Annotated in this window: 104 protein-coding genes and 3 riboswitches (2 of these 107 only partly in view); of the genes, 45 read left to right on the top strand and 59 right to left on the bottom strand. The window is 64.0% G+C overall.

Annotated elements, in window-relative coordinates; translation table 11 throughout:
- On the top strand, positions 1 to 294 hold the 3' portion of the coding sequence (locus PPGU16_RS18260; RefSeq protein ID WP_180724076.1) for an HPF/RaiA family ribosome-associated protein. The gene continues 63 nt to the left of window position 1, outside the view; the window shows 294 of its 357 coding nt (coding positions 64-357); the start codon falls outside the window, past its left edge; its stop codon occupies positions 292 to 294.
- 51 nt (positions 295 to 345) lie between these two features.
- Here the strand turns inward: PPGU16_RS18260 and PPGU16_RS18255 are convergent, their stop codons facing one another.
- On the bottom strand, positions 346 to 1167 hold the full coding sequence (locus PPGU16_RS18255; RefSeq protein WP_180724074.1) for an SIR2 family NAD-dependent protein deacylase: 822 nt from the start codon (positions 1165 to 1167) through the stop codon (positions 346 to 348).
- 148 nt (positions 1168 to 1315) lie between these two features.
- Here PPGU16_RS18255 and PPGU16_RS18250 point away from each other — a divergent pair, with 148 nt between their 5' ends.
- Both PPGU16_RS18250 and PPGU16_RS18245 read left to right on the top strand, forming a co-directional pair.
- On the top strand, positions 1316 to 2083 hold the full coding sequence (locus PPGU16_RS18250) for a bestrophin-like domain (protein ID WP_180724072.1): 768 nt from the start codon (positions 1316 to 1318) through the stop codon (positions 2081 to 2083).
- 129 nt (positions 2084 to 2212) lie between these two features.
- Positions 2213 to 2851: a LysE family translocator gene (locus PPGU16_RS18245; RefSeq protein WP_180724071.1), complete on the top strand. Its 639-nt coding sequence runs from the start codon at positions 2213 to 2215 to the stop codon at positions 2849 to 2851.
- A 103-nt stretch (positions 2852 to 2954) separates the two neighbouring features.
- Here the strand turns inward: PPGU16_RS18245 and PPGU16_RS43085 are convergent, their stop codons facing one another.
- On the bottom strand, positions 2955 to 3083 hold the full coding sequence (locus tag PPGU16_RS43085; protein ID WP_007749609.1) for a hypothetical protein: 129 nt from the start codon (positions 3081 to 3083) through the stop codon (positions 2955 to 2957).
- A gap of 462 nt (positions 3084 to 3545) precedes the next feature.
- Between PPGU16_RS43085 and PPGU16_RS18240 the strand changes: the two genes are divergently transcribed.
- The 3 genes from PPGU16_RS18240 to PPGU16_RS18230 are packed head-to-tail and all read left to right on the top strand — an operon-like array spanning position 3546 to position 6431.
- Positions 3546 to 4355: an acetoacetate decarboxylase gene (locus tag PPGU16_RS18240; RefSeq protein WP_180724069.1), complete on the top strand. Its 810-nt coding sequence runs from the start codon at positions 3546 to 3548 to the stop codon at positions 4353 to 4355.
- Between the two features lie 30 nt (positions 4356 to 4385).
- Positions 4386 to 5168: a 3-hydroxybutyrate dehydrogenase gene (locus tag PPGU16_RS18235; protein WP_180724067.1), complete on the top strand. Its 783-nt coding sequence runs from the start codon at positions 4386 to 4388 to the stop codon at positions 5166 to 5168.
- A 9-nt stretch (positions 5169 to 5177) separates the two neighbouring features.
- A complete protein-coding gene (locus PPGU16_RS18230; protein WP_180724065.1) occupies positions 5178 to 6431 on the top strand; it encodes a DUF3734 domain-containing protein in 1254 nt (417 codons plus the stop codon).
- Positions 6432 to 6529: 98 nt separating this feature from the next.
- Here PPGU16_RS18230 and PPGU16_RS18225 read toward each other — a convergent pair whose 3' ends face one another.
- The gene (locus PPGU16_RS18225) at positions 6530 to 8011 is read right to left on the bottom strand and encodes an alkaline phosphatase family protein (RefSeq protein WP_180724063.1); all 1482 of its coding nucleotides are present in this window, start codon (positions 8009 to 8011) and stop codon (positions 6530 to 6532) included.
- 402 nt (positions 8012 to 8413) lie between these two features.
- Here PPGU16_RS18225 and PPGU16_RS18220 point away from each other — a divergent pair, with 402 nt between their 5' ends.
- Together PPGU16_RS18220 and PPGU16_RS18215 are read left to right on the top strand one after the other, a co-directional pair.
- The gene (locus PPGU16_RS18220) at positions 8414 to 8914 is read left to right on the top strand and encodes a helix-turn-helix domain-containing protein (protein WP_180724062.1); all 501 of its coding nucleotides are present in this window, start codon (positions 8414 to 8416) and stop codon (positions 8912 to 8914) included.
- Positions 8915 to 8916: 2 nt separating this feature from the next.
- Positions 8917 to 10248: a type II toxin-antitoxin system HipA family toxin gene (locus tag PPGU16_RS18215; protein WP_180724060.1), complete on the top strand. Its 1332-nt coding sequence runs from the start codon at positions 8917 to 8919 to the stop codon at positions 10246 to 10248.
- A gap of 53 nt (positions 10249 to 10301) precedes the next feature.
- Here PPGU16_RS18215 and PPGU16_RS18210 read toward each other — a convergent pair whose 3' ends face one another.
- Positions 10302 to 12551 carry a phospholipase C/P1 nuclease family protein gene (locus PPGU16_RS18210; RefSeq protein ID WP_180724058.1) on the bottom strand — a complete coding sequence of 750 codons (2250 nt, stop codon included), beginning with the start codon at positions 12549 to 12551 and terminating at the stop codon, positions 10302 to 10304.
- Between the two features lie 295 nt (positions 12552 to 12846).
- Between PPGU16_RS18210 and PPGU16_RS18205 the strand changes: the two genes are divergently transcribed.
- Entirely contained in the window at positions 12847 to 13320 is a 474-nt protein-coding gene (locus tag PPGU16_RS18205; RefSeq protein WP_180724057.1) for an NUDIX hydrolase, read from the top strand.
- Positions 13321 to 13428: 108 nt separating this feature from the next.
- On the opposite strand, the gene PPGU16_RS18200 is transcribed toward PPGU16_RS18205, so the two are convergent.
- Together PPGU16_RS18200 and PPGU16_RS18195 are read right to left on the bottom strand one after the other, a co-directional pair.
- Positions 13429 to 13737 (bottom strand): superinfection immunity protein, encoded by a 309-nt coding sequence (locus PPGU16_RS18200; RefSeq protein WP_180724055.1) that lies wholly within the window; start codon positions 13735 to 13737, stop codon positions 13429 to 13431.
- A 56-nt stretch (positions 13738 to 13793) separates the two neighbouring features.
- A complete protein-coding gene (locus PPGU16_RS18195; protein ID WP_180724054.1) occupies positions 13794 to 14072 on the bottom strand; it encodes a hypothetical protein in 279 nt (92 codons plus the stop codon).
- A 317-nt stretch (positions 14073 to 14389) separates the two neighbouring features.
- On the opposite strand from PPGU16_RS18195, the gene PPGU16_RS18190 reads away from it, so the two are divergent.
- Complete coding sequence (locus PPGU16_RS18190) at positions 14390 to 15331, top strand: TIGR03571 family LLM class oxidoreductase (protein WP_180724052.1); 942 nt, start codon at positions 14390 to 14392, stop codon at positions 15329 to 15331.
- Between the two features lie 28 nt (positions 15332 to 15359).
- Here PPGU16_RS18190 and xth read toward each other — a convergent pair whose 3' ends face one another.
- Entirely contained in the window at positions 15360 to 16358 is a 999-nt protein-coding gene (gene xth, locus PPGU16_RS18185) for an exodeoxyribonuclease III (RefSeq protein ID WP_180724051.1), read from the bottom strand.
- Positions 16359 to 16426: 68 nt separating this feature from the next.
- Positions 16427 to 16819: a DUF3597 domain-containing protein gene (locus PPGU16_RS18180; RefSeq protein WP_180724049.1), complete on the bottom strand. Its 393-nt coding sequence runs from the start codon at positions 16817 to 16819 to the stop codon at positions 16427 to 16429.
- A 406-nt stretch (positions 16820 to 17225) separates the two neighbouring features.
- Here PPGU16_RS18180 and PPGU16_RS18175 point away from each other — a divergent pair, with 406 nt between their 5' ends.
- From PPGU16_RS18175 to PPGU16_RS18165, 3 genes are read left to right on the top strand one after another with little or no spacing between them, the layout of a single operon-like run.
- A complete protein-coding gene (locus tag PPGU16_RS18175) occupies positions 17226 to 17804 on the top strand; it encodes a DUF2760 domain-containing protein (RefSeq protein ID WP_180724047.1) in 579 nt (192 codons plus the stop codon).
- Positions 17801 to 19660: an Hsp70 family protein gene (locus PPGU16_RS18170; protein WP_180724045.1), complete on the top strand. Its 1860-nt coding sequence runs from the start codon at positions 17801 to 17803 to the stop codon at positions 19658 to 19660. Before PPGU16_RS18175 ends, PPGU16_RS18170 begins: the two co-directional genes overlap by 4 nt.
- Before the next feature lie 14 nt (positions 19661 to 19674).
- Complete coding sequence (locus PPGU16_RS18165; protein WP_180724044.1) at positions 19675 to 22491, top strand: Hsp70 family protein; 2817 nt, start codon at positions 19675 to 19677, stop codon at positions 22489 to 22491.
- Between the two features lies 1 nt (position 22492).
- Here the strand turns inward: PPGU16_RS18165 and PPGU16_RS18160 are convergent, their stop codons facing one another.
- The 3 genes from PPGU16_RS18160 to PPGU16_RS18150 all read right to left on the bottom strand — a co-directional run bounded on the left by PPGU16_RS18160 (position 22493) and on the right by PPGU16_RS18150 (position 24643).
- Positions 22493 to 23023: a universal stress protein gene (locus PPGU16_RS18160; protein WP_180724042.1), complete on the bottom strand. Its 531-nt coding sequence runs from the start codon at positions 23021 to 23023 to the stop codon at positions 22493 to 22495.
- Between the two features lie 178 nt (positions 23024 to 23201).
- Positions 23202 to 23798, bottom strand: coding sequence for a BPSL1445 family SYLF domain-containing lipoprotein (locus tag PPGU16_RS18155; RefSeq protein WP_180724040.1), 597 nt, complete (start codon positions 23796 to 23798; stop codon positions 23202 to 23204).
- A 149-nt stretch (positions 23799 to 23947) separates the two neighbouring features.
- Positions 23948 to 24643 carry a glutathione S-transferase C-terminal domain-containing protein gene (locus PPGU16_RS18150; RefSeq protein WP_180724038.1) on the bottom strand — a complete coding sequence of 232 codons (696 nt, stop codon included), beginning with the start codon at positions 24641 to 24643 and terminating at the stop codon, positions 23948 to 23950.
- Positions 24644 to 24848: 205 nt separating this feature from the next.
- On the opposite strand from PPGU16_RS18150, the gene PPGU16_RS18145 reads away from it, so the two are divergent.
- On the top strand, positions 24849 to 25799 hold the full coding sequence (locus PPGU16_RS18145) for a PTS sugar transporter subunit IIA (RefSeq protein ID WP_180724037.1): 951 nt from the start codon (positions 24849 to 24851) through the stop codon (positions 25797 to 25799).
- Positions 25800 to 25824: 25 nt separating this feature from the next.
- Here PPGU16_RS18145 and PPGU16_RS18140 read toward each other — a convergent pair whose 3' ends face one another.
- A complete protein-coding gene (locus PPGU16_RS18140; RefSeq protein ID WP_180724035.1) occupies positions 25825 to 26418 on the bottom strand; it encodes an SLATT domain-containing protein in 594 nt (197 codons plus the stop codon).
- A gap of 126 nt (positions 26419 to 26544) precedes the next feature.
- Here PPGU16_RS18140 and PPGU16_RS18135 point away from each other — a divergent pair, with 126 nt between their 5' ends.
- The 4 genes from PPGU16_RS18135 (at position 26545) to PPGU16_RS18120 (ending at position 29570) form a co-directional block, all read left to right on the top strand.
- On the top strand, positions 26545 to 26865 hold the full coding sequence (locus PPGU16_RS18135; RefSeq protein ID WP_180724033.1) for an HNH endonuclease: 321 nt from the start codon (positions 26545 to 26547) through the stop codon (positions 26863 to 26865).
- 50 nt (positions 26866 to 26915) lie between these two features.
- Positions 26916 to 27146 carry an FmdB family zinc ribbon protein gene (locus tag PPGU16_RS18130; protein ID WP_180724032.1) on the top strand — a complete coding sequence of 77 codons (231 nt, stop codon included), beginning with the start codon at positions 26916 to 26918 and terminating at the stop codon, positions 27144 to 27146.
- A 123-nt stretch (positions 27147 to 27269) separates the two neighbouring features.
- A complete protein-coding gene (gcvA, locus tag PPGU16_RS18125; RefSeq protein ID WP_180724030.1) occupies positions 27270 to 28211 on the top strand; it encodes a transcriptional regulator GcvA in 942 nt (313 codons plus the stop codon).
- Positions 28212 to 28316: 105 nt separating this feature from the next.
- Complete coding sequence (locus PPGU16_RS18120; protein ID WP_180724029.1) at positions 28317 to 29570, top strand: MFS transporter; 1254 nt, start codon at positions 28317 to 28319, stop codon at positions 29568 to 29570.
- A gap of 98 nt (positions 29571 to 29668) precedes the next feature.
- Here PPGU16_RS18120 and PPGU16_RS18115 read toward each other — a convergent pair whose 3' ends face one another.
- From PPGU16_RS18115 to PPGU16_RS18090, 6 genes are all read right to left on the bottom strand, one after another.
- Complete coding sequence (locus tag PPGU16_RS18115; protein ID WP_180724027.1) at positions 29669 to 30658, bottom strand: alpha/beta hydrolase; 990 nt, start codon at positions 30656 to 30658, stop codon at positions 29669 to 29671.
- Positions 30659 to 30667: 9 nt separating this feature from the next.
- On the bottom strand, positions 30668 to 30943 hold the full coding sequence (locus tag PPGU16_RS18110; RefSeq protein ID WP_180724025.1) for a hypothetical protein: 276 nt from the start codon (positions 30941 to 30943) through the stop codon (positions 30668 to 30670).
- A 93-nt stretch (positions 30944 to 31036) separates the two neighbouring features.
- A complete protein-coding gene (locus tag PPGU16_RS18105) occupies positions 31037 to 31711 on the bottom strand; it encodes a response regulator transcription factor (RefSeq protein WP_007589771.1) in 675 nt (224 codons plus the stop codon).
- A gap of 356 nt (positions 31712 to 32067) precedes the next feature.
- Positions 32068 to 33396 (bottom strand): sensor histidine kinase, encoded by a 1329-nt coding sequence (locus PPGU16_RS18100; RefSeq protein WP_180724024.1) that lies wholly within the window; start codon positions 33394 to 33396, stop codon positions 32068 to 32070.
- Positions 33397 to 33613: 217 nt separating this feature from the next.
- On the bottom strand, positions 33614 to 33922 hold the full coding sequence (locus PPGU16_RS18095) for a DUF4148 domain-containing protein (protein ID WP_180724022.1): 309 nt from the start codon (positions 33920 to 33922) through the stop codon (positions 33614 to 33616).
- 108 nt (positions 33923 to 34030) lie between these two features.
- Complete coding sequence (locus PPGU16_RS18090; protein ID WP_180724021.1) at positions 34031 to 34312, bottom strand: hypothetical protein; 282 nt, start codon at positions 34310 to 34312, stop codon at positions 34031 to 34033.
- A gap of 322 nt (positions 34313 to 34634) precedes the next feature.
- Between PPGU16_RS18090 and PPGU16_RS18085 the strand changes: the two genes are divergently transcribed.
- The 3 genes from PPGU16_RS18085 (at position 34635) to PPGU16_RS18075 (ending at position 36483) form a co-directional block, all read left to right on the top strand.
- Entirely contained in the window at positions 34635 to 34820 is a 186-nt protein-coding gene (locus PPGU16_RS18085; RefSeq protein ID WP_180724019.1) for a DUF3563 family protein, read from the top strand.
- Between the two features lie 51 nt (positions 34821 to 34871).
- A complete protein-coding gene (locus PPGU16_RS18080) occupies positions 34872 to 35327 on the top strand; it encodes a tellurite resistance TerB family protein (protein ID WP_180724018.1) in 456 nt (151 codons plus the stop codon).
- 196 nt (positions 35328 to 35523) lie between these two features.
- Positions 35524 to 36483, top strand: coding sequence for a TauD/TfdA dioxygenase family protein (locus PPGU16_RS18075; RefSeq protein ID WP_180724016.1), 960 nt, complete (start codon positions 35524 to 35526; stop codon positions 36481 to 36483).
- 34 nt (positions 36484 to 36517) lie between these two features.
- Here PPGU16_RS18075 and PPGU16_RS18070 read toward each other — a convergent pair whose 3' ends face one another.
- From PPGU16_RS18070 to PPGU16_RS18045, 6 genes are all read right to left on the bottom strand, one after another.
- Complete coding sequence (locus tag PPGU16_RS18070) at positions 36518 to 37651, bottom strand: J domain-containing protein (RefSeq protein ID WP_180724015.1); 1134 nt, start codon at positions 37649 to 37651, stop codon at positions 36518 to 36520.
- A 168-nt stretch (positions 37652 to 37819) separates the two neighbouring features.
- Positions 37820 to 38818, bottom strand: coding sequence for an O-fucosyltransferase family protein (locus PPGU16_RS18065; RefSeq protein ID WP_180724013.1), 999 nt, complete (start codon positions 38816 to 38818; stop codon positions 37820 to 37822).
- A 297-nt stretch (positions 38819 to 39115) separates the two neighbouring features.
- Complete coding sequence (locus tag PPGU16_RS18060; protein ID WP_180724011.1) at positions 39116 to 40666, bottom strand: methyl-accepting chemotaxis protein; 1551 nt, start codon at positions 40664 to 40666, stop codon at positions 39116 to 39118.
- Positions 40667 to 40855: 189 nt separating this feature from the next.
- Positions 40856 to 41068, bottom strand: a complete 213-nt coding sequence (locus PPGU16_RS18055; RefSeq protein WP_131242264.1) for a hypothetical protein — start codon at positions 41066 to 41068, stop codon at positions 40856 to 40858.
- A gap of 174 nt (positions 41069 to 41242) precedes the next feature.
- Complete coding sequence (gene pstS, locus PPGU16_RS18050) at positions 41243 to 42274, bottom strand: phosphate ABC transporter substrate-binding protein PstS (RefSeq protein WP_180724010.1); 1032 nt, start codon at positions 42272 to 42274, stop codon at positions 41243 to 41245.
- A 316-nt stretch (positions 42275 to 42590) separates the two neighbouring features.
- The gene (locus tag PPGU16_RS18045; protein ID WP_180724008.1) at positions 42591 to 44066 is read right to left on the bottom strand and encodes an aminotransferase-like domain-containing protein; all 1476 of its coding nucleotides are present in this window, start codon (positions 44064 to 44066) and stop codon (positions 42591 to 42593) included.
- Between the two features lie 215 nt (positions 44067 to 44281).
- Between PPGU16_RS18045 and PPGU16_RS18040 the strand changes: the two genes are divergently transcribed.
- Positions 44282 to 44623, top strand: coding sequence for a hypothetical protein (locus tag PPGU16_RS18040; RefSeq protein ID WP_180724007.1), 342 nt, complete (start codon positions 44282 to 44284; stop codon positions 44621 to 44623).
- Between the two features lie 33 nt (positions 44624 to 44656).
- On the opposite strand, the gene dinB is transcribed toward PPGU16_RS18040, so the two are convergent.
- From dinB to PPGU16_RS18000, 8 genes are all read right to left on the bottom strand, one after another.
- On the bottom strand, positions 44657 to 45811 hold the full coding sequence (gene dinB, locus PPGU16_RS18035; RefSeq protein ID WP_180724005.1) for a DNA polymerase IV: 1155 nt from the start codon (positions 45809 to 45811) through the stop codon (positions 44657 to 44659).
- Positions 45812 to 45972: 161 nt separating this feature from the next.
- Entirely contained in the window at positions 45973 to 46278 is a 306-nt protein-coding gene (locus tag PPGU16_RS18030) for a hypothetical protein (RefSeq protein WP_180724003.1), read from the bottom strand.
- Positions 46275 to 46544: a hypothetical protein gene (locus PPGU16_RS18025; protein WP_180724002.1), complete on the bottom strand. Its 270-nt coding sequence runs from the start codon at positions 46542 to 46544 to the stop codon at positions 46275 to 46277. Before PPGU16_RS18025 ends, PPGU16_RS18030 begins: the two co-directional genes overlap by 4 nt.
- Positions 46545 to 46713: 169 nt before the next feature.
- Positions 46714 to 46998 (bottom strand): hypothetical protein, encoded by a 285-nt coding sequence (locus tag PPGU16_RS18020; protein WP_180724000.1) that lies wholly within the window; start codon positions 46996 to 46998, stop codon positions 46714 to 46716.
- Between the two features lie 206 nt (positions 46999 to 47204).
- Complete coding sequence (locus PPGU16_RS18015) at positions 47205 to 48389, bottom strand: porin (RefSeq protein WP_180723998.1); 1185 nt, start codon at positions 48387 to 48389, stop codon at positions 47205 to 47207.
- A gap of 109 nt (positions 48390 to 48498) precedes the next feature.
- Positions 48499 to 50928, bottom strand: a complete 2430-nt coding sequence (locus PPGU16_RS18010) for a glycoside hydrolase family 31 protein (protein ID WP_180723997.1) — start codon at positions 50926 to 50928, stop codon at positions 48499 to 48501.
- Positions 50929 to 50951: 23 nt separating this feature from the next.
- A complete protein-coding gene (locus tag PPGU16_RS18005) occupies positions 50952 to 52247 on the bottom strand; it encodes an MFS transporter (protein WP_180723996.1) in 1296 nt (431 codons plus the stop codon).
- Between the two features lie 701 nt (positions 52248 to 52948).
- Positions 52949 to 53119 (bottom strand): hypothetical protein, encoded by a 171-nt coding sequence (locus PPGU16_RS18000; RefSeq protein ID WP_007589740.1) that lies wholly within the window; start codon positions 53117 to 53119, stop codon positions 52949 to 52951.
- A gap of 275 nt (positions 53120 to 53394) precedes the next feature.
- On the opposite strand from PPGU16_RS18000, the gene PPGU16_RS17995 reads away from it, so the two are divergent.
- Together PPGU16_RS17995 and PPGU16_RS17990 are read left to right on the top strand one after the other, a co-directional pair.
- A complete protein-coding gene (locus tag PPGU16_RS17995; RefSeq protein ID WP_180723995.1) occupies positions 53395 to 54153 on the top strand; it encodes a glutathione S-transferase family protein in 759 nt (252 codons plus the stop codon).
- Between the two features lie 136 nt (positions 54154 to 54289).
- A complete protein-coding gene (locus PPGU16_RS17990; protein WP_180723994.1) occupies positions 54290 to 54928 on the top strand; it encodes a LysE family translocator in 639 nt (212 codons plus the stop codon).
- Positions 54929 to 54950: 22 nt separating this feature from the next.
- On the opposite strand, the gene PPGU16_RS17985 is transcribed toward PPGU16_RS17990, so the two are convergent.
- The 4 genes from PPGU16_RS17985 to PPGU16_RS17970 all read right to left on the bottom strand — a co-directional run bounded on the left by PPGU16_RS17985 (position 54951) and on the right by PPGU16_RS17970 (position 60041).
- Positions 54951 to 55934: a glycoside hydrolase family 191 protein gene (locus PPGU16_RS17985; protein ID WP_180723993.1), complete on the bottom strand. Its 984-nt coding sequence runs from the start codon at positions 55932 to 55934 to the stop codon at positions 54951 to 54953.
- An 83-nt stretch (positions 55935 to 56017) separates the two neighbouring features.
- Positions 56018 to 58336, bottom strand: coding sequence for a putative bifunctional diguanylate cyclase/phosphodiesterase (locus tag PPGU16_RS17980; protein WP_180723992.1), 2319 nt, complete (start codon positions 58334 to 58336; stop codon positions 56018 to 56020).
- Positions 58337 to 58427: 91 nt separating this feature from the next.
- On the bottom strand, positions 58428 to 59261 hold the full coding sequence (locus PPGU16_RS17975) for a class II glutamine amidotransferase (RefSeq protein WP_180723990.1): 834 nt from the start codon (positions 59259 to 59261) through the stop codon (positions 58428 to 58430).
- Between the two features lie 108 nt (positions 59262 to 59369).
- Positions 59370 to 60041 carry a MarC family protein gene (locus PPGU16_RS17970; RefSeq protein WP_180723989.1) on the bottom strand — a complete coding sequence of 224 codons (672 nt, stop codon included), beginning with the start codon at positions 60039 to 60041 and terminating at the stop codon, positions 59370 to 59372.
- A gap of 312 nt (positions 60042 to 60353) precedes the next feature.
- On the opposite strand from PPGU16_RS17970, the gene PPGU16_RS17965 reads away from it, so the two are divergent.
- Positions 60354 to 60566: a DUF3311 domain-containing protein gene (locus PPGU16_RS17965; RefSeq protein ID WP_180723988.1), complete on the top strand. Its 213-nt coding sequence runs from the start codon at positions 60354 to 60356 to the stop codon at positions 60564 to 60566.
- Positions 60563 to 62041 (top strand): sodium:solute symporter family protein, encoded by a 1479-nt coding sequence (locus tag PPGU16_RS17960; RefSeq protein ID WP_180723986.1) that lies wholly within the window; start codon positions 60563 to 60565, stop codon positions 62039 to 62041. The genes PPGU16_RS17965 and PPGU16_RS17960 overlap by 4 nt, the downstream gene beginning before the upstream one ends.
- An 823-nt stretch (positions 62042 to 62864) precedes the next feature.
- Here PPGU16_RS17960 and cobM read toward each other — a convergent pair.
- From cobM to cbiE, 4 genes are read right to left on the bottom strand one after another with little or no spacing between them, the layout of a single operon-like run.
- Entirely contained in the window at positions 62865 to 63587 is a 723-nt protein-coding gene (gene cobM / locus PPGU16_RS17955) for a precorrin-4 C(11)-methyltransferase (protein WP_180723985.1), read from the bottom strand.
- Entirely contained in the window at positions 63584 to 64321 is a 738-nt protein-coding gene (locus PPGU16_RS17950) for a cobalt-precorrin-6A reductase (RefSeq protein WP_180723983.1), read from the bottom strand. Before PPGU16_RS17950 ends, cobM begins: the two co-directional genes overlap by 4 nt.
- Positions 64318 to 65415, bottom strand: a complete 1098-nt coding sequence (locus PPGU16_RS17945; RefSeq protein WP_180723982.1) for a cobalt-precorrin-5B (C(1))-methyltransferase — start codon at positions 65413 to 65415, stop codon at positions 64318 to 64320. Before PPGU16_RS17945 ends, PPGU16_RS17950 begins: the two co-directional genes overlap by 4 nt.
- The gene (gene cbiE, locus PPGU16_RS17940) at positions 65415 to 66623 is read right to left on the bottom strand and encodes a precorrin-6y C5,15-methyltransferase (decarboxylating) subunit CbiE (protein WP_180723980.1); all 1209 of its coding nucleotides are present in this window, start codon (positions 66621 to 66623) and stop codon (positions 65415 to 65417) included. The genes PPGU16_RS17945 and cbiE overlap by 1 nt, the downstream gene beginning before the upstream one ends.
- Positions 66624 to 66711: 88 nt before the next feature.
- Positions 66712 to 66946, top strand: a riboswitch (cobalamin riboswitch).
- 86 nt (positions 66947 to 67032) lie between these two features.
- Here cbiE and cobG point away from each other — a divergent pair.
- From cobG to PPGU16_RS17915, 5 genes are all read left to right on the top strand, one after another.
- On the top strand, positions 67033 to 68421 hold the full coding sequence (gene cobG / locus PPGU16_RS17935; protein WP_243460630.1) for a precorrin-3B synthase: 1389 nt from the start codon (positions 67033 to 67035) through the stop codon (positions 68419 to 68421).
- A complete protein-coding gene (locus tag PPGU16_RS17930) occupies positions 68414 to 69040 on the top strand; it encodes a precorrin-8X methylmutase (protein ID WP_180723978.1) in 627 nt (208 codons plus the stop codon). The genes cobG and PPGU16_RS17930 overlap by 8 nt, the downstream gene beginning before the upstream one ends.
- Entirely contained in the window at positions 69041 to 69799 is a 759-nt protein-coding gene (locus PPGU16_RS17925; protein WP_180723977.1) for a precorrin-2 C(20)-methyltransferase, read from the top strand. It abuts the gene before it with no gap.
- Entirely contained in the window at positions 69787 to 71526 is a 1740-nt protein-coding gene (cobJ, locus tag PPGU16_RS17920) for a precorrin-3B C(17)-methyltransferase (protein ID WP_180723976.1), read from the top strand. Before PPGU16_RS17925 ends, cobJ begins: the two co-directional genes overlap by 13 nt.
- Positions 71527 to 71688: 162 nt before the next feature.
- Entirely contained in the window at positions 71689 to 72636 is a 948-nt protein-coding gene (locus PPGU16_RS17915; RefSeq protein WP_180723974.1) for a flagellar brake protein, read from the top strand.
- Positions 72637 to 72738: 102 nt separating this feature from the next.
- On the opposite strand, the gene PPGU16_RS17910 is transcribed toward PPGU16_RS17915, so the two are convergent.
- From PPGU16_RS17910 to PPGU16_RS17880, 7 genes are all read right to left on the bottom strand, one after another.
- Positions 72739 to 73881 (bottom strand): OmpA family protein, encoded by a 1143-nt coding sequence (locus PPGU16_RS17910; protein WP_180723972.1) that lies wholly within the window; start codon positions 73879 to 73881, stop codon positions 72739 to 72741.
- Between the two features lie 50 nt (positions 73882 to 73931).
- Positions 73932 to 78905 (bottom strand): ESPR-type extended signal peptide-containing protein, encoded by a 4974-nt coding sequence (locus tag PPGU16_RS17905; protein WP_180723971.1) that lies wholly within the window; start codon positions 78903 to 78905, stop codon positions 73932 to 73934.
- Between the two features lie 516 nt (positions 78906 to 79421).
- A complete protein-coding gene (locus tag PPGU16_RS17900) occupies positions 79422 to 80072 on the bottom strand; it encodes a vWA domain-containing protein (RefSeq protein WP_180725124.1) in 651 nt (216 codons plus the stop codon).
- A gap of 29 nt (positions 80073 to 80101) precedes the next feature.
- Positions 80102 to 81136: a magnesium chelatase ATPase subunit I gene (locus PPGU16_RS17895; protein WP_180723969.1), complete on the bottom strand. Its 1035-nt coding sequence runs from the start codon at positions 81134 to 81136 to the stop codon at positions 80102 to 80104.
- Positions 81133 to 84948: a cobaltochelatase subunit CobN gene (cobN, locus tag PPGU16_RS17890; RefSeq protein WP_180723967.1), complete on the bottom strand. Its 3816-nt coding sequence runs from the start codon at positions 84946 to 84948 to the stop codon at positions 81133 to 81135. Before cobN ends, PPGU16_RS17895 begins: the two co-directional genes overlap by 4 nt.
- 9 nt (positions 84949 to 84957) lie before the next feature.
- Positions 84958 to 86055, bottom strand: coding sequence for a cobalamin biosynthesis protein CobW (cobW, locus tag PPGU16_RS17885; protein ID WP_180723965.1), 1098 nt, complete (start codon positions 86053 to 86055; stop codon positions 84958 to 84960).
- 189 nt (positions 86056 to 86244) lie between these two features.
- A riboswitch (cobalamin riboswitch) is annotated at positions 86245 to 86513 on the bottom strand.
- Positions 86514 to 86646: 133 nt separating this feature from the next.
- Positions 86647 to 87228, bottom strand: coding sequence for a hypothetical protein (locus PPGU16_RS17880; protein WP_180723963.1), 582 nt, complete (start codon positions 87226 to 87228; stop codon positions 86647 to 86649).
- Between the two features lie 287 nt (positions 87229 to 87515).
- Positions 87516 to 87779: riboswitch (cobalamin riboswitch) on the top strand.
- Positions 87780 to 87932: 153 nt separating this feature from the next.
- On the opposite strand from PPGU16_RS17880, the gene cobA reads away from it, so the two are divergent.
- From cobA to bluB, 5 genes are read left to right on the top strand one after another with little or no spacing between them, the layout of a single operon-like run.
- Positions 87933 to 88670 (top strand): uroporphyrinogen-III C-methyltransferase, encoded by a 738-nt coding sequence (cobA, locus tag PPGU16_RS17875; RefSeq protein ID WP_180723961.1) that lies wholly within the window; start codon positions 87933 to 87935, stop codon positions 88668 to 88670.
- Positions 88667 to 89086 (top strand): cobalamin biosynthesis protein, encoded by a 420-nt coding sequence (locus PPGU16_RS17870; protein WP_180723960.1) that lies wholly within the window; start codon positions 88667 to 88669, stop codon positions 89084 to 89086. The genes cobA and PPGU16_RS17870 overlap by 4 nt, the downstream gene beginning before the upstream one ends.
- On the top strand, positions 89083 to 89685 hold the full coding sequence (cobO, locus tag PPGU16_RS17865) for a cob(I)yrinic acid a,c-diamide adenosyltransferase (RefSeq protein WP_180723958.1): 603 nt from the start codon (positions 89083 to 89085) through the stop codon (positions 89683 to 89685). The genes PPGU16_RS17870 and cobO overlap by 4 nt, the downstream gene beginning before the upstream one ends.
- Positions 89686 to 89688: 3 nt before the next feature.
- Positions 89689 to 90993, top strand: coding sequence for a cobyrinic acid a,c-diamide synthase CobB (locus PPGU16_RS17860; RefSeq protein WP_180723956.1), 1305 nt, complete (start codon positions 89689 to 89691; stop codon positions 90991 to 90993).
- Complete coding sequence (bluB, locus tag PPGU16_RS17855) at positions 90977 to 91672, top strand: 5,6-dimethylbenzimidazole synthase (protein WP_180723954.1); 696 nt, start codon at positions 90977 to 90979, stop codon at positions 91670 to 91672. Before PPGU16_RS17860 ends, bluB begins: the two co-directional genes overlap by 17 nt.
- Before the next feature lie 42 nt (positions 91673 to 91714).
- Here bluB and PPGU16_RS17850 read toward each other — a convergent pair whose 3' ends face one another.
- The 3 genes from PPGU16_RS17850 to PPGU16_RS17840 all read right to left on the bottom strand — a co-directional run bounded on the left by PPGU16_RS17850 (position 91715) and on the right by PPGU16_RS17840 (position 94028).
- Positions 91715 to 92401: a response regulator transcription factor gene (locus tag PPGU16_RS17850; RefSeq protein WP_180723953.1), complete on the bottom strand. Its 687-nt coding sequence runs from the start codon at positions 92399 to 92401 to the stop codon at positions 91715 to 91717.
- Positions 92402 to 92515: 114 nt separating this feature from the next.
- Entirely contained in the window at positions 92516 to 92737 is a 222-nt protein-coding gene (locus PPGU16_RS17845; RefSeq protein WP_180723951.1) for a hypothetical protein, read from the bottom strand.
- 496 nt (positions 92738 to 93233) lie between these two features.
- Positions 93234 to 94028, bottom strand: a complete 795-nt coding sequence (locus PPGU16_RS17840) for a DeoR/GlpR family DNA-binding transcription regulator (RefSeq protein WP_180723950.1) — start codon at positions 94026 to 94028, stop codon at positions 93234 to 93236.
- Between the two features lie 211 nt (positions 94029 to 94239).
- Here PPGU16_RS17840 and PPGU16_RS17835 point away from each other — a divergent pair, with 211 nt between their 5' ends.
- Complete coding sequence (locus tag PPGU16_RS17835; protein WP_180723948.1) at positions 94240 to 96723, top strand: GcvT family protein; 2484 nt, start codon at positions 94240 to 94242, stop codon at positions 96721 to 96723.
- A 17-nt stretch (positions 96724 to 96740) separates the two neighbouring features.
- Here PPGU16_RS17835 and PPGU16_RS17830 read toward each other — a convergent pair whose 3' ends face one another.
- The gene (locus PPGU16_RS17830) at positions 96741 to 97628 is read right to left on the bottom strand and encodes a helix-turn-helix domain-containing protein (protein WP_180723947.1); all 888 of its coding nucleotides are present in this window, start codon (positions 97626 to 97628) and stop codon (positions 96741 to 96743) included.
- Positions 97629 to 97822: 194 nt separating this feature from the next.
- Here PPGU16_RS17830 and PPGU16_RS17825 point away from each other — a divergent pair, with 194 nt between their 5' ends.
- Together PPGU16_RS17825 and PPGU16_RS17820 are read left to right on the top strand one after the other, a co-directional pair.
- The gene (locus PPGU16_RS17825) at positions 97823 to 98704 is read left to right on the top strand and encodes an NmrA family NAD(P)-binding protein (RefSeq protein ID WP_180723946.1); all 882 of its coding nucleotides are present in this window, start codon (positions 97823 to 97825) and stop codon (positions 98702 to 98704) included.
- 27 nt (positions 98705 to 98731) lie between these two features.
- Positions 98732 to 98893: a hypothetical protein gene (locus PPGU16_RS17820; RefSeq protein WP_180723944.1), complete on the top strand. Its 162-nt coding sequence runs from the start codon at positions 98732 to 98734 to the stop codon at positions 98891 to 98893.
- 72 nt (positions 98894 to 98965) lie between these two features.
- Here PPGU16_RS17820 and ribA read toward each other — a convergent pair whose 3' ends face one another.
- Positions 98966 to 99613, bottom strand: a complete 648-nt coding sequence (gene ribA, locus PPGU16_RS17815) for a GTP cyclohydrolase II (protein ID WP_405032817.1) — start codon at positions 99611 to 99613, stop codon at positions 98966 to 98968.
- 345 nt (positions 99614 to 99958) lie between these two features.
- On the opposite strand from ribA, the gene PPGU16_RS17810 reads away from it, so the two are divergent.
- On the top strand, positions 99959 to 100393 hold the full coding sequence (locus PPGU16_RS17810) for a CBS domain-containing protein (RefSeq protein ID WP_180723940.1): 435 nt from the start codon (positions 99959 to 99961) through the stop codon (positions 100391 to 100393).
- A 272-nt stretch (positions 100394 to 100665) separates the two neighbouring features.
- Here PPGU16_RS17810 and PPGU16_RS17805 read toward each other — a convergent pair whose 3' ends face one another.
- Complete coding sequence (locus PPGU16_RS17805) at positions 100666 to 100995, bottom strand: DUF4148 domain-containing protein (protein WP_180723939.1); 330 nt, start codon at positions 100993 to 100995, stop codon at positions 100666 to 100668.
- Between the two features lie 255 nt (positions 100996 to 101250).
- Positions 101251 to 101889, bottom strand: coding sequence for a DNA-3-methyladenine glycosylase (locus PPGU16_RS17800; RefSeq protein WP_180723938.1), 639 nt, complete (start codon positions 101887 to 101889; stop codon positions 101251 to 101253).
- Between the two features lie 380 nt (positions 101890 to 102269).
- Between PPGU16_RS17800 and PPGU16_RS17795 the strand changes: the two genes are divergently transcribed.
- Both PPGU16_RS17795 and PPGU16_RS17790 read left to right on the top strand, forming a co-directional pair.
- Positions 102270 to 102626 (top strand): BON domain-containing protein, encoded by a 357-nt coding sequence (locus PPGU16_RS17795; RefSeq protein ID WP_180723937.1) that lies wholly within the window; start codon positions 102270 to 102272, stop codon positions 102624 to 102626.
- A 230-nt stretch (positions 102627 to 102856) separates the two neighbouring features.
- The gene (locus tag PPGU16_RS17790) at positions 102857 to 103945 is read left to right on the top strand and encodes a calcium:cation antiporter (RefSeq protein WP_180723936.1); all 1089 of its coding nucleotides are present in this window, start codon (positions 102857 to 102859) and stop codon (positions 103943 to 103945) included.
- 7 nt (positions 103946 to 103952) lie between these two features.
- On the opposite strand, the gene PPGU16_RS17785 is transcribed toward PPGU16_RS17790, so the two are convergent.
- The gene (locus tag PPGU16_RS17785; protein ID WP_180723935.1) at positions 103953 to 104828 is read right to left on the bottom strand and encodes a LysR substrate-binding domain-containing protein; all 876 of its coding nucleotides are present in this window, start codon (positions 104826 to 104828) and stop codon (positions 103953 to 103955) included.
- Positions 104829 to 105090: 262 nt separating this feature from the next.
- Between PPGU16_RS17785 and PPGU16_RS17780 the strand changes: the two genes are divergently transcribed.
- The 3 genes from PPGU16_RS17780 to PPGU16_RS17770 are packed head-to-tail and all read left to right on the top strand — an operon-like array spanning position 105091 to position 107351.
- Positions 105091 to 105900: a transporter substrate-binding domain-containing protein gene (locus tag PPGU16_RS17780; RefSeq protein WP_180723934.1), complete on the top strand. Its 810-nt coding sequence runs from the start codon at positions 105091 to 105093 to the stop codon at positions 105898 to 105900.
- Between the two features lie 42 nt (positions 105901 to 105942).
- Positions 105943 to 106698 carry an amino acid ABC transporter permease gene (locus PPGU16_RS17775; RefSeq protein WP_180723933.1) on the top strand — a complete coding sequence of 252 codons (756 nt, stop codon included), beginning with the start codon at positions 105943 to 105945 and terminating at the stop codon, positions 106696 to 106698.
- A complete protein-coding gene (locus PPGU16_RS17770; protein WP_007579114.1) occupies positions 106695 to 107351 on the top strand; it encodes an amino acid ABC transporter permease in 657 nt (218 codons plus the stop codon). The genes PPGU16_RS17775 and PPGU16_RS17770 overlap by 4 nt, the downstream gene beginning before the upstream one ends.
- Positions 107352 to 108104: 753 nt before the next feature.
- Here PPGU16_RS17770 and PPGU16_RS17765 read toward each other — a convergent pair.
- From PPGU16_RS17765 to PPGU16_RS17750, 4 genes are all read right to left on the bottom strand, one after another.
- Positions 108105 to 109376 (bottom strand): cytochrome c, encoded by a 1272-nt coding sequence (locus PPGU16_RS17765; protein ID WP_180723932.1) that lies wholly within the window; start codon positions 109374 to 109376, stop codon positions 108105 to 108107.
- Positions 109377 to 109386: 10 nt separating this feature from the next.
- Positions 109387 to 111624, bottom strand: coding sequence for a xanthine dehydrogenase family protein molybdopterin-binding subunit (locus PPGU16_RS17760; protein ID WP_180723931.1), 2238 nt, complete (start codon positions 111622 to 111624; stop codon positions 109387 to 109389).
- Position 111625: 1 nt separating this feature from the next.
- On the bottom strand, positions 111626 to 112081 hold the full coding sequence (locus PPGU16_RS17755; protein WP_180723930.1) for a (2Fe-2S)-binding protein: 456 nt from the start codon (positions 112079 to 112081) through the stop codon (positions 111626 to 111628).
- 305 nt (positions 112082 to 112386) lie between these two features.
- Positions 112387 to 112739 carry the 3' end of a cellulose synthase subunit BcsC-related outer membrane protein gene (locus tag PPGU16_RS17750; protein WP_180723929.1) on the bottom strand. It continues 4378 nt past the right edge of the window, so only the last 353 of its 4731 coding nucleotides appear in the window; its start codon lies off the right edge, out of view — the gene reads right to left on this strand; it ends in the stop codon at positions 112387 to 112389.

The following is a 112739-nucleotide window of genomic DNA, read 5'->3' as shown; positions in this document are numbered from 1 at the left end:
CGCATCCGCTTCGTGTTTCGGCGCATGGACTGGCTGATTTCGAAGGCGACCGTCAGCATGTCCGACATCAACGGTCCGCGCGGCGGACTCGACAAGCGCTGCCAGGTGCAGGTGCAGACGCCCGACGCGACGCCCGTCGTCGTGACGTCGATCGCAAGAGACTGGCGCGGCGCACTCGATCTGGCACTGGCCCGCGCGGCGCGTTCGATCATACGCAGGCAGCAGGCGCGCATCGCGACGCGGCGCATCAGTCAGCGCGAGCCCGCGTGGATCACGCAACCTGATGCCGTGTAAGCAGCAGAGCCGATAGCGGCACACGCAACGGCGCCCCGATGGCGCCGTTCGCTATACCTTCATGAACCGATCGAGCAATTCGAGGCCGTCGATTGCGCCGCGTGCGAGCCCAATCCCGTGATGCGGCGCGATGCCGAAATCGCGTGGATTGATGCGGATGACGCGCGGTCCGTTTTGCTCGCTGAAGTAACGCACGGTCGGTATGGCCTTGCCCGCGCCTATTTCGATCACGACCAGACGCTCGACCGCAGACAGCCACGCCTGTAGCCGCGCCTCCTGCTGCTCGGTGCGCAACGCGATCCAGTCGTAGTCGCCGAACATCAGGATATTGGGCCTTGCCACCGCGCCGCACTTCGGGCAGCGCGGCAGATCGCTCACGAGTTCGCAAGTCGATTCGTCGACGACGGGTTGTACATCGGCGGCCGGCCACAGTCCGTCGTGGCAGAGTTCCGAGCATTGCAGCACGTGAATGGAGCCGTGGCACTCGGCGATGGCCGCAGCGTCGAAACCCGCCGCCTGAAACTGCCCGTCCACATTGCTGGTAAACACGGCAAGGCCGCGCGGCAGCGCCTGCGCCCAGCGCAGCAGAATATCGAAACCCCGATGCGGCACCGTGCGCCGATACAGATCGAGCCGGTGCCCATAGAAGCCCCAGCAAAGCCGCGGATGCAGCGCCATCACGCGCGGATTGGCCATGTCCTGAAAGGTCAGCCGATGCTGCTTCAAAGCGGGATACGCGCGCCAGAAGCCCTCTGCGCCGCGATAATCGGGCAGGCCCGAATCGACGCCCATCCCCGCCCCGGCGGTCACCAGCATACCGTCGGCCTCGCGCAGCCACGACACGGCGCGCCTGATTCGTTCGTTCTCGTCCATGGCGCCACTCTAGCAATTCGCCCGGCAGTCGTCTTGTGAGCGACGCGGCGCTATCGGACAATAGCGTCGCAATGGCGCGTTCATGCATCCACGCGTATTGGCCGTTCCTTTCCGCTTTGCCGACCGCAATCGAACCGGAGACGTGCAGATGCCTTCGCTGATGAGCCACCCGCTGTTTCTGTTTTTCGTGTCATTCGTAGCAATGTCGATCGGCGCGTATGCCGGCGCGATGCTGATGCGCCGGCACCGCAAGATCGTCGACGAAATCCGCGACGACTTCAACGTCGTGCAGGCCGCGACGCTCACGCTGCTCGCGCTGATGATCGGCTTTACCTTTTCGATGGCCGTGAGCCGCTACGACCAGCGCAAGAACTACGAGGAAGAAGAAGCCAACGCGATCGGCACCGAATACCTGCGCGCCGGTCTGCTGCCCGATACCGATGCGCAACGCGTGCAGACCTTGCTGCGCGGTTATGTCGATCAGCGCATCCGCTACTATCTGGCGCAAGACGACGAGAGCATCGCGCGGATCAACGCGGCGACGAACCAGCTCGAAAACGATCTATGGATGGCCGTGCGCAAGGTCGCCGTCGAAAAGCAGACGCCCGTGATCGCGCTCGCCGTTTCCGGCATGAACGACGTGATCAACACACAGGGCTACACGCAGGCATCGTGGTGGAATCACATTCCCGTGACCGCGTGGTCGTTGATGCTGGGAATCGGCCTGTTCTGCAATCTGCTGATCGGCTATGGCACGCGTGGACAGATCAGGCGCAATGCCGTGCTGCTGATATTGCCCATCGTGATCTCGCTTTCGTTCGCGCTGATCGCGGATATCGATAGTCCGCGTGGCGGGCTGATCCGGCTCGCGCCCGTCAATCTGATCGCGCTGTCCCAATCGCTCGGCACGAACTGAATTGCACATCTGGCAGGCGCGTTGCAGGGGTTGCGCGATGCATCTATTCTTTCGGCACGCGCACCTTCATGACCTGGCGCGCCTGGCCAGGCTCTCGCGCCGAAAGCCCCCGCTCAAGGAGACCGTTCGATGTCCGCATCCGCCGCTGTATTCGCCATTCTCGTCGCGTTGTTGCTGGGCGCGATGATTCCCGGCCCGAGTTTCGTTCTCGTCGCGCGAAATTCGATCAGCCTGTCTCGCGGCGACGGGTTGTCGACCGCGCTGGGTATGGGCATCGGCGGCATTTTCTTCGGCGGGCTGGCGCTCGCCGGTCTTTATACGCTGCTGGTCGCCGTCGAATGGCTGTATATCGGACTGAAAGTGGCGGGCGGTTTGTATCTGATCTACATCGCGTCGAAAATCTGGCGCGGCGCGGCCCGCCCGATTGCGATGGACAACGCCGGTGCCGCGCACAACCGCAGCGCGAAGAAATCGTTCTGGATTGGATTGACGACGCAGCTCAGCAATCCGAAGACGGCGATCTGGTACGGCAGTATCTTTGCCGCACTGTTGCCGCAGCATCCGCCCGTCTGGTGCTATGTGGTGCTGCCGCCGCTGGTGTTCGCGGTGGAGTTCGGCTGGTACACGGTCGTCGCGCTGTGCTTTTCGAGCCGTGGCCCGCGCGAGGTCTATCTGCGCGCGAAAACGTGGATCGACCGGATCGCCGCGGGCGCCATCGCGGCGCTTGGACTGCGGCTGATTTTCGCGGCCCGAAAAGCCGGTATCTGACGACAGCGGCACCAGCGCCCCCGCGCTCCGTGACGCTGGCGCAGCGGAACGCTGATGAACAAAGGGGAGTTCAGATTGAACTCCCCTTTTTTATGCGAAATGCTTAGCGGCGATACGCTTCAGCGAGCACCGCGCAGTGCTGCAGGTGCAGGTCGACGGCGCGGATAGCGAGTTCGCGCAGACGCGAAAGCCAGCTCGTGGACGGAACAGCGGCGGTCGTAGCTTGTTGCATGGCGAACTCCTTGTGCGGGTAACACCCTAGGTAATAACCCTAGTATATCGCCGTACATGTCGCGCCGCAACAAAATCAAAAACATTTCTACGATGATTTCGTGGCGGCCGCCGCCGGCCGCCGAACCAATCCGTCCGACGCCGTGTGCTTTCCACGCGAACCGATTGATTAGCTCGTTAATCAATCTCATCAGATTATCTACAACACAAATAAAAATATCTGACTTGCCAGCCATCGAATGCATGACATCCGTATTTCGTTTTCGCGTCATCGATATTTCGCTCACGAAAACAGCTTATGCCGATTTTCACAATGATTGACGTTTATCGTCCGTGCCTGAGAGGCCGTGTCACTGTTGCGTCCAGACCAACGGTGTATTGGAGAAATTAATGTGATCCCGAAAAAAGTTTTGCTCTAAGATTCGCGGTGCTCCAACAACGCCCAATGCCTAAGAGGAAGTTCATGGACATCAAATCGATCCGGCAATCCGCATTCGCGATGCCCGTTCACAATCCCGCCTACCCTCGCCCGCCGTTTCGCTTTCTCAATCGTGAGTACTTCATCATTTCGTACGAAACCGATATGGATGCGTTGCGCGCCGTGGTGCCCGAACCGCTGAAGCCGGAAAACGCGCTGGTCCATTACGAATTCATTCGCATGCCTGATTCGTCGGGCTTCGGCGACTACACGGAAAGCGGCCAGGTGATTTCGGTGCGCGACATGGAAGGACGTCTTGCGAACTACACGCACTCGATGTACCTCGACGATGAAGGCCCGATTGCCGGCGGCCGCGAAATCTGGGGCTTCCCGAAGAAGCTCGCGCGCCCCAGATTGGGCGTCGACGGTAACGACACGCTGCTCGGCACGCTCGATTACGGCACGCAACGCATCGCGACGGGCACGATGGGCTACAAGCATCGCACGATCGATATCGAAGCCGAGCGCGCCAAGCTCGCCGACACACCGAACTATCTGCTGAAGGTGATTCCGCATGTCGACGGCACGGCACGCATCTGCGAACTCGTGCGCTTCTATCTGCGCGACGTGACGGTGCTCGGCGCATGGAGCGGGCCGGCCGCGCTCGAACTGCATCCGCATGCGCTCGCGCCGATTGCCGATCTGCCGGTGAAGCGCGTCGTCGGCGCGCGGCATGTGATCGCCAATCTCACGCTGGATATCGGCGAAGTTGCTTTCGACTACCTGGCGCCTGCGCAAGCGGAAACGCAGACCGCAAAGAAGTCGAACGACGACGCGCTCGAACTCGCGGTTTAACGCACTCCACATTTTTCAAGGGAACACACCATGTCACTGCAAAACAAGGTCGCGCTCGTGACGGGCGCAGCAAGCGGTATCGGCGAACAATGCGCTCGCAAGCTCGCGAGCCTCGGCGCTGCCGTCGTGATTGCGGATCTGAATCTGGAGAATGCGCAGAAGGTTGCGTCGAGCATCGTCGAAGGCGGCGGCAAGGCAATCGCGGTATCGATGGACGTGACGAATGAAGAAGCTGTCAACGCAGGGATCGAGCGCGCGGTGAAAGAACTCGGCAGCATCGACGTGCTCGTGTCGAACGCGGGCATTCAGATCGTTGCGCCGATCGAAGAATACGCCTTCTCCGACTGGAAGAAGATGCTCGCCATTCATCTGGACGGCGCGTTCCTCACGACCAAGGCCGCGATCAGGCACATGTACGACAGCAAGCGCGGCGGCTCGATCGTCTATATGGGCTCGGTGCACTCGCATGAAGCATCGAAGCTGAAGTCGGCCTATGTCACCGCGAAGCACGGCCTGCTCGGCCTCGCGCGCGTGGTCGCGAAGGAAGGTGGCCCGCGCGGCGTGCGTGCGAATGTCGTGTGCCCGGGCTTCGTGCGCACGCCGCTCGTCGACAAGCAGATTCCCGAGCAGGCCAAGGCGCTCGGCATCAGCGAAGAAGAAGTCGTGAAGAACGTGATGCTGAAGGAAACGGTCGACGGCGAATTCACGACGGTCGAAGACGTCGCCAACACGGTCGCTTTCCTCGCGGGCTTCGAATCGTCCGCGTTGACGGGACAGTCGGTGATCGTCAGCCACGGCTGGTCGATGAAATAAGGAGCACGTATGCGCAGCGACACAAAGAAAGTCATCCCGCAGCCGGAACCGTTTGTGTTGCCGCGCTACGACGAAATCGCGCTCGTGCTGCAAGGCGGCGGTGCGCTCGGCTCGTATCAGGCGGGCGTCATCGAAGGACTCGCCGAGGCGAAGGTCGAGCCGCACTGGATCGCAGGCGTGTCCATTGGCGCGCTCAACACGGCGATCATCGCGGGCAATGCGCCGGAAAATCGTGTGGCGGCATTGCGCGGTTTCTGGAATGCGATCTGTCATCCGCTCGACTGGGTTGGCAGCGTGAGCGCGTGGACGCTGCCCGGCCTGGGCCTGCATGACCTGTCGCGCAAGTGGGCCAGCATGTGGGCAGCGGGCCGCGCGCTGACGGAAGGCCAACCCGGCTTCTTCGCGCCGCGCTTTCCGTTGCCGCTGGCGGGCCTCGGCAAGCTGGACCCGAGCCGCGTCAGCTACTACGACACGGCCGCATTGCGGGCGACGCTGCTGCAATACGCGGATTTCGACCGCATCAACGACGGTGCGATTCGCGTGTCCGTGGGCGCCGTGAACGTGCGCACGGGCAATCTCACGTACTTCGACAACCGGAAAATGCGCCTCGAACCGGAGCATTTCATGGCGTCGGGAGCGTTGCCGCCGGGTTTCCCGGCTGTCGAGATCGAAGGCGAATACTACTGGGACGGCGGGCTCGTTTCGAATACACCGCTCACGGAAGTGCTGCGCGATTCGGATCATAAGGACACGCTGGTCTTTCAGGTCGACTTGTGGAGCGCGCGCGGCAATGCGCCGGGCGATTTCCCCGACATTTCCGAGCGAGCCAAAGACATCCAGTATTCGAGCCGCACGCGCGCAATCACGAACATGCTGGCCGAGCGGCAAAAGCATGCGCGCTTCATCAAGGAACTGCTCGAACATGTGCCGACGTCGGTGCTGAAGGCTGATCCGCTGTTCCGTCTCGCAGAGCAGGCAGCGGACGGCAGCGCGATCAACGTCGTGCATCTGATCTACAGGAACAAGCCGTACGAAGGCCATTACAAGGACTACGAGTTCAGCGTGGACACGATGCTCGAACACTGGCAAAGCGGCCTCGACGATATCCGCGACTCGTTCTCGCATCGCGACTGGTTCGATGTGCCGAGCCGCGAACTCGGTTTCGTCACGCACGACGTGCACCGCCCCGCTGGGTCCGTGCCCGAATCCGACAAGCAGCCCGTCGAGACCGAACTCGGCAAGCGACGCAAGGCAGCGGCGTGAGCGCTGCGAACGGGCGTCGACAATGAAATGCATTGCGGCTCTGCGACGTATGACGCAGAGCCGCAATGCCATCGATCCATGCAAACGCCGCGCAGAATTTACATGCCGCCTGGAAATCCTAGCGCGGTCGCTTTCGCGCGCAAGTCGGCGAAGCGTCCGCCCGGGGCGTTGGTTTCGACTGGCTGAGAGGCCGCCTGAGATGCGGAGGTGGACGGCACCTGCTGGCTGTGATCGACGCCGCCAAGCCCAGGAATGATCCCCGCGGTCGAGCACGCTACACCGAACGTGCCTTGCGTCACCGGAATCGCGGGCGCGTCGGTTCGCGCGGCGTCGGTGAAGTCGAGCGCGTACGCCATGTTGAAGGTACTCGCATCGCTCGCACGCACGCCCAGCGGATCGATACCGAAGCGCCACGCAATCAGTTGATGAATCGAGCTGGGGTCGAACGGATAGCGCGACACCATGTTCGCGCGCACGCGCGGCCCGAACAGCATGCACGGCACGCGAAATCCGAGCCGGCCATCATTGCCGACACCCTGCTCCGCCGTCGATACAGGCTTGACGGGCGGCACCGCGTGCTCCATGAAGCCGCCCCATTCGTCATACACGAGAATCATCAGTGTCGTGCTCCAGTTCGGACTGGTGCGCAGCGCGTCGTAGATCTGACCGAGCAGCACCTGACCGTTGCGCACGTCGGCGTGCGGGTGATCGTCGTTCGACGTGCCTTGTGCCTCGCCCGCGAAACTCGGATCGACCATGCAGAACGATGGCAGATTGCCCGAAGCCGCATCAGAGAGAAACTCCGCGAACAGCTTCGAGCGACCGACATAGCGCGTACCGTACAGCGCGGTGAACGGGACGTCGTGGAAGTAATACGTCGACGAGATGTTTTTTGCGTCGAGCCGGTCCCAGATGGTCGGCAGCGTCGACGTATCGACACTGTCGTCGAGGCGGTCGGTCTCGCCACTGTGCAGATAGAGGCGGTTCGGAAACGTCGCCGACAGAATGCCGCTCATGTAGTAGTCGCAGACCGTGTACTGCGTGACGGCGCCGCGATAGAAGTCGAGATCGGCCGCACCGAAGTAACCGATGGGCAGCAGGTCGCCGCGCAAGAGACTCGTGCCCGGCGTGAGCAGAAAGCCGTTCATCGCGCCGTTGGCAAGATGTGTGCGCCCTGCGCTGTACATATGGTTCGGATCGGAGAAACTGCACGCCTGGAACCCGTACGCTGCGTTCGACGTCAGCGCGAACGACGATTGCGTCTGACCAAATGCGTCGGTGAACTGGCGCGCCTGCTGATGCTCGGCGTTCGGCACCCAGCCGAGCAGATGATCGAACGAACGGTTCTCCATCGTCACGAGCACGACGTGATCGATCCCCGAAGTGGCGGGCGCCGGCAGCGCTGGCCGTGGAAGACTGGCGCGATCGGGGGGAATGCCATTCGTCGAACCGGTGCTGCCCGACGATCCTCCGCCGCCGCCCCCGCCACATGCCGACAACGCGACACTGCCCGCGAGCGCCGCCAGGATCTTGCGGCGCGTGGGATCGGGCGGATTCGAAGAGTGTGAATCGTTGCTCATGGCATGACCTCCGTTGTTATGAACTTCCATCGGGTCGCCGTTGCCTGATCGCGCGGCGAGATCAGCCTTTGCCAGCACTTCACGTACCCGCGTGTAACGGAATGCTTGCGCTGCGGCGCAGCGTGCGTTGCATGCTGCGATGAGTGCCTGTCGTTCGTCCCTGAGCCCTGTCACTCGACGACGCGATTCGATGCGCAGTCCGCTTTGCGAGGCATTCTCAAACGGGTTGCCCGTCGCCCTGACCAGATACAGGTTTTAGACTGTATTTTTTATTTACAGCTTATAGACTGTATATTGCCAATACAGGTTCAGGTCTGTATTCTGTACCGAAGGGGAAGCGCGTGCAGCGCCTGCCCCAGCCTAAGTTCAACCCGGATCAACCCGTGTCCTCCGAGGCCAGCCGTGGACTATTCCGTCAAGACGCTCAGCCAGTTGCGCCCCGTTCTGCGCGGCTTTCGTAAAGCCGCTGGACTTACGCAGGCCATGCTTGCCGAGCGGCTCGGCATCACGCAGCAAAGCTATGCGCAGTTCGAGGCAGACCCGGCCGCCGCTGGAGTCGAGCGGCTCTTCACGGTCTTGCGGCTGCTGAACGCCGGAATCACGCTCAGTCAGGACACACCTTCACCCGCAAACGCGGCGCCCGTGGCAAAGATGGCGTCGTCGAACCGCGTCGCGGCACCGGGCCGCGACACGCCGAAGTCCGCGCCGCGCAAGCGCGCAGCGAAGTCCGCAATGAAACCCGCAACCGAGCGCGCCGCACCCGCTACAAAGACGCAAAAACGCGAGCCAGCCAGCGCGGCCGCCCGACAGGCACCGCGCAAGCCCTCGGCCACGCCGGGTGCGCGCGCCGCGGCACGAACCCCGCGCAAGGCAAGCGCGCCGAAGAAACGGGAGCAGTGGTAAGCATGGGGCGCCGTTCGCAGACCCAACGCCTCGACCTGTGGATGAACGGCCTCGCCGTCGGCTACTGGGAAAAGTCCAGCGGCGGCGAGCGTCTTGTCTACTTCGACGACTGGATCGGCGACGAACAGGGCCGTCCGCTGTCGCTGTCCCTGCCGTTCACGCCGGGCAATCAGCCGTATCGCGGTGCCGTCGTGTCGGCATTCTTCGACAACCTGCTGCCCGACAGCGAACCCATCCGGCGCAGAATGGCGCAGCGCTACCAGACAGGCAGCACGGCGCCGTTCGCTCTGCTCGCCGCGCTCGGGCGCGATTGCGTCGGCGCGATCCAGATGCTGCCGCCGGGTGAAACGCCCACCGACCTTTACCGCATCGGCGGCGACACACTCACAAGCGATGACATCGCGCGACTGCTGCGCGACACGACCGCGGCGGCGCCGCTTGGCCAGCGCAACGAGGCGGCCGACTTGCGCCTATCCATCGCCGGCGCGCAGGAAAAGACAGCGCTACTGCGTCACAAAGGCCGCTGGGTGCTTCCGGCAGGCAGCACGCCGACCACGCATATCCTGAAGCTGCCGTTGGGATTGGTGGGCAACATGCGAGCCGACATGCGCACGTCGGTGGAAAACGAGTGGCTGTGCTCGAAGATCGTCGCCGCCTACGGACTGCCCATCGCCGGGTGCGAGATCGCGCGCTTCGGCGATCAGAAAGCGCTCGTCGTCGAGCGCTTCGACCGCAGGCTGTCGAGCGACGCAACGTGGATCGTGCGCCTGCCGCAGGAAGACATGTGCCAGGCGACGGGCACGCCGCCCATTGCGAAATATCAGGCCGACGGCGGCCCGGGCATCGACGCCGTCATGCACATCCTCGCCGGGTCGGACAATGCCGCCGAAGACAGCGCGCGCTTCTTCACGACCCAGCTGATCTTCTGGCTGCTCGCCGCCACCGACGGCCACGCGAAGAACTTCAGCATTGCGCATCTGCCGGGCAACCAATATCGGGCGACGCCGCTTTACGACGTGCTGTCCGCGCATCCCATCATCGGGCGCGGCGCGAATCGTATTCCGATGCAGAAGGCGAAGCTGGCAATGGCCGTGCGCGGCACGAGCAATCATTATCTGATCGGTCAGATACTACGGCGACATTGGATCACGCAAGGCCAGCAGGTCGGCTTGCCGCCGGATGCCGTCGACGACATGATCGCGTCGGTCGTGCACGCCACGCAGGGCGTCATCGATACCGTCGCCGCTCAACTCCCGTCAGGCTTTCCGGAAGATCTGGCGTCGGCGATCTTCGACGGCATGTCCAGGCAGAGCAAAAAGCTCGCGACCGCCTAGCCCGAAAGCGGCGCGCAGAGCGTCACAGCCGCGCGCCGCCCGCGCCCGATCCATCAGCCGATCACCGGCCCGATCTTGTCGATGGTCAGCGAAGGCAGGAACGTCTTGTCCTGATACACCTTTGCAAGCGCCTGCTCGCTGATTTCCCGCGCGCCGGCCGGCAGCGATGTATCGGCGGCGGCATACGCGGCTTCCCACATCGCGGCGAGGTAGCGTGCGCCTGCGCCCATCAGTTTCGCCGTGTCGTCGCCGAACGCATCCCACAGACCATCGATGACACGCGCCGAGCTTCCGCCGCCCAGCCGGATGTACTCGTCGATCAGCGTGGACGGCGGAAGGATCGTCGCCGCCTCGGCCATCAGCGTGACGGTCGCGAACGCCGCATCTCGTCCATCGTCGATCTTCGGAATATCCCCTTCGAACGCTTGCGCCTGCGGCCCGATCTTCGGTAGCAGTTCGTCTGAGTGACGGTCGACCATCTTGTCTTCGAAGGCCGCATGCACGCCCTTGCCCGGCCATTTCTTCGCCGTCGTGCCGGGCGCGTCCTTGTAGCCGTCCGAGTGATACGAGCCGTGCAAAGGCTGGCACGCATCGCCGACGTAGTGCGCCAGCACGCCCGCCGCGCAAAGAAACTTCGTGTCGTTACGCGCCTTCAGCTGCCTGACCATCTCGTCGAAAATCTGCCACACGCGAAACGGCAACAGACCTTCGTAACGCGCATCGGTTTCGCCTTCATCCGCATACCACTTCGACCACACCGCAACGCTCATGTTGGCTATATTGCCGAGCGTCACGTCGCGCAGCGTCTTGCCGTCGCCGTCCGGCTGGTCGATATCGGCGTAGTGATTCGGATGCTCGGGGCCCGCGTTCTGCGCGTAGTCGCGTCCGCCCGGCACGCGGTTGGGCGTCTTCTTCCACACGAAATCGGGCACATCGGCAAGCTCGACGAAATCGCCGCGCGCAAGCTTCTCGCGGATCTGCTCCGGCGTGAGTTCGTCCGGGCGAAAACTGATGCGCTCGACATTCACTTCGAGAAAATCACGCAGCGGGCCCTGCTTCACCGACTGGATTGCCGCCGTCGCGATGCTGTAGTGGCCCGTTTGTCCCCAGTACGGATTTGCGCCGACGTTGTGCGCGCGCACGAGGTCCACGTCGAGCAGCTGGCACGCTGTGCTCAGCCCCGTCGCGAGCGCGTAGTTCAGACGTGCGCCGTCGTCGCTGGCAAGCGATTGTCCGCCCCATTCGATCGCAAGCGGAGTCAGACTGCGCGCGCCGTCGCCGGATGTGGCCGCGAGCGAGGTCAAATACCACAACGTCCCCGAATCGCCGGGCTGCGTCTGCGGACTGCCGTTCGCGGGCGCGATCAGAAACTGCGAAACATAGTCGTAGCCGGCAAGCGACTTGTGCCGGTAGAACAGAGCCTTGATCGTGCCGTCGAGCGCGCCCGATGCGCTGCCGAATGCCGTCACGGGCTGATCGATCAGTTGCAGGCTCAGGCTCAGCTCGTTGATATCCGCGACATTGCCGATGCTGCCTTCGATGCCGAACGGCTGGCTCGACCAGTCATTCGCGTCGTGCACTTCGACGAGGCCGATATCGAGCGTGAGGAAGCTGCGGCTGCCCGCTAACCCGGGGAACACGGCGGTGAAGGGTTCGCGCGTCAGCTGCCGGTCCGACGCAATGCCGACTTCGGCTACCGCGCCGCGCAACAGCGCCTTCACGGGCGATCCCGGCTCGCCGCATACATGGCGATTGGTGAGCGCGTAAGTCGTATGGCCGTCCGTCACGAGACAGCCGACGCTCGCCGTGCGCTCGATACCCTGTGCATCCGCGATCAACGGACAGCCGCCGCCGATATACGTCGATGGCCAGCGTGCATCCGCAGGGGCGCTGGTGGCGGGCGCCGTCGGCTCGACGGCGACCACGCAGACGGGCACCGCGCGGCCATCGGGCATGTACAGCGTGCGCGGCACCATATGATCGGGGTCGACGTTGCCACGGCCGAACTCGGTCGCGTCGACCCAGTCGCGCACCAGCACGATCACGGCAGGCCACGAATAAGGACGCACTTCGGAGTTGTCGAACGTGCGTACGCCCTTCGGTTTCGCGCGGGTCTCTGCGTCGCCGTTCGCGCCACGCTGCTGGTCCGGCCACGGCTCGTCGTTTCGAATCAGATACAAACCAACGGCCGTACCGACGACATTGGGTTTGTTCGACAGATGCCAGTGATACAGATCGCGTGCTTCGAGCAGATCCTTCAACGACAGGCTCTGGAAATTGTGCTGCGTGGACAGTGGATTCATCGATTCACCTCGACGCTCGCCGGTCGCATCGACCGGCCGTTGCAGGCACGCCGCCGTGACGTCCAACTCAATGCATGCTGCACGCATGACGCGCGGCGGCGCGTGGTCGCGTTCAAGGTTCTCCGATACATATGACAGCGTTGGGTCATTTTTCGTGAGCGCTGTCATCAAGATGTCACGTCCCATACTCAACATCGGCGGACAATATGGGCGAATGGCGGCTGAGAGCGCCATCGCATCGCGCGGCATGGGGCGTGCTAGTCCTGCTTTCGCGTCCCTACATGGAAGAGACACTGTGAAGCAACGTGCGACTGTCGTGTGCCTGATGGGCACGCGCATTCTGCTGGTCGGCAAGGCCAACTCGCGCTGGTCGCTGCCAGGCGGCAAACCGGACGCCGGCGAAACATTCGAAGCCGCCGCCGTGCGCGAACTGATGGAAGAAACGCGCCTTCAGGCGGCGGGCATGCAATATCTGTTCGAGTTCGCGGGCGCGCGCACCTGTCATCACGTGTTCGCCGCGCATGTCGACGAACGGCAAACGCCAGTGCCCAGCAACGAGATCTTGCGTTGCACGTGGGCCAAGGTCGCCGATATTTCCGATCTGGATACGAGCGTGTCGACGCGTGGCATCGTCGATGTGCTTGCGCTGAACCGCAACTACGATCCGCGCGTGCAGAGCCGCTATCAACGCGCCGATGCGTTCGTGCAGAATCTGCGCGAGGCGTTGCACGACGTGCGACTACGGGGATGGACGCCGGCGCTGTGGTAACTACGCCTTTTTGGTTTGTTTCGGCATCCGCATCAATTTCACGCAGACATGTCAAAACAAAACCGCCGGCCTCGCACAGGCCGGCGGTTTCATCTATTCAAACGCTGCTTACGCGGATAGCGTCGACTGGCGCCGCTCCGCGCGCGCCCGGCGCGAACGCGCGACGATCTTCGCAATCGTCACGCGACCCAGCGACCGACGGGTGTTCGACGCCAGCTTTGCGAGCCGCTTGTCGCTCGCGCGATGACGCGCCCACACGAACGCTGCAATCCAGCCAACCACGGTCCAGCCGAACAGCACGTTGAAGATCGTCAGCGCAAATGCATCTTCGCGCTCGCGCGCATCGGCGACGATGGCGGGCAGAAAATACACGACGACTGCCGCCAGCAACACCAGTCCTTCGAAGAATGCTCTCATGGGATCACCTCCTGCTTCTCTTCCGCGCGGCGAGCCTTGCCCGCCGCGCGCAGCGATCAATGACCCTTGAACACGTTGACGTCGTTAGCAGCTTGCGCCGGCTGACGGCTCCCCGATTCCGACGATGCGCCCGTCACGCCGCCAACGGCTTCGTTTGCAGCCGCGGCCTGGTTGCGTTCGGCGGCGAACGTCTGAGCGCTGACGCCGCGCTGCGAAGCGGGTGCGCCAACGGACGGGCGATAAAACGGCGCCGGACCATAACCCGAAGCAAAAGCGGGAGCGGCGACAGCGGCAGAGACGGCGACCAGCAAGGCTGCGATAAGGCGGGTTTTCATGACGTAACTCCAGAAAATGTTGAATCAGGGAGGCGTCGCAACCGGATGGATTTGGCGCGGCGTCGATTGAGAGTGAGTTTAGTCGAGCTCTATCGAATTTCTATGCTCATAGATTGAAATCACAGTTCCCAAATTCCAAACAATGGGAGGCACGCACGGTCGTGCGGAAGCTTTGCCCATGCGGCGCGCAGGGTTGTTGTGCGCAGTTGTTATGTCCATTGCGCGGTGGGATTTGCGGCGCGATGCTAGGATCGGCTTCCGTTGAAATACCGCTATTGCCCGTCACGCGATGACGGCGGCGAAGCACGCGAGCACCGATGAGCACAGCCCAATCCACAATCGATCACCGGGTATTTTCCGAAGGCCATCTGTCGGTCGGGCTGACGCTGCCCTTGCTGCGCTCGGGCCAGATCGTCGCGGACTTTCGCGAGCAGATCGAACTGGCGGCACTGGCCGACTCGCTCGGTTTTCGCGCGCTCTGGGTTCGCGACGTGCCGTTGAACAGCGCCGACTATCCCGATCCTGTCGGGCATCTCGATCCATGGGTGCTGCTCGGCGCGCTCGCCTCCCGTACGACACAAATCGCGCTCGCGAGCGGCGCGATCGTGCTGACGTTACGTCATCCGTTGCATATCGCGAAGGGCGCGGGCTCCGTGCAGACGCTGTCGAATGGCCGCTTCATACTCGGCCTCGGCTCAGGCGACAGACCACCTGAGTACGCCGCGTTCGGGCGCGATGCCGAAGCGCGGCGCGAACTGTATCGCACGCACTGGGAGACGGTCGCGGCTGCACTCGGCGAAACGCCGCGTGTGATACCCGATCTGCAGCCGGAAGATGCACCCGAATTCATGCTGCTGCCGCAGCCGCCGTTGCCCGTGCCGATGCTCGCGGTCGGCTCGGGCGGACAAAGCGTCGACTGGATCGCGCGGCATTCGATCGGCTGGATGACCTATCACCGCGAGCCTGAAACGCAGCGTGCACGGCACAGCATGTGGCGCGCGGCCGTCGATCGTCTGCCGACACCTTCGTTTCGCGCGTTCGGTGTCGCGATGCGGCTCGATCTGAGCAACAACCCGCATGAGCCGGCGACGCCGCTGTCGCTGGGATATCGCGCGGGACGGCGTGCGTTGCTCGCTGTACTGGACGACATGCGCGAGAACGGCACGCATCATGTGACGCTGAATCTGAGTTCAGATCGTCCTGTGCGCGAGGTGATGGAGGAAGTGGCCGCGGATGTCTTGCCGAGGTTTCATGCGTGATGCGTATTTCGATTCGCGCAACGTGAAGTTATTTTCCGGTCTTCTTTGAGACGGCAGCCTTTGGTGTTCGAGCGGCGCTCTGTCCGGCAGCAGTTTTCTTCACTGCAGTTTTCTTCACTGCAGTTTTCTTCACTGCAGTTTTCTTCACTGCAGTTTTCTTCACTGCAGTTTTCTTCACTGCAGTTTTCTTCACTGCAGTTTTCTTCACTGCAGTTTTCTTCACTGCAGTTTTCTTCGCATTGACCGTGCGCCCCTCGAGATCGAGCACGACCCACGTAGGCGCGTGATCGCTCGCATGCGGCTCGCCTCTCACCCAGCGGTCGACGCCTGCATCGCGCATCATCGCCGCGACGGGCTTGTTCAACAGCAGATGATCGATGCGTAAGCCCGAATCACGCTGCCAGTGTTGCCGGAAGTAATCCCAGAACGTGAAGATCTGTTCGTCGGGAAAGCGCGTGCGCAATGCGTCCGTCCATCCCTGCTTCAGCAGCCGCGCATAGCATTCGCGGCTTTCCGGTTGCAGCAACGCATCCTTGAGCCACGAGCGCGGGTTATAGATATCGAAGTCAGTCGGCACGACGTTGTAGTCGCCCGCCAGCACGACGGGATGGCCGGAATCGAGCAGCTTCTTCGCGTAGACGATCAGCCGCTCGAACCATGCGAGTTTGTAGTCGAACTTCGGCCCGGGTTGCGGATTGCCGTTCGGCAGATACAGACAGCCGATCAGCAAGCCCTCGACAGCGGCCTCGATATAACGGCTATGCGTATCGTCGGGGTCTCCGGGCAGACCGCGACGCGTTTCGAGCGGCTGGGCGTCCCTCGCGAGAATCGCGACGCCGTTCCACGACGTCTGTCCATGCCAGATCGCACCGTATCCGGCGCGATTGATTTCAGCTTCGGGGAAGCCCGCGTCGGGCGCCTTCAGCTCCTGAAGGCACACGACATCGGGCGCTTCCCGCTCCAGCCAGGCAAGTAATGCGGGCAGACGCGAGCGAATGCCGTTGATGTTGAACGTGGCGAGCTTCATGATCCACGCGCCGACGCAAGTCGCATACCCGCGACGGCGCGCTCACGCGCTTCGCCCACGCGAATCGCTCAGCCCTTCAGATCGTCCGGCACCTTGCCGCCGTTTTCCGCGAGCTTCGTCATCACCTGCTTGTGCAGCCAGATGTTCATCGACGCCGAATCGTTCATGTCGCCGCTGTAATCCAGTTCCTCCGCGAGCTGCTTGCGCGCGCCGAGGCTGCTGTCCAGCGAAAGCAGCTTCATCAGATCGACGATCGACGTGCGCCAGTTCAACTTCTCCGAATTCTGCTCGGCGAGCGCGGTGAGCACCGCTTCGACATCGACAGGCTCTGCCGGCGCGGCAGCGGGCGCCGACGCGGGCGCGGCCTCGGCGGCTGGCGCCGCGTCCGGCGTCGATGCAGCCTGCACGGCCGGATGGCTCGACGGGAAGATCTTGCTGAGGATCGTGCTGAAAATGCTCATGGCTTGCCTCCGAAAAACGGTTGAACGCAATAGCGCGCACGGGCCGTATGGCCGTGAAGACCCGCCGCGTCCTGGCAACACGCGAACCGCTGGCGACATAGCCAACGAACGCACGTCCAGGTCGCATTGCACGTACCCGGACGCCCCCTATCCTCGCCGCAAAAAATGACAGGACGATGCCGCTTATTGTTACGCGAGGACGTAAAATCCGGCCGCCAAACTTGCGCAGGAATCAGACTTAGAACCGGCCCAGGCTCGCAACAAGGCAAAATACGGGTTTTGACGCGGACAGATCGAGCGTGCGTCCGCCCGTTTGCGGCGGCCGCCACCGTCCGCCCCGAATTCCACGCCGCCGCGCGACAGCCGCGCGGCGCGACCGTATCCAAAGAATCAGGAGCGATCTTTCATGACCGAACCGAACGTTTCGTTGCTGGGCAGGCTGTCGCTTGCCTTCGGAACATTTTTCAGCATTCTGGGCGATGGCGACTTCGCTGCCAGCGTGCTGCGTCTGCGCAGCGGCGCAGCGCCCACGCCGGCACCGGCTCCCGCCGCAGCGCCCGTAGCGGCACCCGCCCCGGCCCCTGCGCCCGTCGTCATCAAGGAAGCCACGCCCGAAGCCGCGCTCCAGTTGCTCGGCCTGCTCCAGCGCGATGCACGCTTCATCGATTTCGTCGAGGAAGACATCGCGAAGTATTCAGACGCCGACATCGGCGCGGCCGCGCGCCTCGTCCATGACGGCTGCCGCGCGACGCTGCGCGAGCACTTCACGATTCAACCGGTGCGCGACGAAGCCGAAGGCAGCCGCGTGACGATCAACGAAGGTTTCGACGCGACGGCGATCCGCCTGACGGGCAACGTCGTCGGCAAGGCGCCGTTTTCGGGCAGCATCAGCCATCGCGGCTGGCGCGTCGCCGACGTGCGTTTGCCCAAGCTCACGCAGAGCCACGACGCCACCGTGCTAGCCCCCGCCGAGGTGGAACTATGAGCGATCCGCGCTATTCGATCGGTATCGATCTGGGCACGACGCACTGCGCGCTGTCGTACGTCGATCTCGCCGCGAGCGACGGCGAAAAGACCGAGCAGCAGGTGATGCCCGTTACCCAGCTGACCGCGCCAGGCGCGATCGAAGACCTCGATCTGCTGCCGTCGTTTCTGTATCTGCCACATGAAAGCGAACTGACGCCCGGCGACCTCGCATTGCCGTGGACGGGCGAGCGTACCTTCGCCGTCGGCGAAATGGCGCGCAGCCGCGGCGCAGGCACGCCGATCCGCCTCGTGTCGAGCGCGAAAAGCTGGCTGTGCCATCCGGGCGTCGATCGCCGCGCGGCCATTCTGCCGAGCGACGCGCCGCCCGAAGTCGCGCGCGTGTCGCCGCTCGAAAGCTCGGTGCGCTATCTGACGCATCTGCGCGAAGCATGGAACCACGCGCATCCCGACGCGCCGTTCGACCAGCAGGAAATCACGGTGACGATTCCCGCGTCGTTCGATCCCGCCGCGCGCGAGCTGACGGCGGAAGCCGCCAACGCCGCCGGCTACGGCCAGATGACGCTGCTCGAAGAACCGCAGGCCGCGCTCTATAGCTGGATCCAGAAGAGCACGGGCGGCTGGCGCAAGCAGGTCAAGGTCGGCGACATCATTCTCGTCGTCGACGTCGGCGGCGGCACGACCGACCTCTCGCTGATCGCCGTGATCGAGCGCGAAGGCAATCTCGAACTGCATCGCGTCGCGGTCGGCGATCACATTCTGCTCGGCGGCGACAACATGGACCTCGCGCTCGCGCACGTGGTCGCGCGCAAGCTCGCATCGCAAGGCACGCAGGCCGATCCGTGGCAACTGCGCGCCCTCACCTACGCGTGCCGCGGCGCGAAGGAAACGCTGCTGTCCGACCCGTCGACGGATGCCGTGCCCCTCGTCGTGCCGAGCCGCGGCTCGAAGCTGATCGGCGGCTCGATCCGCACCGAACTCACGCGCGACGAACTCACGCAGACGATCCTCGAAGGCTTTTTCCCGCAAGTCGATTCGTCGGCCCGGCCGATAACCCGCACGCGCGCCGGCCTCACGCAGCTCGGTCTGCCGTACGCGCAGGACGCGGGCATCACGCGCCATCTCGCGGCGTTTCTCGGTCGCCAGGTCGCGGCGCTCGCGGAGCTGCAAGGCACGCAGGCGCTGGGCCAGTTGCCGCTCGAAGCCAGCGCGACCTTCCTGCATCCGACAGCCGTGCTGTTCAACGGCGGCGTGTTCAAGTCGCCGCTGCTGGTCGAGCGGATCATGTCGACGCTCAACGGCTGGCTCACGGCCGACGGCGCCGCGCCGGCGCGTCTGCTCGAAGGCGCGGACCTCGATCTCGCCGTGGCGCGCGGCGCCGCGTACTACGGCTACGTGAAGCGCGGCCGTGGCGTGCGTATTCGCGGCGGCACGGCGCGGGCGTACTACGTCGCAATCGAATCGGCGATGCCCGCCGTGCCCGGCATGGAGCCGCCCATCTCGGCGCTGTGCGTCGCGCCGTTCGGCATGGAAGAAGGCACCGACGCGCCGCTGCCGGAACAGGAGTTCGGGCTGGTGGTCGGCGAGCCGGTGCATTTCCGGTTCTTCGGAAGTTCGGTGCGGCGTCTCGATCAGGTCGGCACGATGCTCGATTACTGGTCGCCAGAAGAATTGCAGGAACTCGAAGAGATCGAAGCGTCGCTGCCCGCCGAAGGCCGCACCGTCGGCGAAGTCGTGCCCGTCAAGCTGCACGCGCGCGTGACGGAAGCGGGCACGCTCGAACTCGAAGCGATTCCGCGCGGCACGAACGAGCGCTGGAAAGTCGAGTTCGACGTGCGCGGCGGCGCGCAAGGCTGACCATCAAGGCTTCGATGAAGCACAAGCAGAAGCAGTCAGCCGCGCGCTTCACGGTCGGTATCGACCTCGGCACGAGCAATACCGTCGTCGCGTACGTCGAAACAGGTTCCGACGATATCCGCGTGTTCGAGGTCGATCAGCTCGTCGCGCCCGGCGAAATGGCCGCGCGGCCGCTGTTGCCGTCCGTGCGCTATCACCCGGCTGCGGGCGAGCTGAATCCTGGCGATCTGCAACTGCCGTGGCCGCAAGCCGCTGAAAAAGACGGTGGCACACAGCCGCCCGTCATCGGCCAGCTTGCGCGCGCGCTCGGCGCGCAGGTGCCGGGGCGGCTCGTCACGAGCGCGAAAAGCTGGCTGTCGCATGCATCGGTGGACCGGCTCGCGCCGATCCTGCCGTGGGGCGCGCCCGACGACGTGGCGAAAGTCTCGCCCGTCGCCGCAAGCGCGAGCTATCTCGCGCACGTGCGCGCCGCCTGGAACACACGCTTTCCCGACGCACCGCTCGAACAGCAGAACGTCGTGCTCACGGTGCCCGCATCGTTCGACGAAGGCGCGCGCGCATTGACGCTCGAAGCCGCGCGTCTCGCGAAGCTGCCTGCGCTGCGGCTGCTCGAAGAGCCGCAGGCCGCGTTCTACGACTGGCTGTTTCATCATCGGGTCAATCTACGAGAACAGTTAAGCGACACGAAGCTCGTGCTGATCTGCGACGTCGGCGGCGGCACGACCGATCTCACGCTGATCAAGGTTCACATCGACGCAAGCGGCGAGCCGCAACTGACGCGCATCGGCGTGGGCAATCATCTGATGCTCGGCGGCGACAACATGGACCTCGCGCTCGCGCGGCTGGTCGAGACGCGCCTCACACAGTCGCAGGACGGTCAGGCGCGGCTGTCGGCGGCGAGTCTGTCGCAACTGGTCGAGCGCTGTCGCGTCGCCAAGGAGCAATTGCTCGATGCGAACGCGCCCGAGTCGGTGGCGATCACGCTGCTCGGCTCGGGGTCACGCCTGATTGGCGGCGCGCGCACCACGCATCTGACACGCGACGAGATCGGGCGCATCGTGGTCGACGGATTCTTTCCGCAAGTCTCCGCCGATGAGATGCCGCGCCGCTCACGCGCCGCGATCGTCGAATTCGGCCTGCCCTATGCCAGCGACGCGGCCGTCACGCGGCACGTCGCGGCGTTTCTGAAGCGTCTTGCCGCGCAATCGCGCGAGGCGCTCGGCGAAGCTGACGGGAACAGCGCAGACGATACGCTGCCCGTTCCCGACACGCTGCTGCTCAACGGCGGTGTGTTCCGCGCTCATGCACTGACGCAACGGCTCGCCGGCACGCTTGGCGCATGGCGCGGCAAGCCGCTGCACGTGCTGCAAAACGATCATCCCGATGTCGCCGTCGCGCGCGGCGCCGTCGCGTATGGACTCGCGCGCGCGGGCAACGCGCCGCGCATCGGCGGCGGCTCGGCGCGCAGCTATTTCCTCGTGCTCGAAGGCGATCAGGGCATCTGCCTGTTGCCGCGCGGCACGGAAGAAGCGCACGAAGTGCATCTCGACGACCGCGTGTTCGCACTGCGGCTCGGGCAGCCGGTGCGTTTTCACTTGATGTCGACGGTTGCCGACACGCGCTTCAAACCGGGCGAACTCACCGATCTGTCGCAAGGCGATTTCGTGCGTCTGCCGCCCATTGCAACCGTCGTGCAACGCCAGCAGACATCCGATGCCGACGAGCGTCCCGTGAAGCTCACCACGTCGATCACCGAGGTCGGCACGCTCGAGGTGAACTGCATCGCGACCGACGACCCTTCGCAACGCTGGCTCCTGCAATTCGAATTGCGACGCGACGAGGCGTCTGCGGCAGTCGGTGAGAACGGCGAAAGCGCGCGCCACCCATCGCTCGACAATGCAATCGAACTGATCGAGCGCGCGTTCGGCGCGCGTGCATCGAATGTCGGCCCCCACGAAGTCAAGCGTCTGCGCGCGCAACTCGAACACACGCTCGGACCGCGCGACAACTGGGACGTCGCGCTCTTACGCGAACTGTTCGGCGCGTTGTGGGACCGCGCCAAGCGTCGGCGCCGCTCAGCGGATCACGAGCGGCTATGGCTCAATCTGGTGGGCTATTGCCTGCGACCAGGCTTCGGCTATCCACTCGACGAATGGCGCGTCGAGCAGCTATGGTCGATTTTCGACGACGGCATCCAGTACATCCACGAAAGCCGCGTGTGGTCTGAATGGTGGACCCTATGGCGTCGCGCGGCAGGCGGGCTGAGCGAAAATGCGCAGCTTCAGTTGCTCGACGCGATGGACTTCCTGCAGGCCGCGAGCATCAAAAAGCAGAAGCTGCCGTTCGATCCCGCCAAGGTCGGCTATGCGGACATGATTCGTGTGCAGGCTTCGCTGGAGCGAATTTCGGTGGAACGCAAGATCACGCTCGCGCAGCAATTGCTCGAACGTCTGCGCAAGCCTTCGGAGAATCATCAAACGTGGTGGGCCATCGGGCGCATTGGCGCGCGGCTGCCGTTCTATGGCAGCGCGCATGGCGTCGTGCCGCCCGAGGTCGCGCTGCCCTGGCTCGAAGCCGTGCTTGCGCTGGACTGGAAAAAGGTCGAACCTGCCGCGTTCGCTGCCGTGCAGTTGTCACGTATGACGGGCGACCGTTCGCGCGACCTGCCCGACGCGGCGCGCGACACGGTGATACGGCGGCTCGAAACACTCGGTGCGGCGCCCGCATGGATCCAGATGGTCCGCGAGACCGTCGCGCTCGATGAAGCCGACACCGGCCGCGTATTCGGCGAATCGTTGCCGGCGGGGCTGAAGCTGATCGGCGGCGCGTAGCTCACAGCGTTTGCGCGCGGGCGGGTGAACGCGTCCGTGCCTGCTGATGACGATGCGCTGCTTCGTCCGCGGGCTCGTCGCGGCGCGCATCGACGGTTGCGGTGACCAGCACCGCGCGACGCGTGCAGCGCGCGACCACGTCGCTCATCCGCTCTTCCCAGAAGCGCCATTTCGAGCCCTGCCCCGCGCCGACGACGATCATGTCCGCATCGAGTTCTTCGGCGAACCGCGCGATTCTGCGGCCCACGCTGCCGCCTTCGAGCGGGACCGTGACGGCCTGCGTATGAATGTCCCATGCGTCGAGTTCGAACACGGCATTGCAGCGGCGTTCGACCACGCGCTCCAGTTCTTCGACCATCTGTATCGAGTCGAGGCAGCCGTACTCGACACCTGCCATCGCCCACCAGGGCATCGTATCGACGACATACACGGCCGTGAGCCGTGCGCCCGTTTGGCGGGCCTTGTCGATGGCGGACTTCAATACGCTGTTGTCCGGGTTCGTGCTGACCGCTACCAGAATGTGCCTGACCATTTCGTGTGCCTCCGTCGTTGCGTTGTTCCATGTGACGCATGATGCGACGCGAGACTTAGCGATAAATGAGCGAGGCACGGCACGCTGCGGTGGATGCGCAGCACGATTGAACTGAGGATTCGAGAGAAAGCGGATGGCGCGGAACGCGCCATCCGTGGCATGCGATCGACGAATGCGATCAGATGATCAGGCGGGAAATCTTCGAGCCTTCCAGCGATACGCCCGCCATCAGCCCGGCATTCGTGAGCACGAACGCTTCGACGGGACTCATTGCCGTCGACGTATCGACATTGCCGTTCGCGCCGACGTTCACGAGCGCGACCGATGCATCGACGCCTGCCGACCAGCCCTGGCTGCGCGTGAAGTTGTTGAGCGCGTCATCCGTCATGAACAGCATGATGATCGCCTTCGACTGCGCGCCGATCTGCAAGCCGAACGATGCCGCCGCGATGCTGTAATAGCCCGACGTCTGCCCGCCGACGCGCAGCGCGCCCTGCCCGTACTGCCCGCCGAACCAGAAGCCCGCCGAAATCACCGAAGGGAAGACGAGAATGCCGCGCGACTTGTCGGCGAGTTCGCGCGAGCCGCCGATGGTATTGAACAGCCGCGTGAGCGTCCCGTCGACGTCCGCGTCGATCGACCGGCGCTTGCCCGCGTTCGCTTCGGGCGACGCATCCGACGACGGCCCCGTGGTCGTGCAGCCCGCGAGCGCCAGTCCGCCCGTCGCAAGCGCGGCTGTGGACATCGCGATGAATCGGCGGCGGTGTAGTGTCATTGTTTCTCCCTTGCTTGATTCGGTTATTGGTACCGTTGGTGGACCCCGGTAGCGGATGTGCGTCGATCGTTCCGCTTCGATCCTTTGACGAACGTCAATCCTATCCGATGACAGCCAATGCCACGGTCGAGTTCCTGACGGCCTGTGCTTCAGGCGCTAGCGATACGCTCGTGCACAGCACGACAATGGCGTATCAGCTCAGGCCGCGACATCACGTAAGCCTTCAGCGGCGTGTCGATTTCATAAAAGTAAATGTTCGCGACAAAGCCGTAGATCGCGGCGTCGATGGTCGCCGGTTCGGGGCCGAATACGAAGCCGCTATCGCCGAGCAGATCGGCGACCACCCGCAAATCGCCGATGCCGCGCGCGTACACCTGATCCGGCTCGTAACGGCCGATGCCCTGAAAGTGATAGCGCTGCCGGTTGTACTCGCGCGCCGCTTCGAGATCGCTCGTGGTGACGTCGGCATGCTCGCGCAGCACGGCATCGCGAAACGCCGGCCAATAACGGTCGTCGCGCCAGCGCGAATAGCTCATCGGCCAGTAGAGATCGTCGAGTGTGCGGCGCACAAGGAAGTCGAGATTCGCCTGACCTTGCGATAGCGCGCGGTCGATCCGCAGATCGTATTTGTCCTTCAGATACGCGATGATCGCGTCGCTGTCGCCGATCGTTTCGTCGCCGTCCGATAGATACGGCAGCTGGCCGCGCGGCGCGCGCGACGTATCGAGAATATGCCGGTGCTCGAAATCGAGTCCGCACAGCCGCATGAACGCGTAGACCTTCAGGCCGAACGCGTTGTTGTCGGCAACGCCGAACAGATCAGGGTACGAATACAGCGTCAGCATGAATGAAGCCTCCGGGCGCGTGATGAGCGTGAGTATCGATTCTGCGGGCATTCTTCAAGGACACAGCGCGGTGCCACAGGCACGTCTTTAACACCATTGCGCGCCGCAATGCGTGCGACACCCCACATTCGGGCGCCCCGTTTTTTTATTCGGTTTTAATGCGAATCGCGCTACGCTAGTTTCGTTGTCAGTCTGGAGAAAGGGCATGACGAAGACCCGAGCCATTCTGCGCGCCATTTTCGGCGTTCACCACCATCACGACGAAGCTGCGCGGCGCCGCACGTCCGGTCGCAGCGTGATGATGCGCGTAACGCTCGACGCGCAACACGTTACGCCATTGCGCCGTGCGCTGACCCGCGATTGCGCGGGCCAGCCGTGGACCATCCGTATCGCGACGCTGCCGCATACCGACCGCGTGCAACTCTCGCTATATCTGCCGAAAGACGCGGTGAACGGCGCGATCCAGCAGGTGACGCGCATTGCGCCTGCCGCGCAGTTCGGCCATCTGTTCGAGATACCCGACACGCCGACGGACGGCTGGCGCGATCTGCTGCGCGCCACCTCGTGGGCGCAGGCGGCGAGCGCGTTGCGCCCCGCGAAACCACCCGTCAAAACCAGTGACGACGACGGCGAGACGCTCGAGCGACTGTTGAGCCCCGGCAACGTGCTGCTCGATACGGACTCTGCAAATCGCGCGGCATTGTTCGCGCAACTCGGCGCGTTTTGCGAAACGCACTATGGCGTGCCCGCTGGCCAGGTGATCGAAGGACTGAACACGCGCGAAGCGCTCGGCTCGACGGGACTTGGACAGGGCGTCGCCGTCCCGCATAGCCAGATCGAAGGCTTGCTGACTGCCGTCGTGCTGTACGTGCGCCCGCGCATGCCGCTCGATTTCGACGCGCCGGACGCGAAGCCCGTCAGCGACGTGATCGCGCTGCTCGTGCCCGAAGGCGCGAACACGATGCATCTGAATCTGCTCGCGGATGTCGCGCAGCGCTTTTGCGACCAGCATTTTCGCGAGCGCCTGCACGCGTGCGGCACGGCAAGCGAAGTGTGCCGGCTGTTCAGCAACGCCGCCGATCCCGCCGATATGCCTTCACTGATGCCTCATCCCGCTGCGCGCGGCGACACGCCCGGCGCGCGACTGCGAGCGTGACGCCCGGCACGATCACGTTACGCGGTCATTCCCAGCGGGCTTCGTCGCGGCCTTGCAACGCCGCGACCCGCAACGTTTCCTGGGTGCGCCTGAACACGCGCGGCGGCACGCTCGGTGAGTCTTCCGCGAGCCGGTCGAGGATGTCGCGCGCTTCACTCACATAGCGGCCGTCGCGAGCGCTCGGGTCGCCTGCGTAAATCGCTTCCAGCCTGCGCCGCACCGCGCCATAGCGCGCGCCCGCCGAACGATGCTGCTCGGCGCGCTCCGCATAGCGCAGAAAGGTCTGCAACGCCGCCGATGCGGCCGCCGCTATGCTCACCAGCCCGACGACGAGCCGCACCCAGCGCGAATCCGCCGACGCCACCAGCGACAGAAACACCGTCGTCCCGACCACGGCCGACACGACGGTCACGCCGATGCCGAACATCCGGTTACGCGCGGCCAGCAGATCGGCCATGTCGTAGTGGCTCTTCTGCGACTCGCGCGCGCGGCGAATCCACTTCAACAGCAACTCGTCCTCGTTGACGGGCGGCCGGTATTCGGCGCGCCCGCCCGAAGCGGGATCAGGACGCGAGCCCACACGGGGGCCCGGCTCCGCATGCGTATCGACCATCGTCATGCCCTTGCCTTCCTGTGACGAAGAGAGGCCAGCATAGCATCGCCGCTTGCGCGTACGCACGGCGCCAGTGCCCGCCGTGAAAGTTGGTAGGATGATGGGATTCGCAGGGGCATCGATGGAGTATGGATGCATAAGCGTGAAGTGGAGTCCTGGTATCGGCCGCCAGCGGAAGAAGCGTGTCCGTTGTGCGGCCGCGCGATTCCCGCCGATCAGCGCGACGAGCATCATCTGGTGCCGAAGACGGAAGGCGGCCGGGAAACGGTTGCGCTGCACCGGATCTGCCATCGGCAGTTGCATGCGCTTTTTTCGGAGCGCGAACTGGCGACAAGCTATGCATCCGTCGATCGCCTGCTCGAAAACGAACAAGTCAGAGCTTTCGTGAACTGGGTACGCACGAAGCCCGATGGGTTTCACGAGCGCACGCGCAGCAGCCGGCGCAAGCGCTGAAACGTATCGCGCGCCGCGGGCGCGTCGTGCCGACAACAACGGAACAAGTCATGCCTGTGTACGACTACGAGTGCGCCGAGTGCGGCGCGTTTGAAACGGTGCGGCGCATCGCTGAACGCGACGAACCGGCCAGTTGTCCCCGCTGCGGCACCTCCGCGGAACGCGTGCGGGTGGGCGCGCCGGCGTTGCTCGGCAGCGCGTCGGGCGGTTCGTCGGGCGGCGCATCCGAAGGCGAAGGCGGATACGGCATGCGGCATCGCGGCTGCTCGTGCTGCCCTTGAGCGCATGCGAACGGCACGGCGTGTCCGCCGGTATCACTGACGGCTTGCGGCACGCACGGCGCGCGGCTGACCGCTAGCCGGGCAAATCACCTTCCCCTCACCCACACGCCCAAAGGTCGCGCCATGCCGCTTCGCCTGCCCCCGCTTAACTCGCTACGTTTCTTCGAGGCGGCAGCGCGGCACGGTAGTTTCAAGCTCGCTGCCGCCGAGCTGAACGTGACGCCGAGCGCGGTTAGCCACGGCATCGTCGCGCTCGAAGAATCGCTCGGGGTCGCGCTGTTCGTTCGCGAGCCGCGCAAGCTGTCGCTGACACCCGCGGGCGAGCAATATTTCCCCTACATCGCCGAGGCGTTCTCGTTGATCGCGCTCGGCACGCAGCGGCTGCCCGACAACCGCACGCATCGCACGGTAACGGTGAGCTGCGCGCCGACGCTCGCGATGCGCTGGCTCGTGCCGCGCCTGTTCGAGTTTCGCGCACAGTGGCCGGGCATCGACGTGTCCGTCGATACCTCACGCCGCCAGGTGGGCTTTCCCGTCGACGGTTTCGACTTCGGCATCCGTCTGAGCCGTGGCCCGGTGCCGGGCAGCGACTGGAGCCGCCTGTTCGGCGAGCGACTCGTGCCCGTCTGCAGCCCGGCGTATCGCGACAAGCTGCGCGACGCACACGGCAACATCGACTTGCGCCGCGCGACGCTGATTCATGTCGATACCGCGAGCGAAGACTGGCAGGCGTGGCTGGACGGCGCGGGTATCCACGATATCGACGCGGCGGGCGGCCTGCGCTTCGACACGATCCAGCTGGCGCTCGAAGCGGCCACAACGGGTACGGGCGTCGCGATCGGCAGACGGCCGCTGGTGAACCGCGAGCTGTTTGACGGCACGCTCGTCGAAGCGGGCGCGCCCACCGTCGATGCGAAGACGGCATACTGGCTGGTCAGCGCCGAAGGCACCGACGAGCGGCCGGATCTGCAGGCATTCAAGCGCTGGCTGCTTCAGGAAGCCCACGCGTTCGATGACACGACTTCAATCGATGACGCCGTGCACCTCACAACGGCAACCCGCTAGCGGCGTGTTCGCCCCGCGAGTGAATTTTCTTCATCTGTCGCCGAAAACTTTTCGTTTGTCGCGCCTGCTCGCTGCTGCGAGGATGCCGCCAGGAGGAAACGAAACATGTCGACGGCCAAATCCGCTTACGCAGCACCCCTCAAGAACCCGACGGTTTACGTGATCGTCGCCGCCGCGCTGATCATCAGCGCGGCCATGGGCATCCGGCAGACCTTCGGTCTGTTCATCGGTCCGTTTTCGTTCGACCGCGGCCTGCCCGTCACGCTCGTGGCCTTTGCGATCGCGCTGCACAATCTCGTATGGGGCTTCGCGCAGCCGTTCGCGGGCGCCGCCGCGGACCGCTACGGCGCCGCGCCCGTGGTCGCGTTCGGCGCTACGACCTTCGCCGCGGGCCTCGCGCTCGCGGCCAGTTCACCGTCCGGTATCGCGCTGATTGTCGGCCTTGGGCTGCTGGTCGGCATCGGCGTGAGCTGCACGACCTTCGGCGTCGTGCTGACGGCCGTCGGGCGCGTCGCGACGCCCGAGCAGCGCAGCATGGCAATGGGCATCGCGAGCGCGGGCGGCTCGCTGGGACAGGTGCTGATGGTGCCGTTCGCGCAACTGGTGCGCGAAACCTCGGGCATATCGACGTCGCTCTATGCGCTCGCCTTCCTGATGCTGGTCGCGGCACCCTTCGGCATGTTGCTCGACCGGCATCGGAAAGTCGGCGCGGCGCATGTGGCTGCGTCACCCGCAGCGGCCCCTGCCCCGCCGCTGCGCGAGACGCTCGCGTACGCCGTGCGCCATCGCGGCTACCGGCTGCTGACGCTCGGCTTCTTCACCTGCGGCTTCCAGCTGGCGTTCATCGCCACCCACCTGCCCGGCTATCTGAGCTTGTGCCACATGCCGATGGGCCTTGGCGCGACCGCACTCGCGCTGATTGGCCTGTTCAACATGGCGGGAAGCTGGGCGTGCGGCTGGTTGGGCGGGCGCTTCCGTCAGCAGCAGGTGCTCGGCTGGCTCTATCTGATTCGCGGCGCGACGATTGCCGCGTTCTTTCTCCTGCCGAAGTCGACGCTATCCGTCGTGCTGTTCGCCGCCGTGATGGGCCTGACGTGGCTCGGCACCGTGCCGCTCACCAGCGGCCTGATCGCCAAGGTGTTCGGCACGCGGCATCTCGGCACGCTGTTCGGCGTGGTGTTTCTCAGTCATCAGCTGGGTTCGTTTCTCGGCGCGTGGCTCGGCGGCTACGTGTTCGACGTGACGGGCTCGTACACGCTGATCTGGGCCGCGACGGCATTGGCGGGACTGTTCGCCGCGCTGCTGCATTTCCCCATCGACGACACCGTGCACGCACCCGTCGAACCTGCGCGTGTCTGATTGTCCCGGAGGTGTTTCCAGAGGCCAGTGTTCAGCATTGGCCATTTATGCGGACGGCTCATGCCGTCCGCTTTTTTGTGTCGTTTGCGATCCCGTTCTCATGCGATGGCGGCAGCCGCCGCCTCGCGCTTGCGCGTCGCGTAGCAGCGCCTGACGAACATCGCCGCCTGCCGCAGCGCCTGATTCGCTTCGGGCAGGAACGGTGCGAAACACGGCAGTGCGTGCGGCATCGCGTGCCATTGCGCGACCTGCACCGTGACGCCCTCGCGATTGAGGCGCGCCGCGAGCGCAAGCGCGTCCTCGTACATCGCTTCGCTGTCGCTGATCTGCAGATGGATAGGCGGCAGATCGTGCAACTCACCGCGCGCAGGCGACACATACGGGTCCCACGCGCTCGCGTCGCCGATGTACATCTGCGCGGCACGTTGCATCGCGAGGCGCGTGGTCGGCCCTGCGCCGCGCGCGGCGCGCCATGTCGTCGTCAGATCGGCCCAGGGCGAGAACAGCACGGCGCCCGCCGGCAATGCCTCGCCTGCGTCGCGCAGCGCGACCAGCAACGCGAGCGCCAGCCCGCCGCCCGCCGAGTCGCCCGCGACGACGATCGAATTCGCCGCAATGCCGCGCGCGATCAGCGTGCGGTACGCATGCAACGCATCTTCGAGCGCGGCGGGAAACGGATGCTCGGGCGCGAGCCGGTAGTCGGGTGCGAACACGGGCGCGCCGCTGTGGGCGGCGAGCGCCGTCGTCACCGCGCGATGGGTCGCCGACGATCCAAAGTAATAACCGCCGCCGTGCAGATACAGAATCGCATTGGCGATCGGTCCGGGTCTGGTCGACGGTAAGGTCCACAGCCCGTCGAGACCGCCATCGCGCGCCCTGCGCGAACGGGGATTGAGAAGCGCCGCGAGCCACGCGCCCGGCAGCGACAGCAGGTGCGAGCGAGCGCGCACCTGCGCGACATCGGGCGCTGCGCAACGTACGGGAGCGCGTCGCCCGACCAGCAGCGGCATCGCACAGAGAACGAGACGCGCCTGCCAGCTCGCGGCCATGCGATCCGCAAGGCCTTCGATAGCCGGATGGTTCGACATGACCGCGCCTCAACGTTGCGTCGTACCGAAGCCATCGCCCCACCCGGCGCAACGCGGATAGCGCACGCGCCCGCCGATGCGGCACCGCGACGGCTGCATGCGGTAAGCACGCGCAGCATAGACGGGCTCGCGCTGGTCCACGCACGCGCCGCCTTGCAGCGTGCAGTCGATATGCACGGCGATCCGCGTACGGGTGCACGGATCGTACATATCGAATGCGGCTGGGGTGTCGTCGAATGCTGCGTTGCGCCCGGCAACTACGTTGACTTCTGGAATGCCTTTCATCGCTCTCTCCTCGCCGCGCGTTTCAGCGTGATTGCTGTGCGGTCGAGGAGATTGTGTCGATGCAGAGTGAGGGGAGAATGAGGACGCGCGCCGTCAGGTTTTCGGGGCTTCGCCGAGCATGACGGTCCAGCCGAGGCCGCGCACGTTGCGGATCACCGATTGCCCGAACTTCTTGCGCACCGAGTGAATGAGCACGTCGACGGCATTGCTCTCGACTTCCTTGCCCCAGCCGTACAGCTTGTCCTCGAGCTGGTCGCGCGACAGGATCGTGCCGGGCCGTTCGAGAAACGCGAGCATCAGCGCGAACTCGCGCGCCGACAAGACCGACGACACCCCATTGCAGCACAGCGTGCGTTTGTCGAGATCGAGGTTCAGCGCGTCGTCGCCGAGACGCGACGACGCGTAGCCTGCCTTGCGCCGCAACACGGCGCGCATGCGCGCCATCAGCTCGGGCACGTCGAAGGGTTTGAGCACGTAGTCGTCAGCGCCGACGTCGAGGCCCTGCACACGCGCTTCGAGATCGTCGCGCGCCGTGAGGATCAGCACGGGCACGGTGTTGCCCGCGGCGCGGGCCGACCTCAGCAATTCGATGCCGCCCATGCCCGGCAAGCCGAGATCGAGCAGGACGACGGTATATTCGGCGGCGGCGATGGCCGCGCTGCCCGCATTGCCGTCGCGCACCCAGTCGACGCTGTAGTCAGCGTCCTGCAGCGCGCGCATCAGACTTTGGCCAATCTGCAGATCGTCTTCAACCAGTAGCACTCGCATGATGTCGTGTCCACAGCAACGAAGCATTGTCGTTGGCCGCAGCGCAAGGAGCGATCGACCGCATGGCGCATTGCGCGCGGGCGGCGGTTTGCGATTCCGGGCCGTGGTTGCTGGCGCGCCCCACTCCCGCGCACCAGCCAGATCGCATGATAACCGAGCCTGCGCAGGCTCGACGGTTCAGTATCGAGGACGAAAAAAAGGCCGACTGCCTACGCAGTCGGCCGAAGGATTCTGGCGTGCACCGATCGCCGTGCCAGAACCAGAGGGGCCTGCTCCAACAGTTCCCATCTTAGGCACGAAGAATTAGCAAAGAATGAGCGGCCGGGCGCGCCTCCAATGCACAGCTAGTGCGCCACTTACGGCGCGACCGGGAAACCGATAGAAGCGACGATCCCCGACTGGCCGTCCGTGCGGTTGCGCAGGCTCGCCGCGCCGCCGTACCGGTTCACGATAGCTTGCACGATCGACAAACCGAGCCCGCTGCCTTCGATCTGCACATTGGCGCGGAAAAACCGGTCGAACACGCGCGGCAGCAGCGCCTCGTCGATGCCCGGCCCGTTATCGACCACTTCGATCCACACCATCGCGTCGCGCACGTGGATGCTCAGATCGACCTTGCCGCCATCGGGCGTGTAGCGGATCGCGTTGCTCACCAGGTTGCGCAGCGCGATGCCGATATCGGCGTCGTTGGCCCGCACGAAGGCGCTCGTCATCTCGTCGGCGCCGATGTCGATGCCACGCTGCATCGCGATCGGCAAGACTTCCGCCACGGCGTCGACGACCACCTCCGACACGTCGACGCGCGTCAGCGTGTCCGGTTTCATCGCCGCGTCGGCGCGCGCGAGCCGCAGCAGCTGCGCGATCATCCGGCCGCTGCGCCGGATGCCGCTTTGCAGTTCGCGGAAGCGCTCCTGATTACCGGGCGCGATATGCGGCGCCAGGTTGTCCGCCTGTAACTGCAACGCGGTGAGCGGCGTGCGCAACTCATGCGCGGCGTCGGCGATGAACTTCCGCTCGCCCTCGATCGACTGTTCGAGCCGTCCGATCATCGTGTTGATCGACAGGATGAACGGGCGGATCTCCGTCGGCACGCCCGAGGTCGACAGTTGCTCGAAATGCGACATGTCGATGGCCTGCACCTGTCTGCCGAGCCGCGTCAGGCGTCGCAGCGCACGCCGCACGACGAGCAGCACGGCGACCCACACCAGCGGCACGAGCACGATCATCGGCCACAGCGTGTTCAGCGAGCGCGCTTCGGCGAGGTCCTGGCGCACGCGCGAGCGCTGTGCGACCTGGACCACCATCGACGGCTCGCGCAGCGTGTAGATGCGCCAGTCTTCGCCGTTCACCATCGCATTGGTGAAGCCCGGCTCGGCCTCGCGCGGCAATGCGAGCGACGGGTCGGTCGAGCGGTAAGGCGAATCGATGCCGTCCTTCCAGACCGTGAGGTAGACATCGCGCTCCGGCTGCGAGCCGCGCGCGGGCGTGGTGGGCAGCGCATCGGCGAGGCCGCTGTGATAAAGGCGCGTCGCCACCTGTTCGAGCCGCAGGTCGAGCAGTGCGTTCATGCCGGCCTTGGCGAGCTGCCACGAACTGATGCCCTGCACCACGCCGACGACGCTCACCAGCACACAGAGCGCGAGCACGAGTTGATTTCTGAGGGAGCGGATCTTGGGCATGGACATGGTCTGATGCGTGCCGTCCGGTGAGAGTTGTGCAAAACAGGATGTGAACGCCGAAGGCTGCTGTTGAGCCTTTCGGCGAGCCCTGGGGCGAGCCGATTCTACACCGCGTGGCACGCGCTTCTGGTTGCAAAGACAATGATGCGGGCGCGCAGAATGCTCTGCGCGCCCGCGGTTTGAATCGATCGGATCGCCGGGTTTTCGGCCCTTCGACGGCGCTTCAGTGTCCAACGTAAATCGACTTCATTCCGACGTCGTACTGAGGATGGAAGCTCGATCCGCTTTGCGACGTGCCATCCGCGACGCCACCGTATCCGTTCGCGTGCTGCGCGTCGAGACGCGCCTGCGCCGCTTCGAGGTTCGCCGGATAGTGCGCCTTGTCGCCAACCGGGTTGTAGCCCGCATTTTCGAGTTGCGTGAGTTGCGCCTCGACTTCGGCGCGCGACACGGGCGCCGTGGTTTGTGCGAACGAGGCGATGGGCAGTGCGAACAACGCAGCGACTGCGACGGTTTTGATCAGCGTTTTCATGATGTTTCCCTCCGGGTAATCAGCTCGATGAGCCTTGCGATGAAATCGATGGTAGAGATCGAAAATTAGGAATAAATGAGCGCCCGTTCCGGCGCGCTCGTCACAGGCCTAGCGCCAGTAGCCATAGCCGTAATAGCCGCGATACCCATAGTGCGGATGCCCCCAGTAACCGACCACGACGGGCGGCGCGTAGACAGCCGGCGGCGGCGCGTAATACACGGGCGGTGGCGGTGCATACACGGGCAACGGCGCGACGGAGACGACGGGCACGACGGGCACGACAGGCGCAACGGGTCCAATCCCGACGCCGACGAACACGTGTGCCTGCGCGGCGCTCACCAGTCCCAAGCCGAGCAATGCGGCGACTGCAATGTGGCGAATCCCTTTCATGTTGTTCTCCTGGACATTCGATGCCGTGTCAGTGATGCATCGGTTGATTCGCATTCTGTGCGCCGAAAGTGAGCAAAGAATTAGCCGCTGAATCAGGCTCGAAACCTGTTATGGCACACCGTGACATAACGTTTCATCGCATACCCGGCGCACTCATTTCCCGCTAATTCGCCGCACCTACGATTCATCCCGTCGATGCAGCGTCATGGTCGAAAGCGACGAAACGGCAAGCAGCACCAAGCCCGCGCATCGCAGTCACGCAGCCGTGCGAATCCCATTTCGCCAGCGCGTTTCACTTATCGCACTACTGAAGGAGCACATCATGTTCAACCCGCTCGCACACCGTCTTGGCACGCTGTTCACGTCCTCGCGCGAAAGCGAACGCGAAGCGTGGCTCGCATCGTCGACCGATCTCGCCGATCTCGAACGCCGCCAGCGCATGCTCGACGACACCAGCTATCCGTTTCACATGCATTCGAGCCTCGCGCCGCGCGACTGGATCGCATGACGCACGGCGCTTTCGAGCGCAGTCATTGAATCGAAGCAAAGGAGATCTGAAATGCGTCACTATCGAAGCGACAGTCCCGAAGCGGCCGCCCGCATCGTGGCCGCCTGCCTGCTGTCCGACGGACACGTCGGTGTCGACGAAGTCGAAGCACTGGAGCGCTACGGGATGGAAGCGCGGCTGAAGATGAACCGCGGACAACTGCTCGCCGTCATGCAGCAGATGTGCGAGGACCTGACGACGACGGCCTATCTGAACTGGGGCGACACCTGCCGCCTCGACCCCACCGTGATTGTTTGCCTCGCGCAGGACATCACGGACTGGCGAATGCGCCGCGAAGTCATCGCGCTGTGCGAGGAAGGCGCGTATGCGGACGGACATCTGTCCGAAGGCGAAGCGGCATTCATTCAGATGTTGCGCGCGGCATGGCAGATGCCCGAAGCGTACGACACGCACGACACGCGGCCGTTGCGCCGAAAGCTGAAGCTCGTGCCAATGCAGCCGCACTGAACGCTCGCGACTGTTTCTCAACCCACTGCGCTTTCCCGCCGACGCATCCTGTGCCGAGGCGGGAAAGCGCTTCGCGCATTGCACGAATCCTTCTATCGATAGCGCAATCCGTCTGGACACCATCGCATGAAATGTCAGTTCTCTTTGTGCGAGCACGCTGCTTGAATGAACGTTCCCACTTACATGGAGACGTCAGATGTCGAATACGCAAGCGGCTCTCGCCCCATCGAAGACAAGCACGATCGTCGCACAAGCCGCGCACGCTGAGCCTGAAACGCTCGACCTGCGCCGCGTCGCCGGCCGCATCGGCGCCGAGATTCGAGGCGTCAAGCTGTCCGGCTCGATCGATGCGCAGACCTTCGATGCCATCCACGCCGCGCTGCTGAAGCACAAGGTGTTGTTCTTTCGCGGCCAGCAGCATCTCGACGACACGGAGCAGGAAGCGTTCGCGCGGCGCTTCGGTGAGACCGTCGCGCATCCGACCGTGCCTTCCGTCGACGGCAGCCGCCATCTGCTCGAACTCGATTCGCAGCATGGCGCGCGCGCGAACTCATGGCATACGGACGTCACGTTCACCGACGCGTATCCGAAGATCTCGATCCTGCGCGCAGTGGTGATACCAGCGTACGGCGGCGACACGGTCTGGGCCAACACGGCAGCCGCTTACGAGAACCTGCCCGAACCGCTGCGGCGTGTCGCCGACACGCTCTGGGCGCTGCACACGAACGCCTACGACTACGCGTCGTCGCACGTGAACGCCGACACCGAGCAACTCAAGCGCTACCGCGAAGTGTTCACGTCGACGGTCTACGAGACCGAGCATCCCGTCGTGCGCGTGCACCCGGAGACGGGCGAACGCTCGCTGGTGCTAGGCCATTTCGTGCAACGTCTGAAGGGACTCTCGGCGGGCGACTCGGCGCATCTGCTGCAGATCTTCCACGATCACGTCACGCGGCTCGAAAACACGGTGCGCTGGAACTGGACGCAAGGCGACGTCGCGATCTGGGACAACCGCGCGACGCAACACTACGCGATCAACGACTACGGCGACGCGCATCGCGTCGTGCGGCGCGCGACGGTGCACGGCGATGTGCCCGTGAGCATCGACGGGCGGCAGAGCGTGGTGCTGCGAGGTGCGGGCGCGACGCTGCAGTGAGCGGCACGGCGCGTTTGCCGGCAGCCCGCAACGGCTAGAAGTCGCCGCGGCCGATCGTCGTCGGCTGCACGGTGCTGCCCGGCAACGCGTAGAGCGTGATGCTCACGTTGGTCGCGTCGATGCTGTTGCCGGCGGCCTGTTCGTTGAGTTCGAAACCTTGCGACTTGTACAGGCCACCGTCGTCGAGATTCTGATAGCGGACGTCGTACGCACCCGGCGCGACGCCGATCAGCGTGAAGGTCTGCCCGGCCGGAACGAAGAAATGGCGCACCGGCTGATCGAACACGGACGCGTTATAGACGAGCTTGCCGAACACGTCGAAGCGATTGACCGAGTTGTCGACCGTCACTGAAGAGTGCCCGCCCGCCGCGCCGACGGGCATGCCGTCGAGATAGGCCGCCGTCGACGGCCACGGCAGGCCGTTCGGCGCGAGCGTGGGTCTTACGAACAGCGCATGCGAGGCCGAAGCGTTGCTCGTGACGGAGCCGTCGCTGGTCCACGGCGAGGTCGCGGCCTGCGCCGACGCCATCGCTGCGAGCCCGCGCCGCTTGCCATCCGTCGGCGCGGCGTCGTCGGAGTCGGCATGATTGCGCGCACCGTATGGCGAACCATATGGCGAGGCATGCGAAGAGGTGTTGCGGGTGAACGGCCACGGCGTCGTCGATTCCGAAATCGCGACATAGCCGAAGAACGCGCAGACGCCGATCACCGTCCAGCTTCGCAGCGAAATCTTGCGCAGCGAAAAACCAGACCCGCCGCGTGGCTTTCGTTTTGCGGCGCGCGGATCGACATGTGCCTGCGACGTCCATGCGCTCGAACGCGCCTGCGAACGCGGCGGGACCTCGCGCCTCGTCTGCGTGGCTGCCGCCTGCCAGCTGGTCCGCTGGGATGATGGCGCCGACTGACGCGGCGGCGCTTGCGGCGCAGCCGATGCGGCCGCTTCGCGTTCTTTACGCGCGAGCCATTCGTCGTGCTCCTTGCGTTGCACGGGGTCGCTCAGGACCGCATAAGACGCGTTGATGATCTTCATCACCCGCTCGGCATCGGGATCGTCGATCCGCCGGTCAGGATGATATTTCTGACTCAAAGTCTTGTAGGCCGCGCGGATCACCTCTTGAGGGGCGTCCCGCGAGACTTTCAGATTGTCGTAGTGGCTGTGAATCTTCACGCCCTTCCCCGATTGCCGTGCTGGTCTTTTGTGATGATTCTACGCGAGCGCCGACGCACCGGCCGCTCGCGAACGCGGCCGGAAGCCGGCTTTTCTATCGCCGTTGTGGGCCAGGCCGCATTTCGCGCTTCGCCTGACCGTATTGCGTTGCGGCATGCGCCGCGCCGTTCAGGCCGTTTTCTGGTTCTGCATCCGGACGTCTGCTTCTGCCGTCGTTTCGCCGCGTTGTTGCTGCTCGTTCCAGATCTGGCTGTCCGGGAACCAGAACGCGCCTTCGCGCGGTGGAACGGCGAGTTTAACCGGTAGCGACAAATTGAACATTTTCGACCAGGCGGACAGATAGGACGGCGTCTTCACCAGGTATCCGCAACTCGCGAGCAGAAGACTCGCAACCAGCGCCTCGCGCCCGATCGCCAGTCCCGGATGACCGCTGAAATGCACGGGCGTGCTGCCTGTTGCAAGCAATCTCGCGGGCGCGACGCTGACGGGCACGGGAAAGTCCCATTTGGCGAAGTAATCGAGGAACGCCTGTTCGTCGCTCGAAACGAAAATGTTGTTCAGTTGCGGCTCTTCGGCGAGCGTCTCCTCGACGAGGCGGCAGAACGCTTCCCATGCGATCGTATGCGCCTCGACCTTCTTGTCGGTGCCGCGGAAATGCACGCCGAGCGTCGACGCGCCGATGCCGAGCCGCTTGCGGATCGCGTCCACTTCGTCGCGGATCGGCGCAGCGGGCTGGTAGTGCGAGCGGAACAACGCGCTGGCGTGTCGCAGATCGAGCCTCGGCTCATAACGGCGGCGAAACCCGAGCCCGCCGAGATCTCTCACGACCGACGTGCGCACCCGCACGTTCGACGTAGGCAGCGGCACCGCGCCAATCGTGTCGAAGTATTCGGAAAACCAGTCGACCTTGCCTTCGGCATCGCCGTAAATACCGCCGCGCGCGGAAATGAGCGGCGTGAGGCGCTTTTCTTCGCAATACATCAGGATGAACAGCACCATCTGCATCACTGAAAAAAAGCCGGAGTGCGCGCGAATCTCGATCGCAAAGTAGCCGCGGTTCAAACGTTGTTGTGCGTGCAACGTGATGCGACCCGGCGTGCTGATCGAATGTTTGAAGCGTTCGCTGCGTCGGATGTGTCTCGCGATGTCGATCAACTTGTTCAACATGCCACGTCCCTCTCATGTGCCGGGCAGCCCTTCCCGGCAAGCCGTCTGTGTTCGAAGAAATCAGGCACGTTGCGGTGCGGCACGCGACGGCAGCGAGGCGTCCATCATGCAGGCATGTCCTGCCGCGCCTCGTTCGTCGTAGCCATCGGGCCGCCTGCCCGATGCAAAATCAGCCAGCAAATAGACGTGTTGCGTCACGTGCCATCTTATCGGGCATGATCGCGATGGTCGAGCGTCGCAAAATTGAATGTGTGCGAAGTCATACACTCGGCAGTTCGCGCTGCTAATCGTATGAAGTTAGCGGGCTGCGGGATGGCGTGAATCAGTTGTCGTGAACACTGCGACGGCTTCGCGCAGCGAGTGCGCCTGCTCCGCCATCGACTGCGCGGCCGCCGACGCCTGCTCGACGAGCGCCGCGTTCTGCTGTGTGACTTCGTCCATCTGCGTGACGGCGAGATTGACCTGCTCGATGCCCGTGCTCTGTTCGTTCGATGCCGCTGAAATCTCCGCGACGATGCTCGTTACCTGCTGCACGGAATCGACGATCTCGCCGATGATGCCGCCTGCGTCGCGCACCAGGTCCGCACCCGCCGCAACGCGCGTCGAAGACTGCTCGATCAGCGCCTTGACTTCCTTCGCGGCCGTCGCGCTGCGCTGCGCGAGCGCGCGCACTTCGCCTGCGACGACGGCGAAGCCACGTCCCTGCTCGCCCGCGCGCGCTGCTTCGACCGCCGCGTTCAGCGCGAGGATATTCGTCTGGAACGCGATGCCTTCGATCACCGCGATGATCTCGCCGACTTTCGACGAGCTTTCCGAAATACCCGCCATCGTGTCGACGACGCGCCGCATTACGTCGCCACCGTGGGTCGCCGTGCCCGATGCCTTCTCCGCCAGCGACGCCGCGTGGCTCGCATTGCCCGCGTTCTGCCGCACGGTGCCCGTGAGCTCTTCCATACTGGCCGCCGTTTCTTCGAGCGACGCCGCCTGCTCTTCGGTGCGTGCCGACAGGCTCAGATTGCCCGCTGCAATTTCCGAACTGGCCGTGGCGACGCCATCCGCATTGCGGCGCACCTTGCTCACCACTTTCGCGAGGCTCGCCTGCATGTCAGCGAGTGCGTTCAGCAGCGCGCCGATTTCGTCGCTGCCGTGTGATTCGATGTGCGTCGTCAGATTGCCCCGCGCGACGCCGCGTGCGACTTCCACGGCGCGCGTCAACGGCGACGTGATCGAACGGCTGAACAGAAACGCGCCACCCAACCCGGCTACGACCGCCACCAGCATCAGCACGAGACTGATCGCGGCGGCGCGGCGCGCGTCGTCGGCGGCTTGTGCCGACATCGCCGCCGTCTTCGTCGCAATCTGCTGGACGGCCTCGCCGAGCAGGCGCGCGGGCTCACGGTCGACACCGGCGACGGCCTTGTCGCCCGCCGTCGGCTCGAAGCCGGCCGCCTTGAACGCTTCGAGGCCCTTCCGATAGCCGCCGCCCATGTCGACGTGAGCCGCCGCGAACTGCTCGACGAGCGCGCGGGCGCCGGCATCGTCGAGCGACGCGAGCAGCGCCTTTGTCTGCGAGTCGACGGTCCGCTCCTGCGTTTCGAACGCGGTCCAGCCCTTGTCTAACTTTGCCGGGTCTTTGCCGCGCAGCAGGATGTCCTTCCATTCCTGCACCTGAAGCTTGAAATTGACGAGGATGCTCGCGGCCATCCGCTCGTTCGCGACATGCACGCGCACGAGGTCGTTGTATTCGTCGATCGAGCGGTGCATCGAATAGAGGCCGTACATCGCGCCCGCGAACATCAGGAACAGCGCCGCGGCGAAAGCGAGAGGAAGCTTGAATGTGAGTTTCATGAACGATGAGGAGAGGAGGCGCGCCGTCGAGGGATGACGGTTGCTCCGCCTGTTACGGCCTGTTCATCGTCTTTTGAACCCTGCCCCAATATTTGGGAAGAAATATCCGCTGATATCGTTTTCAGCGGGAAGCGGCTGCCCGGTGCCCGCGCATGGAGCGCAGGCGGCACCGGAAAGCGGGAGGCAAGATCAACCTTTCATGTCGACCCAGATGCGGCCCCAGGCGGTCGCATACCGGAGTGCCTGCTCGCCGTCGTAGAAGAAGTCGAGTGCGTTGAAGATGCGAGCCGGCAGGCCCGGTTTTTCGATGATCAGATCGGCCGCGTGCAGGCCATCGTCGCGAATGGCGGCGCTGGCTTGCAGGCGATAGCCACGGTGTGTGGTCAGCATGGGAATAGTCATGGGTGCGTCTCTGGCTTTCAATCGGGATAGCTGGCGCTACGCGCGGCCGACGCCGTGCTTCACGCCCGTCCCGACTGCTCTCAGGCCAGGACTCGCATTATCGCGATGCCCCGTTACTGTTCAATGACGGCCGGCGTTCTCGCGCACCGGCCCGTTTTTGTACGATTAATCTGGTCAATCGGCGATCGGCTTGCCGGCGGCGTCCTTGACCTTCGCCTTCCATTGCGTGCGGATCTCGGACACGACGCCATCCGGCAGCGTGATGTAGTCGAGTTCCTGCGCCGTCTGACTGCCGTTCTTGAACGCCCAGTCGAAGAACTTGAGCGTTTCCTTGCCGCGATCCGGCTTGTCCTGCGACGAATGCACCAGCACGAACGTCGCGCCGACGACGGGCCATGCGTCCTTGCCCGGCTCGTTGGTGAGGATCTGATAGAACGACTTCGACCAGTCGGCGCCCGCTGCCGCCGCCTTGAAAGTTTCCGTCTTCGGTTCGACCACGTTCCCGGCCGCATTCTTCAGCGACGTGTACGTCATCTTGTTCTGCTTCGCGTACGCCCATTCGACGTAGCCGATCGCGCCCGGCAGCCGCTGCACGAATGCGGCGACGCCGTCGTTGCCCTTGCCGCCCGTGCCCGTCGGCCAGTTCACCGTCGTGCCTTCGCCGACCTTGCTCTTCCACTCCGGGTTCACCTGCGCCAGATAATGCGTCCAGATGAAGCTCGTGCCCGAGCCGTCCGCGCGACGCACGACGGCGATGTCCGTGTCGGGCAGCTTCACGCCGGAATTGAGCGCGGCGATGGCCGGGTCGTTCCACTTCTTGATCTTGCCGAGGTAGATATCGCCGAGCACCGGGCCGGAGAGCGCCAGCCCACCCGGCTTGATGCCCGGCAGATTGACGACGGGCACCACGCCGCCCACCACGGTCGGAAACTGGAACAGGCCGTCTTTTGCGAGCTCATCGTCTTTGAGCGGCGCGTCGGAGCCGGCGAAGTCGACTGTCTTGGCGAGCACCTGCTTGATGCCGCCCGACGAGCCGATGCCCTGGTAGTTGATTCGGCCGCCGCCCGTCTTCTGGTACGCGTCGGCCCATTTGGTGTAGATCGGGGCCGCGAAGGTGCTGCCCGCGCCCGTGACGTCGGCTGCGTGCGCGAAGGAACAGGACAGCGCGCCGATCAGGCTGGCGGCTGCGAACAGAGCGATTTTCATGGTTTGCCTCCGTAGTGGACGGGAGCTGGCGTTTTTGACCTTACTTCCGTCCCATGCACGAAAGTGCGGTGGATGAGCGTCGGCGTTTGCACGCGTTACGCCCGTCCATGCACGAAAGTGCAGTCGAGCAGAGTCCGCGCTTCGGCGCCTGACCCGGACCCACGCAGTGAGTTGCTGAAAGCTTTGTATGGGGTGCGTTTCGAAATTAGCCGCGCTTCGTGACAATGCGGTGACGAATGAAGCGGACTTCGCTGCGTCGATTGCACAGACAAAATCACGCACGCCCGGCGCCAGCGCTTGCGGCCCTTTCCGGTCCTCAGCCGATTTCCCCGGCGAGGCGTCCGAGTTGACGAAGCGCCGCGTCCATCCGGTCATCGAACGGACCCGGGCAACTGAGGCGGATAAACGAGCGGAAGCGCTCCGAGTTCGAAAAGATCGAGCCGGGCGCGATCCGGATACCGTGCGGCAACGCCGCCTCGAACAGCGCATCCGACGACTTGCCGTCCGGCAATTCGACCCACAGCAGCAGACCGCCCGGCGGCAAGCTCAGCCGCGTGCCAGCCGGAAAATATCGGCCGATCGCATCGGCGCTCGCCTCGCGCTGCACGCGCAGTTTCTCGCGCAAGCGGTGAAGATGCCGGTCATACGCGCCCGAGCCAATGAATTCGGCCGCAACGAATTGCGCCAGCGACTCGTTGTTGCGCGTCTGCGCGAATTTCAACAGCCGCACGCGCGCATGCCAGCGCCCCGACGACATCCAGCCGAGCCGCATGCCCGGCGCGAGCACCTTGTTCAGCGACGCGCAGTAGATCACGCCGCCGTCGCGATCCCAGGCCTTCAGTGGCCGCGCGGGTTCCGCCGATTCGATCAGCTCGCGATACGGCTCGTCCTCGATCAGCGCGATGCCACGGTGCACGCACAACTGGACGAGTTCGGCCTTGCGCGCGTCCGGCATCACGCAGCCGAGCGGATTCTGCAGGTTCGGCACGACGACGAGCGCCTTGATGTCCGGGCATGCCGTCAACGCGATGTCGAGCGCTTCCAGCGACAGGCCCGTGGTCGGGCTGGTCGGTATTTCGAGCGCGCGCAGTCCGAGACTTTCGAGTATCTGCAACAGCCCGAAAAATGCCGGCGATTCGACGGCAATCGTATCGCCCGGTTGCGCAACGGCACGCAACGCGAGGTTCACGGCTTCGACGCCGCCGCTCGTCACGAGCACGTCGTCGGGCGAGACCGTCACGCCCGTCGACAGTGCACGCTTCGCGACAGCCTGCCTCAACTCCCCCGCGCCGCCGTCTTCGCCGACCTCCGTCAACAGCGTCGGCCGATGGCGCAGGATGCGCGAGGCGAGCGCCTGCAGCCGCTCGGTCGGATACAGCGCGGCATCCCCTGTCGCGCCGCCGAGATTGAGCGCATCCGGAAACGCCTGGGCCCGCTCGATCACACGCGAGATACGTTCGTGCAAGCCGACGTAGCGCGCCGGCTCGGCAAGCGCTGGAATCTCCGGCTCGGCGACCGTCGCCAGTTTCGAGGCAGGCGCACGCCGCACGAAGTAGCCCGCACGCGGCCGCGCCTGCAGCCAGCCGCCGTCTTCGAGACGGCGAAACACCTGGATCGCCGTCGACAGACTCACGCGATGCTGACTCATCAACGCACGCACCGACGGCATCCGGTCGCCGGGCGCGAGCGTTCCCGACGCGATCACGCGGCGATAGTGCTCGGCGAGGCGTTCGTAGAGCGGTGCGCCCGTGTCGGGCGATGCGAGATGGGGTTCGTCGTTCAGCAAGATCATCCTTCGGATCGTGCCTGCTGCGTGGATAGATTGCCAGATACAGACCTTGGCAATTCAGACGGAAACAGCGCAACAAAACAGGTTCCTGTATCGGTACAGATTCTAAACGCGTGAGTCTGTTGCGGTCCGATGACTGTCTTTACGCTTTCGACATTGACCTATCGATTCTGAAATCGCCGGGTCGATCAATTGACTGCTTTCGGACTGGATTCTCGATGAAACCCTTCGAATACCGATACGCTCCCGGCCAGGTTCACGCCGCCTGGTTCAAGCGCGAAACCGCGATCGTCGCGCTGGAAGGCACGCTGCGGTTGAGCTACCGCGATGCCTCACTGGACTGGCTGCTTGGCGACGCACCTCGGGTGTCGGTCGTCCTGTGCGAAGGCGAGCGCCATGTGCTGCCGTACGAAGCGTTCGTCGAAGTTCTCGCGGCTGGGCAGCGCGCCGCGATCGCGCAGATCGACACGGGTCCGCGCGGGCAGACGATGGTCGCGACGATCGGGCGTTGGCTCGTGTCGATTGCCCGCCTGAACGGTGCGCTGTTTCGGCGAAGCTAACGCTAAGGCTGTGGTGTCAGCCGGTGTCGCCGCTCAAGCCGTGAACGGCAGTTCGGCTTGTATGGGCAGCGGCGGCGCCTGCTCGCTCACCAGCGAGAGCCCGCTGACGCGCACGCCGAGCAGCCGCAGCTTGCGTGTCAGCGCGACGCGTTTCAGGCACTCGGTAGCGGCGCGCCGGATCGCCGCCGCGTCCGATGTCGCAGCGGGAATGGTCAGATCGCGCGTGACGGTGGAGAAATCGTCGAAGCGCAGTTTGATGCCGATCGTGTGTCCGACATAGCCCTTGCGCTGCAAGTCTTCCGCGACGCGCACGCACAGGCGCGTGAACGACTCGGACAGCGCGGGGCGGTCATGGCGCGGATGCAGGTCGCGTTCGAAAGTCGTCTCGCGGCTCATCGACTTCGGCTCGGATTCGACGACGACGGGACGCTCATCGCTGCCCTGCGCGACATGCGTGAGCCACGTGGCGTATTTGAGGCCGAAGTTGGCCTGCAGCAGATCCGGCGCCGCATGGGCCAGATCGCCGACCGTATTAATACCGAGCGCGGCCAGCCGCTCGCTCGCCTTCGGCCCGATGCCGTTGATCTTTCGCGCAGCGAGCGGCCAGATGCGCGTGGGAATGTCGTCGGGCGTCAGGATGGTGAGGCCGTCCGGCTTGTCCAGTTCGGAGCCGATCTTGGCGAGCAGCTTGTTCGGCGCAACGCAGATCGAACAGGTCAGGCCCGTTGCGCTGCGCACGGCGTGTTTGATGCGCGCACCGATGTCGGCGGCATCGCCCGGCACGTCGGTGAGGTCGATATAGATTTCGTCGATGCCGCGATCTTCGATACGCGTCGTGAACTTCGCCACTTCGGCCTTGAAGAGACGCGAGTAATGCCGATAGGAATCGAAGTCGGTTGGCAGCAGGATCGCGTCCGGCGCGAGTTGGGCGGCCTTCATCATGCCCATCGCCGAGAAGACGCCGAATGCGCGCGCCTCGTAGGTCGAAGTCGTGACGACCCCGCGGCCCGCGTAGTCCTTCAGCTTCGCAAACCGGCGCGTGCCGTCCGGCAAGGTCTCCGGGATCGCGTTGCGACCTCCGCCGATCACGACCGGCTGGCCACGCAACTCCGGATAGCGCAGCAATTCGACGGATGCATAGAACGCGTCCATGTCGAGATGCGCGATACGACGGACGATGACACTCATGTTGCGTGATGCGGTTTGCGAGGAAGACCTGCGGTTGGGACACGCGACGCCGGATTGTTCCGCCAGCGCCGCCGGCTCAAGTCACAGCGGACAAGGACCTGCAGTGTAGCAAGTTGTCCGCGCGCGGCCTTGAACGACGCCCCGCCACCTTCCCGCATCTGTCAGACGCGAAACACGTTGCCATCCGGACCGATCTTGCGCGGAATGCTCCGGTTGCCGGACCGCTTCGTCGCGACCACCGACGACGCGCCGTGATCCGCCTGTACGTTGCCCGGCTCGGTGACCTTTCTCGCAAGCCGTGGCGCCGCCGGTTTTTGCGCATGCGGACGCAGCGGCTTTTGCACGGCTGGGGCGGCAGAATGGCCACGCGCTTCCGGCGGATTCCAGATTTCGACGTACTTTTCCGCGTGCGCCGCAGAAGTCAAAGCCAGCGCGATCAGCCCGACCCACAGACGACCTGTCTTCATCGCTCACTCTCCTTGCCTGGAACTTCCTGACGGGCTTCGCTTGTTGGGACGTGCGCAGGGTCGTGCGCGAAAGCGTCTGTCACTGCCGGGCGTGCCGTGCCGACCGACCGGCCATTCTCGCATGCATAGAACGTAGGTTCCCCGGCTTTGCCGCGACGGATCGCCTCGTCGATTTCCCACTCGCCGAACGCGGACTTCAAGTCCGCGACAAACGCCGCGATCTCCGGCATTGGATGACCGGCGGGTTGATGCACACGCATTTCCATGACGCACGCTCCTTTTGAATCGCACGCCGATACTGTATATCCATACAGGTTTTTGCGCAATTGGTAGAAAGGGGGTGTTGCGTGAATCGCAGGCGAAACGGTGTGACGGGAATCCGCGCAGGTGGCGGGAGATTAGCCAATGGAAAATCAACGCGCAAGACGCATGGGATCAAGGGGAATGGGTTGCTCCCGCCACCAGCAGGTGCCGATGAATCGTGCAGTAACACTCGTCATGCCAGCCGTAGCGTGGATCCTGGCAGATCGAATGCCGGACGGATGCCGGGAAGTTCGACGGTTCGCTTCGCAGATCGGACGTGAGCGCCGCGAACACGGAGCCCGGCTCCGGCCAGTCGGCCTTGCTCGGACCATCTTTCAGCCGGTTGCCCTTGCCGACTTCGCTCGCGAGAATGACTGCGAGTTCCGGGCACAATGCAACTGCGTTGTTCTTTGTCATCGTGTCGATCAGGTGCGCCCGAGCGGGCAGGCATATGCGTGAAATGCACCTGATGATACCAGGCGACCAAAGCGCTTTCCGCGTCCCTTCGCCCACGTCCACGCAGCGGACAAAGAAACGCCGGGCCGCCGCAATCTCGCGACGCCCGGCGTCAAGTCGTGATGATTCGCGACACAAACCGCTTGCCGCGCGCAATGACGACGTGGTCAGAACGAGTGACGAATGCCCACCATGCCAACGAATTGCGACGGCCCCGACGACGGCGTCGTGTTCTGCGAATCGCCGACGACCGCCACCGCATCCGCGATCGTCACGCCCGAGCCCGACGCGACCAGCGACTTGCCGCGTGCCAGTTGATACGCCTCGAGCGCGTAGAACGTCGTACGCTTCGACAGGCTGTAGGTCTGCTCCAGCGAAATCTGGTGATACTGCGCCGGATCGTCGATACCGTTCGCCTTGCTTGCGCGCGTGTAGCTATAGCCGATCCCCGCGATCACCGACGGCGTGAACCGGTAAGTCGCGATCGCGCCGTACGTGTTGAACACCGCTTCGCTTGCGAACAGCGAGTGCGAACCCGGCGCGTACTGCACGTTCGAGTAGTTCACGCCGACCATCAGGTCGCTGAGGTTGTAGCGGGCGGCTGCCGCGATCATCTGCGTGCTGCTCGCGCTCGCGTAGCCGTTGTTGACGGGAGAATTGATCGCGAAGCTGCCGAGCGACTGGCTCGTCGTGATGTTCTTCAGTTTCACGTAACCCGCCGCGGCCGAGAACGACTGGTAGTCGTAACGCAGCGCCGCACTCAGATTGCTGCCGTTCGTCACGCTGCCCGGCACGCCGCCCAGCCCGTACTGCGCGGCGAATGTCAGACCCGCGATATTCGGCGATGCATAAGTGATCGAGTTGTTGAAACGCAGCGTCGTGTCGAGCGCGTCGAGATCGCCCGGGTGCGCGCCCGTTGCGCCCGTCAGCACGCCTGTCGGCCCGAGCGCGCCGACCATGTTGAAGTAAGGCGTGTACTGGCGGCCAAGCGTCACCGTGCCGTACTTGTCGTTGCTCAGGCCGACGTACGCCTGCCGGTTGAAGAGATTGCCCGCGCTGCTTTGCGCGCCCGTCAACGAATTGAAGCCGCTTTCCAGCCGAAAGATCACCTTCGTGCCGCCGCCCAGTTCCTCTGCGCCGAGCAGGCCGAACTTGCTCGCCTGCAGGTTGCCCTGGCTCATGTAGAAATTCGAATGGCCACGCTGGTTGCTGACGTAGCTGAACGCGTTATCGACGACGCCGTACAACGTGACGCTGCTTTGCGCGAAAGCACCCGCCGACAGCACTGCACCTGCGAACGGCAGGCATGCGAGGGCCATTGCACGCGTGCGCGTGCATTTCAAAGTCTTCATTGCTTGTAGTCTCCTTGCGACGGAGCAGGCGCTTCAGCGCCCTGCTCGCGTCCCATGCAAGATGGTTGGGGTTTAAATCGAGACCTGACGGTCGTGTGGTGGGTGGAAGTTAGGGATGCGCCAGGCGCAGCGTCAGACGGCGCCAGCCATTCAAGACGACATCGCCAGTTACTTCGCCGTTCGTGCAGGTGGCTTCGCGGACCTCGGACGCAGGCACGCTGAGTTGTACTTCGTGTTGCGCGAACGGCATCTGCCCTTCGCGGTCGATCGTGATACGCAGCGTGGTTGCGTCGCTTGCGACTGCGACATTCCAGCGCCCTTGCATGCCGTCTCGCCAGGCTTCCGTTTCGCCATCGTCTTCGACGCAACTGCCTCGCGCCGTGCCGGTTCCTTCGAATGGCAGCGCGATGAACCCGCGCTCGTCGGCGGGTTGCGCGAAGTGCTGCTCCGCGACGTTCAACGGCACGACACTGCCTTCGCGCAGCAGCATCACGGGTTGCTCGAACGGCGCCGGCAACGTCACGCTCTGCCCGCCTTCGAACACCTCGCCGCTCCAGTACGACGCCCAGCGCACGCCCGCCGGCAGGTACACATCGCGCTCGCGCTGTCCTTGCTCCACGACAGGCGCAACGAGTAGCGACGAACCGAGCATCATGTCGTCGCCATCGGCGAGGCAGCGCGGATCGTTCGGAAACTCTGCGAACAGCGGGCGCAGCACAGGCTCGTACGAGCGATGCGATTGCCACAGCAGTTCGTACAGGTAAGGAATCAGCCGATACCGCAGTTTGATGAGCCCGGCGATCTGCGCAGTCGCTTCGGGATACATCCAGGGTTCGTTGACCGTGCCGTCGTCATTCCACGAATGGATGCTGAAACGCGGCAGGAAAATGCCGAACGCGACCCAGCGCAGCAGCAGTTCCGGCTCCGGCGCCGGCCCGGAGAATCCGCCAATGTCATGGCCGCTGTTCGACACGCCCGACATCGCGAGGCCGAGGCCCATTTTCAGGTTGTAGCGCAGCGTTTCCCACGACGTGTAGTTGTCGCCGGACCATGTCTGCACATAACGATGCATGCCGACGCCACCCGAACGCGACACGAGAAATGGCCGCGTGCGCGGCGCGTGCTCACGCTGCGCGTCGCGTGACGCGCGCATCATCAGCTGCGTCTGCAGCACCTTCGCCTGATGCGCGGGGAACGGCTCGCCGAAGCCTTGCGCGATCGCGTCCGGTGTCCAGATTTCGAACTCGTTGTTGTCGTTCCACGTCGATGCAATGCCGTAGCGCAGCAGGCTGTCCTTCACACGCGCTTTCCACCAGTCGATCGTGGCGGGATTGGTGAAGTCGAGATACGCGCCCACTTCGTCCCAGAACTGCACCCATGCGGGCTCGCCGTCGCGCGCCTGGATCAGCAGACCTGCCTTCGCGGCTTCGTCGAATGCCGGGTGATCCTGCAACAGGCACGGCTTGATGTTCGCGCACAGCTTCACGCCCTCCCGCAGATAGCCGTGCACGAAACCTTCGATGTCCGGAAATTTCTCGTGATTCCAGTTGAACACATAACGCTTCGCGCCAATCGACGTGTAGCCCGACGACAGGTGGAACGAATCGCACAGCACGTCATGCTCGCGGCAGCGCTCGATGAATTCGCCCATCTTGTGTTGCGCGTCGGGCGCGTCGGTGTAGCTCATCGTCGAGCCGGAGTAGCCGAGGCCCCACTTCGGCATCAGCGCGGGCCGGCCCGTGAGCCACGTGAAGCGGCGCACCGCGTGCAACGGCGTATCCGCCGACGCGATGAAGTAGTAGTCCAGATCGCCATGCTCGGCGACGAAATGCCGGTAATGGCCGTGATAGTTGTCCAGCTCGCGGCCCATGTCGAAGCGGCAATCGGCGAGCGTGTCGTAGAACAGGCCAAAGCCCATCGACGACTGCGGCTGCCACGTCACGTAAAACGGGATGTGCTTGTAGAGCGGGTCCGTACTGCGCGCGCTGTAGCCCATCGCGTCGATGTTGCGCATCTCGTAGCTCTGGTTCGCGCGGTCCAGCGTGCCGGCGCGCTCGCCGAGACCCACGTACATTTCGCCGCGCTGCCGCTCGACGTAGTGATAGACGCGCTCGTCCCACCAGCCGAAGTTGTACGCCTGAGTCTTGCGGTCGTTCATCACGTCGTGCCACGCGCCGTCACGCGCGATGGCCCACGAACAGAAGCCGCCGTCCAGTGCGACCGTCAGGCGAACCTGCGCGGTTTCGACGACGAGCGTTTGCGTGTCGCTCGTCGCGCTGAATGCCGTTTGCCCGAAGCCGCTCAGGTCGCGCCGGTCGCGGCCCTCGATCGGCACGTCTTCCAGGCCGGGCGCAATCGACCAGGTGCGCGGTCCGCGAAGTTCGCCCTTCGGCAACACGAGCACGCGGATGATGTCGTCGGCGAGCACGAACAGTTCGATCCGCGCGCCATCGGCAGCGGACAGCACGATCGGGTTGCCGGCTTGACCGTTAAGGGTTTCGGAGACAGAAAACTGCGGTCGATTCTTCAACGTAGCCATGATGTGTTTCCAGGTCAGTCAGTTCAGGCCGCGCTGCCCGCGCCGTTGCCGACGCGTTGCAGACGGGCGTCGCGCGACACGCCGCGCATCAGGATCACCAGCAGCGTCGCGCCGATCAGGTCGAACGCGCCGAGCGCGCCGAACAGCGGCGTGTAGCCGATCTTGTCGGCCAGCGCGCCTACCATCAGCGAAAAACCCAGTCCACCGATCCACGCCGCCATGCCCGCAAAGCCCGCCGCGGTGCCGACTTCGCCGGGTTCGAACACGTCGGCGGCGAGCGTGTTGACGAGCGCGGAGATCATCTGGTGCGCGAAGCCGCCGACACAGAACAGCGCAATGGCTTCATACGGCGAAGCGACCAGCCCGATACACGCCGGGCCGATCATCATGAACGCGCCCAGCACGACGCCCGCGATACGCGACCAGATGAGCGGCACGCGCAGCCGCTTCATCAGGAATGGCGACAGATAACCGCCGAACAGACCGCCGAGGTCCGCCGCGAGGAATGGCAGCCATGCGAACAGCGCGATCTGCTTCAGGTCCATGTGGCGCTCGGTGGCGAGATAAAGCGGAATCCAGAAGCTGAACGTTTGCCAGGCCGGCTCGGCGAAAAAGCGCGCCTGTGCGATCGCCCAGAAACGCCGCGTGCCGAGCACTTCGCGGATGCGGCGCTTGTCCTGGCCCTGCGCGGCAGGCGGCGTCTGCCCTTCGACGATGGCCGTGCGCTCCTGCTCGCTGATCCGCTTGTGGTCGGCCGGCGCGCGATAGAACACATACCAGAGCGCCGCCCACACGAAGCCCAATGCGCCCGTCACGGCAAACGCGCTCTGCCAGCCGTAGCGCAACGACAGAAACACGACGAGCGGCGGCGCGAATAGCGAGCCGAGCGACGTGCCCGCGTTGAAATAACCGACCGCCACCGACTTCTCGCGATTCGGAAACCACTCGGCGACCACCTTCATGCCGGCCGGAATCGCGACGGCTTCGGACAAGCCCATCAGCCCGCGCAATGCAGCGAGCGACAGCCAGCCGCTAGCGAGACCATGCAGCATGCCCGTCGCCGACCACAGGCAGGCGAACAGCGCGAAGCCCAGACGCAGCCCGATCAGATCGATGATCAGCCCGCAGACGGGCTGCATGATCGTGTAGCCGATCTGGAATGCGCCGACGACGTACGAGTACTGCTGGGTATTCATGTGCAGCAACGTCTTCAGCTCTGGCGCCATGACGCCGAGCGCGTTGCGCGACAGGTAGTTGACGATGGTCCCGAGGCACACGAGCGCGATGATCCACCAGCGCAGGCCAATGATTGTTCTCAAGTCTGTCTCCGTTTCCTTGTGCGAACCGGGTCCGAGGCCGCCCGGTGGTGACGCTTCTGGATGCGCGAATTCGAACATCCAGTTAGCGTTTATCGTCGGTCATCGTATCACTCAAACATCTGTAGGATACCAGGGAAAACCATGTAGTACGCCAGATCAATGCGATGAAAAGCCTGTCAGATGGCCGTTCTGCGCAATTCTTGGGCGACTGTATTGCGAAGGGACAAAAACGTAGAGGGAGCGCGCAGGATGTTCATTCGAACATCGGATTGTTCTCTTACGCGTCAAAAGGAAGATTGGAAAGCTGAGAGATTTGTTCGAAGGCGGTGCGAAAACGGCCTGCAATACATCAGCGTCTCGCGAAATGGGAAAACAGGCTGAAGAAATCGACGCAAGCCGGCAAATCTCTTTGAGATACGTCATCGTACAAGCCGAGTTCACCACGTATCGGCGAGAAATTCGCCAATACTTTCTTTTACCTTTCTTATTTCTTTCGATTTAGACTAGCGCCACACCCAGAACACTACGGAGCGCTATATGGGGAATTTAGGAGGTTTCATGCAAGGTGCAGTCGCATTGGGCGGCTGCATCGGACTGTTCGCGACAGTTGTCTGTCTGGTCGAACTGTTCAACTGATCACCGGATCGAGCGCCGGAGACCACATCACACCAAAGAGCCGTCGCAACCCGACGGCTCTTTTTTCACTCGTGCTCGACGGCCTGGGTTTCTTCCATCGTCGACGCCCTCACCCGCTCGGCGAAGCTCTGCAGCGCCGCCAGCGATCCATGCACACTGTGATATTCCTGTCGACCGATGCGTGCTTCGAGCACGACGGTCATGCCCGCTTGCCGGGCTACGTCGAGGATGTCCATTTCAATCTCCGCTATTCGTCCGAATCCTTGAATCGCCTGGCGCACTGAAAACCGACGCGCCTTGATATCTATTCTATGAGTCCCGCGTCAAGCATCAATCGCATGCGCGGGGAATCTATGTTTTCGTGGCGACAACAATCCACGCGTCGCGCTGGCACGAAAGTCAACGCGCGCCGAACTGGCCAGATTCACCGCAGACCCGCGTGCCTGTACGATCCCGATTGCGCGCCCACGCGCGGCGCACGCGGCAGCACAACGGCGTATGAGAGGCCTTCATGATCGTTTACAAGTTCGGGGACGGTTCCGGCTCGATGCCGCCCGATCTCAGTCCGTTCGTCGTCAAGCTCGAAACGTGGCTGAGACTCTCGGGCATTCCGTACGAAGGACGCATCGGCAATCTCAACGCGATGCCGAAAAAGAAGCTGCCCGTCGCGGAGATCGACGGTGTGACGATCTGCGATTCGTCGGCGATCATCGGCTATCTGCAACGCCGTTATCCGGGTGCACTCGACGACGCGCGGCTCGATCCACGGCAACGCGCGCAATCGGCTGCGATCAAGGCGCTCCTCGAAACGCATCTGTATTTCGTGGCCGTGTATTTCCGTTGGGCCGTCGACCGCAACATGGCGATCTATAAGCCGATTCTGGCCGAATACGCGCGGCTCACCGCGCCGCCGCCCGTCCGGTCGCTGGTCGGCGCGCTCACGCCGCTGCTGTTGCCCGTGGTCCGTCGCAAGGTGCTGCGCCAGGCGTGGGAGCAAGGCACGGGACGGCACAGCTACGACGAAGTCGCGCGAATGGGCATCGAAGGCTGGCAGGCCGTCGCCGATCTGCTCGGCGACCAGCCCTTCCTGCTCGGTAACGAGCCGACGACGATCGACGCAACCGGCTTCGCGTGGGTCCACACGACAGTCGCGCATCCGTTCGAAAGTCCGGTGCGCGATTTCGTCTCGCAGCATCCTGCCTTGATGGCGTATCACGAGCGGATCGCCGAACGCTGCTGGCCGGACCTGATACGAGCGGCGCGACGCTGAATCCCTGCGCAACGCGCCTGCACTGTCAGGAACCGTCAGTGCCGCTGGCCCGCCCTGCGAACCGCGAAGTGTCTATTCCGCACGACGCGCGCAGCAGCGACAATCTCCCCTCGCCTCATTCTTCCGGGCCCATCCCATGACCAGCCTTCCGATGCTGTCCGCGAACGTCCTGTTCGCCTATTCCGCGTATTTCGTCGGCACGGCGAGCCCCGGCCCGAGCAATCTGGCCATCATGTCGATTGCGAGCACGGACGGGCGCAAGGCCGCGTTCGCGTTCGCCGCGGGTGTCGTGTGCGGCTCGTGCTTCTGGGCGATGCTGGCCGCGCTCGGGCTGTCGGCGGCGCTGCTGGCGTTCTCGGGAGCGATGGTCGCGTTGAAGATTTTCGGCGGATGCTATTTGCTGTGGCTCGCGTTCAAGTCGGGCCGCTCGGCATGGCAGCCGCGTGCTGCCCGGACGCAGGCGGCGGGAACGCATCTGCCGTTGCGCCGCATCTACGCGCGCGGCTTGCTGCTGCATCTGACGAACCCGAAGGCGATTCTGGTGTGGATTTCGGTGGTGGCGCTCGCGTCGCCGGCGAGCGGCGGCGCGCAACATATGCTGACCATCGTCGCCGGATGCCTCGCGATCGGCATGCTGGTGTTCGGCAGCTACGCGGCGCTCTTCTCGACACCGGTTGCGCGCCGCGTGTATCTGTCGATTCGCCGCTGGCTCGACGGCGGCCTCGCGATCGTCTTCGGCCTCGCAGGGTTGAAGCTGTTGACGTCGCGCGCGTGATCGGCCGAACCGCGCGCGTCCGTTACTTCTCCCAGTAGCACACCACGCCCTGCTTCGCGCTGGCGTCGGACGCATACGGCACGAAGCCTTTGGCGCGGCTGCGCGCAAACACGCGGCGTGTCTTCGCCGCCGAATCGCAGTCACCGACATAATCGAGCGTCGCGATCCAGAACGCGTGTCCATTCGGCCTGAGCGCCAACGCTTTCCACGCGGCCAGTTCCGCTTCCGCCGCGGCGTCGTACTTCGGCGCATACACCTCTTCATGCGCGATTCCGTCGAGCAGCGATGCGAACGCGATGCCGCCCGTCATGCCTTCGCGCGTCGTGCGTCCCGTCGCGTTCTGCATCACGAACACGAGCGCCGGATATTTCTCGCGCAGCTTGCGCACGAGATCGAGGCCGCCTTGCGCGCACACGGCGTCACACGGGCCGTTGCGCGTCGACGTGCCGTGTTCGACGATTTCGAGGTTGTCGAGATAGAAGCCGTCCGAACCCTGCGCGACCAGACGCGGCGCGACGTAATCGACGATGAGCCGCTGGTAAGCGGCATTCGACAGATTCATCCACGTCTCGTGCCGGTAGCCGCGATACGTGCCTGCATGCGCCGCCTTGTTCGCCTCGCATGACACGAAGCCTTCCGGCACGTCGCGCCAGTACGAGCGATACGTCTCGCACGATCCGAGGTTCAGGTAGCTCAGCACGATATTGCGGCCGTCGTTCTTCAGCGCGGCGACTTCGGCGGGCGTGAAGTTGTCGGCGTCGGGATCGAGATCGACGTCGATGACACGGAAGGTCGACGCCGCGCGTGCCACGCTGCCGAGCGCCGCGGCGTCGCCGTAGTACGACATCCACGGCGATGGGTCGAACGCGCGGGTCTGCACGAGGTCAGTGGATCGATCCGCAGGCTGCGATGGCGGCGCAAGCTCGCTCGCGCCAGCCAGCGACAACATCAACGCCGCAACCAGCCCGACACCATACCGCCGTGCGGCTTCAAACGCGCATTTCAACTCTCCGTCCACGCATCGCTCGCAAGGGAAAAAACGAGCGCCAGTGTAACCGCCCCGCGTGAACGAACGTATCGCCGCACCAATCAGATGCCCGCCTGCAGCCGCTGCGCCTCACGCGCGAACTCACCCGGCACGACGGGTCGCCCGAACAGATAGCCCTGCTGCCGCTCGCAGCCGATCGAGCGCAGAAACGCCGCCTGCTCGCTCGTTTCGACGCCTTCGGCCGTCACGTTCATGCCGAGCGAATGCGCCATCGCGACGACGGCATGCGTGATCGCCACGGCATCGCGATGCTCGGGCAAGCCCGCGACGAACGACCGGTCGACCTTCAGGCTATGCAACGGAAAGCGCTTCAGATACGACAGCGACGAATAGCCGGTGCCGAAATCGTCGACGGAAATGCGCACGCCCATGCGCGCGAGCGTCGTCAGCAGCGGCATGACGGCGTCGCTGTCGCTCATCAGCACGCCTTCCGTGATCTCCAGTTCGAGCGCCGACGCCTCCAGGCCCGCGTGCTCCAGGCTCAGCGCCACATGCTCGATCAGTTCGCCGTTGATCTGCCGCGGCGACAGGTTCACGGCCATCATCAGATGCGGCGTAATCGTTCTGCGCCACTCGACGGCCTGCAGACACGCGTTCTCCAGCACCCAGCGGCCGATGTCGATGATGAGGCCGGTATCTTCGGCGACGGGAATGAATTCGGCGGGCGACACGTGTCCCAGTTCGCCGTTATGCCAGCGCAACAGCGCCTCGGCGCCCACGATGCGCCCCGTCGCCCCTTCGACGATCGGTTGATACGCGAGACTCAGTTCGTCGGCGACGAGCGCGCGCCGCAGCGACTGTTCGATTGCGAAGCGCCGTTGCAAACGCTCGCTCAACTCGGCGGTGAAGAACTGGAAGTTGTTGCGGCCGCGCTGCTTCGCGTCGTACATCGCGGAGTCGGCGTTGCGCATCAGCGTCTGCGCATCGCGCCCGTCGTCGGGGAACAGGCTGATGCCGATCGACGCGCCAAGGTAATACTCGTTGCCGCCCACCGCGAACGGCATCGCGATCGTGTCGAGCACGCGCTGCGCGAGCGAAGTCAGGAACGATGCGTCGCCGTAGTCGCCCGTCGCGATCACGAACTCGTCGCCGCCGACGCGCGCGAGCGTGTCCTCGCTGCGCACGCAGCCCGCTAGCCGCGCGGCGACACTGCATAACAGCGCATCGCCCGCTTCGTGGCCGGCGATGTCGTTGACCTTCTTGAAGCCGTCGAGATCGACGAACAGCACGGCCAGTCGCGTGACTGCAGGTTGAGCGTCCTCGGCTTCATGCCCTTCGACGCCCGCATGCGGCGCGAGCAGCGCACTCATCCGGTCGGCGAGAAACGCGCGGTTGTACAGCCCCGTCAGCGAATCGCGGGTCGCGAGATGCTGCAGTTGCGCGCGCGCCGAGCGCACCGCGCTGATGTCGTTGAACGACACGAGCACGGCGTTCGGCTCGGTCTCGCCCGGCTTGATGATGGGGACGACGTTCTCGGTGATCCAGATCGATTCGCCGCAGGTCAGCTCGAGTCGCAGCGTCATGCCGACCACGGGTTTCCCGGTGCGCAGCACGCGCTGCGTCGGCTGCTCGCCCGACTCGACCAGCGAGCCGTTTTCCCAGTACGCGGCGCGAATCACCTTGTAGATGTCCTGGCCGATCACTTCACCCGAGGCGCGCAGCATGCGCCGCGCGCTCGGATTGCAGGCGAGCACGATGCCGTCGCGCGTCTGCACGACGATGCCTTCGTTCAGGTGATCGACCACCAGCCGGTGATGCTCCTCGCTTTCCGCGAGGCGCTTGCGCATCAGATCCTGATGAATCGCCAGGCCGACGCTCTGGCCGATCTCGTGCAGCAACGCATGTTCGTCTTCGTCCGGACGCCGCTGCCGGTCGTAGTAGACGCCGAACGCACCGAGCACCTGGCCCGCATCGTCCTCGAAGGGCACCGACCAGCAGGCATGCAGCCCGAGCGGCAGCGCGAGATGCCGGTAGTCCGCCCACAAGGGATCGCTGCCGATATCCTCGACGATCACGAGCCGCCGGTCGTGCATCGCCGTGCCGCAGGAACCGGCGGACGGGCCGATCGCCATGCCGTCGATGGCCGCGCTGTACTGCGCCGGCAGCGACGGCGCCGCGCCGACGCGCACGGTGACGCCATCGGTGTCGAGTACCAGGATCGAGCACCGCGCGCCCTCGCCAAGCAAGGTTTCCGCGCGGCGGCACACTTCCGCCAGCAACTCGGGCAACGGCGTGCTGCGCGTGAGCAGGCGCAATACGCTCTGTTCCGACGCCAGCACCTCGGCGGCCAGATCGGACCGGCGGCGAGTGCTTTCGGATGGCTTGTCAGTCGCGATGTCTGCAGTCACTGGACGACTCATGGTTGCACTCCCTTCATGCAACAACGGCAGACGGGCGCGCGCCGCGTATCAGGGTTTACGCGGATCACGTGACCGTGGACGTGCAACGGTGCTACGTTCCATGCGGATCGAATGGCCGTGTCTCGATCCCGCCGCGTTTCGCGACGATCGCCGTCGATTCCGGTATTTCCTCCCACCAGCCTTCCAGGTCGACGAGCGGCTCGGATAGCACGAGGAACGCGTCTGCGCCGACGGCAGCGAGACGCGGATCATCAGGATACAACTCCATCAGATGACGGATCGACGTGCTGTGATAGAGCGAGCGCGACTGCCGCTCGCTCGAATAGCGCGCCGACACGATCTGCTCGCCGTCTGTCGCGCAGACGGTCATGTTCAGCGGTGCCTCGATGCCGTGCCGTCGCCCCGTCTCTTCGACGAAACCGGCCATGCGCTCCAGCGCGAGCACCGGGTCGATTTCGAGCCCGAAGGTGAGCGCGAGAAAGAACATGACTTCGGAATCCGTCGAGCCTTCGATCGACGCGAACAGGTCCGGGTCGATGCCGAGCATCAGGTCGCGCCGCACTTTAGGATAGTCGCGTATCAGACCGTTGTGCATGAAGAGCCAGCGGCCGTAGCGGAACGGATGGCAGTTGGTTTCCTGCGAAGGGGTATCCGTCGCCGCGCGGATATGCGCGACGAACAGCGACGCGCGCACGGCCCGCGCGGCGTCGCGCAGATTGCGGTCGCTCCACGCGGGATGGGCGCAGCGATAGCGGAATGGAATGTCGGTCGGATGGCCGTACCAGCCAACGCCGAAGCCGTCGCCGTTGGTAGTCGTTTGCCCGAGCCGTGAATGCAGGCTCTGGTCGATCAGCGAATGCTTGGCCCGGAACAGCACGGCTTCGAGCTGAATCGGGTTTCCTGTGTAAGCCAGCCAGCGGCACATGATCGCTCTCCTTGATGAAAAACGCCTACGCCTGCGCCGGTTTCAAACGGTTCACATCCGCCCGATCACCGCCGGGTCACGCCCGCTTCGTATCCGCCACCCATTGCGTCAGCCGCCGGCCCGGCCACTGGCGATCGGCCCAAGAAACTCGGCCAGCCCCGTCAGGATGATCTGCACGCCGATGCACAACAGCAAAAATGCCGACACGCGCAATGCCACCTTGGTGCCTTCCTTGCCCAGATAACGGCCAAGGGTCGCGGCATGGTTATACGTGAACCAGACCGCGAGCATGACAAGAAACGAAATCGTCACGGACGCGATCGACGACATCACGAACTCCGACAGCTTGTGGCTGCGGTTCGCGTTCAGCGCGATGGCCGTCGCCATGGTGCCGGGGCCTGTGGTGAGCGGCACCGTCAACGGAAAGAAGGCCTTCGACATTGCGTTGTCGGGATCGACGGGTTTGACGGCGGCTTCGTTCGGTTGACGTTCCGGCGCATTGAGCATATTCCACGCGCTCACGGCCACGGCCAGTCCGCCGCCGATGCGCAGCGCTTCCATCGAAATGCCGAAGAAATGCAGGATCGGCGTGCCGACAAAGAATACGACCAGCAGCACGAAGAACGCATTGATGGACACGCGTTTGGCGAGCGCGGCACGTTCCGCGTCCGTCAGGGAATCCGTGCGGTCGAGAAACACGAAGGCGATCGCGATCGGATTGATGATGCTGATCAACCCGGTGAAGCCAAACAGGATCTCCGAAATCAGGCTCGAAATCATCGATGGATTTGCTCTTTGATGGTTTTGTTTTTTGCGCCGCGCAACGGAGCATGAAGGCCGAACAGTGTAAATGCAACGAATTCCGCACGCCACGCGAGAGGCACCTTCTTCATGCAATGCAGCACGCCGGCGATGCATGCCGATGCCCACGGGCACTGCGTTTGCGCACATTCCTTTCAATATACCTGCATATTTTTGGCGACCTTTACCGGAATGTGGCAAGAGGCATACAGTCGGTGCGCGGCACCCCAGTCGTTGCTTCAGGAATTGACGTTCATCGAGACCGGCTCATTCTCATTCGAGGAGTTGTCCATGTCATTTCGTCTGCTCGCCGTGCTGCCGTTCATCGGCATTCTGCTCGGCGTTCCGTTCGTCAACCGCGTCGAGCCGCTCGTGCTCGGCATGCCGTTCGTACTCGCATGGATCGTCATGTGGGTCGTGTTGAGCTCGATCATCATGGGCATTATCTACCGGCTCGATCCGGTGAACCGGCAGGCTTCGCCCGGCGAGGAGGTGCGTTCATGAGCAGCGCCCTCGCAATCATCGTTGCCGTCACGCTGTTCGCGCTGTATCTCGGCGTGCGCGCCCGCCGCGGGCATGACATGAGCCTGGAACAATGGACGGTGGGCGGCCGCAGCTTCGGCACCGCCTTCGTGTTCCTGCTGATGGCGGGTGAGATCTATACGACGTTCACCTTCCTTGGCGGCAGTGGCTTTGCGTATGGCAAGGGCGCGCCCGTCTATTACATCCTGGCGTACGGGACGCTGGCGTATGTGCTGTCGTACTGGATGCTGCCGCCTGTCTGGCGCTTTGCGAAGGCGCATCGCCTCGTATCGCAACCGCATTTCTTTACGCGCAAGTACGACAGCGCGTCGCTTGGGGTGCTGGTCGCCATCGTCGACGTCGCGGCGCTGATTCCGTATCTCGTGCTGCAGCTCAAGGGGCTTGGGATCATCGTGTCGACGGCTTCGTATGGCGCGATTTCATCGTCGGCGGCGATCTGGATCGGCGCGGCGGTGGTGACGATTTACGTGATCGTGTCGGGCGTGCGCGGCTCGGCGTGGAATTCGGTCGTCAAGGACATGCTGATACTGGGCATCGTGCTGTTTCTCGGTATCTATCTGCCGATGCATTACTACGGCGGCCTCGGGCAGATGTTTCATGCGATCGATGTGGCGCGGCCCGGGTTTCTCACGTTCCCTGAGAAGGGGTCGAGCGTTACGTGGTTTCAGTCGACTGTGCTGCTCACGGCGCTTGGGTTCTTCATGTGGCCGCATACGTTCGGTTCTGTGTTCACCGCGAAGGATGAGCGCATCTTTCGGCGTAATGCGATTGTGTTGCCGCTCTATCAGCTGATTTTGCTGTTCGTGTTTTTTGTCGGCTTTGCTGCGGCGCTGAAGGTGCCGGGACTCAAGGGCGGCGATATCGACTTATCGTTGTTCAAGCTGTCCCTGCAGACGTTCGATCCGTGGTTCGTCGGGGTGATTGGTGCAGCTGGCGTGCTGACGGCGCTGGTGCCCGGCTCGATGATTCTCACGACGGCTTCGACGCTGCTTGCCAATGATATTTATCGCGGGCTCGTGCAGCGGAATGCTTCTGATGAGACTGTTGCGAAGCTTGCTCGCGTGTTTGTTCCTGTTGTTGCGCTTGTTGCGGTTCTTTTTACGCTGCACGGCGGGGAGACCATCGTTGCGCTGCTTTTGATGGGGTATAGCTTTGTGACTCAACTGTTTCCTGCTGTTATTTGCAGTCTTGCGCCGCGGAATCGCGCGACCCGGCAAGGGGCTTTTTGCGGAATTCTGGCTGGCGTTGCCGTCGTTGCTGTGACCACTATCTTCAAGATGAGCGTCGGGCAGTTGATGCCGTTTTTGCCGGATGCGCTGAAGGACGTCAATATCGGGTTTGTTGCCCTGGCGGTGAATGTCGTTGTGTTTGTTGTGGTGAGTGCGGTTACGCAGACGCAGGCTCAAGGGGAGCAGTCTCGCGTGCAGACGAGGTAGGGGTTTGTTTTTTTTTGTTGCTGGCGGCGCCTTTTTGTTGTGGTTTGCCTGGGGCGGCGCTGGCGTCCGCGGTTTGCCTTCTCGCGGCGAGCGGTTTGGTTTTGGTTTGGTTTGGTTTGCCTGTGTTTGCGCTGGCATCCGCGATTTGTTATCTGGCTTCAGGCGTCGCCCCTGTGCGGGGCGGCACCTACTTTTCTTTGCCGCCGCAAAGAAAAGTAGGCAAAAGAAAGCGGCTCACACCGCCAGCCCATGTTCCTATCCACGGGCCCCCAACATCCCCATCCTTCACACGGCAACGTCTTGGCTGGTGCCTGTTGCCAACGCTTCGAATGAATGCCTCACCCGCTTCAAGCACCCGTACAACGGCCAGCGGCAGCGAATGGTATGTGCCGCCCAGGTGGCAAACTGTGTGTAGGTTGTCGCGTCGTTTAGGCTGGGCTCTTACAACGTGGAGCGCGTGCGCTATCGGTCCGGAGTGAGGCGTGTGAGGTACTGCGGCCTGCACACAGTTTGCCACCTGGGCGGCCGTGGACTGTCTGGCAAGGCTTGCTGTAGCGCGGGAGCGTGAAGCGGGTGAGGCGCTCATTTAGAGCGCTAGCAACGAACGTCGGTCACGTGGTTGCCGGTTGAAGCGTAAGACCCTGTGGGGGCCCTCAGGCAAATACAAGAACTGGCGGTGTGAGCCGCTTTCTTTTGCCTACTTTTCTTTGCGGCGGCAAAGAAAAGTAGGTGCCGCCCCGCACAGGGGCAACGCTTGAGGCACCAATAACAAATCGCGGATGCCAGCGCAAACACAAGCAAACCACCCCCAACAACCCCTCACTCACCTCGAGTACAAAGTCGAATCCGCAAACCCCTCCGCATCGAGCACATACCCAACAAGAATCAACGCGGTACGCTGAATATCAGTCACCTGCACCTTGGCGACAATATCAGCAAGCGTACCAACGACCTTCTCCTCATCCGGCCAACTAGCCCGATAAACCACGGCGACGGGACAGTCGCCCCCATAGTGAGGCATCAGCTCATCGACAATAGAAGCAATATGCCGCACCCCAAGATGAATCGCCATCGACGCCCGATGCCGCGCAAGATCGGCAAGTTGCTCGCCCTCCGGCATCGAAGTCTTCCGCGCATAGCGGGTAAGAATCACCGTCTGCGACACATCCGGCAACGTCAACTCGACACCAAGCGAGGCCGCGCAGGCCGCCGTCGCCGTCACGCCCGGCACGATCTCATACGGAATGTCAAGCGCCCGCAATCGACGAATCTGCTCTCCAATCGCGCCATACAACGACGGGTCACCCGAATGCACGCGCGCCACGTCCTGCCCTTTCGCATGCGCATCGGCGAGCAGCGCGACAATCGCATCCAGATCGAGCTCGGCCGTGTTCACCACCTTTTCAGCGACATTGCCGCTCAGCACGGCTTCGGGCACCAGCGAGCCAGCGTAAAGAATCACCGGGCACGTGCGCACCAGACGCTGCCCCTTCACCGTGATCAGTTCAGGATCACCCGGTCCCGCGCCGATAAAAAACACCGTCATTTCACAGCACTCCAATCTTCTTCGTTCAATGCGCGCAGCAGTTGCGCCGGACTGTCGAACTCGCGATCGACCTCGGGCAACGACGGACGCCGCATCATCACCACGGGCACCCTCAGTTCGCGCGCGACGTCGAGCTTCGCCTGCGTCGCCGCGCCTCCACTGTTCTTCGTCACCAGCACATCGATGTGGTTCAGTGCGAACAGCGCCCGCTCGCCGTCGATGTCGAACGGGCCGCGCGCGTCGATGATGCGCGCACGCTCGTTGCCCGGATGCGCGTCGAGACAGCGCACGATCCAATACTGATGCGCAGGTATCTCGTCGAGATGCGCGAGCGGCTCGCGGCCCGACGCGAACAGCACGCGCCGAAACGGCCGGATCGCATCGACCAACGCATCCCAGCCATCGACCATCCGCCAGTCGTCACCTGTCTGCGGCGTCCAGCCCGCGCGGCGCAGCGCCCAGCACGGCACCCCGGTCTCGCGGCATGCGGCCGCCGCATTCGCGCTCATTTGTGCGGCATACGGATGCGTCGCGTCGATCACGAGCGCAATGCCTTCGCTTTCGATAAACCGCGCAAGCCCTTCGCTGCCGCCAAAGCCGCCGACGCGCACTTCACACGCCAGCCCTTCCGGCACGCGCCCAAGCCCCGCGAGGCTATAGACATGCTTCGGCCCGAGTTGCCGCGCGATCTGCAATGCGTCGCCCGTACCACCGAGCAATAACACACGCGTCATCGTGCCACTCCGATGATGTTGCCCTGCCGGTCGATTGCGAACATCTCGACTTCGACCGACGCGGGCACGATTTCCCGCGCGACGTCGCGCGCGCGTGCACAGACGATATCGCCGAGCGGCACGCCTTGTTTGCGCGCCATCGCGAGCGCTTCCTGGCTCGTGTTCGCGCCGACGATGGCAGCCTGCAACGCGGCGTCGCTCGCGGCATGTTGCGCCGACCACGCAGCGAGCTGCGGCAAGTCGATGCTCGAATGGCGGCTGTGCAGATCGAGATGCCCCGCCGCGAGCTTGCTCAGCTTGCCGAAGCCGCCGCACATACTGAGCTTGTCGACGGGCGCGCGCTTCAGATGCTTGAGCACCGCGCCCGCGAAGTCGCCCATTTCGATCAGCGCGATATCGGGCAACTGGTAGTACGCGCGCATCGCGTCCTCGCTCGCATTGCCCGTGCACGCGGCGATATGCATGTAGCCGTTCGCGCGCGCCACGTCGATGCCCTGATGGATCGACGCGATATACGCCGAGCACGAGAACGGCCGCACGATGCCCGTCGTGCCGAGTATCGACAGACCGCCGATGATGCCCAGGCGCGGGTTCATCGTCTTCTGCGCCAGCGCCTCGCCGTTCTCCACGCCGACCGTCACTTCGAAGCCGCCCGCATAGCCATGCTCGGCCGCGAGTTCGGTCAGATGCGCGGTCATCATCTGCCGCGGCACCGGGTTGATGGCCGGCTCGCCGACGGGCAGCGTGAGGCCCGCGCGCGTCACCGTGCCGACGCCAGGCCCCGCATGAAAACGCACGCCGGGTTCATCGGCAAGGCGCACGCGCGCGAACACCACGGCGCCATGCGTGACGTCGGGATCGTCGCCCGCGTCCTTGATCGTGCCCGCTTCGGCTGAATGCACATCGTCGCGCAGGCGGCAGAATACGAGCTTCATCGGCACATGCTGGCCTTTTGGCAGCACGATTTCCGCGACATCGCTCGCAATGCCCGTCAGCAGCAGACGCGCCGCCGCCAGCGACGTCGCCGTCGCGCAGCTTCCCGTCGTGTAGCCACTGCGTAGCGGCGCGGGCTGTTCGGGCGTTTCGTCGCGCATCACGGTTTGCGGCTGTCGAGTAGCGTGATCGGCAGCGCGGAACGCCACGTCTCGAAGCCGCCGAGCGCCTGCGCTTCGGCGAGCGCGATACGCGTCAGCGTGCCGCCATGCTGCGCGCGCCACGCGACGAGCGCCGCCTCGCCTTCGAGCGTAACGGCGTTCGCAATCAGCCGTCCGCCCTGTTTCAGCGCGCGCCAGCAGGCATCGAGCACGCCATCCACCGTCACGCCGCCGCCGATGAAAACCGCGTCAGGCGCGGGCAGCCCTTGCAATGCGTCGGGCGCCTTGCCTGCGACCAGTTGCAGTCCCGGCACGCCGAGCGCATCGCGATTGTGCTCGATGAAACGCTGGCGCTCCGCATTCGCTTCGATCGCAATCGCGCGGCAGGTGGCGTGCGCGCGCATCCATTCGATACCGATCGATCCGCAGCCCGCGCCGACGTCCCACAGCAGTTCGCCGGGCGCGGGCGCGAGGCGTCCGAGCGTCAGCGCGCGCACGTCGCGCTTCGTCAACTGGCCGTCGTGGCGATAGGCGTCGTCGGGCAGGCCGGGCGTCAGCGCGAGCCTTGGCGCATCCGACGAGGCATCGCGCCGGCAATCGAGGGCAATCACGTTCAGCGTCGCCGTTTCGCCGATCGACCAGTCGTGCGCGCGAACGTCGATCAGGCGTTCGGACGCGTTGCCCAGATGCTCCATCACGATCATGCGCGTCGCGCCGAAGCCGCATTCGACGAGCCACGCAGCCACGGCGGCGGGCGTCGCGCCGTCCGCGCTCAGCACGAACACGCGCGCGCCATCGTGCAGATGCGTCTGCAACGCGGCAAGCGGCCGGCCAACCAGCGACACCGTCGCCACGTCCTGCAACGGCCAGCCAAGGCGCGCCGCCGCCAGCGACACCGACGACGGCGCGGGCAACACGCGCAATTCATCGGCGGGAACGTGGCGGGCGAGCGTCGCGCCGACGCCGTAGAACATCGGATCGCCGCTCGCCAGCACGCACACGGGCGTATCGCGGCGCGCGAGCACGGGCACGATGTCGAACGGATGCGGCCACGGCTCGCGCGCGGCGTTCAGGCACACGGGCAGCATCGCCAGATGCCGCTCGCCGCCATAGATCACCGATGCGTCGATCAGCGCGCGCCGCGCCGTTTTCCCCAAACCGGCAAAACCGTCATCGCCCATTCCCACCACGGTCAGCCACGCCGACATGCGTCCGTCCTCATCTGCTTGCTGTACTGAAAACGCTGCTGCGGGCCGTGTTTCAAGGCTGCGGCATCGTTGTGCTGTTCGAAAAAAGGCATAATACCCGTTCGCCGGTGCCTTTCGGGGCCTAAGAGGGAACACACATCACTGCGATGACCGTGACTGCCCCCGCAACTGTATGCAGCGAGTCCACGCCAATTTGCGCCACTGGTGATACCGGGAAGGCCGGTGTGGACGTTGACCCGCAGCGCTTTGCATGGGACCAGAGTAAGACGCTAAAGCGTCAACTCTGGTCGACACAGGAAACCTGCCGGCCAACAGTTCGTGCCAGCCAACATCGGGCGGGGTGTACCGATGCCGAGCCGCTCTCTTTCGAGACGCCCGGGCCGTCGCGCGACGCTTACCCGGTGATGTCTTGAGCCACGCTTTCCATTCGTCCGACGCTTCCGCCTTGCGCCCTTCGGCTTGTCCGGGGCTGCTGCGCATCGTGCCTGCGCTCGACGGCGGCATCTGCCGCGTGAAGCTGGCGGGCGGCGAGTTGAGCGCAATGCAGGCGCTGGCCATCGCCAATGTAATCGACGAACACGCGTCGGGGATCGTCGACATCACGAATCGCGCGAATCTGCAATTACGCGGCGTGAAGCGCGGCCATGAAGACGCGCTCGTTGCGGCGCTGCTCGACGCGGGCCTCGGTCCGCAGAACACCGGGCACGCCTTCGCCGACGACGTGCGCAACGTGATGACCAGCCCGGTTGCGGGCCGCGATGCTAACGCGTTATTCGACACAACCGTACTCACCCGCGATCTGCTCACGCTCCTGCAAAGCGACACGCGTTTCGCCGCGCTGTCGCCGAAATTCTCGCTGATGCTCGATGGCGGCGAGCGCCTGATGATGCTCGATCATCCGCACGACATCTGGTTTTCGGCGCTGCCGCATCCCGAGCGTTCGGACGTGTTGTTCGCGTTCGGCCTCGCGGGATGTCCGCCCGTTGTTGCGGAACATGAGAGCGCATTCGCCGCCGTCGCGGCTTCGGATCTTGCAACGTTCGCGCGCGCGCTCGTGCACACATTCCTGGACCTCGCCGCGCCGGACGATACCCGCATGCGCGACCTGCTCACCGCGCATTCCGCGCAAAGCATCGTCACGCACGCCGAACGCAAAAGCGGCGTACACGTGCTGCGCGACGCATCGATCCAACATTGGCGCCGCGAACCGGCTGATGCATCGCGAAGGCTCGGCGCGCATCGACAAAACGACGGCGAGCGCAGGCATGTCGGCGCCCAGCCCGCATTGGGCCGCATGACCAGCGCGACATTGCGCGGCCTCGCCGAACTCGCACGCGGCAATGAGCGCGCGACGCTGCGCATGACGCCATGGCAAAGCGTACTGCTCACCGACATCGACACAACGAACCTCGACGCCACATTGCACACGCTCGAAGCGCTCGGCCTCGCCACCACTGCTGACCATCCGCTGACCCGCGTGATTGCGTGCGCCGGCTCGACCGGCTGCGCGAAGAGCCACGCGGACACGAAAGCCGACGCACTGAAGCTCGCCGCTCACGTGCCCGACCCTACGCAAGTGCATCTCAGCGGTTGCCCGCGTTCATGCGCAGCCGCGCATCGCGCGCCCTACACCCTGCTCGCAGTGGCCGACGGCCATTACGACCTGTACCACACACACGACCCGCGCGATCCCAACGGCTTCGGCCGATGCATCGCGCGCGGTCTGACGATCGACGAAGCCGCGGACGTGCTGCAAGCGTCCGCCCTTCCCCCAACTGATGAGCCATTCGATGCTTGACTACATCCGCGACGGACAGGAAATTTATCGCCAGTCGTTCGCGACGATACGCGCGGAAGCCGACCTCTCGCGCATTCCCGCCGACCTCGAAAAGCTCGCCGTGCGCGTGATCCACGCGTGCGGAATGGTCGATATCGTCGGCGATCTGCGCTTTTCGGAGGGCGCGGGCCGCGCCGGGCGCCACGCGCTCGCCAACGGCGCGCCGATCCTCTGCGACGCACGCATGGTCGCCGAAGGCATCACGCGCGCGCGCCTGCCCGCCCGCAACGACGTGATCTGCACGCTGGCCGATCCATCCGTGCCTGCCCTCGCGCGCGAGATGAACAACACCCGCTCGGCAGCCGCGCTCGAATTGTGGCGGCCGCATCTGCAAGGCAGCGTCGTCGTGATCGGCAATGCGCCGACCTCGCTCTTTCATCTGCTCGACATGCTCGACGGCGGCGCGCCCCGCCCCGCGCTGATTCTCGGCTTCCCGGTCGGCTTCATCGGCGCGGCGGAATCGAAGGCGATGCTCGCCGCCGATAGCCGCGGCGTACCGTTCGTCGCCGTGCAAGGCCGGCGCGGCGGCAGCGCGATGGCGGCGGCCGCCGTGAACGCGCTCGCATCGGAGGACGAATAAATGAGCGGTCAGGCGAACAGCACGGGCGGGCGTCTCTTTGGGCTCGGCGTCGGCCCCGGCGACCCGGAACTGATCACGTTAAAAGCGCTGCGGCTCCTGAAGTCGGCGCACGTGGTTGCGTACTTCGTCGCGAAGGGCAAGAAAGGCAACGCGTTCTCGATCATCGAATCGCATCTGTCGAGCGAACAGGAACAGTTGCCGCTCGTCTACCCCGTGACGACGGAGGCGCTCGAGCCACCGCTGTCGTATGAAGCGATCATCGCCGACTTCTACGACACGGCCGCCGAAGTGGTCGCGAAGCACCTCGACGCTGGCCGCGACGTGGCCGTGATCTGTGAAGGCGATCCGTTCTTCTACGGCTCGTACATGTATCTGCACGACCGGCTCGCGAACCGGCTTGCGCCGCGCTTCGACGCCGAAGTGGTGCCCGGCGTGTGCTCGATGCTCGGCGGCGTCGCCGTGCTCGGCCAGCCGCTCGTGTATCGCAACCAGACGCTGTCGGTGCTGTCGGGTGTCCTGCCCGAAGATGAACTCAAACGGCGGCTGGCCGATGCCGATGCCGCCGTCGTGATGAAGCTCGGCCGCAATTTCGACAAGGTGCGCCGCGTACTTCATGAACTCGGTCTCGCGGACCGCGCGCTCTACGTCGAACGCGCAACGATGGCCAACCAGCGCATCGTGCCGCTCGCCGACGTCGATCCGATGGCGTCGCCCTACTTCTCCCTGCTCGTCGTGCCGGGGGAAAAATGGCAAGGATGACGACGCCGCCCGCCATCGTGATACTCGGCGTCGGCGCGCAGGCAACCGCGCGGCGCGTCCAGGCCCGCTACGAAGGCGCGCAGGTGCACGGGCTGCAAGGCCGCGTGACGGACGCGGACGTGAGCTTCAGCGAACTCGGCGTGCATCTGGGCGAGCTGTACGCAAGCGGCACGCCGATCGTCGCGCTGTGCGCGGCGGGCATCGTGATCCGCTGCCTTGCGCCGCTGCTCGCGAACAAGGGCATCGAGCCGCCCGTGCTGGCCGTCGCCGAAGATGGCAGCGCCGTCGTGCCGCTGCTTGGCGGGCTGTCGGGTGTCAACACGATGGCGCGCGAGATCGCCGCTGCGCTCGACGTGCCGCCCGCGATCACGACCAGCGGCGAACTGCGGTTCGGCGCGTGCGTGCTCAATCCACCCGACGGCTATACGCTCGCCAGCCTCGATCAGGGCAAGCGCTTCGTGTCCGATCTGCTCGCGGGCGAAGCAACGCGCATCGAGGGCGACGCGCCGTGGCTCGACGGCGTGCAACTGCCGCGCGCCGACGATGCGCAACGCGCGATCCGCGTCACACCGCTCGCGTGGAGTGGCGCAGCGGACGAACTGGTGATTCATCCGCGCAGCGTCGCAGTCGCAGTCGCAGTCGATGCAACGGCAACGGGCGATGGCCTGCATGAGCGCATCCTCGATGCAGCGCGCGCGCAGGGACTCGCCGCTACGTCGCTCGCGGTGCTGCTCGCGCCTTTGTCGCTGATGGGTAACCCCGCGCTTCAACGGGCTGCGACCGCGTTGCAAGTCGCCTTGCGCTACTCCGCCGAGCCAGGCGCACCCGGCCACGCGGTCGACATGCTCAACCAGACCCTGCGCGTTCCACACACGACGCTCGCGGCCGACACCAAAACGCCGATTGCTTTCGCCGTCGCCCATGCGCCGCTCGATCCCGCGACAGTCGGCCGTGCGCGCGGCAAGCTGAGCGTGATCGGCCTCGGACCCGGCGACGCGTCGCTGCTGGCGCCCGCCGCGCGCGCGGCGCTGGCGCAGGCCACCGACATCCTCGGCTACGAAACCTACGTCAAAATGGCTGGCCCGTTCCGCGCGGACCAGCGCGTGCACGGCACGGACAATCGCGAGGAAATGCAGCGCGCCCGCCATGCATTCGAGCTGGCGAGCGCAGGACGGCGCGTGGCGATGGTCTCATCAGGCGACCCGGGCGTGTTCGCGATGGCAGCCGCTGTGCTCGAAGCGCTCGACGACGCCCGCGACGAGCCGCAATGCGCCGCGTGGGCCGCCGTCGAACTGGAGATCGTGCCGGGCATCTCCGCCGCGCTGGCGACGGCCGCGCAGGCCGGCGCGCCGCTCGGCCACGATTTCTGCATGCTGTCGCTATCGGACAATCTGAAACCGTGGTCGATCATCGAAACCCGCTTGCGGCATGCCGCCGAAGCCGATCTGGTGATGGCGTTCTATAACCCGATTTCGCGCGCGCGCCCGTGGCAACTCGACAAGGCGCTCGATATCGTGCGCGCGTTTCGTGCGCCGAAAACGATCGTGGTACTCGGCCGCGATATTGGCCGGCCAGGCGCGACATTGAAAACAAAGACGCTATCAGAACTGAAATCCGCCGATGTCGATATGCGGACGATGGTGATAATCGGCTCGTCGACGACGCGCGTGTTCCGCCCCGCCGGAAGCGGCCAGGAATGGGCATATACGCCGCGTTGGTATGAATAACCGCCGATTTTAACGTTTGCTTCGCAATAAAAAAGACCCGCTATTGATAATGCATATCGCAAGCGAATGGCGAGTTGATGTAGTGCTAAAAAATAAAATTAAAGTTTTTTCAGCGGACGACGTATACAGCGGTTAACAACGACCAACGCTTTATCGACCATCATGCAAACCAGTGAAGACACCGTCGACGACGCCGCGAGCGCGCCCGTCGCTACGCGCCAGCTTTCACCCGACGCGGTGCCCGTCGGCGCACCGCTCGAGTTTCCGATCGTCGATAGCGATGGCGCTCTGTTGTTCGAGCGCGGCGCGGTCGTGATCGGCGCGGACGAGCATCGCTTTCTGTTCCAGCATTTCAGGCCGCATCGCGGCGATCTCGGCGACGCGAACGACGGCACGGCCGCCGCGCAAGGCGCAGCCAAACCCGGCGAAGCGGAAGCGCCGACGCTCAAGGAAATGCATCTGACGATCGGCGCGCTGATCGGCGTGCGCTCGCAGGTCGGCATGGGCGCGCCGATGCATCCGTCGCGCATCATCGGCTTTGCGCCGAACGAGTCGCTGTTCGTCACGCCGCCGCTCGTCGACGGCAAGCCGATGCCGCTCTCCGTCGGCGAGAACGTCGAGATCGTCGCGATCGCGAGCCAGGCGGTGTTCCGCTTCGTGTGCACCGTTGATTCCGTCTGTCAGGTGCCGTTCCACTATCTCGTGCTGTCGAAGCCGGGCGTGGTCCGCCGGCTGCGCGAGCGCAAGTCGGTGCGCGTGCGCGCGAGCCTGCCGCTGCGCTTCAGCGTCGAAGCGCAAGGCGCGGGCTACGAGAGCCTCGGCCTCGTGCAGAGCGTGAGCGCGATGGGCATGTCGTTTTCGGCTCCGTGGACGGTCGGCGAAGTCGGCAAGCGCATCCGCGTCGCCTTCACGCTGCGCTCGAAGGACATGGAGACGCCCATCGAAACCACGGCGACGATCCGCAACGTGCAGCCCGGCTCGAAGCCCGGCGATCCTGCCACCCACGGCATCGAGTTCGAACAGATCGATCAGGTCGAGCAGATGGCGCTGAAGGTCTATGTATTCGACCGCATCGACGATGTGATCTTCTGGACGAGCGGTCCGAAGTAAGTTTTGTCGTTGCGCTCGCGGATTAAAAAAACGGCCCGGTCATCTGCATGACCGGGCCGTCTGGTTTGTGGGCCGCCTCGACGGCAGCGGCCCTCGTGAACGCTACTGCTGAGCTGGCGGCTTTTGCAGCGATTGCGGCACCAACTGCCACTGCTGTCGCTGCGGCGGCTGTTGAAGCTGCTGCAATTGCGGTTGCTGCGATTGCGACTGCTGCAGCGGTTGCTCCTGTTTCATCTGCTGCGGCCGTGGTGACTGCGGCGCTGCGGATGCAGCTGGCACGGCTGAAACCGATTGCCCGCTCACGCGAATCTCCACACGTCGGTTCGGCGCCAGACACGCGATCACGGCGGCAGACTTCCGTCCCGGACAGGTCGCGATCGGCGCCGTCGATCCCGCGCCGCGCACGTCGAAGCGCGCGGGGTTCAGCCCGCGTTCCTTCAGTGCGTCCGCTACAGCCTGCGCACGGCGCCGCGACAGGTCGCGGTTGTGCGCGACCGAGCCGAAGCGGTCCGTGTAGCCGATCACCGTCACGACGTCGACCGATTGCACGCGCTTCAGATCTGTTGCGAGTGCGTCGATGGCGGTAATGCCATCCGGCTTGAGCTTCGCGCTGTCGAAATCGAACAGCGCATCGGCCGACAACGAGATCGGCGTGGCGGCGTCGACGACAGGCGGCGGAGGCGGCGGTGGCGCGCAATGATCCAGTTCCTGATTCACCTGCATGCTCAGCGTTTCCGCGCGCTCGATCGCTTCCCAGCCGTGCACCCAGTGCGTGCCGTGCGTCTCGTCCTGTTCTTTCCAGACTTCATCGGTCAACGCCAGCAGGCGCCCTGCCGACTCGCCCTTGCACGTCGATGCCGACGCCCGCGCGTTGGTGGCTTCGATCGCGCGGATTGCCTGCACCCACTTGTCGCGCGTCGGCCAGTTCTTTGCCGTGTACAGCGGCTCCCACGGCACGCTCTGGTCGATCAGGTAGCGGGCGTTGCCCAATGCCCGTTGCGCGGCATTGTTATAGACGCGCGAAACCAGCACGTGACTGTCCTGACGCCCGGCGATTTCGAGGAAGCCTTCCGCCACACCGCGACGGTAGGGATCCGCGATCTTCTGCGCGGCAGGCATGAGCGCCTCGGCCTGGCTCCCGATGCTGGCCGCGAACGCAGGCGCGGCAAATCCCGCCGTAAACGCCGCCGCAAGCGCCGCAGCCAACGTGAAGCGCGCGGTTCCGCGTAATGTTGGTTTTCTCATAGATTTCTCCACGTCCGCCGCACCTGGCGCGCGGCGGACGTATCAGGCCATCAGAAGCCGATCGTCACGCCTGCCGACGCGCCGGTGCTGGCACCGTTGCCCGTGGCGCGCGTCACGTGTGCGTTCACGAGGACGCGATCGTTGACCCAGTAGTTCGCGCCGACGGCGACGGCTGCCGCTCCGCCATAGGTGCCGGCTGCCGCCGACATCTGGAAGTTGCCTTCCGCACGCGCATTCGGGATCAGCGAGGTCGCTGCCATCGCCGCAGCACCCAGCGAGTTCATCTTGTTGTTCATCTTGTTGAACTGGTTGTCGGTGTACGCGTTGGCCGACTGCACCGCCTGGTTGCCGACCTGCGCCAGCGCTTCCGTCATCTGCCCGACATTGACGGCATCGCCCGCTGCCGTGCCGTTGGCGACATTGGTGATGCGGCGCTGCTGCGCCGCCGAGCCGACCGACACCGTGTTGTCCTCGGTCGCGACGGAGCCCGCGCCGAGTGCCACGGCATTGCTGCCGCTGGCCGTGGCGTTTGCACCGAGCGCCACGGCATTGGTGCCCGTCGATTGCGCGGCGAAGCCCGTCGCGACAGACTGGACGCCGCTCGCCGAGGACGTGGCGCCCATCGCCGTCGCATGCGTGCCGCTCGCCGTCGCGCCTTCCGTGTTGCGATCGCCATTGGCGGCGAACATCGGGTCCACGCCCGGCCCAACGTCGACGATGGCCGAACTGATCGCGTCGTTCATCTGCTGCACGTTCACTGCGTCGCTGGACGACTTGCCTGCTGCGACGTTGTGGATCACCGTCGACGAAACGCCATCGCCGCCCAGCGAGATGCCGCTGTAGTCGGTGACTGTCTTGCCGGTGTCGTCGGTCTTCGTGTCGTAGGTAACGGCCGTCTTTGTCGAGCCATCACCGTTGATGATGCCTGCGTCCTTCAACTGCTTGAGGTTGACGGCGTCCGTATCTTCCGTGCCGGCCGCGACGTTGGTGATCTGCCGGGTCTGCGCAGCGGAACCGACCGATACGCTGTTCGCCCGGTCCGCAACCGAACCCTGGCCCAGCGCAACCGCGTTGCTGCCCGTCGCTGTCGCCCCCGCCCCGAGCGCGACGCTCTTGTCGGAAAGCGCCTGGGCGCCCGAGCCCATCGCAATCGAGCCCGCGCCTTGCGCCAGCGCGCCGCCGCCGATCGACACCGACTCCAGGCCCAATGCCTGCGCATCCGCGAGCGTCGAATTAGCGTGGAAGTATTTGATGCCCGTCCCCGTGTTGATGTTGTTCAACACGTTGTTGATGTTGAGGATATCGCCGCTCAGGTTGGTGATGTCCGTCGTGTTCTGCGCCACGCGCGTATCGAGATTCGTGAGCGCGTCGCCGACCGAGCTGACGGTCGCGCCGTTCAACGTGTAGTGAGGCTTGCTTATGGTGCCGTCGCCATTCACCGTCGCATCGCCGCCGAGCGCCTGCGCCGCCGAGTTGGCCATGCCGTAGAGCTGCGCGCCGTTCACCGCGTCGGCGCTCGTCGCACTCACGTCGCCATCGAGCAGCCCTGTCAGTTTGCGCTTGCCCGCCGTGCCGCTGAAGTCGACGACGTTGCCGCCGGTTGCGTGCGCGACTGTGATCGTGTCGCCGTCCTGCTGTACGAGACCGATACCGCCTTCGTTGATCTGCGTCTGCAGGTTCGTGATGTCGGTCGAATTGCTGAACACACGGGCATCGAGATTCATGATCGCGCCGCCTATCGTCGTGACCGTCGAGCCGCCGATGATATACGTCGGGTTGGTGATCTTGCCCGTCGACGGATCGAACGTCGAATCGCCGCCAATCACACTTGCCGTCGAAGCCGCCACGTTGAACAACTGCGTGCCGTTCACTGCGTCGAAACTCGATGTATTCACAGCGCCCGCTGCGACGCCCGTCAGCTTGCGCTTGCCTGCCGTGCCGCTGAAGTCGACCACGGTGCCGCCCGTTGCGTGCGCGACCGTGATCGTGTCGCCGTCCTGCTGCACGAGACCGATACCGCCTTCGTTGATCTGCGTCTGCAGGTTCGTGATATCGGTCGAATTTGCGTACAGACGGGCATCGAGATTCATGATCGCGCCGCCTATCGTGGTGACCGTCGAACCGCCGATGACAAACGTCGGGTTCGCGATCTTGCCCGTCGACGCGTCATACGTCGAGGTGCCGCCAATCACGTCCGCGATGCTCGCGCCCTCGGCATTCACCTTCGCGTCTTCGGACTTGAGCTGGCTCAGGTTCACCGCATCCGTCGCGTTCAGGCCCGCCGCGAGGTGGGTGAGGCGGCGCTCGCTGTCCTGCGCCCCGATCGACACCTCACCCACTGCCGTACCCCCCGATAGCGTGGTGCTGCCGGGGTTGAAACCCTGCGTGCCGAGTGTCGTCGAGTTCGCCACCGAGTTCGCGCCCAACGCCACCGAGTTCGCCGTCGTCGCCTTTGCATTGCCACCTATTGCGACGGCGTCCTGCCCCGCCGCCGTCGAATCGTCCAGCGCCGAGTTCGCGTGGAAATACTTGATGCCCTCGCCGTTGATGATGTTGTTGATCGAGTTGTTGATGTAGGTGATGTTGTTGCCCAGATTCACGATGTTCTGGTTGGTCGCGTACAGCTGCGAGCCATTTACGGCATCCGTGCTCGTCGCGCTGAGGTCGCCTGCCTTCAGCTTCGAGATCTTCGTGCCGCCCGAACCCTGCAACAGGATCTGCGTCTTCGAATCGTCTTCGTAGGCGACACCGAGCGGGTTGCCCGTGGTCACCGCATTGTTCAGTGCCGTCAGCGCGTCGCCCACGTTCGTGAACGTACCGCCGCTGACCGCGTAACTCGGCCTGAACATCGGATCGTTGCCGGGAACATAGGTCGCCGAACCGCCCAGCGCCGCTGCGGCAGCCGCGCCCAGACGATTGACCTTGTCATCTTCCGTCGCCAGCTGGCCGACGTTGACGGCATCGGTCGAAGCCGAGCCTGCCGCGAGGTTCGTGATGCGGCGCTGCGCGAACTGCGCGCCGACGGAGACTTCGCCTACATTGTTGACGGCTGCCGTCGTGTTATAGCCCGTCGGCGCGAACGGCGTGCTCGCAAGCGTCGTCGAGTTCGCCACCGAATTCGCGCCCAGCGCCACCGAGTTAGCCGTCGCCGCCGTTGCGTTGCCACCTATGGCGATCGAGTCCTTGCCCACGGCCATCGAATCGTCCAGCGCCGAGTTCGCGTGGAAATACTTGATGCCGCCGCCGATGAGAATGTTGTTCACCGTGTTGGTGACGTTCGTCACGTTGCCCGTGGTCGCCGTCTGCGCGGCGTCGAGCTTCGAGATCGCGGTGCCGACATCGGAAATGCCCGTCTGACCTTGCACCGTATAGCCCGGCGCGACAACGGCACCCGTGGTTGCGTTGACCGTTGCGCCGCCGCCCAGCGCGACCACCGCGCCGGACAGCTGCGACACGTTCACGGCGTCGGTGCTCTTCGTCCCGGCCGCCATGTTGACGATCTGCCGCTGCTGCGCCTTGCTGCCGACCGACAGCACGTTCGCGCGGCCGTCGTCCGAGCTTGCGTAACCCAGCGTGACGCTGTTGACGCCGACGGCCACGATGTCCTTGCCGATCGCCATCGTGTTGACGCCGCCGACAGCGACGTTATTGCCGATCGCGATCGCGTTGTCCTCGTCCGCTTCCGTGCCGTTGTTGCCAATCACGATAGCGTTGTTCGCGTTCGCTGAAACACTCGTCCCAATCACGACAGTGTTGTTGCCGCTGAGCGCGATATTCTGACCAACGCCGACAGAAGCCGCCGAGCCCACCTGCACGTTGTCGCCAATCGCGAGCGCGTTGTCCGCCGTAGCTGCCGTGTTCAGGCCGATGGCCATTGCGTCGACACCCGTCGCCTTGATCATGCCGCCCTTGTCGGTTGGACCGGACGCCAGCAACTGATCGGGCGGAAGACTCGACGTCACGCCGAGCAGCGCCAGACTGGATACGACGGGCAATGGCGTCGAACCGCCCGGCGTCGACGATGTGAGCACGCCGTTCTGGCTCGAGCCTTGATTCTGGGCTTTCACTCCCGCATTCAGATTGGCCATTGCCGCGGCGATATCCGCGCTCACCTGACCGACAGTGGCGGCATCCGTTGCGTTCACGCCGTCCACAACGTTGACGATACGGCGCCCCGACGTGGCACTGCCCACGGCGAACGTATTGGGCGCGGACGTTGCCGAACCGAAACCGACCGCGACCGAATTCAACCCTTGCGCCCGCGCACCCGCGCCGATTGCGAGCGCGCCGCTGCCGTTGGCAAACGCGTTGCCGCCGATCGCAATCGAGTCCGTGCCTGCCGCCTGCGCGATGCTTGCACTCGTATTGCCGAACTGGATGTACTTCAGTTGTGGGTTGATGCCGTTCACGATGCCCGACAACGCATCGCCCACGTTCGAATAGGTCGCGCCCGCCACGTTGTACGTCGGCTGCTGAATCGAACCGTCCGCGTTGACCGTCGCACCGCCTCCCAGTGCCTTCGTGACGCCTGTCAGCTGCGCCACGTTGACGGCATCGGTCGACGACGTGCCCGCCGCCAGCGAGATGATCTTGTTGTTATTCAGACTCGTGGTGTTGTAGAGATTGATGCCACCTGGCCCCTTGAGGTTCAACTGGTTGGTGTTCCAGTCGTCAAACACGGCAGCGACCCCGCCGGCGCCGTTCATGCCGTTCTGGTCAGCATTCGAGCCCAGGTAGAAGTTGTAATGCACATAGCTGCCCGCGACAGTCGCCGCATTACAGTCGATCGACGACTGCCCTACATATCCGTGAGCCCAGCCGATTCCACCTGATGCCCCGCCTTGAGGACAGAGCAGGATGGCACCGCCCGCGAACGCTGCTCCGCTGTATGACCCGGCGCCCAGTGCGACGAGCGCCAGCACACTCTTTGCCGCATTCCGCTTTCCACGTGCTTTGGAATTCTCCTGCGCAGCCACCCAGGTGCCAGTTGCTTCGTTCCAGACGGATCGATACGTCTTATTCATTCGCAATCCTGTTTATTGATGTCAAAGAGGACCTGAACAGGTGACGCGCGTGACGGTCACCGAGGTCGTCAGCTCTCGCAGATCGACGCGCCTTTACCTGTCGACCTGCCGGCGCGTAGCCCCCGACGCTTCGCTACGGCCGTACGAATTCCTCGACCAGGCAATATGTAGCCGAAGGTGCGGAGAACGTTAAGAGAGCGTCAAGGATCACGAAATCGGACTATTCCTAAGCTCGGAGAATTGCATTGCTTTTACAAGCATTCCTACATATATAAATGTCTATCCTGACACTGCTGGAATCGCATTTCGAGGCAGTGCAGGTTAAAAATGCGCAGTCGAGCCAGGTCGATTGCTCGAGCCCATCAGATGCGACTCACGAGCGAAGAACGATATGGGTTCGCGAGAAATCGAAGTAATCCTGCGGATGCCGGATTGTTCTGGCGAGAAGAGGACGACGCCGTAACCGGTTTTCTCTGGATACGGGCGCATCCAGATTGACGCGTCCTGCTCAGCCGCTCAGGCGTGGCTGCCGGAAAGCAAGGCGTCAACCGGCACGCACTCGCCGTTCCATGCCCGCGCAAGATGCGAGCAACGCCCAAGCCTCACGCGCTCGCGTTCGAAGTCGACGACCACGACATGATCCGCGCCAACAGGACGAGACGGTAAATGGCTGCTGCGTCCGTCCGTCAACACCCAGAGCCAACGCTGTTGCGTACGCTTTTTGCGCGCGGCGCGTTCGAGAAGTTCACCGGCCTTGTCGATGCCAGGAAGAAAGGGGGTGCCACCGCCGCCACCGATGGATGCGATCCACCGCTCATTCCACCAGCGCGGCACCGCCGGACCGAAACGCACTTCTGCTCCCGTCCCGCCGAAACACACCAGCGCCACTTCCGAGCGTGTCACGCGCGCCTGATCGAATAGCGCGACGAGCAACCCTTTGGCGAGCGCCAGGCGTTGACCGGATAGCATCGAATGAGAGCAATCGAGCACGAAGCAATGCAACATGCCGCCGCGCGCTTCTTCATGCACGAAACGCAGATGTTCGGCACGCAAGGCTTCGTCGCGCTTTGCCGCGAGCGTGCGCGGCCACGCGATGCGTCGCGCGCCGGCCGAACCGCCTCTCGCCACATGGCCCGCGTCATCCTGCCATCGAAAACCGCTGCGCATCATGCGCGCGGCCGCGCCCTTTCGATGGCTCAGCGTTTTTTTGCGTTGAGGGGAATGACGTCCTTGACGCCGGCAACACGCACGATGCCGGTCGGTTCGGGAGACAGATAACCGTAGTCGCTTTCCGCTGACGCGCTCGCGTTATCTGTTGAAGAAGGGTGTTGAGAGGGAGAAGGCGCGTTCGTCTGCGTCGCGTCATCCTGCACGCCACGCCGATGCAACAGCACCGATTCAGCCACGCGATCGACATGGACAACCGTCACCGCATCGGCCTGTTCCAACGCGGCCAGCGCACGCGCCGCGCGCAGCATCACGAGATCGGCACGCATCCCGTCCACGCTGGCCGCAATGCAAAGCGCGCTGACATGCGCGTGCACTTCATCGTCGAACGAAAGGCGCGCCAACGCTGCACGCGCATCGCGAAGCCTCACGACGTGCGCATCCTGCTGTGCCTCGTATCCCGCGCAAAAGCCAGCAGGATCGAGATCGAACGCCAGCCGCGCCTTGACGATCGCCTGACGTATCTGCGGTTCGTAGCAGTTCTGCAGTTCGACCATCAAGCCGAAGCGGTCCGTCAGTTGCGGACGCAGTTCGCCCTCTTCCGGATTCATCGTGCCGATCAGCACGAAGCTCGCATCGTGCGTATGCGACACGCCATCGCGCTCGACCGTATTCACGCCGCTCGCTGCTGCATCGAGCAGCGCATCGACGAGCCCGTCCGGCAACAGGTTCACTTCATCGACGTACAACACGCCGCGATGCGCCTTCGCCAGCAGCCCCGGAGAAAAGCGCACCGACGCATCGCGCAACGCCGATTCGATATCGAGCGTGCCGATCAGCCGGTCTTCGCTCGCGCCGAGCGGCAGCGTGACGAACTGTCCTTCGGGCAGCAGTTCGGCGAGCGCACGCGCCGCCGTCGATTTCGCCGTGCCGCGCGGCCCGCTGACCAGCACGCCACCGATGCCCGGATCGACGGCCGCCAGCAACAGCGCCTGTTGCAGCGGCGCCTGGCCGATCAACGCAGAAAACGGAAACGCCGCGCGCCGCGCGCTGGCTTCGCTCATGATCGTGATCCTTCTATGTGCTGTTCGCTATCCAGCAGATGCTGTTCGACCTGCTCGCGATAGTCGCCCGGTTGTTGCCATAGCCCGCGCTGCATCGCCTCGAGCAGCCGCTCGCAGACGCCGTGTAGCGCATGCGGATTGTGCTTGCGCATGAACGCACGCGTATCGGCGTCGTTCAGATATGCATCGGCGACGAGCGCGTATTGATGATCGGCGACCACGCGCGCCGTCGCGTCATAGCCGTACAGATAGTCGACCGTCGCCGCAATTTCCGCCGCGCCTTTGTATCCGTGACGCTTCACGCCATCCAGCCACTTCGGATTTACTACGCGCGAACGGATCACGCGCGCGATCTCTTCATGCAGCGTGCGAACGCGCGGTGTGTCCGGGTTGCTGTGATCGGCGTGATATACATGAGGCTGATTGCCCGCGAGATGCCGCACGGCCGCCGTCATGCCGCCTTGAAACTGGTAGTAATCGTTCGAATCGAGCACGTCGTGCTCGCGGTTGTCCTGGTTCTGCAACACCACGTCCATCGCGGCGAGCCGCGTGCCGAATGCGTCCCGCGCCTCTTCACCAGCGCTTTTCTGCGTGTACGCATAGCCGCCCCACGACAGATACGCGTCCGCGAGATCGGCGTCCGTCTGCCATTGCTGCGTGTCGATCATCTGCTGCAAACCTGCGCCATAGGCGCCCGGACGCGCGCTGAACACGCGAAAGCCTGCACGTCTGCGCGCTTCGTCCGGCGCGACGCCGCGCGCGACCCACGCATCGCGCTCCCGCAGCACGCGCGCACGGATGGGATTGACGTCCTCGGGCTCGTCGAGTTCGGCGACGGCCTGCACGGCCGCATCGAACAGATGCATCACGTTCGCAAACGCATCGCGGAAGAATCCGGACACACGCAACGTGACATCGATACGGGGACGATCGAACGCTGCAATCGGCATGATCTCGAAGTCCGTCACGCGATGACTGCCCGGCGCCCACTTCGGCCGCACGCCGAGCAGCGCGAGCGCCTGCGCGATATCGTCGCCACCCGTGCGCATCGTCGCCGTGCCCCACACGGAGAGACCAATTGCACGCGGATAGTCGCCGTGCTCCTGCAAGTGACGCTCGATCAGCGTCTGCGCAGATTTAAGTCCCAGCGACCACGCGGCTTGTGTCGGGATGGCGCGGGTATCGACGGAATAGAAGTTGCGGCCCGTAGGCAGCACGTCGGGACGTCCGCGTGACGGCGAACCGCTCGGGCCGGGTGGCACGAAGCGTCCTTCGAGTCCGCGCTTCAGGTGCATCAGTTCGTGCGGTCCGCATGCGTCGAGGCGCGGCAGAATATCGTCGCGCAAGCGTTCCAGCACGCGCGCGGCTTGTGGCAGTTCATCTGCGGTTGCGGTTGCGATTGCGGCAGGCGTGACGTCCGGCGACATGCCGCACATCTCGTCGAGCAAGGAAGCCGCGAGCAGTTCGAGCCGTTCGCGCGTATCGCCGTTATGACGCCATGGTGCATCGCTGACCTGTTGTAACAACGCAGGGCGCGGACCCTTCCACTCAGCCGACCAGTCCGCCGACAACGGATCGAACATACGATCGACGTCGAGATCGCGCGCCAGCGCATCGATAACGCCAGCCTTCGCGCCCTTTCCGTCGCCTACTGGAAAGCGCCCGAGCGCGAGCAACGTGTCGCGCCGCTGCGTGCCTTCCGGCGACTGTCCGAACGTGTGCAAACCGTCACGGATCTGGGCTTCCTTCAACTCGCACAGCCATGCGTCGACGCGCGTCAGCAACGAGTCCTCCGCATCGGTATCAACGGGCGCTCCGAGACTCAACTCTTCATGAAGCCGATGCCGGACGATCGTATCGAGAATGGTCCGGCGCAGCAGCTTCGCCCGGCGCTGATCGACCATCAATGCATCGTAGTATTCGTCGACCTGACGTTCGAGGTCCTGCAAAGGTCCATAGTTTTCCGCGCGCGTGAGCGGCGGCATCAGATGATCGACGATCACAGCCTGCGTGCGCCGCTTCGCCTGGCTGCCCTCGCCCGGATCGTTGACGATGAACGGATACAGATGCGGCAGCGGCCCGAGTATCGCGTCGGGCCAGCATGCATCGCTCAGCGCGACGCTCTTGCCCGGCAGCCATTCGAGATTGCCGTGCTTGCCGACATGTACGACGGCATCGATATTGAACTGATGACGCAGCCAGAAATAGAACGCGAGATACGCATGCGGCGGCACGAGTTCGGCGTCGTGATAGCTCGCGTAGTCGTTCTGTTCGCGCGAACGCGGCGGCTGAATGCCGATGAACACATGCCCGCACCGCCAGCCCGCGATCATGAAACGACCGCGCCGCAAAGTCGGATCTTGCTCCGGCGCGCCCCACTTCGCATTCAAGGCGTCGCGCAGCGATTGCGGCAGATGCGCGAAATGCGTCATGTAGTCACTCAACGCAAGGCTTTGCAACGCAGGGCGCAAATCTCGGACGACGGGATCGTTGGTCACGCCTTGGGTGAGCGCGTCCATCAATGCATCGCCGTTCGAGGGCACGTCGTCGACGCGATAGCCCTCGTCGCGCAGCATCGTCAGGATGTTCACCACGGACGCAGGCGTATCGAGGCCCACGCCATTGCCGATGCGCCCTTCGCTCATCGGATAGTTCGCGAGTATCAGCGCGAGTTTCTTGTCCGCACTCGCCTTGATGCGCAATCTGCACCAGCGCTCGCTCAACTCCGCGACAAACGCAACGCGCTCGTGATCCGGCTGATAGCGGACCACGTCCACTTCCGTATGGGGGCAGCGATACGCGAGGCCCTTGAAACTGATCGCGCGCGTGATGATGCGGCCATCCACTTCGGGCAGCGCGACGTGCATCGCGATGTCGCGCGAATTGAGGCCGTGATTGTCGTTCACCCAGTCTTCGCGATTGCCGCCGCTCAGGATGACCTGCATCACGGGCGCGTCGCCCGCCAGCGCGAGCGGTTCCGGATCGTCGATCGCGGAAGCCGCGAATGCCGTCGTGTTTAGCACGAGCGCGATGCGATGCTGCGCGGCGAGTTGCTGCACGACATCGCGGCTGATCGCATCTTTCAACGATGTGATCGCGACGGGCAACGGATTCATGCCACGGGCTTCGAGCGCATCGATCAGCGCGTCGAATACGGCCGTGTTGGCCGCCTGCAGATGCGCCTTATAGAACAGGATCGCGACGACAGGCGCATCGGGCTTCCAGCGCGCCTGCCAGTCTTCAATCGTGGCAATGTCGCGCGCGGGGTGATACAGCGCAGCAGCCGGCAACGGAGTCGGCGGTGCAGGCTCCTTGCCCCAGCCGAACCCGCGCCACGCAATGCAGCGCATGAACGATTCCGCGTTTTGCGCGCCGCCCTCGCGCAGATAACGCCACAACTGATGACACAGGTCCGCGTCGGCCGTGCTGCGTGCGAGCAGATTGGGGTCTTCCTGCAAGTCGCCGGAAAACATCGCGAGCGTCTGCTGCTTGCGCTGCGCGAGCGCGACGACCTGTTCGATCCCATACGGCCAGTACGCTTCGCCGCCCAGATGATCGACGACGACGACGCGCGCATGCTGCAACACATCGTCGAGATAGAAGTCCACCGACGCCGGCTGCCGCAGATACGTGACATTCGCGAGCCGCACGCTCGGAAAGCCATCGCCCAGACGCGGCACGACGCTCGCGAGCAGCGACAGCGTCGTGTCGGCGGAACTGAGGATCACGATGTCGGCGGGCTTCTGGTCGATACGGATCACGCCCTTCGTATCGTCGACGAAACCGCCTGGGACGGTGCGCAGCAGATGCATCGCGGCGCCCTATGCCTGTTGCGCCTGAGCGCTCAAGGCTTCGTCGAGCGCGCGTTGCAGCACGGGCTGATCGAGGTCTGCGCCGATCAGCACGAAGCGGCTCAGTGGCGACGCATCGAGTTCGCCCGCCTGCCAGCGACGGTCGAAATAGCTGTCGAAGCGCCCGCCCACGCCCTGAATCACGAGACGCATCGGCGCGCCCTGTAGCGCGGCAAAGCCTTTCACGCGATAGATCGTGTGGCCTTCGACCACCCGCTGCAACGCCGCGATCATCGCCTCACGCGATGGAGCGCGCGCCGACACGACGACCGAGTCGAATTCATCGTGATGATGGTCGGCGTGGTCGGGGTCGTCAGCGGAGCCGTGATGATCGTGACGCAGATGGATCGTTTCTTCCGATGCGGATTCGAGCCCGAGCAGCGCATGCAGATCGAGCTGGCCCATGTGCGCGCGCACCACCTTGACCTGCGGCGGAATCTCTTCGCGAATCACGGCCTCGACGCTCGACTGTTGTGCTTCGTCGAGCAGATCGGTTTTGTTGAGGATCACGAGATCGGCGGCCGACAGCTGGTCTTCGAAAAGCTCATGCAGCGGCGATTCGTGATCGAGATTCGGATCGGCCTTGCGCAACTGGTCGACGGCGACGGGGTCTTCGGCGAATTGCCCGCTCGCAACGGCCGGACCGTCGACCACCGTCACGACGGCATCGACGGTGAAGCTGTTCTTGATGGACGGCCAGTTGAACGCCTGCACGAGCGGCTTCGGCAGCGCGAGGCCCGACGTTTCGATCAGCACGTGATCGATCTGCGCGCGCCGCTCCACCAGTTGCTCCATCACGGGGAAGAACTCTTCCTGCACGGTGCAGCACAGGCAACCGTTGGCAAGCTCGTACAGCTGGCCTTCCGTCTCGTTGCCGTCTTCGTCGCAACCGATGCCGCAGCCCTTGAGGATCTCGCCGTCGATGCCGAGTTCGCCGAACTCGTTGACGATCACCGCGATGCGCAAACCGCCCGCGTGCTGAAGAATGTGACGCATCAACGTCGTTTTGCCGCTGCCGAGAAAGCCCGTGACGATCGTCACCGGAATCTTGCGCATCTGTGTCTGCATGGTGGCTCCGTAGCGCGAAATGCGTTCGAGTGACCTCGAAGTCGCGCGCCATCCGGCAAGCGATACGAGGTCAAAATGATGCACGGGGACGAAAACAGCGCCGCATGAGCTTCGCGGCCCGACGAAACGGGCGCGAAACCGCATTGCAACGCATGAGGAATCGTGAACGCAGTGCCGCATCCCCGCAGCATGGCGTCGTTTTCTCGGGCCGGTATCCGGGCTGATGAAAGCGCCGCCTCTCCTTCCCGCGCGAGCGTTTTCGCGCAGTGGATTGTTTGCATGGGCCGCTATTGGACGCACATGCAGCGAGGCCGGCTCTGCATCGTCTTCGCGATGCCTTCACCTACCGTTGCGGGGAGCAGCATAGTTTGACCGGCGCCTGTGCGCACAGCCTGCTATTTCCCGTTTAACTGCGCGCGCAGAGAGCGCGCGCGAGCACCAGAGTGCGTGCGAGTTTAGGCCCCGCGGCAGGTAGCGTCAAGGAGAGACGACGGCACACGGCGCGCCGTATGCCGTCGTTCGATTGCGTGGGGTTCGCTAAGGGGGACGTCCGCCCGCTGCCGCCCTGCGACAGCCGCGGAAATGCGCAACTCAGTGCACAGCGCCTTGCGGCGTGACGTCGATAGCGGTTGCCGATACGAAAACCGCGTGGATCGTGTCGCCGACGTGCAGGTTCTTCAGGTCGAAATCCGGCGTGACTCTGATGACCTGCGTCTCGTAGACGCCGCGCAATGTGAGCAGGCGTTTGGCCGGGTCGATCTTCTGTACAGTGGACAGCGTTTCGACCTGATGCACCGCATCCCGGCCGTCCGGACCTTTCAGGGTCACCTGAGCATCGACGCGCTCACGGATGCCCTTGCCGGCGGGGTCCACCTTCTCGGCCTGGACGAGCAGCGCGTTCTTGTACAGCACATCGACCTTGTCGCCCACGCGAAGCTTGTCGAACCCAGCCATTTTTCCATCCACCTGCATCGTGACCTCGATGCCGTCTTCGCCCTTCAGGGTGACCGTGCGAGCACCTGCGTCGATCGCGATGATGCGCGCCTTCAGGTGTACGGGCGGCGCAGCTTCCACGAGCGCATCCGCGGCCTTGGCGAGCGAGTCCGCAGCCTGCGCCGAAGTCGCCGTCAGCGCGGCTGCCAGCATGAGCGACGCGATCGTTGCTAATTTCATTTTGATGTTCTCCCTAGGGTTAATCTGCCTGTTAGCCGGCAGATGCAGTCAAAATCGGCGACCAAGACTTGTCGATACCGATTGGGGTGAAATTTCATTAGTTATCCGATGTTTCAAACCGGAAAAACCTGACATTTCGCCTCCGGCCACTATAAAGGACCACCCTTGGGCTTTGCCACCAATACGGTTTGAAAATACTTTTCGAACTTCTCGAAACATGGCGAGGACCGCCATCGGGCAAGGGCGTTGAAAAACCCCGCGCCGCCCGCCTGCAGGAGCCGGTGTGCTATCGTATTGGCGCATCTGGTGCCCCGCAGGCTCGACGGCTGGCGGGGTTAAACGGGAAACAGGGAAGCGCCTCTCCATCGCAGCCGCAACGCGCGCGAAACGCGAAGGCGCCAAGCCTGTGCTGTCCCCGCAACGGTCACACGGTGAGCGGAACGAAGCATGTTCCGCGCAGTGCGTTCAAGGCCACTGCCTGTCATCCGCAGGTGGGAAGGCGAACGCGATGAGCCGTCAGCCCGGATACCGGCCAGACGCAAGGGGGCGACAACATGATCGCCATTCGCTGGAACCGCGGGAAACGGATACCAGCGCCCACGCGAGACGCAAGCCCAAGCAACGGCAGCCGTCGCGCGTCACACGCAACATCGCATGACCAGTCACAATCACGCGCCCGCCCGTGCAGCGGCGCTCTCCCCGTCATGAGCCGCGCCTGGCTGATCGGCGCCGGCCCCGGCGACGTCGAACTGCTGACGCTCAAAGCCGCGCGCACGCTCGCGCTGGCCGACGTCGTGCTGGTCGACGATCTCGTCAATCCCGAGGTCCTGCAGTTCGCGCGCGCAGACGCGCAGGTCGTCCATGTCGGCAAGCGCGGCGGCCAGCAATCCACACCCCAACCCGAAATCGTCGCGATGATGCTCGATCATCTGCGCGCGGGCCGCAGCGTCGCGCGGCTCAAAGGCGGCGACCCGTTCGTGTTTGGCCGCGGCGGCGAAGAGCAACAGGCACTGCAGGCCGCGGGCATCCACGTCGAAATCATCAGCGGAATCACGGCGGGCATCGCCGCGCCCGCTGCGATCGGCATTCCCGTCACGCATCGCGATCACGCGCAGGGTGTGATCTTCGTCACCGGCCACGGCGCGGGCGAACACGAAGCGGACTGGCGCGCGCTCGTCGCCACGCACATGACGCTCGTCATCTACATGGGCATGCGGCGGCTCAACGAAATCGTCGACGCGCTGCTGCACGCCGGCATGCCGCCCGACACGCCTTGCGCCGCGATCGAATCGGCGACGCGCCCCGAGCAGCGCCATGTCCGCGCGACGCTCAGCGAATTCGTGCAACGCGTCGCGGACGCGCAGCTCGGGTCGCCGTCGATCGTCGTGATCGGCGGCGTCGCGTCGCTGGCTGCACCCGTCGATGCGATGCTCGCGCCATGACGGCGCTGATTGCAGGCATCGGTTGCCGGCGCGGCGCATCGGCCGAACAGATCGAAGCGGCCGTGCGTGGAGCACTTGGCAGCGCGCTGCCGTTTTCTGCGCTGATCGCGATTGCCTCGGTCGATACGAAAGCCGACGAGCGGGGACTCGTCGCATTCTGCGCGCGGCACGCGCTGCCGTTACGAACCTTCACGCGCGAAGCGATCGCCGCGCTCGACACACCGATCGACGCATCGCGGCACGTGCGCGCGCATCTCGGCATCGACGGCGTCTGCGAACCGTGCGCGCTGCTCGCCGCGCAAGGCGGCGAACTGCTCGTGCGCAAACAGGCGCAAGACGGCGTGACTGTCGCCATCGCGTGCGCTGCCGCACACCCTCATTCCAACGACACAACCAGAATCAAGGAACATCGATGAAGACCGATCCCGAATCGCATGCACGCATGACGCAGCGCCGCCGCGAAGGCCACGAGAAGAAGCAGGCGCAGGCCAACGTCGAGAAGGGGCTGCTGATCGTCAATACCGGCACGGGCAAGGGCAAGTCGACGGCGGCGTTCGGCATGGCCGTGCGCGTGCTCGGCCACGGCATGAAGCTCGGCGTCGTGCAGTTCATCAAGGGCGCGCTGCATACGTCCGAGCGCGACTTCCTCGGCGCGCAGGCGAATTGCGATTTCGTCACGATGGGCGACGGCTACACCTGGAACACGCAGGACCGCGAGGCCGACATGGCGACGGCGCGCAAGGGCTGGAACGAGGCACGCCGCATGATCGAAAGCGGCGAATACCAGATGGTGATTCTCGACGAGTTGAATACCGTGCTGAAGTACGAATACCTTCCGCTCGAAGAAGTCCTCGCTGTCGTGAACGCGCGGCCGGAGATGCTGCACGTCGTCATCACGGGGCGCCATGCGCCCGACGCGTTGATCGACGCCGCCGATCTCGTCACCGAGATGCGCATCGTCAAGCATCCGTACCGCGAGCAGCATGTGAAAGCGCAACGCGGCGTGGAGTTCTGAGCGATGCCCGCGTGCCCCGCTCTCTTCATCAGCGCGCCGGCGTCGGGTCAGGGCAAGACCACCGTCACGGCGGCGCTCGCGCGGCATCATCGGCGGATGGGGCGTGAGGTTCGCGTGTTCAAGACGGGCCCGGATTTTCTGGACCCGATGATTCTCGCGCGCGCGAGCGGCGCGCCTGTTTTGTCGCTCGACCTGTGGATGGTCGGCGAACGCGCGTGCCGCGCATTGCTCGCGCAAGCCGCGCGCGAAGCGGATCTGATTCTGATCGAAGGCGTGATGGGCCTGTTCGACGGCACGCCGAGCAGCGCCGACCTCGCCGCGAAGTTCAAGGTGCCCGTCGCCGCCGTGATTTCGGCAAAGGCAATGGCGCAGACGTTCGGAGCCATTGCATTCGGCCTCGCGCGCTTTCGCGGCGACGTGCCGTTTCACGGCGTGTTCGCGAATCGCGTCGGTTCGGCACGGCACGCACAGATGCTCGAAGAAGCGTTGCCGCACGATCTGCCCATGCTCGGCCATCTGTCGAGCACCGATGCAATCGAATTGCCCGACCGTCATCTCGGCCTGTTGCAAGCTGCGGAGATCGACGACCTCGACGCGCGCCTCGATCGCGCGGCCGATGCGCTTGCGTCGACCGCGCTCGCGCAATTGCCGCCTGCCGTCACATTCGAAGACGACGCCGAGACGGCGCCCTTGCCGCGATTGCTAGACGGCATGCACATCGCGATTGCGCGCGACGCCGCGTTCTCGTTCATCTATCCGGCGAACGTGCAACTGCTCGAAGCGCTCGGCGCGCGGCTCACGTATTTCTCGCCGCTCGCAGACGAAGCCGTTCCCGACGATGCAAACGCGCTCTATCTGCCCGGCGGCTATCCCGAGTTGCACGCCAGCGCGCTTGCCACCAACGCACGCGCTGCGGCATCGATCCGTGCGCATGCGGCAGATGGCAAAACCATCGTCGCGGAATGCGGCGGCATGCTTTACCTGCTCGACAGCGTCACCGACACGCAAGGCGCCACCACGCCGATGCTCGGCCTGCTGCCAGGCAGCGCGGCCATGCAGACGCGCTTCACGGCGCTCGGCATGCAGCAGCTGGACGACGGCGTGCACGACATCCTGACGGGCCACACGTTCCACTATTCGCGCGTGAGCACGCCGCTCGCCCCTGTCGGCCATGCGACGCGCGCCCAGTCCGACGCACCCGGCGAAGCGGTCTATCGCCGGGGTTCGATCGTCGCCACTTACATGCACGGCTACTGGCCGTCCAATCCAGCCTTCGCGGCTGCCCTCTTCCATGGCCGAGCCTTTTGACGACGTCGAGCGCGCCGCCGTCTACCGCGCGATCTACGAGCGGCGCGACATGCGCCACTTCGTGCCCGCACCCGTCGATCCCGCCGTGCTCGCGCGTCTCATCGACGCCGCGCATCACGCGCCGAGCGTCGGCTATATGCAGCCGTGGCGGATCGGACGCATCACCGATCCCGCGCTGCGCGCGCAACTGCATGCCGCCGTCGACCGCGAAAGGCTGTTGACGGCGGACGCGCTCGGCAAGCGCCGCGACGAGTTCATGAAGCTCAAGGTGGAAGGCATGCTCGAGTGCGGCGAGCTGCTGGTCATGGCGCTGATGGACGGCCGCGAGAAATACGTCTTCGGACGGCGCACGCTGCCGGAGATGGACCTCGCGTCGGTGGCGTGCGCGATCCAGAACATGTGGCTCGCCGCGCGCGCGGAAGGTCTCGGCATGGGCTGGGTGTCGCTGTTCGATGCCGACGAGGTGCGGGCAATGCTCGGCATGCCGCCAGGCGCGCGGCCCGTCGCGCTGCTATGCCTCGGTCATGTGGAGCGCTTCTATCCCGAGCCGATGCTCGAGTCAGAAGGTTGGGCGACGCGCAAACCGCTCAGCGCATGCGTGTTCGAAAACACGTGGCCCGATGTGACGCCCGACTGCAAGGAAGCGCAACCGGAAGGCGGCGCAAGTCAGACGGTCTAGCGCGATAGCAAAGCCGTTTTAAACGGCAGTTTCGAGGCCCTTTCAGGCCTCGCCCTTCTCGATCCGTTCCAGCCGGTAGCCATAGCCGTAAATCGGCATCAGACGATAACCGTTTTCCGGCCGCAGACCGAGCTTCGAGCGCAGCATCGATACGTGCGTGTCCATCGTGCGCGACGGAATCGCGGCAGCCTGCTTCCAGATCGCATCGAGGATATGCGAGCGCGACAGCGGCCGGCTCAGATGCTTGAACAGCAGCAGCGCGAGTTCGAACTCCTTGTGCGTCAGCGTGACGGCATTGCCGCGCACATGCACGCGCTTCGCGCCCGGCTCGAACTCGTATTCGCCGAACACTTCCTTCTGGGCCATGGGCTCGCGATGAAACGCGCCGCGCAACAGCACGCCGACCCGCGCCAGCAGCGCCGCTGCGCTTATCGGCTTGACGAGATGATCATCCGCGTCGATGTCGCGATGCACGGCGTCGCTTGCGCGGGTCATGAACAGCACGGGCAACCGCTCCGTGAGATTCTGCCGGATCCAGTGCAGCACCTCGTCACCCGACAATCCCGGCGTATGGCGATCCAGCACGAGCAGATCGAATGGCTGGCTGCGCAACTGTCCGACGAGTGCCCGGCCGTCGTCGAACGCATGACATGTGTGTCCCGCCGCCGACAAGGTCCTGCACACAAAGTCGGCTTGCGCCTGCGTCTCCTCCAGAACTGCAATTCTCATAAAACCCCGCAACGCTAATTCGTTGTTTCCGTCCCGACCGGGTAATCGTCGATGTAGGGATGACGACTCGCGAATATGAAATTTCAAATCCACATACGCTTTGTTCTTCAAGCCCTACACCGAATACCGGCAAATTGCTTCAGATTGCCAGACAACGCCTCGATAGCCCGATATTGCTTTAATGCCTGCACGCCTCATTGCGACATTGGAACAACCACAATTAAACAGGCGCACAATCCACTTCTTTTGACCGCGCAGTACAAGCGGAATTTTTTCTTGCGTTTTGCTGCCCGCATCGCGCGCCGGGCGGTCTGACGCGCCATGCTGCAAGAGCATGACGCTACGCGCCTGCGGGACGTGCGTGGCACTTCGTTTCGCGGCTGGGAATGACTGGCGCACGATTGAAAGCTGATCGACAGATCATGCTGCCGATACACGCTTGCGGTACATCACAAACCCGTGATTTGTGTGTCCTATTCCACACATTGGAATAAAAGTTCGTGCCAGTATTCTTGTGATTTAACAATTCGAGCGTCGCCGCTAACGCATTCGATTTAAATCGGGGTGAAGATTATTAGAACGAATTGAATCAGTCAATTAATCTTGCCATTTTTATGTGGCAAGGCAGTCATTTCGTTAAATCGGACCGACGATACCGATAACGGACTTATCGGTGCCATATGCGCAATACGCCGTCAAAGGCACTGCACTCAATTCGGTTAGCGGCTTTTGCCGCACTGCACTTTAGGGCTCGGCGCACACTTGTGAGGTCGGCAGGCGCCGCGTCGCCGCGTGCCATCGACAGCATGTAACACAAATCCCGAACACGCGATTAGACGACTTCCTCATTTGTATCGTCCACAGCGGGCGACACGCAGATCACGTCGACGCCGGCGCCCGCCAGCACTTTGGATAGTCCCGTTGCCGGCGCGGCATCCGTGACCAGGGTGTCGAGGCCATCGGCGCCGAACACGTGTACGAGCGCGCTATGGCCGAACTTCGTGTGATCGGCGGCGACGATGCGGCGCTCGGCTTGGGAGAACGCCGCGCGCGCGAGCGCGGCGTCGGCGGGCTGGGCGTCCATGAAGCGCCCTTTCGCGTCGATGGCCGTCACGGACACGATCGCGTGACGCACGTGAAATTGCCGGAAGAATGCGAGCGCGCTTTCGCCCACGGCGGACGCATCGTCCGCGCGCAACTCGCCACCCGCCATCAGCACCCGGTTCTCGTTGCGCGGCGCGAGCAGGCGCGCGACCTCCGCGGAATTGGTCACAACCGTGAGACGCGCGTGCGATTCCAGCGCCTGCGCGATGTGCACGCAGGTCGTGCCGCCGTCGAGCATCAGCGAATCCCCATCGCGGATCAGTTGCGCGACACGCGCCGCAATTGCGCGCTTGGCGTCGCGCTGTTCCACCATACGGCGCCGGAACGGCGGTTCGTCCAGTTGCGCAGGCAGCATGATGCCGCCGTGCACCTTGACGAGCAGCCCCTCGGCCACGAGCGGCTTGAGATCGCGGCGGATCGTTTCGTCGGATACCGCAAAGGTGTTGGCCAGATCCGTGATCGTGCAGGTCTGTTGCGCGCGGACGAGCCGCAGGATCTCGTTCTGTCGGTGAGTGGCGAACATCGTGAGCGGGGTCTGGAAATTGGCGCCAGTCTAGCAAACCTGTCCGCCCGGCTCCAATACGAAACCATGCAATTCCACATTCGTACTCGCCGCCGGCAATCGCATAGTTGTCGGGCAACGTTGCATTTCGAGGATTTTTGCGGCAAAGTACGCAGCAGCGAATTCCCACAGATTTCCACTCATTTCCACACTCTTCCGCGAGCGCTTCCTCATGTCAATCCCTCTTCCGACGCAGGCGCGCGTCGTCATCATCGGCGGCGGCATCATCGGATGCTCGGTCGCGTATCACCTCACGAAGCTCGGCTGGACAGATGTGGTGCTGCTCGAACAGGGCCAGTTGTCGTGCGGCACGACATGGCACGCGGCCGGCCTCGTGGGCCAGTTGCGCGCGCAGGAGAGCATGACGAAGCTGATCCGCTACTCGACCGCCCTGTACGCCGAACTCGAAGCCGACACGGGTCTGGCGACGGGCTGGAAGCAATGCGGCTCGCTATCGGTTGCGCGCACGGCTGAACGCATGACGCAGCTCAAACGCACGGCCGCCGTCGCGCGCGCCTACGGCGTGACGTGCGACGTGATCGGCCCGAAGGAAGCCGGCGAACTGTGGCCGCCGATGCGCACCGACGACCTGCATGGCGCAGTCTGGCTGCCCGGCGACGGCAAGGCGAATCCAACCGATCTGACGCAGGCGCTCGCGCGCGGCGCGCGTCAGCGCGGCGCGCGCATCGTCGAGAACACGCGCGTCACTGCGATTCACACGCGGCCTGCGTCGAAGGGGCGCGAAGCTAGCGGTGTCGCATGGCGCGACAAGGAAGGCAACGAAGGGACGATCGCCGCGCAGGTCGTCGTCAATTGCGCAGGGCAATGGGCGAAAAGCGTTGGCCGTCTGTGCGGCGTGACGGTGCCGCTGCATTCGGCCGAGCACTACTACATCGTCACGGAGCGCATTGCAGGCGTGCATCCCGACCTGCCCGTGATGCGCGACCCGGACGGCTACATCTATTTCAAGGAAGAAGTGGGTGGGCTCGTGATGGGCGGCTTCGAACCGGACGCGAAACCGTGGGGCATGAACGGCATCCCCGACAACTTCGAGTTCCAGCTGCTGCCCGACGACTGGGATCAATTCCAGATCCTGATGGAGAACGCGCTGCAACGCGTGCCCGCGCTCGAAACGGCGCAGGTGCGCCAGTTCTACAACGGCCCCGAGTCGTTCACGCCCGACAACAACTTCATGCTGGGCGAAGCGCCCGAGCTGCGCAACTTCTATGTCGGCGCGGGCTTCAACTCGATGGGCATTGCGTCGGCGGGTGGCGCGGGCATGGCGCTCGCCGAGTGGATCGCCGCCGGCGAGCCGACGATGGACCTGTGGCCTGTGGACATTCGCCGCTTCGCGCGCTTCAACGGCAACGACACCTGGCTGCACGACCGCGTGAAGGAAACGCTCGGCCTGCACTACGCGATGCCCTGGCCGAACCGCGAACTCGATAGTGCGCGGCCCTTCCGCCGCTCGCCCCTCTACGCGCTGCTACGCGACGAAGGCGCGTGCTTCGGCAGCAAGATGGGCTGGGAACGTCCGAATTTCTTCGCGCCGTCGCAGGAAGCGGCACGCATCGACTATGCGTTCGGCCAGCAGAAATGGCTGTCGTGGAGCGGCGCAGAACATCGCGCGTGCCGCGAAGGCGTCGCGCTGTTCGATATGACGTCGTTCTCCAAGTTTCTCGTCAAGGGACGCGACGCGGAAGCGGTGCTGCAGAGGATCGTCGCGAACGATGTAGCCGTGCCCGTCGGTACGACCGTCTATACGGGCATGCTCAACGAACGCGGCGGCTACGAGTCGGACTTCACGCTCACGCGCGTCGCCGACGATCAATACCTGCTCGTCACAGGCTCCGCGCAGACCACACGCGATTTCGACACCCTCGACAGGCGCATTCCACCCGATAGCCATTGCATGCTCGTCGACATGACGAGCCAGTATGCGGTGCTCGCCGTGATGGGGCCGCACGCTCGCGATCTGCTCGCGAGCGTGTCGAAGGCCGACTGGAGCAACGAGGGCTTTGCATTCGGACAGAGCCGTGAAGTGGATATCGGTTACGCCACCGTGCGCGCGACGCACCTCTCGTACGTCGGTGAACTGGGCTGGGAACTGTATGTGCCCGTCGAGTTCGCAGTCGGCGTCTACGAAACGTTGCAAGCGGCGGGGAAGCGTTTCGGCCTGAAAAACGCGGGGTATTACGCGCTCGAGTCGCTGCGGATCGAGAAAGGTTATCGCGCGTGGGGACGCGAACTGTCGCCGGATACCAATCCGTTCGAAGCGGGTCTCGCGTTCGCATGCAAGCTCGACAAGGACATGCCGTTCATCGGCCGCGATGCGCTCGTGAAGCTGCGCGACGAGCCGCTGCAACGACGCCTCGTCGTGTTCACCGCCGATGGCGCGAGCGATCGCATGCTATGGGGCGGCGAAGCAATTCTGCGCGATGGCCAGGCGGTCGGCTTCGTGAGCTCGGCGGCGTTCGGACATACGCTCGGCTGTCCCGTCGCGATGGGCTATGTGAAACGCGACGACGGCGCCCCGCTCGATCAAGCCTGGCTCACCAGCGGCCGCTATCAGATCGACGTCGCCGGCGATCTGCTGCCCGCGACGCTGCATCTGAAAGCGCCCTACGATCCCGCTTCCGCTCGCATCAAAAGCTGACGCACGCACCGCGCACGTTAGCGCGTCACGATCAGCCGCAGCGCATCGTTGCGCGCGATATCGCGCGGCGTCACGCCGAGCAGCCGCTTCATCCAGTGCGCCATGTGGCTCTGATGCGCGAAGCCGACGTCGAGCGCGACCTGGCTCGCGCTCAACCTGCCTTCCAGCAACAGCAACTTCGCGCGCTCGACTCGGCGCTGCACGACATGGCGATGGACGGGCACGCCCATCGTCTCGCGAAACAACACCTTGAAATGCGGCACGCTCAGTTCGACGAGCGCGGCCAGTTCGCTCAGCGTCAGGCGTTCGTCGAGATGCGCCTCGATATAGTCGATCACGCGCGCCGCCGCGCGCGGCGACAGCGTGCGTCGTTTGCCGTCGTATGAAACAGACGCGCCCGCAAGCCGTACGATCATCGCCGTGCACAGGCTCTCGGCGTAGAGCGGATCGGATGCTTCATCGGCTTCGAGTTCCGCGCGCATCGCCCACGCCAGATGCTGAAAACGCGCGTCGCGCATCTGGAACTGTGGGCGGATCTGCGCATCGGTGGCGCGCAGGCCGAGTTGATCGAAGGTATTGCGGGTGAAGTCTTCCGCGAACCAGATGCTCAGGATCGTGCAGTTGTCGTCGTCGGACCATTCGCCGTCGAGGCCCGCTGGAATCACGTCGGCATCGCCATGCGCCTGGATGCGCGCCGCGCGCTGGCCGTTGCATCGGCAGACCGCTCTCACGGGCGCGCCGACATGCACGCCGACGCGATGTTGCGCGATCGCCGGAATACGATGCGCGCCGGCCGCGATCCCGAACATTTCCGCGCCAAAGCCTGACCAGCCAAGCGACGCGCTCGACAGCAGGCTCTTACGCCCGCCCGAGTGCGGCACCAACGCAGGGTGGACTGCATTCATCGCTTGCACCTCGTTCCATCGTCCGATTGCCGCATTGTGCTGCGTTTTGCGCTTACGTGCTGGCCGTTTCTCCGGGGCACGGCTGCCACGCGCAGATCGTCATCCGGATCTGCTACCTGTCATCCTTCCATGCGCGTTTCCGGCCGCGCCGCCACGTACGCTTGACCCACACACAGAACCAGTGGAGATAGACGATGCATGTGATTTTTGGCGCAACGGGCAAGGTGGGACGTTCGACAGCGGCGGCGCTCAGACATGAAGGGCACGCCGTGCGGGCGGTCGTGCGAAGCCCGGCGCAACGCGAAATGCTGACGCGCATCGGTTGCGAAGTTGTGACCGGCGATCTCGGCGATGAAGCCTCGATTCACCGCGCACTCGACGGCGCACAGGCCGTGCAGATGCTGTGCCCGTTGCCGCATCGCGACCCCGATCCCGCAGACTCGATGCGTCGCATGATCGATACGGCCGCGCGGGCGCTGCGCGCGCATCCGCATCTACATGTCGTCGCGCTGTCCGACTATGGCGCCGAACTCGATGCAGACACAGGCATCACGATGCTGTTTCATCATCTCGAAGCGGCGTTCAGAGACGTTGCGCCGCGCCTCACGCTGCTGCGCTCAGCGGAACATATGCAGAACTGGGCGCGCGTGGTGCCTGTCGCACTCGCCACGGGCCGGCTGCCGAGTCTGCATCATCCTCTCGACAGGCCGTTTCCGACTGTATCCGCGCACGATGTCGGCATCGTTGCCGCGCGATTGCTGACGGACGGGTCGGATGAGGGGCAGGTTCGAATCGTGAGCGTGGAAGGTCCGCGCCGTTACGATGCCAACGATGTGGCCCGCGCGCTCGGCGATGCAAGTGGGCGCGATATCGTGGCGCTCGCGCTGCCGCGCGGCGAATGGACGGAAACAATGCTGCGCGCGGGACTCAACGCGAATCACGCGAAGCTCATCGTCGATCTGTACGACGCGCAGAACACAGGGCGAATCGATGTCGAAGCGGGCACCGAACGGCGTTTCGGCACGACTGGATTGCGCGACGTCGTTGCGGCGCTCGTGTCGACGATCAATGCGTGACGGGAGCGTCGCATGCAGTGCTGCCCTTTGACACGCACGACCCAGCATCGTCGTCACGCTCGCCCGCCAGACCCGACGAAGACGCTATACAGGCTCGTAACGACACTCGCTGCGCGGCTAGGCTGGTATCGACTGGAGCGACTGCTGAGCGCGATCCCCGACAGCAACGACGACTTCATGATCTTCTGACGTTGCAAAGCAAATGGCCTCGCGTTTTTGCGAGGCCATTGCACATGATTTATTGCGTCCGGGTGACAGGCGTCACTCGTTCTCGTCGAAGTAATGCCCGAACTTCACCTGCTTGGTGCGGATATAGCGCTCGTTCTCTTCGCGCATCGGAATGGCGAGTGCGACACGTTCGCAAACGGGAATGCCGTGCTTCGACAGCGAGTCGAACTTCTTCGGGTTGTTGCTCATCAGACGCACCGACGTCACCTTCAGCAGGCGCAGAATCGCGGCTGCCGAATCGTACTCGCGGGAATCGTCGGGCAGGCCGAGATCGAGATTCGCCTCGACGGTGTCGCGGCCCTGCTGCTGCAGCGCATACGCGCGAATCTTGTTCGACAGGCCGATGCCGCGGCCTTCGTGGCCACGCAGATACAGCAGCACGCCGCAGCCCTCCGCTGCGATATAGCGCAGCGCGAGATCCAGTTGCTCGCCGCAGTCGCAACGGTATGAACCGAGCACGTCGCCCGTCAGACACTCCGAATGCAGGCGCGTGAGCACCGACTGTTTGTTCTCGACATCGCCCATCACGAGCGCGAAATGCTCGGCGCCCGAGTCGTTCACGCGGAACACGTAGGATTCGAAGGTGCCGTAGCGGGTGGGAAGCGTGGCGCAGGCGTCGAGCGTGACGCATTCGCCGGTGATTGCGCCGTCAGCGAGCGACGGATCGTGAGACATGGGCATGGCGTTAGCGGAATTGCGGACATGAACCCGTGAACTACCGGGGATAAAGTACAGATGCGGAGTTTACCGCTAAACGCCGAATTGTACCTGGCAGCCGCTTCGCATTGGTGCGCGGGCGGCAATACGGTGCATCGCTGCGCCGATGCATGAAGGGAAACGCAGCATGCTCATGGCCTCAAATCGCATGACATGCGTGATGGTCCCCACGAAACCAGGCGAAGCGAGCGTCGCCGCGCGCGTTGTCGACGCCTATACTTGACTTGCGCCTGTTCTGCGCTTGACGTGCCTCTCCTTCACCCCAGCGCGCCGTGGCCAGGCGTGCTGCACTGCAAACGGAGCCGCTCCATGACTAGCGTTGCACAAGTCCTCAAATCGAAGCCGACTCAGGACGTCTACACGATCGAGGCATCCGATTCCGTCTATGACGCCATCAAGCTGATGGCCGAAAAACAGATCGGTGCGTTGATCGTCAAGGAAAACGGGGCGATTGCGGGGATCGTCACTGAACGCGACTATGCGCGCAAGATCGTGCTGATGGACCGCTCGTCGAAGACCACGCCCGTGCGCGACATCATGAGCAGCGCCGTGCGCTTCGTGCGCCCGGACCAGACCACGGACGAATGCATGGCGTTGATGACGGAGCGCCGCATGCGTCACCTGCCCGTGCTGGAGAACGACCAGTTGATCGGCATGGTGTCGATCGGCGACCTCGTGAAAACCATCATCGCCGAGCAGCAGTTCACCATCCAGCAACTCGAACACTACATCCATAGCAGCTGAGCATCGTGCCGCTGCGATGTCGTTTGCGCCGCTGCGACTGCGGCGCGCCCTGCTTCGCCTGTCGTGCAACCAGCCAGCAAAAAAAGCCCAATCCGCGAGGTTTGGGCTAAGCCACCTTGCGGCGGCGGAGGTTCATGCTTTCTTTGACGACGGCGCAGCGACCTTCTTCGGTCCGTGCCGCGCCGCCGCTCATGTTCTGGTTGCGCGCTTCAGCTGCATCGAAGGCGCGCGTGCCGGGCCGTAAACACTGCGGCCCGGCATGTACTCGGGAATTAATGGCCGAAGTAGACGTCTTGCGTCGGGTTCAGCGTCCGGGCTGCGCCCGATTGCGACGAACCGTTCGTGGATGCGCCGTAACCCGTGTCAGCGACGGGTGCTTGTGCGACTGCGCCGTTTTGCGCCTGAACGCGTGCTTCGGCAGCCTGGATGTCGGCCGGATAGGTCGAATCGACAGCCGTTGCCGGGTTGTAGCCTGCCTTTTCCAGCTGGACCAGTTCAGCACGGACTTGCGCGCGGGTCACGGGCTGGTTCGACTGGGCGAACGAGACGGCGGGGATGGCGAGAACAGCAGCAATGGCAACAGCCTTGATCAGCGATTTCATGGTAACTACCTCCGGAACTTGTTTTGTCAGCCGCTTCACACAACCATGTGTGAAGCCAGTGAGACCAGTGTAGCCATCGGCGGACCGAGGGAAAACCCCTATTCCGGAGATACTTAATTGCGCCGATTGAAAGAGTCCGGTCGCTTTGCAAGCCGGATGTCATTCGAAGTGTTGGTAAGACGTAATAATGTCTGGGCGGATTCGCTCGTCTCACACTGTGGCAAACGCAATGAATGCCACATGCATGGACGGGCCTTACGTCTCGCCGGGCGGTTCGATCTCACCCGACAGCAGCTTGCGCGGCCCGCTGACGAACGGACTGCCGGGCACATAGAAGCGCAGCAGCCGGTGCGTCTCCCGCGCGATGCCGATGCGCGTCGTCACCGCCACCGGCGTACGCGCGCTGCCCGCCGCGCCCAGCCATAGCCCGCGCCCCGTGCAAAGGTCGGCGCCATCGAAACCCAGATCGATGCCGAGCGCCAGCGCCAGCCGCCCCGGGCCGCGCGCGAGATCGCGCAGCTTCGCATCTGGCCGGCGCGCCTGCATCCATTCGATGCCCTCCACCGGTTCCAGCGCGCGAATCAGCACGGCGGCGCCCGTGCCCTCCGGCTCGCTGACGACGTTGATCACGTTGTAGATGCCATAGGTGAGCCGCACGTAGGCATGGCCGTGCTCGAGGAACATCGAGCCGTTGTACGCGCGCCGCCCCGGATACGCATGATTGGTCGAATCGCCGACGGGATAGGCCTCGGTCTCGACGATCCGCCCCGCAGCCCGCCCCTCGGCCAGGTCGCGGACCAGGTATTTACCCAACAGGAAGCGCGCGAGGTCAACCGTATCGATGGGTAGATCGTTGCGGTGTAGAGGAACAAGGGAAAGCGTCGTCTTCGTCATGCGATGATGCGCCGGGATTGAATGCAGTCGTTCGCGTGAGCCACGCAGTTTGCAGCATGATGACGCGCGGCGCGGTTCGATGCACGGCGCAAGTCGATTGGCATCGGCGGCATCGATCCGTTGTAGCAATGCCGCATCCGGGCGACCCTTATCTTCACCATGGAACCAATTGAGGTATCGTTACTGTCCGGCTAGCCGCATCGGCGACTCGGGCAGGCCCGTCCGGTCGGCCAGCCGCGCGGCGTATGGACAAACCCGCAACCGTTTTCATCCCGAAGCAAAAGAAGTGGTAGTGCAGTGGTATCACGCGTGAAGAGCCCGCTTGACGGGCGCATTTCAGGCGCGACACCGTCGCAAATCATGACAACAGGAGAAAGTGAATGAAGGCGATTCAGGCAATCAAGATGGCAGCTGGCGCACTCGTGGTGCTCGCGTCGATCAACGCATACGCGCAGGCAAGCGATGCCGACATGACCGCTCAGCCGAGCGCCAAGCAGACCGCGAAGGCAGCGAAGTCGGCTGACCGCGCGCTGGCGCGCAAGGTTCGTGGCGCACTGGCAAAGGCAAAGGACCTCAGCGTTGCCAACATTACGGTTCGCGCACGTAGCGGCGCTGTGACGCTGCAGGGCTCGGTGCCGGAGCAGCCGCAAGTCGACAAGGCGACGGAAGTCGCGCAAGGCGTGGCAGGCGTGACTTCGGTGAAGAACGCACTGACGATCCGCCCGGTCGGCCAGTAATCCACGCATCGCCTGCGGACGCCCGCTTGCGGGCGCCCGGTTGGACAAAACACCGCTCTTCGGCCACGCTGAGCGGTGTTTTTTTCTTTGCAGCGCGCATTTTTCGGGCTTCGTCACACCGCCGGCCTGGCCGGCTGGTTTAATCTCACGGCTATGCGAGCCGCCCGTCAGCCGATGCAGCGGCGTCCTGTCGCGAACCACACACGAACAACAACAGACGGACTGAACACATGGCATCGACATCGCCCGTATTGCCCCGCTGGACGATCGCAGCGCCCTTGATCGCGTGGATCGTGCTGGGCGCCGCCTACGCGCTGCCCGGCAACGGTCTGCTGATCACGCTTGCCGCGCTTGCGCTGGCGGGCTCGGTATTCGCGGGCGTGCATCACGCGGAAGTGGTCGCGCACCGCGTCGGCGAGCCGTTCGGCACGCTGGTGCTCGCCGTGGCCGTGACGGTGATCGAAGTGGCGCTGATCGTATCGGTGATGCTGTCGGCCGGCCCGGAAAAGGCCGGGCTGGCGCGCGACACTGTGTTCGCCGCCGTCATGATCGTGTGCAACGGGATCGTCGGGATCTGTCTGCTGGTGGGCGGGTTACGCCATCGCGAGCAGGACTTCCAGATTCGCGGCGCGAGCGCGGCGCTGGCCGTGCTCGCGTCGCTGTCGGTGCTGTCGCTGGTCATGCCCAACTATACGAGCGTCAAGCTGGGCCCGGCGCTCAGCGATTCGCAGCTTGCTTTCGCGGGTGTCTCGTCGCTGGTGCTGTACGGCGTGTTCGTGTTCGTGCAGACCGTGCGTCACCGCGACTACTTTCTCGCCGCCGCCCATGCCGCCGGCGAAGATGCGCACGCCGCCCCGCCCAGCGCGCGCGTCGCGCTGACGAGCGCGGTGTTGCTGGTGGTGAGCCTCGTTGCCGTCGTACTGCTGGCCAAGGTGCTGTCGCCTGTGGTCGAGCGCGCGGTGCTCGAAGCGGGTGCGCCCGAGGCCGTGGTCGGGATCGTGATCGCGGCGCTCGTACTGCTGCCCGAAGGTCTCGCCGCGGTGCGCGCGGCGCGCGCCGACCGTCTGCAGAACAGCCTCAACCTCGCGCTCGGCTCGGCGCTCGCTAGCATCGGCCTGACCATCCCCACGGTCGCGCTGGTGTTCATCTGGACGGGCCGCCCGCTGGTGCTCGGCATCGACGGCAAGGACACGGTGCTGCTCACACTGACGCTGCTGATCAGCACGCTGACGCTGGGCACCGGACGCACGACGATCCTGCAAGGCGCCGTGCACCTGTCGCTGTTCGCCGCGTATCTGTTTCTCTCGTTCGCGCCCTGAGCGCCGCTCACTGCGCCCAGTGCCGGTCGATCCAGTCGCGGAACAGATTGACCTTCTGCTGATGCGCGACGCTGTCCGGGTACACGAAGTAATAGCGCGCGCCCGTCGTGAGCACGGCCTCGAACGGGCGCACGAGCCGTTGCGCGGCCACGTCCTCGTCGATCAGCGCGAGATCGCTGATCGCCACGCCGAAGCCTTGTAACGCCGCGTTCGTGGCGAGATCGAGCGTATCGAAGCTTGGACCGTGGTTCGCGTCGACATCGCGCGCATCCACGTATTCGAGCCACATTTTCCAGTCGCGATGATCGCGCGTCGGGTGCAGCAGCGTGTGGCGCGACAGATCGGCGGCGCTGCCGAGCGGCTTGTCGTGCAGCAACTGGGGCGCGCAGACGGGTGTGAGGCGCTCCTCGAAGAGCGGCACCGCCTGCACATCCGCGCCCGCCGAGGTGCCGTAGACGATGGCGGCGTCGAACGGTTCGACCTGGAAGTCGACGTCGTGCTGCCAGGTCGTCGTGATCTGCACGTGCAAGTCGGGGTACTCAGCCTGGAACTGCATGATTTTGGGCAGTATCCAGCGCATCACGCAGGTCGGCACCTTGAGCGCGAGATCCGTGCGCTGGCGCGTGAGGCGCAGCGAAATCTCTTCGATGCGCGCAAAGCTCTCTTTGACGGCGGGCAGCAGCAGTTCGCCTTCCGCGGTCAGCGTGAGACCTTTCGCGTGGCGCTTGAAGAGCGGGAACTGATAGTAATCCTCGAGCGCGAGAATCTGCCGGCTCACGGCGCCTTGCGTGAGACACAGATGCTCGGCCGCACGCGTGAAGCTGCGATGGCGCGCCACGGTCTCGAAGATCTGCAAAGCGTTCAGGGGCGGAAGTCGTCGCATGAGGGTAAGTCGCATCAGGAAAATTCATCGCGCGTGCCGCTTTGTGGTGCGGTCACATGCGTGACAATCCCGAAGCATACGCGATCCAAAATTCCCCGGCGCCTGCCGCCATGCGCCAGGCTCATACGCAACCGAGGCCGGGAGAACCCGTACGGCATGAGCGTAACGCATGGCATCCATGCGCAGATTTCGGTTGTTACAGGTTTTTTGCCTGCCTAGAGTGGCTTTCACCGCTGTCCCAACATTTATAAAGGATGCACCGATGACCACCGCCGCTCTCTTTCGCCGCCGCTTCTGCCATGCGTTCGCCTCGCTCGCCTTCGCAGGCGTCGCGCTGTCGGCGTTCGCGCCGCTCGCGCATGCGGACGCGCTCGACACGATCACGAAAGCGGGCGTCGTGCGCGTCGGCGTGTTCATGGACTACCCGCCGTTCGGCTCGATTGGCCCGGATATGAAGCCGCAAGGCTATGACATCGACGTCGCGAACCTGATCGGCAAATCGCTCGGCGTCAAGGTCGAACTGGTAGCCGTGACGGGCGACAACCGCATGGCCTATCTCGCCGACCACAAGGCGGACATGCTGCTCTCCGTCGGCCAGACGCCCGAGCGCGAGAAGGTGATCGATTTCTCGCAGCCCTACGCGCCCTACTACCTCGCCGTGTTCGGACCGAAGTCGCTGAAGGTGAAGGACGCGAACGATCTGGCGGGCAAGAGCATCTCCGTTGCACGCGGCACGCTGGAGGACCTGAGCGTCACGAAGATCGCGCCGCCGTCGGCGAACATCAAACGTTTCGACGATCCGAACGGCGCTATTTCTGCATTTCTTTCTGGTCAGGTACAGTTGATGGTCGTCGGTAACGATGTCGGCGCGACGATACTCGCGCGCCATCCCGCCAATGACCCGGAGCAGAAGTTCTCGCTGTTCAGTTCGCCCGATCACGTCGGCCTGAACAAGAACGAGCCGCGCCTCCTGAAGAAAGTCGACGAAACCATCGCGCGTTCCCGCAAGGACGGCACGATGAACGCGATTTCGCAGAAGTGGCTGCGCGCGCCGCTGCCGGACAACCTCTAAGCCTTTCTTTCGATCAGCCGATGTCACGATGAGCCGCATGCGATGAGTTATACGTTCGATTTCAGCAGTTTCGACATGTATGCGGGGATGCTCGTAAGTGGCGTCGGCGTGACGCTCGGGCTGACGGCCGTATCGACCGTGCTGGGCGGTCTGGTCGGCATCGGCGGCGCGGTGGTGGCCGTGTCAGGACCGAAATGGGCACGCGGGCTGATCGCGACTTACGTCGAGCTGATCCGCAATACGCCGTTTCTGGTGCAGTTGTTCTTCGTGTTCTTCGGGCTGCCCAGCCTCGGCATTCATATCGATGAAATCCAGGCCGCGATACTCGCGATGACGGTGAACCTCGGCGCGTACGCAATCGAGATCGTGCGGGCCGGCATCGACTCGATTCCGCGTGGACAGATTCAGGCGGCGCAGGCGCTCGGGCTTCAGCAACGCCAGGTGTTTCGCCATGTCGTGTTGCCGCAGGCGGTGGCCAATGTGTTTCCCGCGCTGTTGAGCCAGGTGTTGATCGTGATGCTCGGCTCGGCGGTCGTATCGCAGATTTCGGTGCCCGATCTGACCTATGCGGCGAACTATATTCAATCGCGCAACTTCCGTTCGTTCGAGGCGTACCTGATTATTACCGCGACGTACCTGGTGCTGTCGGTCGTGTTGCGGCAAGTGTTGAACCGGCTCGGCAAGGGCCTTTTCGCGGGGCGCGCGGCACGGTCATCCGATGCTCCGCGCGGGTTGTTGCGCACTCTTTTCGCTATTCGCGGCGCACGCACCGCAACGTCGACGGAGCGCTCGTCATGATCGAATTTACGCTTTGGGATATTGCGCGGAATCTGTTGCTCGCGGCGCGGTGGACGGTATTGCTGTCGTTGATTGCGTTTGTTGGGGGCGGCGTTGTCGGGTTGGTGTTGCTCGCGATGCGCGTGTCGCCTTTGCCCTGGCTCAGGCGTGTTGTCGTCTTGTATGTGGAGCTGTTTCAGGGCACGCCGTTGCTGATGCAGCTGTTTCTTGCGTTTTTTGGGTTGCCGTTGATGGGGGTCGATGTGTCGCCCTGGGTCGCGGCTACGGTTACCTTGACGCTCTATACCAGTGCTTATCTCGCTGATATCTGGCGTGGGTGTGTTGAGGCTGTGCCTCGCGGGCAGTGGGCTGCGGGTGCCAGTCTCGGGATGACGTTTTCTCAGCAGTTACGGTTTATTGTCTGGCCGCAGGCCTTGAAGATTGCTGTTGCGCCGACTGTCGGGTTTCTGGTTCAGGTTGTTAAGAGCACGGCTCTGACTTCTATTATTGGGTTCACCGAACTCACTAAAACCGGGACCATGATTACTAATGCTGCGTTCCGGCCGTTTCCTATTTATGGCATGGTCGCGCTTTTGTATTTTGCTATGTGCTTTCCGCTTACGTGGTATGCAAGGGTGCTTGAGCGGAGGCAGAAAATCGCGCAGCAGCGTTAGTGGTTTTTTTGTCTGCGGATGCTGGGGTAGGTACGCTTGTGTTTGCGCTGGCATCCGCGTTTTGTTTGCGTGCTTCACGCGTCGCCCCTGTGCGGGGCGGCACCTACTTTTCTTTGCCGCCGCAAAGAAAAGTAGGCAAAAGAAAGCGGCTCACACCGCCAATCCTTGTTCCTGCCTGAGGGCCCCCAGCGGGTCTTACGCTTCACACGGCAACTTTCCCGTTCGCGTTCGTTGCCAGCGCTCTGGCCGTGCGCCTCACCCGCTTCACGCTCCCGCACTACAGTACGCCGAGCCAGACAGTCCACCGCCGCCCAGGTGGCAAACTGTGTGTAGGTAGTCGCGTGGTATAGCCTGGCGCTCTTACAGGGTGGGGCGCGTGCGCTATCGGTCCGAAGTGAGGCGGGTGAAGTAGCTGGGCCTACATACAGTTTGCCACCTGGGCGGCACATACCAGTCGCTGCCGCTGGCTCTTGTGCGGGTGTCTGAAGCGGGTGAGGCATCTGTTCGAAGCGTTGGCAACGAGCACTGACCAGGGCACTGCCGTGTGGAGTGTGGGGACGTTGGGGGCCCGTGGATAGAAACACGGGCTGGCGGTGTGAGCCGCTTTCTTTTGCCTACTTTTCTTTGCGGCGGCAAAGAAAAGTAGGTGCCGCCCCGCACAGGGGCAACGCTTGAAGCACCGATAACAAAACGTGGATGCCAGCGTAAGCAAAAGCAAAGGCACCCCCAGCGTCCGCAGACAAAAAAACCCCTCTACTGAGTAGCTTTCCGAACCTTAGCCACATCCCCAGCACCAACCCCAGGCGCCCCATTATTCCATCCAGCCCGGATAAAGGTCAGCACATCAGCAATCTGCTGATCACTCAACACAGGCCCATACTTGGGCATAGGATACGCAGCAGGCACCCCACCAATCACAAGATCCCCAGTCCCATTAAGCGTGACATTGATCAACGAAGAAGCATTCTTCTCCAGCACATTAGGATTCCCAGCCAGCGGCGCCAGCATCGGCGCAAACCCACGCCCATCCACCCCATGACAATGCATGCAGAACGCCGTATAAACCCGCGCACCAGCATCATTGGCAGGCCGCGTCAGTGACACCTTGGTCGCCTTCGCGTCATACGCATAAGCCGGGCCGCCTGAACCTCCCGCCGCCGGCAGCGACTTCAGATACCGCGACATCGCCGCCACATCGACATCCGACAGCGTCTGCGTGCTGTTGTTGATCACATCCGTCATCGAACCGAACGCCGACGCATGCTGATTCGCGCCCGTCTTCAGAAACTGCGCGACATCCGCCTCCGACCAGCGACCCAGACCCACGTTGTGCTCGCCCGTCAGGTTCGACGCGAACCAGTTGTCGATCGGGCTGCCCGACAGATACAGCGCGCCGCTTTCATCGAGCGCCTTCTCCTGGAACGCAACGCCGCGCGGCGTATGACATGAACCACAATGCCCGAGACCCTGAATCAGATACGCGCCACGATTCCATGCGACGTCCTTGCCCGTCTTGTCCTGATACACGCCTTTCTCCAGAAAGACCATGTTCCAGAACTTCAGTGGCCAGCGCATGTTCAACGGCCACTTGATGTCCGGCTCGCGGTTCGCCTGCTTCACGGGCGCGACACCTTTCATGAAATACGCGTACAGCGCATGCATGTCGTCGTCGTTGACCTTCGCGTAAGACGGATACGGCATCGCCGGATACAGGTTGTGGCCGTCCTTCGCGATCCCCTCGCGCATCGCACGCTTGAAGTCGTCCTCGCTGTACTGGCCGATGCCCGTCTCCGGATCAGGCGTAATGTTGGTCGAGTAGATCGCGCCCATCGGCGTCATCATTTTCAGGCCGCCGGTGAACGCTTTGCCGTGCGGCACCGAGTGGCACGCGATGCAGTCGCCCGCCTTCGCCAGATATTCGCCACGTGTGACGAGCGCATCGTCGGCGGCGTGAGACAACGCGGGGAGCGCGAACGAACCGATCAATCCAGCCGCAAGCGCTAATGCCTTCAATGTCGTTTTCATCGTCGGCCCCTTACGCGTTCATCAACTGGTTACCGACCGGCAACTGCCGCAACCGCTTGCCCGTCGCCGCATAGATCGCGTTGGCGATCGCCGGCTGCGCCGCAGCCGTCCCCGGCTCGCCGATGCCGCCCGGCGCCTCGCTGCTCTTCACGATATGCACGTCGATGGTCGGCGTTTCGTTGATGCGCAGAATCCTGTAGTCCGTGAAGTTGCTCTGCTGCACGCGGCCGCGATCGATCGTGATCTCGCTGTACAGCGCCGCCGTGATCGCGAAGATAATGCCGCCCTGAATCTGCGCTTCCACCGTGTTCGGATTGACCACCATCCCGCAATCGACGGCGCACACCACGCGATTCACCCTCACCTCGCCCTGATCGACCGTGACGTCGGCCACCATCGAAAAGAAGCTGCCGAACGCGTGCATCACCGACACCCCGCGCCCCTGTCCCTTCGGCACCGTGTTGCCCCAGCCCGCCGCCTGCGTCGCGACGTTCAGCACGTTCAACGCACGCGGCGATTTGCCCAGCAGGTCGCGCCGATACTTGACGGGATCGGTCTTCGTCTGCGCCGCGAGTTCGTCGATGAAGCTCTCGACGACGAACGTGCCGCGCGTCGGACCCACGCCGCGCCAGAACGCGGTGGGTATGGCGTGCGGCTCCTGACGCACGTAATCGATGATCTGATTCGGCAGGTCGTACGGCAGATCGGCGGCCACTTCGACGGCGTCGGGATCGACGCCGTTCTTCACGGCAGGCGGCGCGAAGCGCGACAGAATCGACGAACCGACGATGCGGTGCTGCCACGCAATCGGCTTCCCATTCGCGTCGAGCCCCGCCGAAATCTTGTCGTAGTAGTACGGGCGATACATGTCGTGCTGGATATCTTCCTCGCGCGTCCACGTCACCTTCACGGGCACGTTCAGCTGCTTGGCCACTTTCACGGCCTGCGTGACCATGTCGAATTCGAGCCTGCGTCCGAAGCCGCCGCCGAGCAGGAAGTTGTGCACGACGATCTTGTCCGGCGGCAGCCCCGTCACCTTCGCGCCCGCATCGCGCGCCCGCGTGGGCACCTGGGTGCCGACCCAGATCTCACAGCTATCGGGCTTCACGTGCACCGTGCAGTTGACCGGTTCCATCGTTGCGTGCGCAAGGAACGGCTGCTGATAGACGGCATCCACGCGCGTCTTCGCCTGCGAGAACGCGTTATTGACATCGCCGTCCTTGCGCGCAACCGCACCGTTGTTCTGCGACGCCTTCTCCATGTCGTCGACGATCGTCTTCATCGACACGGCCGCGCCCGCACCTTCGTTCCATGTGACTTTCAACGCCGACGCGCCGCGTTTCGCAGCCCACGTGTGATCGCCGATCACGGCAACGCCGTTGTCGAACTTCACGATCTGCCGCACGCCGGGAATCTTCTTTGCGGCCGTATCGTCGACGCTGGCAAGCGTCCCGCCGAACACCGGACAATTGACGATGGCCGCATAGACCATGTCGGGCAGACGCACGTCGAGGCCGAACATCGCGCTGCCGTCCACCTTCTCGGGCGAATCGAGCCGCTTCGCCTGCGTGCCGATCAGCTTGAAGTCTTTCGGGTCCTTCAACGGCACGTTCTGCGGCACGGGCAGCTTCGCCGCGGCATCGACGAGTTGGCCGTAGGCAATGCTGCGCTTCGTGTCCGCGTGAATCACCTGGCCGTTCTCGGCATGGCACGACGCCGGGTCGACCTGCCATTGCTGCGCGGCCGCGTTGATGAGCAGCACGCGCGTGGTCGCGCCCGCGCGCCGCATCGGTTCCCATGCATAGCGGATCGACGTCGAGCCACCCGTCAGCTGGCCGCCGAGCAGCGGGTCTGTGAAGCGCGATTCGTCGGGCGGCGCATGGTCGATCGTCACGCTGTCGAGCGGCACTTCGAGTTCTTCCGCGATCAGCATCGGGATCGACGTGTACACGCCTTGTCCCATCTCGACCTTCGGGATGATCAGCGTGACCTTGCCCGCCGTGTCGATCTGCACGAATGCGTTCGCCGCGAGCACGCCGCTTTGCGGCGTCTCGACACCATCGCCGCCGATCACGGACTTGCGCACATCGCCCTGGCTTTGCGCAGGCATGCTGAAGCCGAGCATCAGGCCGCCGCCCGCCATGGCAGCGACGCTCGCACTGAATTTCAAAAACGCACGGCGTGTGACTCGCGCGGCATCGTCGTCGCGCGGCTTGCCGTTTTGTGCATCGAGCAGTCCTTGCGACATGTCACGCCTCCTTCGCTGCCTGCTTGACAGCAGCGCGGATGCGGTTGTACGTGCCGCAGCGGCAGATGTTGCCTGCCATGGCCGCGTCGATATCGGCATCGCTCGGGTTGGGGTTCTGCGCGAGCAGCGAAGCCGCCTGCATCACCTGTCCGGACTGACAGTAGCCGCATTGCACGACGTCGAGATGCCGCCACGCCGCCTGCACTTTCTTGCCCGCGGGCGTGTTGCCGACGGCTTCGATCGTCGTGATCTTCTTGTCGCCGACGGCCGCGATGGGCAGCACGCACGAGCGCACGGCAACGCCATCCAGATGCACGGTGCAGGCGCCGCATTGCGCAATGCCGCAGCCGAACTTCGTTCCCGTGAGACCGACGATATCGCGCAGCGCCCAGAGCACGGGCATGTCGGGCGGCGCGTCGATGGTATGAGACTGGCCGTTGATGTTCAGCGTTGCCATGAGCGTATCCGTAAGTGGGGTTTTTGTTTATCCGCCGACGCCCAACAAAATCCGGTCGACAACCGCGCTTTGTTAGACGTGACGCGCTAATCATGCGAGGCCAGCAAGTGCATACGCACTACGTCAACCTGTTACGCATGCACATTCAGGGATCGGGTCAACTGATTGTAGTGGGACGCAAAAAAACGTGCGTGCGAAGTGCCTGCTGCCGTCCGGACGTCGGATCGCGCAGGCATTCTTGCGGCGAAAAGGGAGACGATGAAGAAAGCAACGCGGTCACCGCGCTGCTTCTTCAGAGAACGCGCTCAGTCGTTTACGGGAAGGTACGACGACCGCAACGGCGAAGGCGGGAAGACGGGTAAGCCGGTCTGCTTGGTGAACGCATACCGCACGTAGACGGCCGCGACGAACTCGCGATACTCGTACGCGTTGCCGAACGACGCCGCCGCGCCGACCGTCAGTTGCGGCGCCAGCTGATACTCGCCGACGGCATCGATCGAGTAAGACACGCCCGTCTTGCTCTGACCTGGGTAGGCCGCATTCGTATCGGGCACAGGCTGTTTCGCACTTGCGAATCGCGAGGCGGCATCGCTCTGCAGATTGGGATCAAGCGGGAAGTAAGGCGAATCGTCCTGACGGTAATGCTGCACGCCGATCG

The sequence above is a fragment of the Paraburkholderia largidicola genome (assembly GCF_013426895.1).
GTDB lineage: Bacteria > Pseudomonadota > Gammaproteobacteria > Burkholderiales > Burkholderiaceae > Paraburkholderia > Paraburkholderia largidicola.
Note: the sequence above shows the minus strand (reverse complement) of the source record. Positions and strands in the feature narration are given on the sequence as shown.

Coding starts and splice junctions, on each gene's coding strand:
- PPGU16_RS18255 (WP_180724074.1), bottom strand. CDS start 1,167: ATGGACGAGAACGAACGAATCAGGCGCGCCGTGTCGTGGCTGCGCGAG.
- PPGU16_RS18250 (WP_180724072.1), top strand. CDS start 1,316: ATGCCTTCGCTGATGAGCCACCCGCTGTTTCTGTTTTTCGTGTCATTC.
- PPGU16_RS18245 (WP_180724071.1), top strand. CDS start 2,213: ATGTCCGCATCCGCCGCTGTATTCGCCATTCTCGTCGCGTTGTTGCTG.
- PPGU16_RS43085 (WP_007749609.1), bottom strand. CDS start 3,083: ATGCAACAAGCTACGACCGCCGCTGTTCCGTCCACGAGCTGGCTTTCG.
- PPGU16_RS18240 (WP_180724069.1), top strand. CDS start 3,546: ATGGACATCAAATCGATCCGGCAATCCGCATTCGCGATGCCCGTTCAC.
- PPGU16_RS18235 (WP_180724067.1), top strand. CDS start 4,386: ATGTCACTGCAAAACAAGGTCGCGCTCGTGACGGGCGCAGCAAGCGGT.
- PPGU16_RS18230 (WP_180724065.1), top strand. CDS start 5,178: ATGCGCAGCGACACAAAGAAAGTCATCCCGCAGCCGGAACCGTTTGTG.
- PPGU16_RS18225 (WP_180724063.1), bottom strand. CDS start 8,011: ATGAGCAACGATTCACACTCTTCGAATCCGCCCGATCCCACGCGCCGC.
- PPGU16_RS18215 (WP_180724060.1), top strand. CDS start 8,917: ATGGGGCGCCGTTCGCAGACCCAACGCCTCGACCTGTGGATGAACGGC.
- PPGU16_RS18210 (WP_180724058.1), bottom strand. CDS start 12,551: ATGAATCCACTGTCCACGCAGCACAATTTCCAGAGCCTGTCGTTGAAG.
- PPGU16_RS18200 (WP_180724055.1), bottom strand. CDS start 13,737: ATGAGAGCATTCTTCGAAGGACTGGTGTTGCTGGCGGCAGTCGTCGTG.
- PPGU16_RS18195 (WP_180724054.1), bottom strand. CDS start 14,072: ATGAAAACCCGCCTTATCGCAGCCTTGCTGGTCGCCGTCTCTGCCGCT.
- PPGU16_RS18190 (WP_180724052.1), top strand. CDS start 14,390: ATGAGCACAGCCCAATCCACAATCGATCACCGGGTATTTTCCGAAGGC.
- xth (WP_180724051.1), bottom strand. CDS start 16,358: ATGAAGCTCGCCACGTTCAACATCAACGGCATTCGCTCGCGTCTGCCC.
- PPGU16_RS18180 (WP_180724049.1), bottom strand. CDS start 16,819: ATGAGCATTTTCAGCACGATCCTCAGCAAGATCTTCCCGTCGAGCCAT.
- PPGU16_RS18175 (WP_180724047.1), top strand. CDS start 17,226: ATGACCGAACCGAACGTTTCGTTGCTGGGCAGGCTGTCGCTTGCCTTC.
- PPGU16_RS18170 (WP_180724045.1), top strand. CDS start 17,801: ATGAGCGATCCGCGCTATTCGATCGGTATCGATCTGGGCACGACGCAC.
- PPGU16_RS18165 (WP_180724044.1), top strand. CDS start 19,675: ATGAAGCACAAGCAGAAGCAGTCAGCCGCGCGCTTCACGGTCGGTATC.
- PPGU16_RS18160 (WP_180724042.1), bottom strand. CDS start 23,023: ATGGTCAGGCACATTCTGGTAGCGGTCAGCACGAACCCGGACAACAGC.
- PPGU16_RS18155 (WP_180724040.1), bottom strand. CDS start 23,798: ATGACACTACACCGCCGCCGATTCATCGCGATGTCCACAGCCGCGCTT.
- PPGU16_RS18150 (WP_180724038.1), bottom strand. CDS start 24,643: ATGCTGACGCTGTATTCGTACCCTGATCTGTTCGGCGTTGCCGACAAC.
- PPGU16_RS18145 (WP_180724037.1), top strand. CDS start 24,849: ATGACGAAGACCCGAGCCATTCTGCGCGCCATTTTCGGCGTTCACCAC.
- PPGU16_RS18140 (WP_180724035.1), bottom strand. CDS start 26,418: ATGACGATGGTCGATACGCATGCGGAGCCGGGCCCCCGTGTGGGCTCG.
- PPGU16_RS18135 (WP_180724033.1), top strand. CDS start 26,545: ATGCATAAGCGTGAAGTGGAGTCCTGGTATCGGCCGCCAGCGGAAGAA.
- PPGU16_RS18130 (WP_180724032.1), top strand. CDS start 26,916: ATGCCTGTGTACGACTACGAGTGCGCCGAGTGCGGCGCGTTTGAAACG.
- gcvA (WP_180724030.1), top strand. CDS start 27,270: ATGCCGCTTCGCCTGCCCCCGCTTAACTCGCTACGTTTCTTCGAGGCG.
- PPGU16_RS18120 (WP_180724029.1), top strand. CDS start 28,317: ATGTCGACGGCCAAATCCGCTTACGCAGCACCCCTCAAGAACCCGACG.
- PPGU16_RS18115 (WP_180724027.1), bottom strand. CDS start 30,658: ATGTCGAACCATCCGGCTATCGAAGGCCTTGCGGATCGCATGGCCGCG.
- PPGU16_RS18110 (WP_180724025.1), bottom strand. CDS start 30,943: ATGAAAGGCATTCCAGAAGTCAACGTAGTTGCCGGGCGCAACGCAGCA.
- PPGU16_RS18105 (WP_007589771.1), bottom strand. CDS start 31,711: ATGCGAGTGCTACTGGTTGAAGACGATCTGCAGATTGGCCAAAGTCTG.
- PPGU16_RS18100 (WP_180724024.1), bottom strand. CDS start 33,396: ATGTCCATGCCCAAGATCCGCTCCCTCAGAAATCAACTCGTGCTCGCG.
- PPGU16_RS18095 (WP_180724022.1), bottom strand. CDS start 33,922: ATGAAAACGCTGATCAAAACCGTCGCAGTCGCTGCGTTGTTCGCACTG.
- PPGU16_RS18090 (WP_180724021.1), bottom strand. CDS start 34,312: ATGAAAGGGATTCGCCACATTGCAGTCGCCGCATTGCTCGGCTTGGGA.
- PPGU16_RS18085 (WP_180724019.1), top strand. CDS start 34,635: ATGTTCAACCCGCTCGCACACCGTCTTGGCACGCTGTTCACGTCCTCG.
- PPGU16_RS18080 (WP_180724018.1), top strand. CDS start 34,872: ATGCGTCACTATCGAAGCGACAGTCCCGAAGCGGCCGCCCGCATCGTG.
- PPGU16_RS18075 (WP_180724016.1), top strand. CDS start 35,524: ATGTCGAATACGCAAGCGGCTCTCGCCCCATCGAAGACAAGCACGATC.
- PPGU16_RS18065 (WP_180724013.1), bottom strand. CDS start 38,818: ATGTTGAACAAGTTGATCGACATCGCGAGACACATCCGACGCAGCGAA.
- PPGU16_RS18060 (WP_180724011.1), bottom strand. CDS start 40,666: ATGAAACTCACATTCAAGCTTCCTCTCGCTTTCGCCGCGGCGCTGTTC.
- PPGU16_RS18055 (WP_131242264.1), bottom strand. CDS start 41,068: ATGACTATTCCCATGCTGACCACACACCGTGGCTATCGCCTGCAAGCC.
- pstS (WP_180724010.1), bottom strand. CDS start 42,274: ATGAAAATCGCTCTGTTCGCAGCCGCCAGCCTGATCGGCGCGCTGTCC.
- PPGU16_RS18045 (WP_180724008.1), bottom strand. CDS start 44,066: ATGATCTTGCTGAACGACGAACCCCATCTCGCATCGCCCGACACGGGC.
- PPGU16_RS18040 (WP_180724007.1), top strand. CDS start 44,282: ATGAAACCCTTCGAATACCGATACGCTCCCGGCCAGGTTCACGCCGCC.
- dinB (WP_180724005.1), bottom strand. CDS start 45,811: ATGAGTGTCATCGTCCGTCGTATCGCGCATCTCGACATGGACGCGTTC.
- PPGU16_RS18030 (WP_180724003.1), bottom strand. CDS start 46,278: ATGAAGACAGGTCGTCTGTGGGTCGGGCTGATCGCGCTGGCTTTGACT.
- PPGU16_RS18025 (WP_180724002.1), bottom strand. CDS start 46,544: ATGGAAATGCGTGTGCATCAACCCGCCGGTCATCCAATGCCGGAGATC.
- PPGU16_RS18020 (WP_180724000.1), bottom strand. CDS start 46,998: ATGACAAAGAACAACGCAGTTGCATTGTGCCCGGAACTCGCAGTCATT.
- PPGU16_RS18015 (WP_180723998.1), bottom strand. CDS start 48,389: ATGAAGACTTTGAAATGCACGCGCACGCGTGCAATGGCCCTCGCATGC.
- PPGU16_RS18010 (WP_180723997.1), bottom strand. CDS start 50,928: ATGGCTACGTTGAAGAATCGACCGCAGTTTTCTGTCTCCGAAACCCTT.
- PPGU16_RS18000 (WP_007589740.1), bottom strand. CDS start 53,119: ATGGACATCCTCGACGTAGCCCGGCAAGCGGGCATGACCGTCGTGCTC.
- PPGU16_RS17995 (WP_180723995.1), top strand. CDS start 53,395: ATGATCGTTTACAAGTTCGGGGACGGTTCCGGCTCGATGCCGCCCGAT.
- PPGU16_RS17990 (WP_180723994.1), top strand. CDS start 54,290: ATGACCAGCCTTCCGATGCTGTCCGCGAACGTCCTGTTCGCCTATTCC.
- PPGU16_RS17980 (WP_180723992.1), bottom strand. CDS start 58,336: ATGAGTCGTCCAGTGACTGCAGACATCGCGACTGACAAGCCATCCGAA.
- PPGU16_RS17975 (WP_180723990.1), bottom strand. CDS start 59,261: ATGTGCCGCTGGCTGGCTTACACAGGAAACCCGATTCAGCTCGAAGCC.
- PPGU16_RS17970 (WP_180723989.1), bottom strand. CDS start 60,041: ATGATTTCGAGCCTGATTTCGGAGATCCTGTTTGGCTTCACCGGGTTG.
- PPGU16_RS17965 (WP_180723988.1), top strand. CDS start 60,354: ATGTCATTTCGTCTGCTCGCCGTGCTGCCGTTCATCGGCATTCTGCTC.
- PPGU16_RS17960 (WP_180723986.1), top strand. CDS start 60,563: ATGAGCAGCGCCCTCGCAATCATCGTTGCCGTCACGCTGTTCGCGCTG.
- cobM (WP_180723985.1), bottom strand. CDS start 63,587: ATGACGGTGTTTTTTATCGGCGCGGGACCGGGTGATCCTGAACTGATC.
- PPGU16_RS17950 (WP_180723983.1), bottom strand. CDS start 64,321: ATGACGCGTGTGTTATTGCTCGGTGGTACGGGCGACGCATTGCAGATC.
- PPGU16_RS17945 (WP_180723982.1), bottom strand. CDS start 65,415: ATGCGCGACGAAACGCCCGAACAGCCCGCGCCGCTACGCAGTGGCTAC.
- cbiE (WP_180723980.1), bottom strand. CDS start 66,623: ATGTCGGCGTGGCTGACCGTGGTGGGAATGGGCGATGACGGTTTTGCC.
- PPGU16_RS17930 (WP_180723978.1), top strand. CDS start 68,414: ATGCTTGACTACATCCGCGACGGACAGGAAATTTATCGCCAGTCGTTC.
- PPGU16_RS17925 (WP_180723977.1), top strand. CDS start 69,041: ATGAGCGGTCAGGCGAACAGCACGGGCGGGCGTCTCTTTGGGCTCGGC.
- cobJ (WP_180723976.1), top strand. CDS start 69,787: ATGGCAAGGATGACGACGCCGCCCGCCATCGTGATACTCGGCGTCGGC.
- PPGU16_RS17915 (WP_180723974.1), top strand. CDS start 71,689: ATGCAAACCAGTGAAGACACCGTCGACGACGCCGCGAGCGCGCCCGTC.
- PPGU16_RS17910 (WP_180723972.1), bottom strand. CDS start 73,881: ATGAGAAAACCAACATTACGCGGAACCGCGCGCTTCACGTTGGCTGCG.
- PPGU16_RS17905 (WP_180723971.1), bottom strand. CDS start 78,905: ATGAATAAGACGTATCGATCCGTCTGGAACGAAGCAACTGGCACCTGG.
- PPGU16_RS17900 (WP_180725124.1), bottom strand. CDS start 80,072: ATGCGCAGCGGTTTTCGATGGCAGGATGACGCGGGCCATGTGGCGAGA.
- PPGU16_RS17895 (WP_180723969.1), bottom strand. CDS start 81,136: ATGAGCGAAGCCAGCGCGCGGCGCGCGGCGTTTCCGTTTTCTGCGTTG.
- cobN (WP_180723967.1), bottom strand. CDS start 84,948: ATGCATCTGCTGCGCACCGTCCCAGGCGGTTTCGTCGACGATACGAAG.
- cobW (WP_180723965.1), bottom strand. CDS start 86,055: ATGCAGACACAGATGCGCAAGATTCCGGTGACGATCGTCACGGGCTTT.
- PPGU16_RS17880 (WP_180723963.1), bottom strand. CDS start 87,228: ATGAAATTAGCAACGATCGCGTCGCTCATGCTGGCAGCCGCGCTGACG.
- cobA (WP_180723961.1), top strand. CDS start 87,933: ATGAGCCGCGCCTGGCTGATCGGCGCCGGCCCCGGCGACGTCGAACTG.
- PPGU16_RS17870 (WP_180723960.1), top strand. CDS start 88,667: ATGACGGCGCTGATTGCAGGCATCGGTTGCCGGCGCGGCGCATCGGCC.
- cobO (WP_180723958.1), top strand. CDS start 89,083: ATGAAGACCGATCCCGAATCGCATGCACGCATGACGCAGCGCCGCCGC.
- PPGU16_RS17860 (WP_180723956.1), top strand. CDS start 89,689: ATGCCCGCGTGCCCCGCTCTCTTCATCAGCGCGCCGGCGTCGGGTCAG.
- bluB (WP_180723954.1), top strand. CDS start 90,977: ATGGCCGAGCCTTTTGACGACGTCGAGCGCGCCGCCGTCTACCGCGCG.
- PPGU16_RS17850 (WP_180723953.1), bottom strand. CDS start 92,401: ATGAGAATTGCAGTTCTGGAGGAGACGCAGGCGCAAGCCGACTTTGTG.
- PPGU16_RS17845 (WP_180723951.1), bottom strand. CDS start 92,737: ATGCTCTTGCAGCATGGCGCGTCAGACCGCCCGGCGCGCGATGCGGGC.
- PPGU16_RS17840 (WP_180723950.1), bottom strand. CDS start 94,028: ATGTTCGCCACTCACCGACAGAACGAGATCCTGCGGCTCGTCCGCGCG.
- PPGU16_RS17835 (WP_180723948.1), top strand. CDS start 94,240: ATGTCAATCCCTCTTCCGACGCAGGCGCGCGTCGTCATCATCGGCGGC.
- PPGU16_RS17830 (WP_180723947.1), bottom strand. CDS start 97,628: ATGAATGCAGTCCACCCTGCGTTGGTGCCGCACTCGGGCGGGCGTAAG.
- PPGU16_RS17825 (WP_180723946.1), top strand. CDS start 97,823: ATGCATGTGATTTTTGGCGCAACGGGCAAGGTGGGACGTTCGACAGCG.
- ribA (WP_405032817.1), bottom strand. CDS start 99,613: ATGCCCATGTCTCACGATCCGTCGCTCGCTGACGGCGCAATCACCGGC.
- PPGU16_RS17810 (WP_180723940.1), top strand. CDS start 99,959: ATGACTAGCGTTGCACAAGTCCTCAAATCGAAGCCGACTCAGGACGTC.
- PPGU16_RS17805 (WP_180723939.1), bottom strand. CDS start 100,995: ATGAAATCGCTGATCAAGGCTGTTGCCATTGCTGCTGTTCTCGCCATC.
- PPGU16_RS17800 (WP_180723938.1), bottom strand. CDS start 101,889: ATGACGAAGACGACGCTTTCCCTTGTTCCTCTACACCGCAACGATCTA.
- PPGU16_RS17795 (WP_180723937.1), top strand. CDS start 102,270: ATGAAGGCGATTCAGGCAATCAAGATGGCAGCTGGCGCACTCGTGGTG.
- PPGU16_RS17790 (WP_180723936.1), top strand. CDS start 102,857: ATGGCATCGACATCGCCCGTATTGCCCCGCTGGACGATCGCAGCGCCC.
- PPGU16_RS17785 (WP_180723935.1), bottom strand. CDS start 104,828: ATGCGACGACTTCCGCCCCTGAACGCTTTGCAGATCTTCGAGACCGTG.
- PPGU16_RS17780 (WP_180723934.1), top strand. CDS start 105,091: ATGACCACCGCCGCTCTCTTTCGCCGCCGCTTCTGCCATGCGTTCGCC.
- PPGU16_RS17775 (WP_180723933.1), top strand. CDS start 105,943: ATGAGTTATACGTTCGATTTCAGCAGTTTCGACATGTATGCGGGGATG.
- PPGU16_RS17770 (WP_007579114.1), top strand. CDS start 106,695: ATGATCGAATTTACGCTTTGGGATATTGCGCGGAATCTGTTGCTCGCG.
- PPGU16_RS17765 (WP_180723932.1), bottom strand. CDS start 109,376: ATGAAAACGACATTGAAGGCATTAGCGCTTGCGGCTGGATTGATCGGT.
- PPGU16_RS17760 (WP_180723931.1), bottom strand. CDS start 111,624: ATGTCGCAAGGACTGCTCGATGCACAAAACGGCAAGCCGCGCGACGAC.
- PPGU16_RS17755 (WP_180723930.1), bottom strand. CDS start 112,081: ATGGCAACGCTGAACATCAACGGCCAGTCTCATACCATCGACGCGCCG.